108 protein-coding genes and 8 pseudogenes (2 of these 116 only partly in view) are annotated in these 112,698 nt (G+C 56.6%); 72 read left to right on the forward strand and 44 right to left on the reverse strand.

Annotation, left to right across the window (positions count from 1 at the left end):
• The 4 genes from ACSQ3H_RS31650 to ACSQ3H_RS31665 form a co-directional block, all read right to left on the reverse strand.
• Positions 1-166 carry the start of a GtrA family protein gene (locus ACSQ3H_RS31650; protein WP_436120990.1) on the reverse strand. The gene continues 290 nt to the left of window position 1, outside the view, so 166 of the gene's 456 nt are visible here — the first part of the coding sequence; the start codon lies at positions 164-166; its stop codon lies beyond the left edge, outside the window.
• On the reverse strand, positions 138-839 hold the full coding sequence (locus ACSQ3H_RS31655) for a class I SAM-dependent methyltransferase (RefSeq protein ID WP_436120991.1): 702 nt from the start codon (positions 837-839) through the stop codon (positions 138-140). The genes ACSQ3H_RS31650 and ACSQ3H_RS31655 overlap by 29 nt, the downstream gene beginning before the upstream one ends.
• The gene (locus ACSQ3H_RS31660) at positions 832-1,863 is read right to left on the reverse strand and encodes a glycosyltransferase family 2 protein (RefSeq protein ID WP_436120992.1); all 1,032 of its coding nucleotides are present in this window, start codon (positions 1,861-1,863) and stop codon (positions 832-834) included. Before ACSQ3H_RS31660 ends, ACSQ3H_RS31655 begins: the two co-directional genes overlap by 8 nt.
• Positions 1,864-2,030: 167 nt before the next feature.
• Positions 2,031-2,210, reverse strand: coding sequence for a Flp family type IVb pilin (locus ACSQ3H_RS31665; RefSeq protein WP_436120993.1), 180 nt, complete (start codon positions 2,208-2,210; stop codon positions 2,031-2,033).
• Between the two features lie 389 nt (positions 2,211-2,599).
• On the opposite strand from ACSQ3H_RS31665, the gene ACSQ3H_RS31670 reads away from it, so the two are divergent.
• Positions 2,600-2,767: a Flp family type IVb pilin gene (locus ACSQ3H_RS31670; protein ID WP_436120994.1), complete on the forward strand. Its 168-nt coding sequence runs from the start codon at positions 2,600-2,602 to the stop codon at positions 2,765-2,767.
• On the opposite strand, the gene ACSQ3H_RS31675 is transcribed toward ACSQ3H_RS31670, so the two are convergent.
• The 3 genes from ACSQ3H_RS31675 to nikR form a co-directional block, all read right to left on the reverse strand.
• Positions 2,764-3,465 (reverse strand): class II aldolase/adducin family protein, encoded by a 702-nt coding sequence (locus ACSQ3H_RS31675; protein ID WP_436120995.1) that lies wholly within the window; start codon positions 3,463-3,465, stop codon positions 2,764-2,766. The two genes, ACSQ3H_RS31670 and ACSQ3H_RS31675, sit on opposite strands and share 4 nt — an antisense overlap.
• Positions 3,466-3,536: 71 nt before the next feature.
• Positions 3,537-4,574, reverse strand: a complete 1,038-nt coding sequence (locus ACSQ3H_RS31680) for an ABC transporter substrate-binding protein (protein ID WP_436120996.1) — start codon at positions 4,572-4,574, stop codon at positions 3,537-3,539.
• 220 nt (positions 4,575-4,794) lie between these two features.
• On the reverse strand, positions 4,795-5,196 hold the full coding sequence (gene nikR, locus ACSQ3H_RS31685; protein WP_436120997.1) for a nickel-responsive transcriptional regulator NikR: 402 nt from the start codon (positions 5,194-5,196) through the stop codon (positions 4,795-4,797).
• A 146-nt stretch (positions 5,197-5,342) separates the two neighbouring features.
• Here nikR and ACSQ3H_RS31690 point away from each other — a divergent pair, with 146 nt between their 5' ends.
• Positions 5,343-6,395: a HoxN/HupN/NixA family nickel/cobalt transporter gene (locus ACSQ3H_RS31690; RefSeq protein WP_436120998.1), complete on the forward strand. Its 1,053-nt coding sequence runs from the start codon at positions 5,343-5,345 to the stop codon at positions 6,393-6,395.
• A 26-nt stretch (positions 6,396-6,421) separates the two neighbouring features.
• On the opposite strand, the gene ACSQ3H_RS31695 is transcribed toward ACSQ3H_RS31690, so the two are convergent.
• The 4 genes from ACSQ3H_RS31695 to ACSQ3H_RS31710 all read right to left on the reverse strand — a co-directional run bounded on the left by ACSQ3H_RS31695 (position 6,422) and on the right by ACSQ3H_RS31710 (position 10,520).
• Positions 6,422-7,924 (reverse strand): ethanolamine ammonia-lyase reactivating factor EutA, encoded by a 1,503-nt coding sequence (locus tag ACSQ3H_RS31695; RefSeq protein WP_436120999.1) that lies wholly within the window; start codon positions 7,922-7,924, stop codon positions 6,422-6,424.
• A gap of 12 nt (positions 7,925-7,936) precedes the next feature.
• Complete coding sequence (locus tag ACSQ3H_RS31700) at positions 7,937-9,175, reverse strand: cupin domain-containing protein (protein WP_436121000.1); 1,239 nt, start codon at positions 9,173-9,175, stop codon at positions 7,937-7,939.
• A 163-nt stretch (positions 9,176-9,338) separates the two neighbouring features.
• Complete coding sequence (locus tag ACSQ3H_RS31705) at positions 9,339-10,121, reverse strand: class II aldolase/adducin family protein (protein WP_436121001.1); 783 nt, start codon at positions 10,119-10,121, stop codon at positions 9,339-9,341.
• A 72-nt stretch (positions 10,122-10,193) separates the two neighbouring features.
• On the reverse strand, positions 10,194-10,520 hold the full coding sequence (locus ACSQ3H_RS31710; protein WP_436121002.1) for a non-heme iron oxygenase ferredoxin subunit: 327 nt from the start codon (positions 10,518-10,520) through the stop codon (positions 10,194-10,196).
• Between the two features lie 206 nt (positions 10,521-10,726).
• On the opposite strand from ACSQ3H_RS31710, the gene ACSQ3H_RS31715 reads away from it, so the two are divergent.
• From ACSQ3H_RS31715 to ACSQ3H_RS31745, 7 genes are all read left to right on the forward strand, one after another.
• The gene (locus ACSQ3H_RS31715) at positions 10,727-12,013 is read left to right on the forward strand and encodes an aromatic ring-hydroxylating dioxygenase subunit alpha (RefSeq protein WP_436121003.1); all 1,287 of its coding nucleotides are present in this window, start codon (positions 10,727-10,729) and stop codon (positions 12,011-12,013) included.
• A 36-nt stretch (positions 12,014-12,049) separates the two neighbouring features.
• The gene (locus ACSQ3H_RS31720; protein ID WP_436121004.1) at positions 12,050-12,571 is read left to right on the forward strand and encodes a hypothetical protein; all 522 of its coding nucleotides are present in this window, start codon (positions 12,050-12,052) and stop codon (positions 12,569-12,571) included.
• A gap of 1 nt (position 12,572) precedes the next feature.
• Complete coding sequence (locus ACSQ3H_RS31725; protein ID WP_436121005.1) at positions 12,573-13,559, forward strand: IclR family transcriptional regulator; 987 nt, start codon at positions 12,573-12,575, stop codon at positions 13,557-13,559.
• A gap of 20 nt (positions 13,560-13,579) precedes the next feature.
• Positions 13,580-14,590, forward strand: coding sequence for an FAD-binding oxidoreductase (locus ACSQ3H_RS31730; RefSeq protein WP_436121006.1), 1,011 nt, complete (start codon positions 13,580-13,582; stop codon positions 14,588-14,590).
• A 36-nt stretch (positions 14,591-14,626) separates the two neighbouring features.
• A complete protein-coding gene (locus ACSQ3H_RS31735) occupies positions 14,627-15,577 on the forward strand; it encodes a LysR family transcriptional regulator (RefSeq protein WP_436121007.1) in 951 nt (316 codons plus the stop codon).
• A 131-nt stretch (positions 15,578-15,708) separates the two neighbouring features.
• Positions 15,709-15,912: a hypothetical protein gene (locus tag ACSQ3H_RS31740; protein ID WP_436121008.1), complete on the forward strand. Its 204-nt coding sequence runs from the start codon at positions 15,709-15,711 to the stop codon at positions 15,910-15,912.
• 79 nt (positions 15,913-15,991) lie between these two features.
• Positions 15,992-16,927 (forward strand): LysR family transcriptional regulator, encoded by a 936-nt coding sequence (locus tag ACSQ3H_RS31745; protein WP_436121009.1) that lies wholly within the window; start codon positions 15,992-15,994, stop codon positions 16,925-16,927.
• A gap of 7 nt (positions 16,928-16,934) precedes the next feature.
• Here ACSQ3H_RS31745 and ACSQ3H_RS31750 read toward each other — a convergent pair whose 3' ends face one another.
• The 3 genes from ACSQ3H_RS31750 to ACSQ3H_RS31760 are packed head-to-tail and all read right to left on the reverse strand — an operon-like array spanning position 16,935 to position 19,623.
• Entirely contained in the window at positions 16,935-17,795 is an 861-nt protein-coding gene (locus ACSQ3H_RS31750) for an alpha/beta fold hydrolase (RefSeq protein WP_436121010.1), read from the reverse strand.
• Between the two features lie 2 nt (positions 17,796-17,797).
• Positions 17,798-18,475, reverse strand: coding sequence for an RraA family protein (locus tag ACSQ3H_RS31755; protein WP_436121011.1), 678 nt, complete (start codon positions 18,473-18,475; stop codon positions 17,798-17,800).
• Between the two features lie 38 nt (positions 18,476-18,513).
• Positions 18,514-19,623 (reverse strand): zinc-dependent alcohol dehydrogenase, encoded by a 1,110-nt coding sequence (locus ACSQ3H_RS31760; protein WP_436121012.1) that lies wholly within the window; start codon positions 19,621-19,623, stop codon positions 18,514-18,516.
• A 152-nt stretch (positions 19,624-19,775) separates the two neighbouring features.
• On the opposite strand from ACSQ3H_RS31760, the gene ACSQ3H_RS31765 reads away from it, so the two are divergent.
• Positions 19,776-20,072 carry a hypothetical protein gene (locus ACSQ3H_RS31765; protein ID WP_436121013.1) on the forward strand — a complete coding sequence of 99 codons (297 nt, stop codon included), beginning with the start codon at positions 19,776-19,778 and terminating at the stop codon, positions 20,070-20,072.
• A 54-nt stretch (positions 20,073-20,126) separates the two neighbouring features.
• Here ACSQ3H_RS31765 and ACSQ3H_RS31770 read toward each other — a convergent pair whose 3' ends face one another.
• The 4 genes from ACSQ3H_RS31770 to ACSQ3H_RS31785 form a co-directional block, all read right to left on the reverse strand.
• Entirely contained in the window at positions 20,127-21,170 is a 1,044-nt protein-coding gene (locus tag ACSQ3H_RS31770) for an amidohydrolase family protein (RefSeq protein ID WP_436121014.1), read from the reverse strand.
• A 66-nt stretch (positions 21,171-21,236) separates the two neighbouring features.
• Complete coding sequence (locus ACSQ3H_RS31775) at positions 21,237-22,100, reverse strand: hypothetical protein (RefSeq protein WP_436121015.1); 864 nt, start codon at positions 22,098-22,100, stop codon at positions 21,237-21,239.
• 139 nt (positions 22,101-22,239) lie between these two features.
• On the reverse strand, positions 22,240-22,779 hold the full coding sequence (locus tag ACSQ3H_RS31780) for a chromate transporter (RefSeq protein WP_436121016.1): 540 nt from the start codon (positions 22,777-22,779) through the stop codon (positions 22,240-22,242).
• 133 nt (positions 22,780-22,912) lie between these two features.
• Positions 22,913-23,350: a chromate transporter gene (locus ACSQ3H_RS31785; protein ID WP_436121017.1), complete on the reverse strand. Its 438-nt coding sequence runs from the start codon at positions 23,348-23,350 to the stop codon at positions 22,913-22,915.
• A gap of 479 nt (positions 23,351-23,829) precedes the next feature.
• On the opposite strand from ACSQ3H_RS31785, the gene ACSQ3H_RS31790 reads away from it, so the two are divergent.
• The 13 genes from ACSQ3H_RS31790 to ACSQ3H_RS31850 all read left to right on the forward strand — a co-directional run bounded on the left by ACSQ3H_RS31790 (position 23,830) and on the right by ACSQ3H_RS31850 (position 38,307).
• Complete coding sequence (locus tag ACSQ3H_RS31790; protein ID WP_436121018.1) at positions 23,830-25,341, forward strand: tripartite tricarboxylate transporter permease; 1,512 nt, start codon at positions 23,830-23,832, stop codon at positions 25,339-25,341.
• The gene (locus tag ACSQ3H_RS31795; protein WP_436121019.1) at positions 25,338-25,871 is read left to right on the forward strand and encodes a tripartite tricarboxylate transporter TctB family protein; all 534 of its coding nucleotides are present in this window, start codon (positions 25,338-25,340) and stop codon (positions 25,869-25,871) included. Before ACSQ3H_RS31790 ends, ACSQ3H_RS31795 begins: the two co-directional genes overlap by 4 nt.
• Positions 25,872-25,997: 126 nt before the next feature.
• Positions 25,998-27,002: a Bug family tripartite tricarboxylate transporter substrate binding protein gene (locus tag ACSQ3H_RS31800; RefSeq protein WP_436121020.1), complete on the forward strand. Its 1,005-nt coding sequence runs from the start codon at positions 25,998-26,000 to the stop codon at positions 27,000-27,002.
• 78 nt (positions 27,003-27,080) lie between these two features.
• Positions 27,081-28,859: a thiamine pyrophosphate-binding protein gene (locus ACSQ3H_RS31805; protein WP_436121021.1), complete on the forward strand. Its 1,779-nt coding sequence runs from the start codon at positions 27,081-27,083 to the stop codon at positions 28,857-28,859.
• A gap of 33 nt (positions 28,860-28,892) precedes the next feature.
• The gene (locus ACSQ3H_RS31810) at positions 28,893-29,753 is read left to right on the forward strand and encodes an NAD(P)-dependent oxidoreductase (protein ID WP_436121022.1); all 861 of its coding nucleotides are present in this window, start codon (positions 28,893-28,895) and stop codon (positions 29,751-29,753) included.
• 98 nt (positions 29,754-29,851) lie between these two features.
• Entirely contained in the window at positions 29,852-31,078 is a 1,227-nt protein-coding gene (locus ACSQ3H_RS31815; protein ID WP_436121023.1) for a hypothetical protein, read from the forward strand.
• Positions 31,079-31,152: 74 nt separating this feature from the next.
• Positions 31,153-32,658 (forward strand): ethanolamine ammonia-lyase reactivating factor EutA, encoded by a 1,506-nt coding sequence (locus tag ACSQ3H_RS31820; RefSeq protein WP_436121024.1) that lies wholly within the window; start codon positions 31,153-31,155, stop codon positions 32,656-32,658.
• Between the two features lie 20 nt (positions 32,659-32,678).
• Positions 32,679-33,674, forward strand: coding sequence for a LysR substrate-binding domain-containing protein (locus ACSQ3H_RS31825; protein WP_436121025.1), 996 nt, complete (start codon positions 32,679-32,681; stop codon positions 33,672-33,674).
• 72 nt (positions 33,675-33,746) lie between these two features.
• Entirely contained in the window at positions 33,747-34,391 is a 645-nt protein-coding gene (locus ACSQ3H_RS31830) for a YjbE family putative metal transport protein (protein WP_436121026.1), read from the forward strand.
• Positions 34,392-34,514: 123 nt separating this feature from the next.
• Entirely contained in the window at positions 34,515-35,474 is a 960-nt protein-coding gene (locus tag ACSQ3H_RS31835) for a Bug family tripartite tricarboxylate transporter substrate binding protein (protein WP_436121027.1), read from the forward strand.
• A 27-nt stretch (positions 35,475-35,501) separates the two neighbouring features.
• On the forward strand, positions 35,502-37,004 hold the full coding sequence (locus ACSQ3H_RS31840) for a tripartite tricarboxylate transporter permease (RefSeq protein WP_436121028.1): 1,503 nt from the start codon (positions 35,502-35,504) through the stop codon (positions 37,002-37,004).
• Entirely contained in the window at positions 37,001-37,519 is a 519-nt protein-coding gene (locus ACSQ3H_RS31845) for a tripartite tricarboxylate transporter TctB family protein (protein ID WP_436121029.1), read from the forward strand. Before ACSQ3H_RS31840 ends, ACSQ3H_RS31845 begins: the two co-directional genes overlap by 4 nt.
• Positions 37,520-37,551: 32 nt before the next feature.
• Positions 37,552-38,307, forward strand: a complete 756-nt coding sequence (locus ACSQ3H_RS31850) for a class II aldolase/adducin family protein (protein ID WP_436121030.1) — start codon at positions 37,552-37,554, stop codon at positions 38,305-38,307.
• A 23-nt stretch (positions 38,308-38,330) separates the two neighbouring features.
• Here ACSQ3H_RS31850 and ACSQ3H_RS31855 read toward each other — a convergent pair whose 3' ends face one another.
• Complete coding sequence (locus ACSQ3H_RS31855; protein ID WP_436121031.1) at positions 38,331-38,615, reverse strand: acylphosphatase; 285 nt, start codon at positions 38,613-38,615, stop codon at positions 38,331-38,333.
• 186 nt (positions 38,616-38,801) lie between these two features.
• Between ACSQ3H_RS31855 and ACSQ3H_RS31860 the strand changes: the two genes are divergently transcribed.
• Together ACSQ3H_RS31860 and larA are read left to right on the forward strand one after the other, a co-directional pair.
• Positions 38,802-39,239 carry an ATP-binding cassette domain-containing protein gene (locus ACSQ3H_RS31860; RefSeq protein ID WP_436121032.1) on the forward strand — a complete coding sequence of 146 codons (438 nt, stop codon included), beginning with the start codon at positions 38,802-38,804 and terminating at the stop codon, positions 39,237-39,239.
• A 99-nt stretch (positions 39,240-39,338) separates the two neighbouring features.
• The gene (gene larA / locus ACSQ3H_RS31865; RefSeq protein ID WP_436121033.1) at positions 39,339-40,631 is read left to right on the forward strand and encodes a nickel-dependent lactate racemase; all 1,293 of its coding nucleotides are present in this window, start codon (positions 39,339-39,341) and stop codon (positions 40,629-40,631) included.
• A gap of 4 nt (positions 40,632-40,635) precedes the next feature.
• Here larA and ACSQ3H_RS31870 read toward each other — a convergent pair whose 3' ends face one another.
• Positions 40,636-41,388, reverse strand: coding sequence for a FadR/GntR family transcriptional regulator (locus ACSQ3H_RS31870; protein ID WP_436121034.1), 753 nt, complete (start codon positions 41,386-41,388; stop codon positions 40,636-40,638).
• A 122-nt stretch (positions 41,389-41,510) separates the two neighbouring features.
• On the opposite strand from ACSQ3H_RS31870, the pseudogene ACSQ3H_RS31875 reads away from it, so the two are divergent.
• From ACSQ3H_RS31875 to larB, 4 genes and pseudogenes are all read left to right on the forward strand, one after another.
• Positions 41,511-42,421: pseudogene (locus tag ACSQ3H_RS31875) on the forward strand (NAD(P)-dependent oxidoreductase).
• 16 nt (positions 42,422-42,437) lie between these two features.
• Positions 42,438-43,643 carry a LarC family nickel insertion protein gene (locus ACSQ3H_RS31880; protein ID WP_436121035.1) on the forward strand — a complete coding sequence of 402 codons (1,206 nt, stop codon included), beginning with the start codon at positions 42,438-42,440 and terminating at the stop codon, positions 43,641-43,643.
• Positions 43,637-44,440: an adenine nucleotide alpha hydrolase gene (locus ACSQ3H_RS31885; protein WP_436121116.1), complete on the forward strand. Its 804-nt coding sequence runs from the start codon at positions 43,637-43,639 to the stop codon at positions 44,438-44,440. The genes ACSQ3H_RS31880 and ACSQ3H_RS31885 overlap by 7 nt, the downstream gene beginning before the upstream one ends.
• A complete protein-coding gene (larB, locus tag ACSQ3H_RS31890) occupies positions 44,437-45,114 on the forward strand; it encodes a nickel pincer cofactor biosynthesis protein LarB (protein ID WP_436121036.1) in 678 nt (225 codons plus the stop codon). The genes ACSQ3H_RS31885 and larB overlap by 4 nt, the downstream gene beginning before the upstream one ends.
• Here larB and ACSQ3H_RS31895 read toward each other — a convergent pair.
• Genes ACSQ3H_RS31895 through ACSQ3H_RS31905 form a run of 3 tightly spaced genes read right to left on the reverse strand, consistent with a single transcriptional unit; the run spans position 45,103 to position 48,071 of the window.
• On the reverse strand, positions 45,103-45,846 hold the full coding sequence (locus tag ACSQ3H_RS31895; protein WP_436121037.1) for an SDR family oxidoreductase: 744 nt from the start codon (positions 45,844-45,846) through the stop codon (positions 45,103-45,105). The genes larB and ACSQ3H_RS31895 overlap by 12 nt on opposite strands.
• A gap of 57 nt (positions 45,847-45,903) precedes the next feature.
• Complete coding sequence (locus tag ACSQ3H_RS31900; RefSeq protein WP_436121038.1) at positions 45,904-46,620, reverse strand: FadR/GntR family transcriptional regulator; 717 nt, start codon at positions 46,618-46,620, stop codon at positions 45,904-45,906.
• Positions 46,617-48,071, reverse strand: coding sequence for an FAD-binding oxidoreductase (locus tag ACSQ3H_RS31905; protein WP_436121039.1), 1,455 nt, complete (start codon positions 48,069-48,071; stop codon positions 46,617-46,619). The genes ACSQ3H_RS31900 and ACSQ3H_RS31905 overlap by 4 nt, the downstream gene beginning before the upstream one ends.
• 159 nt (positions 48,072-48,230) lie before the next feature.
• Here ACSQ3H_RS31905 and gloA point away from each other — a divergent pair, with 159 nt between their 5' ends.
• On the forward strand, positions 48,231-48,647 hold the full coding sequence (gene gloA, locus ACSQ3H_RS31910) for a lactoylglutathione lyase (protein WP_436121040.1): 417 nt from the start codon (positions 48,231-48,233) through the stop codon (positions 48,645-48,647).
• Between the two features lie 71 nt (positions 48,648-48,718).
• Here the strand turns inward: gloA and ACSQ3H_RS31915 are convergent, their stop codons facing one another.
• From ACSQ3H_RS31915 to ACSQ3H_RS31930, 4 genes are all read right to left on the reverse strand, one after another.
• Positions 48,719-49,687, reverse strand: a complete 969-nt coding sequence (locus ACSQ3H_RS31915) for an ABC transporter permease (protein ID WP_436121041.1) — start codon at positions 49,685-49,687, stop codon at positions 48,719-48,721.
• 9 nt (positions 49,688-49,696) lie between these two features.
• The gene (locus ACSQ3H_RS31920; protein ID WP_436121042.1) at positions 49,697-51,199 is read right to left on the reverse strand and encodes a sugar ABC transporter ATP-binding protein; all 1,503 of its coding nucleotides are present in this window, start codon (positions 51,197-51,199) and stop codon (positions 49,697-49,699) included.
• Between the two features lie 4 nt (positions 51,200-51,203).
• Entirely contained in the window at positions 51,204-52,241 is a 1,038-nt protein-coding gene (locus ACSQ3H_RS31925; protein ID WP_436121043.1) for an ABC transporter permease, read from the reverse strand.
• Between the two features lie 103 nt (positions 52,242-52,344).
• Entirely contained in the window at positions 52,345-53,427 is a 1,083-nt protein-coding gene (locus tag ACSQ3H_RS31930; protein ID WP_436121044.1) for a sugar ABC transporter substrate-binding protein, read from the reverse strand.
• Between the two features lie 229 nt (positions 53,428-53,656).
• Between ACSQ3H_RS31930 and ACSQ3H_RS31935 the strand changes: the two genes are divergently transcribed.
• From ACSQ3H_RS31935 to ACSQ3H_RS31955, 5 genes and pseudogenes are all read left to right on the forward strand, one after another.
• Positions 53,657-55,240 (forward strand): GMC family oxidoreductase, encoded by a 1,584-nt coding sequence (locus ACSQ3H_RS31935; protein WP_436121045.1) that lies wholly within the window; start codon positions 53,657-53,659, stop codon positions 55,238-55,240.
• 116 nt (positions 55,241-55,356) lie between these two features.
• The gene (locus tag ACSQ3H_RS31940) at positions 55,357-56,343 is read left to right on the forward strand and encodes an aldo/keto reductase (RefSeq protein ID WP_436121046.1); all 987 of its coding nucleotides are present in this window, start codon (positions 55,357-55,359) and stop codon (positions 56,341-56,343) included.
• Between the two features lie 170 nt (positions 56,344-56,513).
• Positions 56,514-56,993, forward strand: coding sequence for an amidohydrolase family protein (locus ACSQ3H_RS31945; protein ID WP_436121047.1), 480 nt, complete (start codon positions 56,514-56,516; stop codon positions 56,991-56,993).
• Complete coding sequence (locus tag ACSQ3H_RS31950) at positions 56,981-57,217, forward strand: amidohydrolase family protein (protein WP_436121048.1); 237 nt, start codon at positions 56,981-56,983, stop codon at positions 57,215-57,217. The genes ACSQ3H_RS31945 and ACSQ3H_RS31950 overlap by 13 nt, the downstream gene beginning before the upstream one ends.
• Positions 57,214-58,208, forward strand: a pseudogene (locus tag ACSQ3H_RS31955) (aldo/keto reductase). The gene ACSQ3H_RS31950 and the pseudogene ACSQ3H_RS31955 overlap by 4 nt, the downstream one beginning before the upstream one ends.
• 16 nt (positions 58,209-58,224) lie before the next feature.
• On the opposite strand, the gene otnK reads toward ACSQ3H_RS31955, so the two are convergent.
• The 3 genes from otnK to ltnD are packed head-to-tail and all read right to left on the reverse strand — an operon-like array spanning position 58,225 to position 61,243.
• Positions 58,225-59,505, reverse strand: coding sequence for a 3-oxo-tetronate kinase (gene otnK / locus ACSQ3H_RS31960; protein ID WP_436121049.1), 1,281 nt, complete (start codon positions 59,503-59,505; stop codon positions 58,225-58,227).
• Between the two features lie 3 nt (positions 59,506-59,508).
• Positions 59,509-60,285 carry a 2-oxo-tetronate isomerase gene (gene otnI / locus ACSQ3H_RS31965; protein ID WP_436121050.1) on the reverse strand — a complete coding sequence of 259 codons (777 nt, stop codon included), beginning with the start codon at positions 60,283-60,285 and terminating at the stop codon, positions 59,509-59,511.
• A gap of 16 nt (positions 60,286-60,301) precedes the next feature.
• On the reverse strand, positions 60,302-61,243 hold the full coding sequence (gene ltnD, locus ACSQ3H_RS31970) for an L-threonate dehydrogenase (protein ID WP_436121051.1): 942 nt from the start codon (positions 61,241-61,243) through the stop codon (positions 60,302-60,304).
• A 281-nt stretch (positions 61,244-61,524) separates the two neighbouring features.
• On the opposite strand from ltnD, the gene ACSQ3H_RS31975 reads away from it, so the two are divergent.
• Both ACSQ3H_RS31975 and otnC read left to right on the forward strand, forming a co-directional pair.
• A complete protein-coding gene (locus ACSQ3H_RS31975) occupies positions 61,525-62,523 on the forward strand; it encodes a LacI family DNA-binding transcriptional regulator (RefSeq protein WP_436121052.1) in 999 nt (332 codons plus the stop codon).
• Between the two features lie 16 nt (positions 62,524-62,539).
• Positions 62,540-63,220: a 3-oxo-tetronate 4-phosphate decarboxylase gene (otnC, locus tag ACSQ3H_RS31980; protein WP_436121053.1), complete on the forward strand. Its 681-nt coding sequence runs from the start codon at positions 62,540-62,542 to the stop codon at positions 63,218-63,220.
• Between the two features lie 44 nt (positions 63,221-63,264).
• Here the strand turns inward: otnC and ACSQ3H_RS31985 are convergent, their stop codons facing one another.
• Positions 63,265-63,414, reverse strand: coding sequence for a hypothetical protein (locus tag ACSQ3H_RS31985; RefSeq protein WP_436121054.1), 150 nt, complete (start codon positions 63,412-63,414; stop codon positions 63,265-63,267).
• Between the two features lie 145 nt (positions 63,415-63,559).
• On the opposite strand from ACSQ3H_RS31985, the pseudogene ACSQ3H_RS31990 reads away from it, so the two are divergent.
• From ACSQ3H_RS31990 to ACSQ3H_RS32000, 3 genes and pseudogenes are all read left to right on the forward strand, one after another.
• Positions 63,560-64,207: pseudogene (locus ACSQ3H_RS31990) on the forward strand (ROK family protein); the annotation flags it as partial.
• Between the two features lie 299 nt (positions 64,208-64,506).
• A complete protein-coding gene (locus ACSQ3H_RS31995) occupies positions 64,507-65,022 on the forward strand; it encodes a DUF992 domain-containing protein (RefSeq protein ID WP_436121117.1) in 516 nt (171 codons plus the stop codon).
• 114 nt (positions 65,023-65,136) lie between these two features.
• Positions 65,137-65,736 (forward strand): DUF922 domain-containing Zn-dependent protease, encoded by a 600-nt coding sequence (locus ACSQ3H_RS32000; RefSeq protein ID WP_436121055.1) that lies wholly within the window; start codon positions 65,137-65,139, stop codon positions 65,734-65,736.
• Between the two features lie 71 nt (positions 65,737-65,807).
• Here the strand turns inward: ACSQ3H_RS32000 and ACSQ3H_RS32005 are convergent, their stop codons facing one another.
• Positions 65,808-67,148 (reverse strand): PLP-dependent aminotransferase family protein, encoded by a 1,341-nt coding sequence (locus ACSQ3H_RS32005; protein ID WP_436121056.1) that lies wholly within the window; start codon positions 67,146-67,148, stop codon positions 65,808-65,810.
• A 103-nt stretch (positions 67,149-67,251) separates the two neighbouring features.
• Between ACSQ3H_RS32005 and ACSQ3H_RS32010 the strand changes: the two genes are divergently transcribed.
• From ACSQ3H_RS32010 to ACSQ3H_RS32030, 5 genes are read left to right on the forward strand one after another with little or no spacing between them, the layout of a single operon-like run.
• On the forward strand, positions 67,252-68,244 hold the full coding sequence (locus ACSQ3H_RS32010; protein ID WP_436121057.1) for a nitrate ABC transporter substrate-binding protein: 993 nt from the start codon (positions 67,252-67,254) through the stop codon (positions 68,242-68,244).
• Positions 68,241-69,029 carry a deaminated glutathione amidase gene (locus tag ACSQ3H_RS32015; protein WP_436121058.1) on the forward strand — a complete coding sequence of 263 codons (789 nt, stop codon included), beginning with the start codon at positions 68,241-68,243 and terminating at the stop codon, positions 69,027-69,029. Before ACSQ3H_RS32010 ends, ACSQ3H_RS32015 begins: the two co-directional genes overlap by 4 nt.
• A 33-nt stretch (positions 69,030-69,062) precedes the next feature.
• A complete protein-coding gene (locus ACSQ3H_RS32020) occupies positions 69,063-69,959 on the forward strand; it encodes an ABC transporter substrate-binding protein (protein WP_436121059.1) in 897 nt (298 codons plus the stop codon).
• Positions 69,956-70,918, forward strand: coding sequence for an amino acid ABC transporter permease (locus tag ACSQ3H_RS32025; RefSeq protein ID WP_436121060.1), 963 nt, complete (start codon positions 69,956-69,958; stop codon positions 70,916-70,918). Before ACSQ3H_RS32020 ends, ACSQ3H_RS32025 begins: the two co-directional genes overlap by 4 nt.
• Positions 70,915-71,712, forward strand: coding sequence for an amino acid ABC transporter ATP-binding protein (locus tag ACSQ3H_RS32030; protein ID WP_436121061.1), 798 nt, complete (start codon positions 70,915-70,917; stop codon positions 71,710-71,712). Before ACSQ3H_RS32025 ends, ACSQ3H_RS32030 begins: the two co-directional genes overlap by 4 nt.
• 65 nt (positions 71,713-71,777) lie before the next feature.
• On the opposite strand, the pseudogene ACSQ3H_RS32035 reads toward ACSQ3H_RS32030, so the two are convergent.
• A pseudogene (locus ACSQ3H_RS32035) lies at positions 71,778-72,107 on the reverse strand (IS30 family transposase); the annotation flags it as partial.
• A gap of 401 nt (positions 72,108-72,508) precedes the next feature.
• On the opposite strand from ACSQ3H_RS32035, the pseudogene ACSQ3H_RS32040 reads away from it, so the two are divergent.
• Positions 72,509-72,760, forward strand: a pseudogene (locus ACSQ3H_RS32040) (DUF4143 domain-containing protein); the annotation flags it as partial.
• A gap of 398 nt (positions 72,761-73,158) precedes the next feature.
• On the opposite strand, the gene ACSQ3H_RS32045 reads toward ACSQ3H_RS32040, so the two are convergent.
• Positions 73,159-73,860, reverse strand: a complete 702-nt coding sequence (locus ACSQ3H_RS32045; protein ID WP_436121062.1) for a GntR family transcriptional regulator — start codon at positions 73,858-73,860, stop codon at positions 73,159-73,161.
• Between the two features lie 163 nt (positions 73,861-74,023).
• Between ACSQ3H_RS32045 and ACSQ3H_RS32050 the strand changes: the two genes are divergently transcribed.
• The 8 genes from ACSQ3H_RS32050 (at position 74,024) to ACSQ3H_RS32085 (ending at position 80,477) form a co-directional block, all read left to right on the forward strand.
• Positions 74,024-74,521, forward strand: coding sequence for a flavin reductase family protein (locus tag ACSQ3H_RS32050; protein WP_436121063.1), 498 nt, complete (start codon positions 74,024-74,026; stop codon positions 74,519-74,521).
• Between the two features lie 26 nt (positions 74,522-74,547).
• Positions 74,548-75,684, forward strand: a complete 1,137-nt coding sequence (locus ACSQ3H_RS32055; protein ID WP_436121064.1) for an LLM class flavin-dependent oxidoreductase — start codon at positions 74,548-74,550, stop codon at positions 75,682-75,684.
• A gap of 209 nt (positions 75,685-75,893) precedes the next feature.
• Positions 75,894-76,625 (forward strand): ABC transporter substrate-binding protein, encoded by a 732-nt coding sequence (locus ACSQ3H_RS32060; RefSeq protein ID WP_436121065.1) that lies wholly within the window; start codon positions 75,894-75,896, stop codon positions 76,623-76,625.
• Positions 76,626-76,676: 51 nt separating this feature from the next.
• Positions 76,677-77,339: an amino acid ABC transporter permease gene (locus ACSQ3H_RS32065; protein ID WP_436121066.1), complete on the forward strand. Its 663-nt coding sequence runs from the start codon at positions 76,677-76,679 to the stop codon at positions 77,337-77,339.
• 1 nt (position 77,340) lies between these two features.
• Positions 77,341-77,997, forward strand: coding sequence for an amino acid ABC transporter permease (locus ACSQ3H_RS32070; protein WP_436121067.1), 657 nt, complete (start codon positions 77,341-77,343; stop codon positions 77,995-77,997).
• Positions 77,994-78,767 carry an amino acid ABC transporter ATP-binding protein gene (locus tag ACSQ3H_RS32075; protein WP_436121068.1) on the forward strand — a complete coding sequence of 258 codons (774 nt, stop codon included), beginning with the start codon at positions 77,994-77,996 and terminating at the stop codon, positions 78,765-78,767. Before ACSQ3H_RS32070 ends, ACSQ3H_RS32075 begins: the two co-directional genes overlap by 4 nt.
• A 78-nt stretch (positions 78,768-78,845) precedes the next feature.
• Entirely contained in the window at positions 78,846-79,607 is a 762-nt protein-coding gene (locus tag ACSQ3H_RS32080) for an SDR family NAD(P)-dependent oxidoreductase (protein WP_436121069.1), read from the forward strand.
• Positions 79,608-79,709: 102 nt separating this feature from the next.
• Entirely contained in the window at positions 79,710-80,477 is a 768-nt protein-coding gene (locus ACSQ3H_RS32085) for an SDR family NAD(P)-dependent oxidoreductase (RefSeq protein WP_436121070.1), read from the forward strand.
• A 366-nt stretch (positions 80,478-80,843) separates the two neighbouring features.
• Here the strand turns inward: ACSQ3H_RS32085 and ACSQ3H_RS32090 are convergent, their stop codons facing one another.
• The 3 genes and pseudogenes from ACSQ3H_RS32090 to ACSQ3H_RS32100 form a co-directional block, all read right to left on the reverse strand.
• The gene (locus ACSQ3H_RS32090) at positions 80,844-82,052 is read right to left on the reverse strand and encodes an MFS transporter (RefSeq protein WP_436121071.1); all 1,209 of its coding nucleotides are present in this window, start codon (positions 82,050-82,052) and stop codon (positions 80,844-80,846) included.
• A 58-nt stretch (positions 82,053-82,110) separates the two neighbouring features.
• Positions 82,111-83,100 (reverse strand): AraC family transcriptional regulator, encoded by a 990-nt coding sequence (locus ACSQ3H_RS32095; RefSeq protein WP_436121072.1) that lies wholly within the window; start codon positions 83,098-83,100, stop codon positions 82,111-82,113.
• Between the two features lie 1,538 nt (positions 83,101-84,638).
• Positions 84,639-85,208: pseudogene (locus ACSQ3H_RS32100) on the reverse strand (IS6 family transposase); the annotation flags it as partial.
• Between the two features lie 621 nt (positions 85,209-85,829).
• On the opposite strand from ACSQ3H_RS32100, the gene ACSQ3H_RS32105 reads away from it, so the two are divergent.
• Both ACSQ3H_RS32105 and ACSQ3H_RS32110 read left to right on the forward strand, forming a co-directional pair.
• Positions 85,830-86,189, forward strand: coding sequence for a hypothetical protein (locus ACSQ3H_RS32105; protein ID WP_436121073.1), 360 nt, complete (start codon positions 85,830-85,832; stop codon positions 86,187-86,189).
• Positions 86,190-86,373: 184 nt separating this feature from the next.
• Positions 86,374-86,673 (forward strand): annotated as a pseudogene (locus ACSQ3H_RS32110) (HlyD family type I secretion periplasmic adaptor subunit); the annotation flags it as partial.
• A gap of 136 nt (positions 86,674-86,809) precedes the next feature.
• Here the strand turns inward: ACSQ3H_RS32110 and ACSQ3H_RS32115 are convergent.
• From ACSQ3H_RS32115 to ACSQ3H_RS32125, 3 genes are all read right to left on the reverse strand, one after another.
• Positions 86,810-86,977, reverse strand: a complete 168-nt coding sequence (locus ACSQ3H_RS32115; RefSeq protein WP_436121074.1) for a hypothetical protein — start codon at positions 86,975-86,977, stop codon at positions 86,810-86,812.
• A 478-nt stretch (positions 86,978-87,455) separates the two neighbouring features.
• A complete protein-coding gene (locus ACSQ3H_RS32120) occupies positions 87,456-88,298 on the reverse strand; it encodes an alpha/beta hydrolase (RefSeq protein ID WP_436121075.1) in 843 nt (280 codons plus the stop codon).
• Positions 88,299-88,736: 438 nt separating this feature from the next.
• Positions 88,737-89,690: an MBL fold metallo-hydrolase gene (locus ACSQ3H_RS32125; protein ID WP_436121076.1), complete on the reverse strand. Its 954-nt coding sequence runs from the start codon at positions 89,688-89,690 to the stop codon at positions 88,737-88,739.
• 355 nt (positions 89,691-90,045) lie between these two features.
• Here ACSQ3H_RS32125 and ACSQ3H_RS32130 point away from each other — a divergent pair, with 355 nt between their 5' ends.
• Complete coding sequence (locus ACSQ3H_RS32130) at positions 90,046-91,068, forward strand: DUF1194 domain-containing protein (protein ID WP_436121077.1); 1,023 nt, start codon at positions 90,046-90,048, stop codon at positions 91,066-91,068.
• 406 nt (positions 91,069-91,474) lie between these two features.
• On the opposite strand, the gene ACSQ3H_RS32135 is transcribed toward ACSQ3H_RS32130, so the two are convergent.
• Entirely contained in the window at positions 91,475-92,401 is a 927-nt protein-coding gene (locus ACSQ3H_RS32135) for a LysR substrate-binding domain-containing protein (protein ID WP_436121078.1), read from the reverse strand.
• Positions 92,402-92,736: 335 nt separating this feature from the next.
• Between ACSQ3H_RS32135 and katG the strand changes: the two genes are divergently transcribed.
• Positions 92,737-94,932, forward strand: a complete 2,196-nt coding sequence (gene katG, locus ACSQ3H_RS32140; RefSeq protein ID WP_436121079.1) for a catalase/peroxidase HPI — start codon at positions 92,737-92,739, stop codon at positions 94,930-94,932.
• A 255-nt stretch (positions 94,933-95,187) separates the two neighbouring features.
• On the opposite strand, the gene ACSQ3H_RS32145 is transcribed toward katG, so the two are convergent.
• A complete protein-coding gene (locus ACSQ3H_RS32145) occupies positions 95,188-95,583 on the reverse strand; it encodes a winged helix-turn-helix transcriptional regulator (protein ID WP_436121080.1) in 396 nt (131 codons plus the stop codon).
• A 47-nt stretch (positions 95,584-95,630) separates the two neighbouring features.
• On the opposite strand from ACSQ3H_RS32145, the pseudogene ACSQ3H_RS32150 reads away from it, so the two are divergent.
• From ACSQ3H_RS32150 to ACSQ3H_RS32180, 7 genes and pseudogenes are all read left to right on the forward strand, one after another.
• Positions 95,631-96,198 (forward strand): annotated as a pseudogene (locus ACSQ3H_RS32150) (SDR family NAD(P)-dependent oxidoreductase); the annotation flags it as partial.
• A 62-nt stretch (positions 96,199-96,260) separates the two neighbouring features.
• On the forward strand, positions 96,261-96,929 hold the full coding sequence (locus tag ACSQ3H_RS32155; protein ID WP_436121081.1) for a GntR family transcriptional regulator: 669 nt from the start codon (positions 96,261-96,263) through the stop codon (positions 96,927-96,929).
• 215 nt (positions 96,930-97,144) lie between these two features.
• A complete protein-coding gene (gene bioB, locus ACSQ3H_RS32160; RefSeq protein ID WP_436121082.1) occupies positions 97,145-98,143 on the forward strand; it encodes a biotin synthase BioB in 999 nt (332 codons plus the stop codon).
• Positions 98,140-99,282: an 8-amino-7-oxononanoate synthase gene (locus ACSQ3H_RS32165; protein ID WP_436121083.1), complete on the forward strand. Its 1,143-nt coding sequence runs from the start codon at positions 98,140-98,142 to the stop codon at positions 99,280-99,282. Before bioB ends, ACSQ3H_RS32165 begins: the two co-directional genes overlap by 4 nt.
• Positions 99,279-99,917, forward strand: a complete 639-nt coding sequence (gene bioD, locus ACSQ3H_RS32170) for a dethiobiotin synthase (protein ID WP_436121084.1) — start codon at positions 99,279-99,281, stop codon at positions 99,915-99,917. The genes ACSQ3H_RS32165 and bioD overlap by 4 nt, the downstream gene beginning before the upstream one ends.
• Positions 99,914-101,179: an adenosylmethionine--8-amino-7-oxononanoate transaminase gene (locus tag ACSQ3H_RS32175; protein WP_436121085.1), complete on the forward strand. Its 1,266-nt coding sequence runs from the start codon at positions 99,914-99,916 to the stop codon at positions 101,177-101,179. The genes bioD and ACSQ3H_RS32175 overlap by 4 nt, the downstream gene beginning before the upstream one ends.
• Positions 101,176-102,165, forward strand: a complete 990-nt coding sequence (locus ACSQ3H_RS32180) for a beta-ketoacyl-ACP synthase III (RefSeq protein WP_436121086.1) — start codon at positions 101,176-101,178, stop codon at positions 102,163-102,165. The genes ACSQ3H_RS32175 and ACSQ3H_RS32180 overlap by 4 nt, the downstream gene beginning before the upstream one ends.
• A 283-nt stretch (positions 102,166-102,448) precedes the next feature.
• Here the strand turns inward: ACSQ3H_RS32180 and ACSQ3H_RS32185 are convergent, their stop codons facing one another.
• Positions 102,449-103,774 carry a four-carbon acid sugar kinase family protein gene (locus tag ACSQ3H_RS32185; RefSeq protein ID WP_436121087.1) on the reverse strand — a complete coding sequence of 442 codons (1,326 nt, stop codon included), beginning with the start codon at positions 103,772-103,774 and terminating at the stop codon, positions 102,449-102,451.
• Positions 103,771-105,027 (reverse strand): ribulose-bisphosphate carboxylase large subunit family protein, encoded by a 1,257-nt coding sequence (locus ACSQ3H_RS32190; protein WP_436121088.1) that lies wholly within the window; start codon positions 105,025-105,027, stop codon positions 103,771-103,773. The genes ACSQ3H_RS32185 and ACSQ3H_RS32190 overlap by 4 nt, the downstream gene beginning before the upstream one ends.
• Before the next feature lie 123 nt (positions 105,028-105,150).
• Between ACSQ3H_RS32190 and ACSQ3H_RS32195 the strand changes: the two genes are divergently transcribed.
• From ACSQ3H_RS32195 to apnL, 7 genes are all read left to right on the forward strand, one after another.
• Positions 105,151-105,978: a phosphogluconate dehydrogenase C-terminal domain-containing protein gene (locus ACSQ3H_RS32195; protein WP_436121089.1), complete on the forward strand. Its 828-nt coding sequence runs from the start codon at positions 105,151-105,153 to the stop codon at positions 105,976-105,978.
• A 108-nt stretch (positions 105,979-106,086) separates the two neighbouring features.
• The gene (locus tag ACSQ3H_RS32200; RefSeq protein WP_436121118.1) at positions 106,087-107,007 is read left to right on the forward strand and encodes a D-ribose ABC transporter substrate-binding protein; all 921 of its coding nucleotides are present in this window, start codon (positions 106,087-106,089) and stop codon (positions 107,005-107,007) included.
• A gap of 83 nt (positions 107,008-107,090) precedes the next feature.
• Positions 107,091-107,765 carry a DUF2291 family protein gene (locus ACSQ3H_RS32205; protein ID WP_436121090.1) on the forward strand — a complete coding sequence of 225 codons (675 nt, stop codon included), beginning with the start codon at positions 107,091-107,093 and terminating at the stop codon, positions 107,763-107,765.
• Complete coding sequence (locus ACSQ3H_RS32210) at positions 107,765-109,315, forward strand: sugar ABC transporter ATP-binding protein (RefSeq protein ID WP_436121091.1); 1,551 nt, start codon at positions 107,765-107,767, stop codon at positions 109,313-109,315. The genes ACSQ3H_RS32205 and ACSQ3H_RS32210 overlap by 1 nt, the downstream gene beginning before the upstream one ends.
• A gap of 50 nt (positions 109,316-109,365) precedes the next feature.
• Entirely contained in the window at positions 109,366-110,379 is a 1,014-nt protein-coding gene (locus tag ACSQ3H_RS32215) for an ABC transporter permease (RefSeq protein ID WP_436121119.1), read from the forward strand.
• Positions 110,376-111,410, forward strand: a complete 1,035-nt coding sequence (locus ACSQ3H_RS32220) for a Gfo/Idh/MocA family protein (protein WP_436121092.1) — start codon at positions 110,376-110,378, stop codon at positions 111,408-111,410. The genes ACSQ3H_RS32215 and ACSQ3H_RS32220 overlap by 4 nt, the downstream gene beginning before the upstream one ends.
• Positions 111,407-112,698, forward strand: partial view of a D-apionate lactonase gene (apnL, locus tag ACSQ3H_RS32225; protein WP_436121093.1) — the 5' portion only. It continues 634 nt past the right edge of the window; 1,292 of the gene's 1,926 nt are visible here — the first part of the coding sequence; its start codon is at positions 111,407-111,409; its stop codon lies off the right edge, out of view. The genes ACSQ3H_RS32220 and apnL overlap by 4 nt, the downstream gene beginning before the upstream one ends.

Consider the following 112,698-nt stretch of genomic DNA (forward strand, 5'->3'; position numbering starts at 1 on the left):
AGACAAGACCTGCAATGTAGCCGATCAAATTCGAAACGACGTCGCCATTTCCGAGCCAAAGTGCAATCAGAATTACGGTGTATCCGAACGCGGAATTGAGAACGCCGACGGATCCGAAACGCACGATTTGCAAATAGTCAAATGGACGATTTGACCGCGTGGACATAATACTGCGCTCCGATCGGAATTTTGGCGAGATGGCGCTCGAGCGACCGCAGCCTGGCCAACAGACGCGGAAAAAAGATGCGGTAAACGATGCGGGATCTAGACAGGCCGGCGTCAGCGATCTCAGCGCGCATATCTTTCGCCTTGATGAGAACTGCATTCTCATCGAACGGACAATTACGGACAGCGTGCAATGTGAGCGGGTTCCACGGATTGTGCTCGAATAGAAAAAAGTTTCCGCCCTTCGTCAGAACCCTGCTGATTTCCTGGAGAAGGCCCCCGCGGAGATCACCGGGAATATGGTGAAAGACGCAGGCAACAAATACCAGGTCGAAGTGCCCATCGTCATACGGAATTGTTCTGCCATCGAAATGTTGGAACAGAGCTTGGCCGGGAAACCGCTTCTGAGCAATATCGAGCGATTGCGAGGAGGGGTCGAGCAAGACTATCTCGCTCTCGGGGAAGGCGGCTCGAAGATAGCTTAGTGAATTGCCCACACCGCCGCCGAAGTCGAGTATACGTCGCGGCTTCGCGCCCACGGCCGCGAGTACGGCGGCAACGTCGTCAATTTTGTATTTGGCAAAGAAATCCGGTGTTTCACCACTGAGCCTAATGCTGGCCGCATGTTGCTGGTGATATTCGGACGCGAACTGATCAAATTCAGCCTCAAGCATTCACCACCTCTTTCACACGTTCTTGGAGCCGGTGAATGGGCAAGTCCTGGCGCGCGCTGGCTGCATCGTATGAGACGATCTCGTTGACGAGGTAAAGCGGGCGCCGTTTTGTTTCCATGTACATCCGCCCGAGGTACTCACCAAAAATACCAAGAACGAGCAACTGAACACTGCCAAGTATGAGGATGATAGCCGCCAGACTGGTCCAACCCGGCAAAACGTCTCCGGCAATCCAGGAACAGAAAGTGTAACCGAGCGCAAAAAGCCCGAGGATCCCGAAGATCATACCGAGGTGAGACGCGAAGCGGAGGGGAGCGATGGAGAAGCTCGTCATCGCATCCATCGCCAGCAAAAGCATTTTCTTGAAAGGATAGTGTGTGGTGCCCGCAAAGCGTCGCGACCTTTCATAGGGAAGCGCGACTTGCCTCAACCCTATCCAGCTGACCATCCCGCGAATGAAGCGGTAGCGCTCTGGCATCGCATTCAGATGATCCAGGGTCCGGCGGCTCATCAGGCGGAAATCGCCGGTGTCCGGAGCAATATCCACATCAACCATTCTGCGCAGCAATCGATAGAACATCGCAGCCGAAGTCAGCTTGAACCAGCTTTCGCCCTCGCGCTTCTGCCGTTGTCCGTAGACAACATCATAGCCTTCGTCCATCTTTGCCATCATTTGTCCGACAAGTTCTGGCGGATCCTGCAGGTCGGCATCGAGAATTAGAATTCGCTGGCCGCGGCACAGATCCAGACCGGCGCTGAGAGCAATTTGATGACCGTAATTGCGGGCGAGATCGACTGCGACGAGGTGAGGGTCCCTTGTCGCCAGATCGAAGATCGCATGACGGGTGCCGTCTGTGGCACCATCGATGACGAGGACAATCTCGTAGGACTGGCCGGCCTGCTCCTGACACGCCGCGGTTACGCGCCGGTAAAGCTCCTCGATACCATCCACCTCGTTGTAACAAGGAATAACGGCAGATAGCTTTATATCGCGAAATGGCGTGTTGCTTTGCTCGCTGGACAAGAGACTAGCCTCCGGACTCTCCGAGGAATTTTAGTATTACTTCGCGTCTGAAGCTTAGTAGGCGCTTCTAAAGAAAAGGCCGCACTATGGCGGCTCGATCAGGCCCGTGATACGACAAAACGGGAACTTATTGGGGCTGCTTGTCAGCAGCCCCAACTCGGTAATTTTTACTGCGGAGCGGCGTTGGTCATTGTGCTGCCAAGCTTGGTAAACGTGCTGTTGATGCTGCCGCCGAGAGATGTTGCACCGGCGATGATGCCGACGGAGATAAGGGCAGCAATCAGGCCATATTCGATGGCAGTTGCGCCGGATTCGTCTTTAAGGAAACGTGCGAAGAGATTTTTCATTTGATTGCCTATCCTGTTGTTGTGCATGGTTTCGTTGAACCGTCATCAACATAGATTTCGAGCAATTTCAGTTTCCCTAATTTAAATGGTTACCGAAAGGTGACTGAATTTGTTGCTTAAATTACCTTTACCGAACTTGATTAAATTCGGTTAAAATTACCAGATACCTGTAATTGCACTATCTTCCACTGTAGCCGGTTCCGAGATTTGCACGGCCTTTGCGATGCTCGCGATCGGGTCAAGACTTCGTCGTTTGACGCAAGTTTTAGTTAAATTGAACGGTATTGTTTAAGTAAAAATTAACTAATAGAGACAGTCTCTTTTGCCAATTCGGTCAAGGAGGAGGACGATTCAACGAGACCACGACATAAGACAGGAGAGGCGAACAGATGACAAAGCTCTTCGCGCGCTTCCTCAAGGACGAAACCGGCGCAAGTGCCGTTGAATACGCACTGATCGCTGCTCTGATAGCGGTCGCCATCATCGGCGCGACCAGCAGGCTTGGTACGAACATCAAAGACACGTTCGAAGCGATCTCTAACAAAGTGAACCCTTAGCGGCCCGACATATATGACGCGGAGTGCAATTTGCCTGCGTGGTAGTCCCAGACCTTCTGCAACAGGTTGGGCTTCCAGAGATTGCCTGCGATTGTAACGATCTGATCGGATGTCAGAACCGTTGGTGCGCCAAGGTTTTTGGCGAGATACTGCCTTTGCGCATTCTCCTCGAGATAGACGGCGAGCACAAAAGCCTCGAGAATGTTTCCTGCTGCGATCACCGATCCATGCGACTTCAGCATTGCGATGCGATGCGAGCCGAGCGAGGTGGCAAGCTCCTCACCCAGTTCCTTGGTGTTGATCGATGCAATCTTGTCAAACTCCGTGATCTTTCCGAGCACAGCCGCCTGCATGATGACGGGTTCAACCGGACTGCCGGTCATGCTGAAGAGCGTCGACCACAATGGATGGGCATGGATGATAGCGTTTACATCTGCACGCCGGCGATAGATTTCCGAATGGATGTGGAATTCCATCGGCGGTACGGCGCCGCCGTCAACCAAATTGCCCTCGAAATCGATCATGACGACATCGTCGGCAGTGAGCGCGGATCGGACAGATGCTCCGGAATTGATCAGCATTCGATCCTCGGCAGGCACGCGCAAGCTCGCGTGCCCGTTGAAATCGATGATTCCCGAGCGTTCAAGCATGAGGATCGCGTCGACCAGCATGCGTTTTTGATCTGTGTCCCGGTCCATGGCCCGTCAACCTTGTGAATAATCGTGCAACTGCAGCTTGCAACGCGTGCTTTTAGCCCATGTGTGGACTCTTAGTTTTTGGGCTTGTATGGACCGAGCTCTTTCACTGCCGCATCGGCGAACGAAGTATCGAGCACTTGCGCGACCGTTGCGCTTGCCGGTACGAGACCTTCGCTTTGGAAGAACTTTAGATCGTTCTCAAGGCTGGTGGTGTTGAGCTTGCCGTCTGGATCAGTGCCTTGTGGAACAATGGCGCGATAGACGGAGGGATCCTTGATCGGTGTATATTCGGTCAATATCGAGATCACTTCGTCTGCGGCTGGGCCGGCCAGTCTGCCGTTGGCAAGCGCATCATTGTAGTCGCGAAGGGCATGGATATAGGCGCGCATGAAAGCCTTGGCGGCATCGGGCTGTTCCCCGATGAACTCTGCCGAGTAAAGAACCACCGCGAGCTGGTGATTGGGATAAATCTCGTCATCGCCCATTACACGAACGGCGGCACCACGGCGCACGGCTTCTGTTGCGGAAGGCTCGGTTGTCAAGGCGGCGTCAACGGCCTTGTTCTCCAGCGCGATGATGTGCTGCGGAAATGAGAGGAATACACGCTCGACATCGCTGGTTTTAAGCCCGGCTTTCTTCAGCGCTTCATTCATCGTGGAGGTCGATGCACTGCCTGTCGCACTGCCGGCAACTTTCATGCCCTTGAGATCGGCGAGCGACTTGTACTTGCCGCTGTCCACAAGATCCTTGCGCACAAGAAGCGGCTGATAGCCATAGCCGGGGGGCGTCGAACCCTTATCGGCGACAACCTTGATTCCGATCCCTCGTGCCACCGCATTATACAATCCTGCTGACACCGAGCCGCCTGCGACATCGAGTTGTCCGGCACCGAGTGGGGCAACCATTTTGGCTCCGGAATCGAAGGGGACGAACTGAGCCTCGATGCCTTCCTCGCGGAAGTAGCCTTTTTTGTCGGCGATGAAGAAAGCGATATCGCTGCTGGCATTGACGATACCGATTTTCACCTTGGTAAGTTCTGCCGCCATTGCACTCATCGCATTCAACGATAAGCAGGCAACCAGCGCTGCTCCCAGCAAAAGTTTTTTCATGATGCAACTCCGATATCCGCACCGCCGCGGGAGCAGCTGCGTCGTTCTTCTATATAGAACAACGTTCCTCTTAATGATAGCTTAGCATTGCGGAAGATGATGTCAACTCAGGCAAGCATGCGCCCGGGGTGACGATCATCCTGTAGCCACGCTAACAGGGTCTACAACGAGAAATGGCTACTCGCTGGTAATGGTTCGGAGCCGAAGCAGGTCTTTTCGGCTATCCCGCCGGCACGACGTGAAGATGTCCGTACTTCACCGCGCGTTCCGAAATGACGTGTTCGGCGAAATGTTGAACCTGATCCGGCGGTCCTTTGAGGACACCGATTTCAAGGCAGTTGTCATGATCGAGATGGACATGCATGCTTGATATCGCAAGGGCATGGTGATCATGGAAGGTGTTGGTCAACCGGCGTGCAAGATCGCGCGCTCCATGGTCGAAGACATAGCTTAGAACACCGATCACCTGCGTTGCTGCACCCGTTTCGATGGAGGTGAGCTTCATCCCGGCTCTTGCAAGGTCGCGGATAGCCTCGGAGCGATTTTGATAACCCTTCACCGCGATCACCCTGTCGAGTTCCTCCATCAGATCGTCATCGAGGGTAATCGTTATTCTTTGCATCTTCAGCTCCAAGTTTTTTTAAACGCGCGAGTAAGATTTTTTCGCGTAGACATCATACTTTTCGATTTCTAAGGTTGCTCCGATATGACGGCCCGCCGTGCATGTTTACCAGCACGCGCTATACGTGGCCAGCAGAGGAGGCCCATGTGATTCCCAATCCTTTCGACGATCAGCCGACGCGCGTCAGGGCCAAGATTATCTTGACTTATGTCGTCCTGATCGCCGCCAATGTCGGGGCTTGGGCGTGGGCGTGGATTGCTTTTTCCGATCGCCCTTCGTTACTGGGGACTGCTCTCCTCGCCTACATGTTCGGTCTGCGCCATGCATTTGACGCTGATCATATCGCTGCGATCGACAATGTCGTCCGCAAGCTGATCCAGGAAGGTAAAGCGCCTTATTCGGTCGGCTTCTTCTTTTCCCTTGGACATTCAAGCATCGTGGTCATCGCCTCCCTGATCATCGCCGCAACGGCCGCCGCGATGCAGAGCAATCTCGAATCGTTCCATGATGTTGGCGGTGTAATAGGCACATCCGTGTCGGCCGTGTTTCTTCTCGTTATCGGCCTGGCCAATCTCTTTATCTTGCGGGGCATCTGGTCAGCTTTTACTCGGGCTCGGCGCGGCGAGAAAATCGTCGATGAGGATCTCGACGCGCTTCTCGCAGGCCGGGGTCTTATTGCGCGTATCTTTCGCCCGATCTTCCGTGTGGTTTCGCGATCATGGCATATGTATCCGATCGGGTTCCTGTTTGGGTTAGGGTTCGACACCGCAACGGAAATTGGTTTGCTCGGTATTTCGGCGGCGCAGGCGACACAGGGCATGTCATTCTGGACGATCCTGGTCTTTCCGGCACTCTTCACGGCGGGCATGTCGCTCATGGATACGACCGACAGCGTGCTGATGACCGGTGCTTATGGCTGGGCGTCCATCAATCCGATGCGTAAACTCTGGTACAATCTGACGATCACGGCTGCATCAGTGGTCGTCGCTATCTTCATCGGCGGAGTGGAAGCGCTTGGATTGATTAGCGACAAGCTCGGACTCCAAGGCGCGTTCTGGAACTTCGTCGGCGGGCTTAACGATAATCTGGCCAATTTCGGCTACGCAGTCGTAGGAATTTTCATCCTGAGCTGGATCATCTCCGCCATCGCTTATCGCGCAAAAGGTTACGACAATCTGCACGTCGAAGTTTCCTCGTAGGCTGCCTTTAGACTTATCCGGCTTGGTCAAAGGCCAGTCTGGCCAAGCCCCATGTTGGGAAACACCAGGGATTTGATAACGACGGGTACGGCACCGGACGTTTCAAGCATCGCGCCAATGTCGATGAAGTCGAATTCATCCAGTTTGATACCGTCGATCGAAATAATCGAGCTGATACCTTCCTCATTGACAAAGTGCATGCCGACCAGCCCGCCAACGTCGCTGTCACCAACAAGAATCAAGGGATGGCCTTTGGCCAGAACTGCCGACAGCCCGCTGACGACACCCTCGCAGAAATCGTCCAGACGCCGATAGCTGGCCGAGCCTTCCCATTCGTAGCAGATGGCCACGGCACTATCGCCCTGGGTCAGATCGAGCCTCGCCAGAGCGTCCCGTATTGCTGCGCTGACGTGTTCCACATCGATGACGTCGTCGAAGGCAAAGGCTGGCTTGATAACAGGGACGTTGCGAACGGGCAGGGCGTCGAGCGGTTTGACGAGGATGGTGCTGCCGCTGACCTGCACTGTATATTGCGAGGCGCCGACGACCGTGGCCCTGATACCCTGTTCGGGGCGTTCGAGACGTGGTGTCCAGCTTTGAAGCCGCTCGCGCAATTCCGCCGCCAGAAGCGGGCCGAGATCGCTGAATTCCGTTTCTGTTTCGGAATATAGAAACTCGGAAACCCCGCCCGAGATTGTGACAACATCCGGCGGCGATCCGGCGGGCAGGGGTGGAAGCCGATGCAGGCCCACGGTCTCGCGCCGCATCTCACCGCCCTGCATGGCTTCGAAGAGGTGATCTACCATAGATGTGGCAAGCTTTTGGGCGTCCTCGAGCGAAAGCGTTGCGCCAAGTTCCACGTTAACTCCGGCACGCTGTCCAAAATATCGCCCCGCTTCTTCCAGTCTTGTGATCCGTCGGGCGGAATTATAGGCGACGACGCGCGCGCCAATGTCGATAGCACTGATGTGGCGAATGGCACCGTTTTCACACAATGCAAGTTTGGATGTGCCTCCGCCAATATCGACGTTAAGGACGCGCTGACGTGCTCTTCCAGAGCGGGCCACTGCGCCCGACCCGAATGCCGCCAGTGTCGTTTCCAAGCCGTCGCCCGCGCTGACAACGACGAATTTTCCTGTCTGGGTGGAGAATATCTCGCCTATGGCTCTGGCGTTGCTGCGTCTCACCGCCACGCCGGTAAGAATGAGGGCTCCCGTGTCGATGTCCTCGGACTTCAAGCCAGCGGCCGCATACTGGGCCGAGAAAAACGATGCGAGGGCGTCAGCGTCGATAGCATCGTCGCTGCGATAGGGGGTTAGCAGAACGTCGGATTGATGCAGGAGTGTGCGTTCAACCACCATGTAGCGGGTATCGAGCCGTTCCAGAACGATGCGTGAGAAGGCGAGGTGAGACGTCGACGAACCAATGTCAATACCCACACTGGTTAGCTCGATCTCATCCTCGAGTTCCATGCTGCGGCCGATATTCGAGAAGAATATCCGGCCGCCTTCCTCAGGTTCCTCAGTCATGCAACAGACCGATCAGACTACGGTCGACATTTTTTTGGTCGTGTCGTCCGGCTTGATAAACCACTCTGGCTTCATGCGTATCTCGACGCCGTTCCGGTTGAGCTTTTCCTCATATTCCTTACGGATATAGGGATCTTCCATCCAGTAAGGGATTGCTGTACCGCCTTCGTTGACGTCGATAGCGGTATAGTCGGTGTGCTTCTCACCGGGAGCACCGGGATCACGGCCCGGGTTATGCGGTCCGAACCACGCCATCAGCCGGAAAGGCTCCTTGGAAACACTGAAATGCTGGTGATACCAGCGCGCGCCGCCGGGGGCCGCCGATACCATGCCATACGGACCGTAGTCGAGCCGCTTGATCTTGTCGGCATGACCATTCTTCCACGGATTGACGCCGTATTCCTCCGGCCAAGTATAGGTATAGCCTTCACCCTTCAGGCAGATCAGGATCGCAGCAGAAGTATGCGCGTGCGCTTTGGAATAGCGGCCATTCTCGTGCTGTCCGATCCAATAGTAGAAGGTGTTGTTCGTCATGAACGGCTCGACGCGGCGGTAGCCCGGCGAACGCCTGTTGTCGAGCGGGAGTTCGCAATTGACCGCGTCCGGCATGAAGTTCGTCCGGCGCATGGCAAGACCCCGGACCGGATCGGGTTCGATTTCCTCGCGGTATTTGTAGAAATCATCGGCGCCGGAGAAGCGGTCGCGGAAGACATAAGGATTGTTGAAAACGGCATCCGCATTCTGGATTTGATTAAGCACATTCGGCGCCGTGGTACCGCCGAGAAGCAGAGCAGGACTGTTGGTGGCGTTCACAATGCGATGCATGGCGTTCATGGGAATCGAGAACATCGACCCCTCCTGCCATTCGAACACATGCTTGCGGCCTTCACCCTCGAGCCACACCTCAGTAGAGCCGCGCCCCTCGACCACAATGTATATTTCCTCATACATGTGCTTTTCCGGATGAAGCGCCCCGGCAGCGGGAACTTCTACCAGATGGCAGCCCCACTTCGTTTCGGTGCCGAGAAGCTGGATATATGTGCCTCGACCGCCGGTGCGCTTCCACGGTTTCAACGGGAGGTTCTTGACGCTCGACACACCGAGGTCGCGAAAAACAGGAATTCCTTCTTCCACCATGAACTGGTCATAGGGTGTTGGCTGCTTCTTGAATTCACCGAAGCCGGCTTTCTTTGTACCAGCGGGTTCGTGCCAGTGAGTGCCGGTGCCGCCGCCTAGTGGATCCTGGTGCATTGATTTCCTCCTGTCGATGCATATCCGCAACGCTCAAAACCGCCCGCGAATGTGAGACTAATATTCATAGTTTGCAGCGTACCAACAGCTCGGACCGACGGTAGCTCGATTTCGGAAAGATCACCTTTCCGGTTTGTCCGGACCCTAGTTCTCGCCAGCGTTTTTACTTTTGTTCGCTCCAGTTTTCTGGAAACAGTCCCTCGCGTAGCGCGCCGCGTACATAGTAGCTCCAGAGCTTGCGAATGTGATGATCGCGGCGAAAACTGTGTGCAAAAGAGTCAAGCTCGGCGTCCGTCAACGGCTTGACTTTGCCGATGGCCGCGGCGCGATAGGCTGCTTCCGCATTCTCCACCAGATGAAGCGAATCGATGAATGCTGCGCGCACCGTTTCTGCCGTAACGATCTGGCCATGGGCACGTATCTGCATGGCATGGTGGGCGCCGAGTGTAGCGGCGACACTGCGGCCCTGTTCACTATTGCTGACGTGGGCCGGGTCTGCATGCACGGGGATGCCGCTCCGCCACCGGATAGCGTGGTTTTTGAAGGGCAGAAGGTCCATATCCTCGACGAGAGTGAAGACGTTGGTGGCGTCATTGTGGAAATGCGCAATCGAATTTACATCTGGTCTCGCGCGATAAATCTCACAATGGAGGAAAACTTCTGACGGAGGTTTAATTCCCGTTGGACCTGCTACAACCTTGCCTTCCATATCGCAAACCAGGAGATCGTCCGGCGAGACTTCGGCGCGGCTTTTCTCCTGGGGTTGCACGAGCAAGGTCTCGTTACCAGGAAGGCGGGCGCTGACGTGGCCGCTGTACTCCAGTATTTTCAGGCTGTTCAGGAGCCGTGTCGCAATGGCGATTTCGGCTCGCAATGAAGTTTCCGATGGAATTACCGTCCCGCCCTTTTCGGGAGCTCCGTCGGCAGTCTGCGCATGAGAATCCATAGTTCCTCCCGTCATTTTTTAATAAAATCCCATATTATACGAATTTTTTAGTGCTTCAAGATCACATCTCGTTCAAACCTCGATCAGCACATCGTCGTTCTCGACGACCACCTTGTAGGTTCGAACAGGCACCATGCAGGGCGGAGCTACGACCTCCCCGGTGCGAAGATCGAACGCACCATTGTGAAAACCGCATTCGATGGTATGGCCGTCGATGTATCCTTCCGACAGCGAACCCGGACCGTGGGTGCAGGCATCGTCTGTCACGTAGAACGTTCCATTGATATTGAAAACGGCAAGCACGAGATCGCCGGACTCGATCCTGATGGCGCTGTCAAAATCAACATCATCCGTAGAACAGAGCCTTATCCTCGAACGCGTCTGCGTCATCTGGTTCATATCCTTTCTCCCTGCTGCCAGGATGCTTGACTAGCTGACGGACAGTCTGTAGATTTCTAAAACGAAACAGCGTTCTGCATAAAGGAACGCGGTGCAAGGATAGCCGATCAGAGCGGGACGTCAACTCGAAACTGACGAATGACGTTCTGAGTTGGGCAAAACAGCACCCGGACTTTCGCCGCGACAGGACGATTGAGGAGGATTGAATGCTTAGAAAAGAACAAAACGACCTTCTGACCCAGACGGGCCTGGCCACGCCAATGGGCGACATGTTTCGCTGCTACTGGATACCGGCGTTGCTCGCGGAAGAACTGCCGGCGAATGATTGTCCGCCCGTTCGCATCAAGCTGCTCAGCGAACGTTTGCTGGCATTTCGGGACAGTGAAGGCCGCTATGGATTGATCGACGAGTTCTGCGCCCACCGGGGCGTCTCGTTGTGGTTTGGCCGTAACGAGAAGGGCGGATTGCGCTGCCCGTATCATGGCTGGAAGTATGATCATACGGGCCAATGTATCGAGGTACCGTCGGAGCCGAAGGAAAGCGGCTTCTGCAACAAGATCAAGCTGAAGTCTTATCCGCTCATCAAGATCGGCGATATTCTGTGGACCTATATGGGGCCAGCCGACAAAGAGCCGCCCCATCCGGAATGGGAATTTGCGCTTGTTCCACCTGAACAGACATTCACGTCCAAGCGCTGGCAGGAATCGAATTGGCTGCAGGCTATGGAAGGCGGCATCGACTCAAGCCACGTTTCGTTCCTTCATAGCGGAAGCTTGAACAGCGACCCGCTTTTCAAAGGTGCGCGCGGCAACAAATACAATATGGCGGACTCCAAGCCATTTTTTGAAGTCACGGACAACGAAGGCGGACTGTTCATCGGTGCACGCCGGAATGCCGAGGAGGGGCACTACTACTGGCGTGTAACGCCTTGGGTCATGCCATCATTCACCATGGTGCCGCCGCGCGGCAACCATCCTGTCCACGGACATTTCTGGATCCCGATCGACGATGAGAATTGCTGGGCATGGAGCTTCGATTATCATCCGGTCCGCGCTCTGACGGCCGAAGAGCGCCAGGCAATGCTCGACGGCAAGGGCATTCATGTCACATACGTTCCGGGGACCTTCCGTCCCGCCGCCAACAAGGACAATGATTATCTCATGGACCGCGAGGCCCAGCGTCTTGGCGCAACCTATTCCGGCGTCGAGGGTATCGCCATGCAGGATGCCTCATTGCAGGAGAGCATGGGACCGATCGTCGACCGGACAAAGGAAAATCTGGTATCGACAGATAACGGGATCATCATGGCGCGCCACCGTTTGCTGAAGGCTGTCCGGGCATTCAAGGACAAGGGTATTACACCTCCGGGCGTCGATCCCGCTCACCACCGCGTCCGGTCGGCGGCTGTCGTGTTGCCTGTTGATCAGTCCTATATCGATGCCGCTGCCGAGGCGTTGACAGTGATCGAGGGGAAAGCGCCAGCCTCTGTCTGACCTTGGGGTATTGGCCCATCTTCAAAGGAATCGAATATGCAGCTTGGTCTCAGTGAAAGTGCACGCGCTACCACGACAGAGGAAGCCCGGTTCAGAATTGGCTATCCCAATTCCAGGCCAAGGAAGTCTCGGATCATTGCGCTCGATGCCGCCAGCGTCCTGGAATTGAAATCATTGATGGATCAAACGTGGAATGGCGCGCACTTTCTGCGATATGTCGAACCAAAGGCTGCGACAAGATCGCTGAAAATGTTGTCGGTCGATGCGGTACTCGAAGACATTGAAGGCAACCGGACCAATCTCGTCGACGAAATAGCCGATGCGGATGTCATCGTCATAGTCACGTCTGCCGGAGCTTCGGCGGAAGCCGCCGAGGTAATCGGCAACGCCTGTTTCGTCCGCAACAAGATGACGACAGGGCTTGTCCTCAATTCGGCCGGTGTTCCGCCCGAGCAGTTGAAACGGACACTGACCACAATGCGTCCCTTTGCGGCCATGCTCGTTGTTTCGACGGGCGCCGAATATGTCAGCGAAATGCTGAGCGCGTTGAGAGTTTGAGATGCCACTGCTTCACGGCGGCGACATTGGCGGCCGCATGGCTGACATTGGTGTATTCCAAAGGAATTTCGGGCTGGAAAATGTCTATCGAATGGGTGGTCTGGGAAATCGCGAGGGCTGTGTTATGAACGACGCTATTGTCCACGCGATCAAACGGAACAGTGAACCCATGAATCCACCTTCGAAAGACACGTCCAGTTCGAAAAAGGCGCCATCGTCCAAGCGCAATCGCCTCTCGTCCGTCACGACGGCGATAAGGCTGCTGAAAGCGTTTTCAGAAGATGAGGTGGAGATCGGCGTCAGCGCACTGGCGTTGAAGTTGAAGGTGGCGAAGAGCACCGTTCATCGCCTCGCGGTGACCTTGGTGTCCGAAGGCCTGCTGGAGCAAAATCCGGAAACCGAGCGCTACAAACTTGGCGTCGGGCTTTTCGGCCTGGGCACACTTGTACGCCGACGCATGAACGTTTCCAACGAAGCGCGTCCCTATCTCTTCGATCTGCGTAGACACACGGGCGAAACGATCATACTCGGTATCCCGACAGATCTTGAAATAATGCATATCTACGATCTGGAGAGCCCGCAGGCATTGTCGATAAAATCGGATCTTGGTGTACGCCGGCCGGCTCATTGCACTGCAGTCGGGCGCGCGATCTTTGCCTTCGCCCCTGAAGAGACGATCGATCGCGTGTTGGCAGGACCGCTTGCCCGCCGCACGCCGCGGACTCCGGTCGATCCCAAAGTCATACGAAAGATATTCGCCGAGGTTCGCGAGCGTGGCTATGCCATTGAAGACGAGGAAAGCGAGCCCGGTATTCGCGTGATAGCCGCTCCCATCCGGGATTCCAATGGCGTTGTCGTCGCTGCTGTCGGGATTGGCGGGCCTTTGCAGAGATTGTCGATCGAAGCTCTCGAGGGCTTCGCACCGCCACTTTTGGAAACTGTGGCGGCGATATCAGCCCGTCTCGGATACTCGGCCAGGCATCGATAAGCAGAATGGGAAGACCACGCATGGCAGTCATTACGCTGAATGAAAGCGACGTCCGCTGGGAGTGCGACGAAGGTGACACGATCATGCGCTCGGCACTACGGGCAGGATTGGGTTTTCCATATGAGTGTAATGTCGGTTCATGCGGCAATTGCCGTTTCGATCTCCTTGAAGGTGAAATCGAGGAGCTGCGTGCGGATCCTCCCGGCTTGAGCGAACGTGACCGTGCGCGCGGACGCCGTCTGGGGTGCCAGGCTCGCCCTTTGTCCGATTGCGCCGTCAAGCTGCGGCTGATGCCGCAGTATGAGAGCCTTTTCAGGCCACAACGCCAGACAGCGACCTTGGTTGCCACGACCGACATCACGCATGATATCAGGGAGTTTCGCTTCCGGTCAGAATCGGCGAGCCATTTTCTCTCCGGTCAATATGCGCTGCTATATCTGCCCGGGATACCGGGTGGCCGCGCCTATTCGATGGCAAACACTAGCAATGATGATGGGGAATGGCACTTTCAGATACGCCGCGTGCCGGGCGGTGAGGCGACAGGATATCTGTTCGAGCAACTACGCGTCAGTGACCGCATCGAGATCGATGGTCCGTACGGTATGGCGTATCTTCGCGAGGACTCGCCACGGGATATCGTGTGTATCGCCGGCGGCTCAGGCCTGTCGCCGATGGTGTCGATCACCCGCGCGGCGGCCGTCGCGCCGAGCCTTGCCGGAAGACGCATCGATTTCGTCTTCGGCGGTCGCACGGCGCAGGATATTTGCGGCAGGGAGATGCTGCAAATGCTGCCGGGATTTGGTACTAATATTCACTATCACCCGGTTGTCTCCGGCATGCCTGAAGCGGATGACGGCTGGGATGGTTATCGGGGCTATGTCCACGAAGTGGCGCACAGTCTTTTCGCGACACGGCTTCCTTCGTGCGAAATTTATTTTGCAGGTCCCCCCGCAATGGGACAAGCAATAAAAAAAATGTTGGTCGATCTTGGCGTGGACTCAACCCAAGTGCATTTCGACCAGTTCTATTGATCATTTGGCTGCAATCGACAGTCGCTGAAAGTCGCAATGAAACCTCGTCAGCTGATATACTTCATAAAGGTCGTCGACGTAGGCAACATTACGAAAGCGGCGGAACAGTTGAATTTGGCGCAGACGGCTCTCGGGATACAGATACGCAATCTCGAAGAATCGCTTCACGTTCAATTGCTCGACCGTCATTCACGCGGCGTCAGCGCGACGCCTGCAGGACTGCTGCTTTACGAACGCGCGCATGAAATTCTGCAGCGGATCGAGGATACGCGCCGCGATCTGATTTCGCTTGCGGGCGAGCGAGCCCGTATCAGGCTTGGCGCAACGCCAAGCATCCTGAAGCTAATTGGAACCGAACTGGTTGTCGCCGCCAAACAGCAGCTCCCTGGAATTGCATTGCATGTGGTGGAGGAGTTGAGTTTCGTCCTGACCGATGCGCTCGAGCGCGGAGAACTCGACTACGTCCTCGCCTATGACATCGAGGAGAATCCCGGCCTCAGACGCCTTGCCCTGATGAAAGAAGACTTGCTGCATATTTCTGCTCCTGACGGGAATCCCACGGAGGGCGGAATTTCATTCAAGCAGGCGGTGGCAGGCGATCTTGCTCTCGTGTCCAACCGGGATATTATCTGGCGCCGCATTCATAAAACAGCCTCCCGCCTCTCGCTCGATGTCAACGTGACGTATCAGGTCCAGTCGATGGAGGCGATCAAGGCGTTGATTCTTCATGGTCTTGCAGAAAGCATCATGCCGTTTGGTATCGTATCGGAAGAAATCCAATCCGGCGCACTGATTGCCCGACGTATCGAGCGCCCGTCGGTGAGACTGACACTCTACCTAGCTCACGCAGCCCACAAGGGGCTGAGCGACGACACTGCATTCGTCGCATTTGTCGATGGAATGATCGACAGGCTTGCCGCTACAATTGGGCCCTATGCGCATCCGATTGACCGATCTCAACCGCCCCAATCAGAAGCGGACCATTGAAGTCGACCGCGTAGGAAGTCTCCGCCGTTCATCTGCTATGCAAAATCGATATACCAGCCTTGCCAAAGCGCTGTTTCCCGGACAGTACACCTCAACTATATTGCGGCGCACAATCCCAGGAAGGACGAGTCGTGACTATACTTGCCGAAGACCGCAATGCTGAAACCAGTTGGTTGCGCACCGCTTTTTCAAGCATCACTGAAATGGCGAACTGCCTCGGTGCAGCAAGAGAGTGTGCATTGGCTGTCGAAAACAGGCGCATGCCGCCGGCCTCGGCACTGCGGACATTGGGCATCGACCCAGCGTCGCTCAGGGATGCTTTTCGGCGTAGCTGAAAACAGATTTAACGCCTGCTTTGGGGGCTTGACCGTCAAATCCCTTTACTCCGCCATTAAGTTTTTTTATTGTGGCTGAATGAAGAACGTCACCTTTCGAAAGCTCCAGTCGCTGCTGGCGATCGAGACTCATCGAAAGATTGTAGATGCGGCGAAAGCCTTGGGGCTGACTGCACCAGCCATCACATTACAACTGAAGCAACTGGAAGAAGATGCGGGCGTGACGCTTTTCGAGCGCATGCCGCACGGCATGTTTCCGACAGAAGCCGGAAAGGTGTTCCTCGAAGCGGCGAAAGAGATTGATGAGCGTTTGCTGCGCCTCGATGAAGATATTAGTGCGTTTCGCCGCGTGAAACGCGGGCATATAACGGTAGGGGCTGTGTCCACGGCCAAATATTTTGCGGCGCCGCTCTTTGCAGCCTTCTCGAAAGAATATCCTGACATCGATCTTGAGCTGATTATCGATCGCCGGGATGAGACTATCGCCCGGTTGAAAGATCGCGCCGTCGATATTGCTCTGCTCGGACGCCCTCCACGCGACATGTCCGTGCGGGCCGCAGTGTTCGGCGAGCATTCACTGGTCGTCGTCAGTGCGCCCGGTCACGCCCTGGCGGGTAAGCGCAATATCACGAAAGCAGAGATTGCCAACGAACATTTCCTGCATCGGGGGAAGGGTTCCGGCACCAGAACGTTTTTCGAGCGCTTCCTCAAGGATATCCCGGGCCGGCTCGATGGGCCGAGCACGGAGATGGAAAGTGTCGAGGACATCAAACAGGCTGTCATGGCGGATCTCGGTATCGCCTTCCTGTCCGTGCAGAGCGTTGCCGCCGAGGTTCAAGCAGGCCAGCTCGCCGTTCTCGATGTTGTTGGATTGCCAATTCGCCGGCAATGGTTTGCCATCAGCCGCAGCGACCGCGCTGTCACACCTGTAATGGCTGCGTTTCAGGTGTTTCTCGCGACGCAAGGGGGAAAGTTCCTACCGAACTTCATCGATCCGGGGAAGGTGACCGCCTGAGGGGTGGTTAGGTGCGTCCGGCGTTGGCCTGCAGAAACGCAATCACCCTAGCATTGCAGTTGGCGGCATTCTGGTCGGACACGGGCACATCCCAATAGCTGGATCCTGGGATGCATTCCTGCAGATAGCGTGCCGCTGATGTCGCGTGGGAGGCATCTGCGCCCGGAATAATAAGCGCCGGAATATCTAGACAGAGCAGATCCTCCGGTTCAGCACCCGGCGAAGTATCGCGGTCCAGCAGCGTTCGCACCATCCCGGTTACTATCGCCTTGTAGTGATCGAGATTCAGCCGCGAATATTTCTCCGCGAAGTCTGGAAAATTGCGGATAACCGATACCCAGGGGCCGCCTCGCGGATCTGCACCGAAAGCCTTGTTGCCTTCCTTTGCCAGGCTGACGACAGCTTCGAGCCCGTTCTGGTTGACGAAAGCGAGATGTTCGGCAAAACGCTGATGACCTGTCATGCGATACCTTGCCCCGCCAACCGGCCAAAACAGGATCATGCTCAGCGTCTTTTCGGGATAGGTCGCACCGAAGGCCGAAACTGCGCTGCAGCCCATGCATCCGCCCATCAGATGGGCTTTCTCAATACCGAGATGATCGAGCAGTCCCTTGCCCTGTTCGACATAGTGCGACCAGGTTATCCGCTCGACGCGACCGCCGGATTGTCCGGTCTCGCGCCTATCGAAGACGATGCAGCTGTAGTTTTTGGAAAGCTCGTCCAGAAATTTGATCTGTGCATAAATACCTTGAGTAGACCACTTTTCGATCGTCGCGTCGAAGCCTCCCGGCGAATACATAAGCAAAGGCTCACCCGAGCCGATAACTTCGTAGCGCGTCGATATTCCGTCGATGGTGGCCGTCGCCATTTTCAAACTCCCTCGCAACCAAGTCGCTTCAGGCTTTCATCGACCCAAAGCTTAGGATCGAGCTTGCCGGCGAGCGTATTGGCCACCGTTTTGGTTTCCGCTTCGTTTTTGGCCTTGGCGAGCGGATAGATCTCGCCAGTCAGTTCGTACGGAACACAGAGCAGTCCGTCGTCGTCACCTATGATCAGGTCACCTGGGTTGATGACCATTCCATCGAGCGAGATCGGCACGTTGATTTCGCCCGGACCGTCCTTGTATGGGCCGCGATGCGTGATACCTGCTGCGAAAACCGGAAAGCTGTTGTTCTTGATCCAACCATAGTCGCGAACTGCGCCGTTTATCACAACGCCGGCAACGCCGATTTGTATGGCGTGCGAAAGCATCATCTCGCCGACAAGCGCATTTGACAACTCTCCGCCGGCATCGACGACGATCACGTCGCCGGGCTTCGCCATCAGCAGCGCCTTGTGAACCATCAGATTGTCGCCCGGCCGAGTCTTCACCGTGAAAGCCGGTCCCGCCAAAGGCCCGCCAGCGTGAAGCGGACGGAGATTTGGTCCGCCAGCGGTCAGCCGCGACATGACATCGCTGACATTGGCCACGGGCAGCTCGCGAAACTGCCTGACGGTCTGTTCGTCAACCCTGCGTGTCCGTCCGAGTATTCGAAATCCATGTGCCATGGCGGCTTTCCTTTCCAGGTTCTGCTGAAATATCGAGGCTATTCCCAAGGTAACAGTGAGGCATGGATCACATCGGGCACGCCGTGTCCGCCGACAGACAGGATGGCAAGGGCCGCATCCTTCAACCCGAAACGGTGGGTGGTGATTTTTTCGAGATCGAAGCGTTTGGAGGCGATCTGTTCGAGAGCGAGTTCACACGCCTGGTAGCTGTGGCCTCGGGCACTCTTGAGCGTGATCGCCTTGACGGTCATCTTCTCAAGGGGAAAGTTCGGAAATTCCTTCATTTCGCCCTGAACCAGAATAGTGCCGGCTTTCCGCACCAAAGCCTCGACGCCTAGCAGGATTGGAATGGTACCGGCACCGGCTGTACAATCCAGTGAGACATCAACGCCTTTTCCGCCGCTAATCTCCATGATGCGAGCAAGCGGGTCTTCTTTCTGCACATCGATGACGTAGTCGGCTCCGAGCGACTTTGCCACTTCGAGGCGAGCGGCATCCTTGGTGGTTCCAGTGACGATGATCAGCGAGGCGCCCGCCTGTTTGCAAATGACGGTCTGCGACAATCCTTGTTGTCCCGGCCCCTGAATCAACACCGTGGAATTATAACCGACATTGGAATCAAACAGCGACCACTCGACACCGTTGGCCATGGGGGTCACCAGACCGGCAAGTTCGGGTGTCACGCCGGCGGGGACGCGGTGTACCACGGCATTCCACGGCAGATAGACGTATTGCGCAAAGCCTCCCCAAAGATGCGGGGCTCGTTCCGCGCTGGTATATCCGTAGCGGATTCCGTCCGGATTATTGCGCCAATCGGTGTTTTCGCAATGCCGGTATTGACCCTGATGGCACCATTTGCATTTGCCGCACATGACATAATGCTCGACAAACACCAGGTCGCCTTCCTTGAAGCCCTTGCGCCGGGTGAATTCGCGTCCTGCCTTCGCGATATAGCCAATATTTTCATGCCCCATGATGGTCGGGGCATTGGACGGCGGCGTCTTGAACAGCTTGACGTCGGTTCCGCAAATACCCGCCACTTCCATCTTGAGGAGCGCCGCGTCATCGGGAATATCGGGCATTGGATATTCGCGGATTTCCATCTGGCTTGGCCCGGTGCGGACGGCAGCTAAGACTTGTTCTGTCATTTCAAACTCCCTGGAAATTCTCGTCGCTGACTGGCGAACGTGCATTTGGTTCAGCGATGTATTGCTGCGCTCCGTTTTGACAAATTGGCGGTTGTCAGCCTATGTAGGTGCCTGGAACCGGCAGCGTTTGCGCCGGTCCTCAGGTTGAAATCATGCTCAAATCCGCTATTCCCGACCGCGAAAAACTTACCGCCATCAGGCGCGTAAAGACCTGGACGGTTGAACGCTTCGGCCTCTCGCAGGATATGACTGTCTCCGCGGTGGAGGTCGCCTGTGGGTTGCCCGGATGCCCGCCGCTCGAAACCATTGTGACGTTCTGGACAACGAGCGAGAGCCGGCATGCATTCAAGGTGTTCAAACCCATCATTGAGGTCACGTCGGAAGACTTGCCGCCGTCGTGGATGAAGCAGGCGATGGTCTCGAACGGCGACGACCTCTCCTGTTGTTAGACGGATGGGCGATCTGAAGATGTCGCACCTCGTGATCGCAGCAATATTCATTGGTCAGTTCACTGGCTTGGCGGGGTGACCGCGTTTCGTCAGTTGCGCGTCAAGCCGCGGATAAACGCGCCGTGCATTGCCTTCAAAGATCTTGTAACGGCTTGGCTCGTCCAGCGTCTCGAGCTGATCGATATAGCACTTCGTGTCGTCATAGTAATGGCCAGTCTCGGGGTCGATACCCTTGACCGCGCCCAGCATTTCCGAGGCGAACAATATGTTGTCGACCGGGATGACCTTGGCCATCAGTTCGATGCCTGGATAGTGATACACACATGTATCGAAGAAGACGTTCTTGAGAAGGTGGTCAGCCAGCAGAGGTTTTTTCATCTCCTGCGCAAGGCCGCGATAACGGCCCCAATGGAACGGAACTGCGCCGCCTCCATGCGGAATGACGAACTTTAGCGTCGGGAAGTCTTTGAAAAGATCGCCCTGTATGAGCTGCATGAAAGCGGTGGTGTCGCCGTTGATATAATGCGCGCCCGTATGGTGGAAGTTCGGATTGCACGATGATGTCACATGTATCATCGCAGGCACGTCGAGTTCGCACAACTTTTCATAGAGCGGATACCATTGACGGTCGGTAAGCGGCGGGTCAGTCCAGTAGCCGCCGGACGGATCGGGATTGAGGTTGACACCGATGAATCCGAGCTCGTTGACGAGACGCTCCAGTTCCGGGATGCAGTTCTTCGGAGGAGATCCGGGATGCTGCGGCAATTGACCGACGGCGGCGAAATTATCGGGGAGCAGCTTGCAGATCCGATAGATCAAATCGTTGGAAAGCGTAGTCCATTGTACGCTGATAGCTTCGGTTCCCACGTGATGCGCCATGCCCGCAGCCCGGGGCGAAAAGATCGTCAGGTCGCTGCCGCGCTCCCGTTGAAGCTTGAGTTGCGGTTCAACGGACTGCCGCAGCATATCATCGGTGATACCGAGATCCGTACTGGTCGGACGGCGCATCGGATCTGCGAGACCGGCAAGCTGCTTGTCCCGGAACTGGTGCAGTGCCTGGGGTTCCGTGGTGTAGTGACCGTGGATGTCGATAATCATGAAAATTGCCCGGGTTAGGTCAAATGGAGTTGCAGGGTGTGCGGCATCCGCCTGCCAGCGTGGGATTCAAAGTCTCCAGAAAAGTTCATCGACTTCGTATGGGCGTGAACTCAGGCGCTGGTCGAAGGCGTAGTCGAGCAGTGTCTGCATCGCCTTGCGTGTCGCCTCCAGCCTATAGGGCAGGGCGGCCGTCCCCTTTGCTCCGGATTTCTGCCGCGCCTCTTCAAAGAGAGACATCAGTTCGCCCGCGAGCCAGGGATGCTGTTCGAGAAGTTCTTTCCTGACGGAAACAATGTGGTTGACCGGAAATATCCCTGTCTTTTCTGACCACTTCAGTGCTGCATCTTCTGCATCCGCTATAACCGGACGCACATCGGCGGGATCGACATTGCGTTCACCCATAATTGCTGCAAGTTCGCCCGCGAGCAGGAGCTCACGCAGACCCTTGCCGCTGGTGTTGCGAACTGCGTCTTCCGGATCCTTATATTCGGCAACATGGGCATCCTCCATGGTGACCCACGTGATGCGATTGAGGTCAACGCCATATTCGGATTTGAGAATTCCGCGGATCCAGACGCCTGTGGTTTGGGTATAGGCGCGCACACCAACCTTCTTGCCCTGAAGATCAGATGGACCTCTGAGATCCGATCCAGCGGCGCAAACCAGATTGTCATGATGCAGCCGGCGCCAGAGCGGAATAGGAAGTGCCGTAATGGGTTTTCCCAGATCGACGGCCACCAGATGCGTCGTTAATGCCATCTCACTGACATCGAGATCACCGCCCCGAATCATCGTCCGGAAAGCCTTCGGCAGCGGATCGAACTCCCGAAAGTCCAGTTTCAGGCGCGGCGATTGAATAGTCCCATCCTTCAGGGGTTTCACATGATCGTGCTTCCCGACTGCTATCCGCAAAACCAGTGGTTCGACCATTTCTGCTCCCTCCGCAGGTACAACGTAGAAGCATCTGTTCTTCTATAAGGAACTGCGTTCTATTTTACGCATAATACCTTGAATTGCGCGCCGGTCAATTGCGAAGAATGTTCAGAGCCAAATCTGTCTGCCGACACCTCTAAATCTTTCCGAACGCACTAAGACAGAAATAGAGCGCTCCAACGGTGCCAAGAACCGGATAGGGTCCAACCCTTGTCGCGATGAGAAAGGCTGTTGCCACCAGCGTTGTCGCGATCTCAAACAGACTCAGCCCCGCGGACTGAGAAACCGCCAGCCCGCCCGCAACGATTAATCCAACCGCAATAGGCGTCAGCCCTCGCTCCACGGCGCGGCCCCAAGGGGACAGGCGGTGCCGTTGCCACCAGCTGCCAAACACGCAGATCAGCGCCGACGACGGGATAAATATTGCCAGCGTGCCAATGACCGCTCCCCAGAAGCCGCTGATTCCCCACCCGATAAGTGCGACGATAAGGGTGCTGGGACCGGGAGCAGCGCGCGAAATGGCGTAGAGATCAGTGAATTGCTGGCTCGTCAGCAGATGCTGTACCTCAACCGTCTGATGCTGCAGGCTTGCCACGATTGTCTGGCCGCCGCCGAATGAGACGAGTGACAGGGGAACGCATAGCAGGACAAGGCCAAGAAGTTTGCTGTCATCCATGTTTCTTGTCCGTTCTCAAAAGATAAGACGGCAAAACGCTCGGAGGGATGGTGGCGAATACCACGGGAACGAGCGGCCAGCGCAACACGCCGACCATCGCGAATACTGAAAGGGCGATAATGATCGGGACCGTTTACCCGTGCAGTCGCCGCGCAGTTTTCATACCCATCGTCAACGTCGACGCAATTCCGACGCAGGCAAGTCCGCGCAGGACGGAATGTGTCTCCGGATAATTTTTCAATTGCTGATAAATGGTACTCAGCAGGATGATAACGGCAAATGCAGGGGCAATCATTGCGAACGTCGCTATGACTGCACCAGGCAAGCCACGCAGCTTCAAGCCGATATAGACGGCGAGATTGACGGGATTGGCGCCGGGCAATATCTGGGCGATGGTTTGTGTTTGCAAGAAATTCTCATCGGTCATCCAGCCGCGTCGTTCGACAATTTCCCGATAGGTCCAGGCGGCCATTCCACCTCCAAAGGACGAAGTACCGAGTTTCAGGAATGACACGAGCAAGGATGCGAGCGATGCGTGTAGTTGGTTAGTCTCATCGACGCGTTGTTCCAAGAAATCTCCTCCCGGCCGTGACTACAGCCACCACTTGACCCTGTCCGGTGTGCCGAAGCAAAACAGACATGCGCCTGATGAATCGTTGTGGATCGTGATGACGCCCGAAGCGGCGACGCACGGACTCATAAAAATCACATAAAAACTTTGCGCCGAACCTGTAGGAAGTCCACGCTATTTCGCCTTAACGGCCAACTAAGGAAAACTTAGTGCACTCCGATTTTCCCTTATTTGCCAGGAGATGGCGACAGACGCGTCAACGGCCTCGCAGTGTCAGCCCGCACAAAAACAACTGGACTAAGCGTAATATTTTGCTTTGGACAAAATGACTTGGTTTACCCCTAATTGCGGGGTCGCTGCCGTTTTAGCCAGCGCAACAATTGTGCATGCGCCGTGCTCGTGGAGGAGTTTAGCGGCGATTGCACGATGGATCGCAATCCAAGATTGCTGTTCCGTTGGATGGGAGGATTGATACTGTAATGATCGAGACCATGTTTGCCGCGCTCTACGGCCTTGTGAGCTCGCCCCACATCATGGGCCTCATGCTGATCGCCGTGATCTTCGGATTGCTGGTCGGTGTCACGCCCGGTATTGGCGGGAAGCTTTCCATCGCAATGGCCATTCCGTTTGTATACGGCATGGACAAGGTTTCGGGAGCGGTGTTCCTGCTGACGATGCACGCCGTTAACGGCACGAGCGGCCAGATATCCAGTATCATGTTCGGTATCCCCGGCGACGGCGATGATGCGGCCACTACACTTGATGGATACCCGCTTGCCAAGCAAGGACAGGCCGCGCGGGCGCTTGGCGCCAGCATTACCGCTTCCGGTGTTGGTGGCATCATTGGAGCGATCGTATTCGCCATCATGATACCGGTTCTCGAGCCTGTCATTCTTATGTTCAGTCCGGCCGAGTTCTTTCTGATTGCGTTGCTTGGCATAAGCTTCATCGCGTTTCTCTCGAGCGGCAAGAAGATCGTCAAGGGTCTGATCGTCGGCTTCTACGGCTTGATGTTGTCGACCATCGGCATGGATCCGATCACTGGTACCCCGCGCTATGCGGGCGATATGCTGTTCCTCTGGGATGGCGTCAGTCTCGTCACCGCCGTACTCGCCCTTTTCGCTGTGCCAGAAATGATCGCCCTCAGTACGAAAGGCGGTGCCATTTCCGCGGTGCCGATGGACAAGGGTTTCAACTATCAGCAATTGCTTTCGGGCGTGATGGAAGTGCCGCGCCATTGGTGGCTCGTCCTGCGTACCTCGGTCATCGGTGCCGTGATAGGCATGATCCCCGGACTTGGCGGTTCGACTGCTGCCTGGCTTTGCTATGGCCATGCGGTGCAAAGCTCGAAGACGCCGGAGCGTTTCGGCAAAGGAGCTATCGAAGGTGTTATTGCGCCGGAGACCGCGAGCAACGGCAAGGAGGGCGGTTCGCTGCTCCCAACCCTTTTCTTCGGCATCCCAGGTAGTTCTGGAATGGCTGTGCTGCTCGGAGCATTCCTCATTCTCGGCATTCAGCCGGGTGCGACGATGGTCACGCAACACCTTGACCTCGTCTGGACACTGATTTGGGCACTGGTCGTCGGCAATCTGATTGCGGTCAGCATCCTGCTCGTCGTCTGTCGCTGGGTCGCTGTTCTCACCTTTGTAAATGGCCGCTATCTGGTGCCGTTCATTCTCGTCTTCGTGTCACTCGGCTGCTTCGTCAGTGACTACCAGTGGCAAAACCTGATCGTCCTCGTACTGTTCAGCGCGATTGGTTACGGATTCCTTCGCGCTGGCTGGCCACGGTCTCCTTTCGTGATCGGTCTGGTTCTTGGAGGCAAAGCGGAAGCATCACTCAATCAGGCGCTGCAGCTCTGGGGTTACAGCTTCTTCCTGCGGCCTATTTCGCTTGTCCTGATCACCATGATCGTTGGACTGATGGTCTACGCGTTCTATCGCAATTTCCGGCCGCATCGCGCGAATTCAAGCGTTGGAGTGAACCTATGAAACTCAGCTTCAGCACTTGGCTCACCTTTGTCATGCTTGCGATTTTCGGCACGATGGTAGCTATGGCCACCCAGTTCCCGCCCAACGCACGGTTCATGCCATTCGTGGTTGGCATACCGGGAATTGGGCTGTGTCTGCTGCAACTCGGCATGGACCTGTTGCGCGCACCCGGCAGTCAATTGGCCGAAAGCTTCCAACCGGCATCAAAGGCGGGCGTTCCGGCCAATCTGGTACCCGAGGAAGAGCCTGAGTTCGGTCCGCACACCGTGTCGCGCGAACTGACGATGTGGGCTTACTTTGTCGGCTTTATCGCGGCGGTTCTCGTCTTCGGCTTCTATGTGAGCGTGCCTGTGATGCTGCTGATGTTCTTGCGCCGCGAGGCAGAAGCAAGCTGGAAATTCGCGTTGTTCCTGGCCGCTGCCGCGACGTTGGTCCTTTATCTGATGTTCGGCTTGGTGCTGCATGTCCAGCTTCACCATGGTTTCGTGACACCGGTCATCCTGCGCAGCTTCGGATTTGAAATCAGCTGAGAGAACGAGCCACGGGAGGTGGTCCGCCACGGACGGTTTGGCTCAACAACGGAACCGAGCCGTCGCTTTTGTAAGACAGTAGACGATTTCTGCCGAAACAAGGCAGTTCAATTGGGAGGGAAAAGAATGATTAAGCAGTCAATTCGCGCGGCAGCTTTTGGTGCCGCCATAGTCGCCGGGCTCGGGTCCGGGATAGCGTTGGCGGACGATGCCGCCGACTTCTACAAGGGAAAAACCGTCACCTACATTGTCGCGACAGCCCCTGGTGGCGGCTACGATACGAACGGCCGTCTCATCACGGAGTTCATGCAGAAACGCCTGCCGGGATCGACCTTTGTTGTGCAGAATATGCCCGGTGCAGGTCATCTCATCGGCACCAACTACATCTACGCTTCCGAACCGGACGGATTGACCTTCGGTACCTTCAACACTGGCCTTATCTACGGTCAGTTGACCGGCGATCCGGGTATAAAGTTCGACCTGACCAAGATGTCCTGGATCGGCAAGGTATCCTCTGATCCGCGCGTCATAGTGGTTTCCAAGGATTCCGGCATCACGAGCTTCGATCAACTGAAGAACCTCAAGAAGCCGATAAAGTTTGCCGCGGCCGGTGTTGGCAGCGCGTCGACGATCGAGACAACGATGCTGGTCAAGTCCCTCGATCTGCCAATTCAGGTGATCACCGGCTACAATGGCAACGAAGATCAGCTCGCAATGCGTCGCGGGGAAGTGCAAGGCATTGTGGGCTCACGTTCGACATTCCAGCAGTTTGTCGATGACGGCAATGGCAAGTTCATCGCCCAGATCGGTGGCTCCGAGACCGATGTTCCGCAGCTATCCTCGATGGTTACGAACGAGGAAGGCAAGAAGGCCATCGCACTCGTCGAATCGCAGAGCAACATTTCCCGATTGACGGCCGGACCTGCAGGCATTCCAGCCGATCGCCTGAAGGTATTGCGCGATGCCTACGCCGCGGCAACATCCGATCCCGAATTCATCGCCAAGGCCAAGACGCTCGGCTTGCCGCTTGATCCGCTGATCGGCGATGCCGTAGGCGACTCTGTCAAGACGGCCATGGATCAGACACCGGAAATCGTGCAGTTCCTTAAAGACTCGCTGAAGCCGGAATAGCAGACCTTTCTGCCGAAATGGGGCGACCGGACCACGCTGGTCGCCCAAATTTTTGATCGAACAGAACAGGGACTAAGGATGGATAGCTCAGCGCCGGCAACGTCAGTGACGCAGAACGACGGACTTGGATGGCAATCCGATATTATTGCTGACCTGATCAGGCAATATGGGTTTCCCTTTATCACGCTCAATCCTGGCGCCAGTTATCGCGGGCTGCATGATTCACTCGTCAACCACAATGGCGATGAGCCGCCAATGCTGCTTTGCCAGCATGAGAAGATTGCAGTTCAGATCGCGCACGGCTACGCCAAGGCATCGGGTCAGCCATTAGCTGTGATTGTACACAATGTCGTTGGTCTCCTGCACGCCACCATGGGCATCTACTACGCTTATACGGATCGCGCGCCCGTCTTCGTTATCGGCGCCACCGGACCGATGGATGAGGGCAAGCGGCGGCCCCGGGTCGATTGGGCTCACACGGCGAATGTGCAAGGGACGCAGATCCGCGACTACGTAAAGTGGGATTATCAGCCGGGTGGCATGGGCGGCGTTGTCGACAGTTTTGCACGGGCCTATTCCATCATGATGACTGAGCCACAAGGCCCGATCTACATGTGCTACGACGCCGCCCTGCAGGAAGCGCCGCTTTCCGAGCCGATTGCGCTGCCCTCGCTCAAATCCACAAAAACTCCGAGCCGGATCGCTCCGGATCCTGCTGCACTTGAAGAAGCTGCCGACCGCTTGGTAGCAGCGGATTGGCCGGTGCTCGTTCCGCAGTTCGTCGGTCGTGACAAGAACGGTTATTCGGACATGGTTGCCCTTGCGGAGACGCTAGGCGCACCGGTTGCGGATACGCAGTGGCGGCTGAATTTTCCGCCCGAACATCCACTCGATATGCGGATGAACCGGGACGTATTCAAACAGGCCGACCTGATTACTCTGCTCGACTGCCGGGATTGGGAGCGTCCGACACACGAGAACGACCGTATAAATCGCACGCTGAAGCCGCTTTTCCCGGAGCATTGCGAGTGGCTCGACATCGGGTTCGCCGATATCGAGATCTCGAAATGGGCAACCGACTATCAGCGCTTCCCCGAATGCGCCCAGCGCGTGCTGGCTGATACCGCTCTCGCCCTGCCTGCACTGACATCGATCATTGGCAAGCGGGCCAAGGACGACGCGAAACTTGCTCGGAAGATTACGGAGCGCGGGCAGGCTGTTGCTGAAATGCATGACGCACAGCGTGCGAAATGGCGCGAACAGGCAAAGGCCGATTGGGATGCAAGCCCGATTACTCTGCCACGGCTCGCCACGGAAGTCTGGAACAAGATCCAGCATGAGGATTGGGTTCTCACGACCAACGCATTCGAGGACTGGGCGTTGAAGCTCTGGGATTTCGACCGCTCCTATCGCTGGCCCGGAAAGGCGCTTGGAACCGGAACGCAGATCGGCATGGCCACAGGCGTGGCGCTGGCTCATCGTGGCACCGGACGTCTCGTTGTCGATTGCCAGACCGACGGCGATCTGTTGTTCGATGTCGGCGCCCTTTGGTTTGCAGCCAAACACAAAGTTCCGTTCCTCTGTGTGATGCACAACAACCGCGCCTATTACAATGATTGGGAGCACCAGATCACCGTGGCGCGCCAGCGCGGAACACCCGTTGACCGCGCTTATATCGGCATGGATATCATGGATCCCGCTCCGGATTTTTCAACGATCGCGCGCGGATTCGGCTGGTACGCGGAAGGTCCGATCGAAGATGCCAAGGACATTGCAAGCGCGCTCGATCGGGCTATAGCCCAGGTCAAGAGCGGGGTGCCAGCGCTCGTGGACATCATCACGCAACATGCAGGGTGAACCGATGCCCTATCGATTTATCTGGAGGCAGACATGAAGGTTGGAGTGGTGGGAGTTGGAGAGATGGGCCTTGCGATGGCGGGCCACATACTCGACGATGACATCGAAGTTGCAGTTTTCGATGTCAATCGCGAAAAGCTTGAAATGGCTCGCGAGCGCGGCCTCATAACGAAGGAAAGCCTCGCCGCACTTGCTCAAACGACGGATGTGTTCATTCTAGTTGTGGCAACGGACGAGCAAGTCATCGATGTTGCCGAAGAGCTGGCCGACAGGGCCTCCGATGGAGCGACCATCGTCGTTGCCGCCACCATCAGCCCCGAGACGATGCTACAGCTGGGACCGCAGATCGAAGCCAAGGGCAAGCGGCTCGTTGACGCGCCAGTCGTCTACGGAGCGTCCGGCGCGCGCGAGGGCACACTGCTTTCGCTGTGCGGGGGTTCGGAACAGGATATCGAGCGCATCCGGCCAGTGCTGATGTCCTACAGCCGCGATGTCATTCATGTTGGACCGCGTGGGGCGGGTCAGATCGCCAAATCCTGCAACAATCTCCTGCATTGGGTGCATTGCGTGGCCAACTTCGAGACGCTGCTAATCGCCAAGCGTTATGGGATCGACGCACAGCGAATGCGCGAAGTCCTGCTGCAATGTCCGGGAACCAACGGCACCCTCAGCAGGTGGGACAGCACGCGCTTCACCTGGCAGGAAAAGGATATGGATGTGACGCTGGATCTTGCCCAGAAGGGTGGCCTGATGTTGCCGCTTTCCGGACAAGTCGATCAGATCATCAAGACCTTGCACGCCGATGATGTGAAAGCTCTGCTGTATGGGCCTGAAGCAAGCTATCTCGGCAGGGTGGTGCGACCATTATCCGTGTCAGAAGGCGGGGTTGGTTGACGGGAAGATGCTTTTTCCGAAACGGCGGTACCGAGTCTTCCGCAAAAAACAGATACTTCCCCGATCAGGAATGGAAACGTAAATCGAGAGTGAGTTCTATGGCGACCAGTGCTGAAAAAGCGACCCTTGGTTCTGGACCCGTTGCGGTTCAGGATCCGAACAATTCGAAATTTCTTGTAGATCCCTACAAGGATTGGGCAACTGGAGAGGGAATCCCTATCCATTTCAATTTCGGCCATGACTTGCTCGAACTCGAGACAGGACCATGGGATCGTTACGATGCTCGCGGTTGTTTTGCACACACGGTGGGTATGGGCGACTTCATGGCAAATTATGTCATTGAGGTTTTGCCCGGCCGCAAGACAAGTCCAGTCAAACACCTCTATGAAGCATTCTTCTTCGTGCTTGCCGGCTACGGCTCGACGACGGTCTGGTTACCAAATGGCGAAGTCCGGACCTTCGAATGGGGTCCGAAGGCGCTCTTTGCGATACCGCTCAATTGCACTTATCAGATTCACAATGGATCTGGCCGTGAACCAGTACGTCTGTCATGTACCAACGATGCACCGCTGAGCATAAATCTTTATCATAATCTGGATTTCATCTTCAAAAACGATTTCGCCTTTCCCGAAAGAACCGGGCAGTCGAAGCATTTCGAAGGCGAGGGTGTGCTTTATTCTTACGGAACGGAATCAGCCCGCAAGATCCAGAACGTCTGGGAGACCAATTTCGTGCATGATCTCACCAGCTTCAAGCTTTATGAATTCGAAGGAAGAGGTAAGGGATCGTTGAACGTCAACTTCGTGCTTGCCGATGGTACAATGCATGCGCACGTATCCCAGATGCCTGTGGGGCGTTATAAGAAGGCGCATCGCCATGCCGCTGGCACGCACGTTCATGCGGTCGACGGCACGGGCTATTCGCTGCTCTGGTACGAGGGTGAATCAGAGTTCAAGGAATTCCCGTGGAAGCACGGGTTCATGTATACGCCGCCATTCTGGATGTACCATCAGCATTTCAATACCGGCCCTGAGCCAGCGCGCTATGTCGCTTGCAGCCTCGGAAGCCGCCGTTACCCCTTCATCTCGCTGCGTCGTAAAAGCGCCGAGGGCAAGGGCGCGACATCCGTCAAGGACGGCGGACGCCAGATCGAGTACGAGGATCAGGATCCGCGCGTTCATCGCAAATTCCTGGAGGCGCTCAAGGAGACGGGTGTGCCTTCCGCCATGGGCGACACATTTGATGAAGCCGCCGTGATGGCGTTGCCAAAAGACTCGCTGACCGGTGTCATCAAAACTCCTATTCTGGTTGGACCGGCCATCTAGCTTTCGTCGATGGAAGTCGTGCTTGACGAGCACGCCTTCCACCGCAATTTGCATCGCATAACAGGAGCAACCGCGTGCACGATTTTGATCTCGACCACGAGCATGAGGACCTGTCCGAATCGGATCAGCTGGCAATTGCCAGATCGATCTGGGAGCAGGAAAACCTCGAACTTCTCACCGTTGGTATCGATATCGGCAGTTCCACCTCGCACCTGCTTTTTGCTCGTATCGTTCTGCAGCGGGAGAAGGATGATCTGTCGAGCCGGTTTGTCGTTGTCGAACGCACTGTTCTGTGGCGATCGCCCATCCTCCTTACGCCGTTCCTGCCAGACGGTACGATTGATGCCCATGAGCTTCGCCACTTCTTCCATCACTGCTATCACGATGCCGGCTACAAGCGGGCCGATGTCGATTCAGGCGCGGTCATTCTTACGGGCGAGGCTATAAAGCGAACGAACGCCCGCGCGATCGATGAAATATTCGCCAGTGAATCAGGAAAATTCGTTTGTGCGACTGCGGGTCACAAACTTGAATCCATCTTGGCTGCTCATGGATCCGGGGCGACCGCCTTGTCCAGGAAGCGGAACGCCTGCGGCCTTCACGTCGATATCGGTGGAGGTACGACTAAACTTGCTCTGATCGACAAGGGCGAAATCCTCAGCGTGGCTGCCTTTGCTGTCGGGGGGCGGTTGCTGGCGAAAGATCAGCATGGAAAATGGTCCCGTATCGACGAGTCAGCGAGGATTGTTGCCCAGTCGCTTGGTATCGACATTATGGGAAATGAACTGTCCGGTGAAGCCGCGAGGCAAGCCATCACAAAGCGGCTGGCTGCGCTTGCAGTGGACCAGATTCTGGGAATGCCGCTTGACGACCTCGGTCAGAAACTACTGCTGACCGATGCTTTGAATAGTACCGTCGCTCCCACTTACATCACGTTTTCCGGTGGGGTCTCTGAGTATATTTTCGGCTATGAAACTGATGATCACGGAGACATCGCCAAAAATCTGGCACAGGAAATTGTGGCGCAGCTTAGCCCCCGCATCGACGTGCCTGTCATAGATGCAGGGCAACGCATTCGCGCGACGGTAATTGGTGCATCGCAGTTCACCGTTCAGGTCAGCGGTAAAACGCTCTACATCAGCGGTTTGGAGGCACTGCCGGTCCACAACATGCCGGTCATCCACCTCGGCATGGCCTTGCCGGGAACCATCAATTCTGGCGAGATAGCCAAGGCTTTCAAATCCAGTGCCGAACGCCAGGATCGTGATTTGTCTTCGCCGGTGGCACTCGCATTCTCTTGGAGTGGGTTGCCTGACTATCAGCGCCTCCTGGCGATGGCTACGGCCATCAAGACGGTTGCAGCGCCGGCAGGTCAACGCCAGGAACTGCTGGTGCTGGTGATCGACGGCGATGTCGGGCAGACGATCGGCCGCATTCTCGAGAAAGAACTGGATCTCGGAACTAATCTTGTTTCCATCGATGGCGTCCAACTCAAGGATCTGGATTTCGTCGATCTCGGCGAGTTTATTGATCCGCCTGGTGTCATACCTGTTGTTATAAAATCGCTGCTTTTTTCGTGATCTGCGGCGCTTGGTAGCTAATGGTAAAGGCCCCGGAAATAAACCAGTTAGCCGGCAACGCTCGATCGAGTTTCGATCGGCTTGATCTCAATGACATCGTCATATTCACACGTGTTGTACAACATGGCAGTTTCACTGCAGCTGCAAAGATGTTTGCGAAGTCGCCGTCCTATATGAGCAAACATGTTACCCAACTCGAAAATGCGCTTGCGCTCACATTGCTGCATCGCTCGACGCACAAGGTGTTTCTCACCGACGCCGGCAGTGTGCTGTTCGAACATTGCGTCCGGATACTCGCGGAACTTGATGCAGCCAAAGCAGACGCCAGCGGGCTTAGCAGCGAGTTGATTGGAAGTTTGCGGATACATACCACACCGGGGGTAGGGCAGGGCCTGGTCGTCCCGGCGATCATCGATTTCAATACCGAATACCCGGCCGTGAAGGTGGAACTGACCGTCAGTGTCAGTTCGGTGAGCCTGATGGAGAGAGGGGTGGACGTCGTTGTCGGGAGCCGTCAATTCGACGACGACGAATCTTTTCATAGCGGTCTTTTCGAACGCAAGCTCGGCCCGGCTCCCTATGCCATCTGCGCAGCACCAGGTTATTTTGCCCGTTATGGAATGCCCATCCAACCGCGAGACCTTCAAAACCACAATTGTCTCGTCCATATGACGCAGAAGCGAGACCCCAAGACATGGCATATCAAATTCGATGGTGAGGAAGTCGGCGTTCCCGTCGATGGAACGTTTCATTCCAACCTTGAGGGGGCGGTCCTGCTCGCGGCACTTGAGGGCGCCGGCATTGTGCGGTTGCCGCTCTATAGTGTTGCTGCAGAAATCCAGTCCGGGCACCTGGCCCCGATCTTTGACGGAGACGTGGTTTCCGATCGGGTAATCAAGGCATTTTATCCCAAGAGTCGGTTCGTACCAAAAAAGGTACGCGCGTTCCTGGCCATCCTCGAGACCAAGTTGAAAACGCTCATGCAGGATTATGAGAAGTCAAACGTCGCCAGTTAGCGCTTGTATCAGGCTGAGGGTTTCCCTGACTGTGATGAGATTTACCTACAACTATAGCGAGAATACGAAACGATGCCGTTCCATTTAGATCAAGGTACCATCGCTGCCTATTTCGAAGTGATCATGATCAATGTTCTCCTTTCGGGAGACAATGTCATCGTGATCGCCATGGCAGCGGCAGGTCTTGCCAACGATCTTCGCGGCAAGGCCATTGCAACTGGCATTGCCGCAGCCGCGGTGATCCGAATCGTTTTCGCGGTAGCGGCTGTCCAGCTTCTTGCGATCACCGGCATCACGCTCGCCGGTGGGTTGCTGCTCTTGTGGATCTGCTGGACAATGCTGCAGGAATTGCGTGCGTCCGGGGACGATGATTATGAAGGCCACCTTGCCACCGCTGATGGCAGCGGCGCGCTCGTAATCAAACCGAAAATGTTCCGGCAGGCCATTTTTCAGATCGTCCTTGCCGATGTTTCCATGTCTCTCGACAATGTCCTGGCGGTAGCCGGTGCGGCCAAGGAGAACATGCACGCGTTGATCTTCGGACTGATCCTGTCGGTACTCCTGATGGGCCTTGCATCGTCATTCGTCGCAAAACTCCTCAACAAATACAAATGGATCGGTTGGATCGGGCTGGCGATCATCGTTTACGTCGCGCTCGACATGGTCTGGCAAGGCAGTAACCAACTCGCGACGCTCTATGGTGTGCACATCGCCTGACGTTGATCTGCAAGCGGGAGCTTGTAAGCGAATTTCTATCGGGCAGACAGCTAAAATTTGTTCTTGTCAGGGGTCTGTCACGATGTGACGTTCCGAACCGGAGGATACGGGAGGAGAGACTTGATGACTAAGCTGCTTGCGGCACTTATCACCTGCATTGGCATGGTGACTGCCTCCGTGGCAATGGCTGCGGATTTTCCAGCCAAGAATATCGAATTCGTCATACCGGTCAGCCCGGGCGGTGGTTTCGACACCTATGTCCGGGCGGTTGCTCCGATCCTGGAGCGTCACCTGCCGCAGTCCGTCAACATCGTGCCAACCAACATCCCGGCTGCTGGTGGCGCACGCGGTGCCGCGCAGGTCTATCGGGCACGGCCCGATGGTTATACGATCGGCATCTTCAATATACCGGGCATGCTGGTTCCACAGATACGCGGCGATAGCGATTTGCAGTACGATCTCAAGAAGATGACGTGGCTAGGCAGTTTCGGCCAGGACGGTTATGGCGTCGGCGTGCCCACAGCTTCGCCTTACAAAACGGTTGCGGATTTGAAAGCGCTTGGGCGCCCGGTGAAGTTCACCGCTTCCGGTCCATCGTCCACAGCCTATTCCGCCACGATGATCGCGACCGACATGCTCCGCATCAAACGTGAAATAATCTCGGGGTACAAAGGCAGCAATGACTATGTGCTTGCTGTTATCCGCGGCGATGGAGACGCTGTGATTGGTCCGCTTCCAGTCATGGAAAAATTCGTCGAATCCGGGGAATTGCGGATCATTGGAACTTTTGAAGAAAAGTCATCGGTAGCCGGCGCCCAGAACGCGATCGAGATGGGGCAGCCAGATCTGTCAAAACTGTCAGTTGGGCGTCTCGTAGCGGGCCCGCCAGATCTGCCACCCGACATAGCGAAAACCCTTTCGGACAGCCTGATGGCGGCAATGCAGGATCCGGCCATGGCAGCATGGTCGCAGCAGAGCGGGATTGCCGTGGAGCCGGGCGATGCCGCAGCTGCCAAAGGAATTCTGGAAGGGCAGTTCAACTTCTACGAGCGTTATAGCCAGTTTCTAGGGCCCGCAAACTAGGCTGTAAATCTGGTTCGAGGAAGATCTATGCTTGATGTCGCGTTAACCGCTGCTGGCAACGTATTTACATTCCAGTCGCTCCTGTTCCTCACGATCGGAATGTTGATCGGGCTTGTCGTTGGTGTCGTCCCTGGCATGGGCGGCACCACGGCGCTGGCGGTGTTTGGCCCGATGACCGTGGGTCTCGATCCATACTCGGCATTGTCGCTGGCCGGGGGGCTGATGGGCGCCGTATCCTTCGGCGGATCTGTCACGTCGATCCTCATCAATCTGCCGGGCGGCGCCCCCAACGCGGCGACGTGTCTCGATGGCTATCCGCTCGCCCAGCAAGGCAAGGCGGGACTTGCCCTCGGGGCCTCCGCGAGCGCCTCTTCTGTTGGCGGTGTGATCGGCGTGTTCACGCTGTTGCTGGTTATTCCGATATCCAAGAAAATCGTGCTCGCTTTTGGTCCGTCCGAATTCTTCCTCCTTGCTACTTTGGGACTGGTGACGATCGCGGCCTGTGCGCCGGGACGGATGCTGCGTGCTATGATCGTCGGCGGCATCGGGTTGCTCTTTGCGTTTATCGGCTTCGACAACGTGAATGGCGGAACACGGTTCACTTTCGGCATCGAGCATTTGTGGGAAGGCATCCCGCTGGCACCCGCAATGATCGGTCTGTTCGCCTTTCCCGAGATGATCGAACTGTCGGCCAAGGGCGGCTCGATCGCGCGGGATAAGGGGCAGGTGGGCCTGACGGGGACGCTCGACGGCGTGTGGGCCTCGTTCAAATATTGGAAAACGCTCCTGCGCGGTTCGCTGATCGGGACGCTGGTTGGGGCCATTCCTGGCGTCGGTGGCACGGTCGCGGCCTTCCTTGCCTATTTCAGCACGGTTCAGGCATCCAAAAATCCGGAAAGCTTCGGCAAAGGCAATATCGAAGGCGTGATAGCACCAGAGGCTGCCAACAACGCCAAGGACGGCGGCAACCTCATCCCGACGTTGGCGTTCGGTATTCCCGGCACAGCGGAGATGGCGGTGCTACTCGGCGTGCTCGTGCTGCATGGAATGGAACCCGGACCGACGATGATCCTGCATCACGAGGCGGAGATCTATGGCCTTATCTTGACGCTTACGCTGTCATCCATTCTGGCATCGGTGATCGGGCTGATGTTGGTGCGGCCTCTGGCGATGATCACACGTCTCGATGCGCATATCCTCGTACCCTCCGTCATCGCGATCTCGTTCGTCGGCGCCTACGCCAATGATTCACTGCCTGGCGATATCGTGCTGGCCTTCGTCTTCGGCGTAATCGGTTATCTACTTATTCGTTTCGACTATCCGCGGTTGCCGCTGGTTATTGCATTGGTACTGGGAGAACTCGCCGAGCGCAGTTTCGCCCAGGCCATGATGATTTCGAGCGGCAGCTGGTCGATCTTCGTCACACGGCCGATTTCTGCGCTGCTGTTTGCCCTGATCGTCATGGCTTTGACCTATCCAATGATCCGCACACTCATGCAGCGGCGAAATTCAGTCGAGGAGGTATCATGAGTGTTCCGCGAAAGAGTTTTTCTGCATTTGCCCAGAATTTTGCGCCTCCGCTGGTCTTTCTCGCCGTCACGCTGGTGTTCATCATTGCGGCCTATGGGTATCCGCCGGCTTCGCGCGAAGTTCCGCTTCTCGTCGGCTATGCGCTGCTCGTGCTGATTGCGCTGGATATCCTTTCGCGAACATCGACTTCGACCGGAGATTTGGTCCGCCGCTATCTCAATCCTGCGAGCGGGCTGCCGGGTGTCCCCAAGGCGGAAGACGAGGAAGGCGAATCTCACCCTTCCGGGCACAAGGAACTGCTGGCAGTCGGCTGGGTTGCCGCATTCACGGCCGGCGTCATGATTGTCGGGATCCTGCCTTCCGTGCCTGCCTACGTCGCATCCTACATGATCGTCGAGGGCCGGAAGAGCGTGAAGTTCAGCATCCTGATCGCAGCTTCGATCGCGCTCTTTCTTTGGCTCAGCTTCGAGATGATTCTTTCCATACCTCTATACCGCGGCATGCTCTTCGAATGATGCGCATGACCTTTCAGTGCCAGGAGCTTTGAATGACCATCAATCAGCAACCCCAATTTGGAACCGTCGAGCAGAGGTTGCGCGAAGAAGTCGCTGCCTGCACACTTATCCTGAACAATCTCGACATTCTTGGCTATAGCGGCCATGTGAGCGCTCGCCTGCCTGATGGTCAGCACTTGTTGATCCAGTCATTCGATCAAAGCCGTGCTTCGCTGCGACCTGACGACCTGTTGATCTGCGATCTCGATGGCACTGTGGTCTCCGGTCCCGAAGGTATTCGCGCCCCGGCCGAAGTTTACCTCCACACGGAAATATTTCGGGCCCGGCAGGACGTTCAGGCTGTCGCCCATTTCCACGATGATCTCGCCACGACATTCACCATAGTCAAGCACAAGCCGCTGCTGCCCGTTAAGAACCATGCGATCCGCTGGGCGAGCGGTATACCTGTTCACCCCGATCCAAGTCATGTGAGCGATGCCACACTTGGACGGGCACTGGCGGAGGCGCTGGGGCAGCACCAGGCGCTGCAGATCAGGGCCCATGGACAGGTGATCGTTGCCGAGTCGGTCAAACATCTGCTGATCGATTCCGTGCATTTCGTCGAGAATGCAAAGGCCCCTTACACGGCGCATGGCCTTGGAGAGGTCGAGCCATTGACACAAGGCGAACTCGAGGACTTTGGCAGGACGTTCAACCGCGACAGGCACGTGGCGAAGCTCTGGAAATATTATGCAGGGCGAGCCATCGATTCAGGCATCATTCCCGCCAGCTGGTCTCACGCGGCCTAAGTGGCTGGCCGCTGCCACGACATCTAAGTTACAATATCGAACCTGTCGGGCGCTTCGCCGGTTCCGATATCTTCGCTCGTGACACTGGAGACGTGTGCTCCGGGCGGACCTTGCCAAAAATTCTGTAGCATCTCGGACACCGCGTCTTCGGTCCCGGCAATCAAGGCAGCGACGGACCCGTCATCCTCATTGCGTACCCATCCGGTAAGCGCGAGTTTCCTCGCCTCCATGCGCGTCCAGACGCGAAAGCTGACGCCTTGGACTTTCCCTCGAATTCTGACCATCGCCAATTTGGGTTTGTTCTGCACCACGGCCTCCCTTGGTGAGACCAGTCTAGTTCGATTCTGAAAAAGGCCAAGCCCGACTGATTCACAGTCCTCCTTGTCGTGACTCACTTCGGCGACTTGACAATTCACGATTGCAGGATTAACAGAGAACATGGTTGTACGACAACCCGGTAAGATTGCAAAGTATGGATCGGGAGGATCTGTATCATGAAATCGGTTCTATTGAGGGGCGCTGTTGTGGCGCTGTTCCTCGGCGCAGTGGCATACCCGGCGCTGGCCCAGGATGCGGCAGATACAATCAAGATCGGCGTGGTCACCGCAGAGTCGGGAGCATTCGTTTCCGCCGGTCACACGCTGCCTGCGGGCGTCGGTCTTGCGGTCAAGGAAATCAATGACGAGGGCGGCATCAAGGTCGGCGACAAGACCCTGAGTGGCGGCCAGCAGCAGATGCTGGCAATCGCACGCGGTCACATGGCACGGCCGCGCATCCTGCTGCTCGACGAACCGTCGCTTGGTCTTTCACCGCTGCTGGTCAAAGAAATCCGGGGATCATCCTCGGTATCGGCGAACGCTTCGGCGCTTCGGTTTTGCTGGTTGAACAGAATGCAGGACTCGCACTTTCGGTTGCAAGCCGGGGGTATCTGATGCAGAACGGACGCATTGCTACATCAGGGCCGATCGCGGAACTCCGAGATATGTCATTGATGCGCGAGCTTTATCTTGGCGGCGTTGCGGGGTAGGTAAATGACAAGCGAGACAATCTCCATATCTTTCGGTCGCGGCCACCTGTCCTTAAGGCTGCCGGAGATTGCGAGACCGACGATTATTCGTAAGCAAGCCTTGCCGAAAATCGCCGATCAGGCAGGCGCCATTACCTCGGCGCTGAATGAGTCGATCGGATCGCCGCCGCTGGCCGAACTTGCGCGCGGACGCAAAAGTGCCTGCATTCTCATCTGTGATATCACGCGCCCGGTACCAAATCGGCTGTTTCTGCGCCCGATGATCGAAACCATGATCGAAGCGGGGGTTCCCCGTGACAAGATCGTCGTTCTCATTGCCACCGGCTTGCACAGGCCCAACCTCGGTGACGAGCTTGCCGAGCTTGTCGGCGATCCCTGGGTGCTCGAAAACGTGCGGGTGGAAAATCACTATGCCCGCAACGAGGAAGATCATATCGACCTCGGGCCGACGGCGACGCGGGGAACTCCGGTCAAGCTGGACCGGCGGTTCGTGGAAGCCGACCTGCGCATTGCGACCGGTCTTGTCGAACCGCATTTCATGGCCGGCTGGTCGGGCGGGCGAAAGGTAATTGCGCCGGGTGTTGCCCATCATGAGACGATCCGCACGTTCCATTCGGCCCGTTTCATGGAAGATCCGCTCGCGGTCCAGTGCAATCTGATCGGCAATCCGCTGCACGAAGAGCAACTGGAAATCGTCCGGATGCTTGGCGATGTTTATGGACTCAACACAGTCCTTGATGAAGATCGCGATCTGGTGTGCGTCACCTTTGGTGAGATCATCGCGAGCCATGCGGCGGCCGTAGCCTTTGTCGGTGAAGTTACGCAGATTGCGTCGCCGCGAAAGTTTTCGACCATCGTTACGTCGTCGGCCGGCTATCCGCTCGACAAGACCTACTACCAGACGATCAAGGGCATGGTTACACCGCTCGATATACTTGAACCCGGCGGCACACTCATCATCGCGTCCGAATGTTCGGAAGGTTTTGGCTCAACCGAGTTTCGCGAGGCTCAGACACGTCTTGTCGATCTCGGACCCCAGCGCTTTCTTGCCACACTTACCGCGAAAAACCTTGCTGAAATCGACGAGTGGCAAACCGAGATGCAGTTGAAGCCAATGCGGCTCGGGCGTGTCGAACTCTATACCACCGGATTGTCCGGTGATGACCGGACGCTAACAGGCGTTCACATGATTGACGATATTGGCAAGGCGATCGAAAGAAGCATCGCCCAGAGCGGCGATACAGCTGTCGCGATCATACCGGAGGGCCCCTATGTCGTTCCGCGTTTCGCCGCCTGACAGTTCAGCTGCCGCCTCTTCGCGCGCGGTCACGCAGCTCGACGAAGCGGGCGGAGCTTTTGGTCAGATGCGTGCGAACGGCTTTTTGAGCAGCGCGTTCATCCTGGTCGCGGATCGCCGACAGGATCGCGCGATGTTCGCGCTGCATGCGGGCAATGTGTTTCTGCCGTTCCGCAGCGTCCATCGTGTCGAACCTGACCCATTGGCGCGGGACCATGGCGCTGCCGAAGGTGTCGAACAGCCGGGCATAGTAGGAGTTCTGGGTTGCAACAAGAATAGCCCGGTGGAAGGCGAAATCCTCTTCAGCACCCGGACTACCCGCCTGGATGGATTTCTCAAGAGCATCAAGTCTCGACGCCATCCGCTCCACATCGTCTTGCGTGCGACGCTGCGCAGCAAGTCCCGCAGCCTCGACCTCGATACCCATCCGCAGTTCGAGGATACGGAGCACGTCATCGATCGATTCAAGGTCCGTCGGTATGATGGAAAAGGATCTGGGCGTCGGATCGTCGGAAACAAACGCTCCAAGACCTTGCCTGGTAGTGATGAGACCTTTGGCGCGGAGCGAAGCCAGAGCCTCGCGCACAACTGTGCGGCTGACACCGGTCGCCGTCATGATCGCCTGTTCGGTCGGCAGACGCTGACCAGGAGCAAGATCGCCCGATTCGATCTGGGCAATCAGCGCATCCACCAATCCACTGCGCAGATTGGGCGTCTGCTGGATCGTGTTGAAAAGTGCGGTCTCCGTCTCCTTCATCGTCTGGCACGACCTTCTTTGGGAATCGCATTGCAAGATTTTATGACAATGTTGCTATCGCAACGAACGGAAAAAAGCAAAACGGGCGTGGTCCACACGATCACCAACCTTGGGAGGACAGCATGAAAGACAGGGTCGGCTTCATTGGACTGGGCAATATGGGGTCGGGCATGGCCACTAACCTGCTTGCCAAGGGTTGGCCGCTGACTGTTTTCGCACATCGCAGCCGTGAGGCACTGGAGCGGTTGGTCAAGAACGGCGCGACAGAGGCTGCGACGCCGAGGGAACTCGCGCTTGCCTCGGATGTCGTCATACTCTGCGTTACGGGTTCGCCCCAGGTCGAACAGGTTCTTAAGGGCGCGGACGGATTGCTTGCAGCGGGTAAAGAGCTGTTTATCATCGATTGCTCAACGTCCAATCCCGCAATAACCGCGCAATTGGCAACGGAATTGGAGGCGCAGGGCAGTATTCTGGTCGATGCACCGCTTGCCCGCACGCCGAAAGAAGCAGCGGAAGGGCGCTTGACATCATGATAGGCGGATCTTCAGAAATGGTGGCGCGGGCAAGGCCAATCCTCGAGGCGTTCGCCGCGCGCATCATCCACACGGGACCGACGGGCAGCGGCCACACGATGAAGCTTCTCAACAACTTCCTTTCGATGGGCTATGCCACAATCTATTCAGAGGCGCTTGCACTTGGTGCGAAGGCGGGGTTGACGCCTCAGGTTTTCGACAGCGTCATACGCGGTAGCCGGATGGATTGCGGGTTCTATCAGGCCTTCTTCGAATTCGTACTCAACCGCAATGAGAACGCGCAACGATTTGCCATGGTCAACGCGCTCAAGGACATGTCTTATCTCGCCTCCTTCGCGCAGGCGGCCTCGATCGCCAATCCCATCGGCGCCGCTGTGCGCAATTCCTTCGCGACCGCGGTAGCAACTGGACATGGCGAGGAGTTCGTGCCTGCATTGTCCGATGTCGTAGCAGGTCTCAATGGTGTATCGCTGACCGGCCCGGCATCATCTGCCGATTGACAGGAATTCGAATTTCATGGAACTGCATCTCGATCTTGTTGGCGGCATTGCAGGTGACATGTTTGTTGCCGCCATCCTTGATCTGCGGCCCGATCTGGAAGCAGGACTGACAAATGCTCTGTCATATGCACCATTGCTGGAGGGTGTTTCGTGCAAGATAGTCAGCCATGATGATGGCATTTTGGCCGGCCGCCGTTTTCTGGTCGAACGGTCCGGTTCGGATACAACTTACGATCACGAACACCATAACCATACGGCATGGCGCGATATTCGGGCGGCGTTGTCAGCTTCGTCGCTTGACGCAGAAACAATCCGCCACGCCATCGGCATATTCTCGCTCTTGGCAGATGCGGAAGCACGCGTACACGGCACGGCCGCCGATGCCGTCGAGTTTCACGAAGTCGGCGCATGGGATTCAATCGCCGATATCGTGGCGACCGCCTATTTAATCGCGCAGTTGAATGCGACCCGCTGGACTTCGAGCGCCGCTCCACTCGGTTCAGGCAGAGTGCGCACAGCACACGGCATTCTACCAGTTCCGGCACCGGCAACGGCCCTGTTGCTTGAAGGCATGCCAACCATAGACGATGGGATTCCCGGGGAACGGGTGACACCCACCGGGGCGGCGATCCTGCGCTATCTTTGCAAGCAGGAGACGATATCGCCGCAACCCCGGCAACTTGTCGCATCGGGTTTTGGCTTTGGCACGCGCAAATTGCCGGGACTAAGCAACTGCGTGCGCGTGCTTTGTTTCGAGTCCCTTGCAGCAAGTGTTGCCGGGAGTGATCGGGTCGCGGTTCTGGAGTTTGAAATCGATGACCAGACCGGCGAGGATCTCGCCCAGGGGATAGATAATCTGCGAGCGCATAACGATGTGCTCGATGTGATCCAGATGCCTGTCTTCGGCAAAAAGGGCCGGATGATGACCGGCGTGCGCATTCTGGCAAGGCCCGATGCGGTCACGCAGGTCGCGGCCCTGGCCTTTGACGAAACCACGACAATCGGTATTCGTCACGCTATTGTGGACCGTATGATCTTGCCGCGCGAAATCGTCGAGACAGATGCGGAGTCTGGGCCCATGCATGTCAAACTGGTCAAGCGTCCGGGGGGGCACACCGCGAAAGCGGAGGCTAGCGATATCGGTAATACGGCCAGTGCAGCGGAGAGGCAAAGACGCAGACAAGAGGCGGAAGCTGCAGCAAAGACAGGAAAGCAATCGTGAGGAAGAGGCTTGAAGACATACTTGTCGGAGCAGGTCCGCTGACGGTTGCTGTGAGTGGCGGGGTCGATTCAATGACGCTCGCAGCTGTTTCACATCGCCTGAGCGGACGTAACGGTGTGAATATGGTTCACGCTGCTTCGCCCGCAGTGCCGCCCGAAGCCACGCAAAGGGTGCGGGATTGGGCAGGCCGGGAAAACTGGGATCTTCAGGTAGTAGATGCGGGCGAATTCGCCGATGACAATTACCGGAGCAATCCCGTCAACCGCTGTTTTTTCTGCAAGGGCAATCTCTACGGCACGATCGCCCGGTACTCGAGCCGGCAGATCGTGTCCGGCGCCAATGTCGATGATCTGGGCGAATATCGTCCGGGACTCGATGCGGCGCGTGACCATGGGGTGCGGCACCCTTACGTCGAAGCTGGAATGTTCAAGGACGATGTCCGTCAACTCGCGCGCGAACTCGGACTTGGCGATGTCGCCGAGCTTCCCTCTTCACCTTGCCTGTCCAGCCGTGTGGAAACCTCTATCCGGATCGAACCGGAAACACTGGGTTTCATCCATGCGGTGGAAACATTCCTTGCCCAGAAGCTCCAGCCGCGAACAGTGCGTTGCCGGGTTCGCAGCAGTGGAGTCGTTGTCGAACTCGATGCAGCAAGCCTGCAGTCGCTGACTGTGGCTGACAGCACATTGCTGGAGTCATCGATCATGTCGTTGCTGCCTCTCAATCTGGCCGGCAGAACCCTTGCCTTCGCGCCGTACCGGAATGGCAGTGCCTTCCTGCGAACAGGCACATCATGACAATGGAAACTGTGCTTGATTTCGATCGAACCGATCGCATCGGCCTGGATGAGGCGATCTTCTGCGTCGGGAAATCCGTAGAGCAGATTGCGGCCATACTCGAACTGGCGAAAGCGCGCGCTGCCGGGTTGCTGCTGACACGGCTTGCGGCGGAAAAGCTGGAAGGCCTTCCCGCCGCGAACCGTGATGCGATTGACTATTGCGCGGTTTCAAGCACCGGGTTTTTCGGTCCCCTAAAGCCAATCATCTCACGAGGGGCCATAGCAATCGTCGCTGCCGGGACCTCAGACATCGGGGTTGCGCGGGAAGCAGAGCGAACGCTCCGTCACGCTGGCGTCGAGGCGACCGTGATTGCCGATGTAGGCGTCGCGGGTCTCTGGCGCCTGACCGAACGATTGGAGGAGATACGAACACATCCAATCGTCATTGCGGTGGCCGGAATGGATGCCGCCCTGGCAAGCGTGCTTGGCGGACTGGTCCCCAGCACCATTATCTGCGTTCCGACGTCGGTCGGCTATGGTGCTGCCGAAGCGGGACGCACCGCGCTCAACGCCATGCTTGCCAGTTGCGCTCCCGGTCTGGTCGTTTGTAACATTGACAATGGCTATGGCGCGGCCAGTGCCGCGCTTCGAATTCTCTCGAGCCATGAACAGTTGCGCCGTTCAGGCGTTTGACCAGCCGCCATCGACAACAATGGCATTGCCAGTCATGAAAGCGGACTCTGCGCTGGCAAGGAAGATGACGAGCTCGGCTACCTCTTCGGCGGTGCCAAGGCGACCCATGGGCTGCCGCGCGATGAAGGCGGCGCGTGCCGTTTCATAGTCACCCAATGCCCGCATGCGATCGTGCAGTGACGGGCTGTCGACTGTTCCAGGACAGATGGCATTCGCCCGGATGCCTTTGCCGACATAGTCAAGCGCAACCGATTTTGTCAGTCCGATGACGGCAGCCTTGGTCGTGCCGTAGATGAAGCGGTTGGGCGCAGCGATCACCGTCGAAGCAACCGATGCCATGTTGATGATGGAGCCGCCGCCGCGGTCGATCATGCCGGGAAGGAAGGCACGGATCATCCGGTACATGGCACGGATATTGAGACTGATGGAAAAATCAAAGGCATCCTCGTCGCAATAGAGGATGGCGCCGTGATGGACATACCCGGCGCAATTGAACAGAATATCGGGTGCCACTGTTTCAGCGGCAAAACCGGTTATGGCGGCGGGATCGAGTACGTCGAGCCGGCGGATGCTGACCCCGGCGACGTTATCGAGCGTATCCAGTTTGGCCTGATCGAGGTCGGTCGCTATCACTTTTGCACCTTCGCGTGAAAGCGCCTGGACAGCGGCACGCCCCATGCCTTGTCCGGCAGCCGTAACGACTGCCGTTTTTCCTTCAAGCCTGCCTGTCATTTTGTCTCGTCCTTGAAACTGTTGGGTGTGAAATAACGCGTCTGAAAGCTGATCGTCTCAGAGATCATCGATGTGAAGGCCGACACGACGTGCAGCGCCATTGAGGTGCAGCTGCATCGCTTCCTGGGCCGCGTCGGTATCGCCGGATGTAATCGCATCGAGGATACGATTGTGCTCACCAAGCGTCGTGCTTGCCATATCATCGGAACCCTGCTGGTTGCCTGCCGCGAGAATACTCTCCCGCACCCGCTCGGACACGAAGATCAAGAACTGCTCCATATAGCTGTTGCGGGTTGCCGCGACGACGGCGCGATGAAATTCAAGATCAGCCTTCAACCAGGCGACACTGCCATAAGGTGCTGTGTTCATTGCCGCCAGCGCGCTTTTCATGGCTTCGAGGTCGGCATCGGTTCGGCGTTGGGCAGCGAAAGCCGCGGCCTTTACCTCCAGCGCACCGCGCAGTTCAAACAGGCTCTTGAACGCGTCCGCCTGTTGCAAGGCATCGTGATCGATCGTCAGGACCGGAGAATTTGCGACGTCTGCCACAAAGGCCCCGCGCCCTTGCTGGGACCATATGCGGCCCTCAGAGCGCAACCGGGCAATAGCCTCACGCACCACATTCCGGCTGACGCCGAAGGTGGTAGCAAGCGCCTGCTCGGTCGGCAATTGATCACCCGGGTTCAGCCGCCCTTGCGCGATTTCGCGGGAGATCGAACTGGCCACCAATGTCGAAAGGTGCGGTCCGCGATTGACCTTGTCGAGCTTCAACGTCATCGATCAGCTATACCCCCAATACTTGAATGTGCCCCCAGAATCCGGCCATCGCTAAGAATGTGCTTTGGGTCAAAAGCGTCCTTGAGTCGCCCGGCAATGTCGAGAGTAACTTTATCCACCCGGTCGAGAAACGCCTTTTGTTTGACACGGCCGATACCATGTTCAGCGCTGATCGATCCACCGTAACGGTCCACCACATCGAAGATGATCGTTTCCGTCTCGTGAAACAGAGCTTCGATCGCCTCGGGAGTGCTGTTCTGTGGGGGCACGATGTTGAGATGAACGTTTCCATCCCCGACATGCCCATATGTCACGGCCAAGGCTTCGGGATGGTGCTTGGCCAGTTCGGCCAGCGTGTCTGTAACAAAATCCGCGAGCTTCGAGATCGGTACTGAAACATCCGTCCTCAGATAGCGGCCGCCGCCGCCTTGGGTCTCGACCATCGTCTCCCGCAACAACCAAAGCCGCTCGGCTTGCGCTTTGCTGGACGCCACCACGCCATCCACCACGATATCCCCGGCGTCGCCTAGGAAGTCCTCTAGGATCGCTCTGAGATCCACCCTGCCTCCGGCGGAAGCCTCGATCAGAACGTAGACAGGGTAGGGCTCGCTCAGCGGGTCCGTCAGTCCAGCGCCGGCATTCAGTGCAATGTCGATGCCTCCACGAAGGATCAGCTCGAAGGCTGTCAGCAAGTCGCTGCATTCGCGCCGGGCACGGGCGTAGAGCGCCATGGCATCTTCAACGGACCGCAAGCCAACGAATGCGGTTTCCACCTGCGTTGGCCGCGGGAAAAGTTTGAACGCAGCGGCGGTAATGATGCCCAGCGTTCCTTCGCTGCCGATAAACAATTGCTTCAGATCATAGCCGCGATTGTCCTTGCGCAGGACCTTCAACCCGTTCCACACCCGTCCATCGCCAAGGACAACCTCGAGGCCAAGCACAAGATCACGCGTCATGCCATAACGCAGGACATTGAAACCGCCAGCATTGGTCGCGACATTGCCGCCGATCCGGCAGCTTCCCTGCGCGCCAAAGGTTATGGGAAGCACGCAGTCATGCGCTTCGGCGAAGCTTTTGGCTTCCTCAAGGATGCAGCCTGCCTCGACCACCATGGCAAAATCGATGGCGCTGATGGAGCGCAATCTGTTCAGGCGTTCCAGCGAGATGACGACTTCACCGCCTTGAGGCGCCGCCACGGCAGCGCCCACGAGACCCGTCAGACCACCCTGCGGTACGACCGGGATGCCTTCCCTGAAGCAGATTTTCATGAGCGTCGAAACGTCTTCGACTGTGCGCGGACGCGCAACGGCCAATGGCCGTCCAAAGTGGTCGCCCGACCAGTCACGGCTATAGGGAGCCATGTCCGTTTCGGCCGTGAGTAAAATACCCTCCGGAACTGCGGCGGTCAGCGCAGCGAGTGACTTTCTATTAGAGGGTGGCAGCACATTCATTTCAGATTCTCCGCGATAGCGAAAACAACTGGACAACTATCCCTGTCGCCATGTTATCATACAACTATGGTTTGGAACTTCAAGCGGCAGTGGCCTTGCCTTTTGCCAATTGTTGTTGAAAATCAAACTAAAGCGATCATCTACAGGAGGAAGAACCCCATGAGCGATCCCGACACCCGCTTTCGAATGATGCACACCATGATCCGGGTTTTCGATCTGGACAAGTCGATCAAATTCTACACCGAATTGCTTGGCATGAAGTTGTTGCGTCGCGACGAGTATCCCGAAGGCAAGTTCACGCTGGCGTTTGTCGGCTATGGTCCGGAGGAAAACAACACGGTGGTCGAGCTTACCTACAATTGGGACCAAGCCGTTCCCTACGACATTGGTACCGGCTTTGGCCATCTGGCTCTCGGCGTCAACGACATTTACGCGGTGTGCTCGGAGCTTGAACGCAACGGGGCCAGCATTCCGCGCAAGCCGGGACCGATGAAGCACGGCACCACGCACATTGCCTTCATCGAAGATCCGGATGGTTACAAGATCGAGTTGATTGGCCTCGATACAATGAAATAAGTTCCACCTGCCGGGCCGCCCGCGCGTCCGTGCGGTGCGGCTCCGGCGAGTGCTCTCACGCCTACCCCTGTTCATTTGATGATCGCGATTTTGCTGCGGTCGATGGTGATGGCCACGGCCGCGATCAGCACTGCGCCAAAAACCACGTTCTCCGCGAAAATATTTACACCGACGAACGTCATGCCGATGCGAACGATCGAGATGATCAGTGCGCCGACGGCGGTGCGGCCAACGCCTCCGAGACCACCAGTGATCGCCGTGCCGCCGACGATAACTGCAGCAATGGCTGGAAGCAGCAGCTGGTTGGCAAGGCTCGGCGAACCGCTTGAAAGCCGGGCAGCGAGAACGACGCCGGCGATGGCGGCGAGGGTGCCGGAAAGGGCGAATGCAATGATCTTGGTGCGATCCACATTGATGCCTGCCGCATAGGCCGCCGGTTCCCCCGCACCTACAGCGAGGCTCTGCCTCCCGAAGCGCGTGTAGCGCAAGGCGAGATAGCTTGCGAGTCCGACGACGATAGCGATCAGGACCACGACGGGTGTTCCAAAAATCGTGGCGTTGATCCAGGAAGTGCTTGCGCGCCCGCCTTCTTCGATGGTTATTGCCCGGCCGTTTGCCAGCCACAGCGCCATGCCCGCAACCACGCCGCCCGTTGCAAGCGTTGCCACGAAGGACGGCACGCGCAGCCAGACATGAACGACGCCGCTGAGAATGCCAAACACCAGACCCGCCGCAATCGCCACCGGAAAGGCAAGCAGTCCGATCGATGGCAGCAACTGAGCAAGAATGACGCTGGCAAGCGACGCGACGGCCTGGATCGACAGATCGATGCCGCCGATAAGGATAACGAAGGTGACGCCGGTAGCCAGGATGAACAGCACCGCTGTGTTGGACAACAGCAGCGCCAGGGTTTCACCTGTCAAAAAACCGGGTGAACCGATTTCGACGATGATGACGAGCACGACGAGGAGCGCTGGAGGGATTGCACCCTGGACCCAGGCATTGGCAAGCATGGATCTGAAATCGAATGAATTTTTCATCGCCGCTCCTCAAACCATCTCGCGCAACAGTTCGACCTGATCCGGCTTCTTGCCGGGACTGGCGTCGAACTCGGCGGTGACTTCACCGTCACGCATGACGAGTACCCCGTGCGAAAGACCGATCGTCTCATCGAGCGTGTCGGAGATGAGCAGGATCGCGATGCCCTGCGCCGAAAGATCCCTGACAAGATCGTAGACTTCTTCCTTCGCACCGACATCAAGACCGCGTGTCGGATGATCCAGGATCAGCACCCGCGAACCCGCAGTCATCCAGCGCGCCAGAACCACCTTCTGCTGGTTGCCGCCGCTGAGCTTGCGGCAGGCAGCATCCGGTCCGGGCGTCTTGATGCGCAGTTTCTTGATCCAGTCGACGGCAAGTTTCTTCTCTTGCTTGTAGTTGATTGCTCCGCCGCGCATGACACAGGTCAGGTCCGCAAGCGTAATGTTCTCTGCAACCGAGAGAAACATCACCAGCCCCTCGACGCGCCGTTCCCGCGGAATATAGCCAATGCTCTTGCGCACGGCCTGTTCCGGGGAGGTAAAGCGGACGGCTTCGCCCTTTATCGTCAACATGCCTTCGGTCTGGGGCAAAAAACCGCCGATCGTACGCGTGATTTCTTCACGTCCCGAACCGACGACCCCCGCAATGCCGATGATTTCTCCAGCATGTATCTTGAAGCTGACATCATGGAAAGCACCGGCGACACCGAGCTTGGATGCCTCCACGATAACTTCACTGCGCGGGGCGTTCTGCTTACCTTCCTTGTAGTATTCGGTCTGCAAACCTCGGCCGACCATGATCTCGTGCAGGGCAGGGGCTGTCACATCCTGAGAGCGATGCTCGGCCACGACTGCTCCGTCTTTCATCGTATAGACACGGTCGGATATCCGCAGCACTTCCTCGAGACGGTGTGAGACGAATACAAAACTCGCGCGGGATTTGAGGGACTTTATCCGCGCAAACAGCACGTCAATATCGGAAGCGCTCAGGACGGAGGTGGGCTCATCCAGCAGGATGACCAGGGGCCGGTCGACGCTTTCCTCAAGGGTCAGGGCTTTGGCAAGTTCCACCATCTGGCGTGCGGCAAAAGTCAGTCCAGAGGCACGGGCAGTCACGTCGATGTCGACGCCGATCTTTGCGAGCTGGCGGCGCGAGGCATCGTTCATTGCCCGCCAGTTGACGATACCAAAGCGGGTGAATTGGTGCTCCTGTCCGAGATAGATGTTCTCGGCGACCGTCATGTTCAGGAGCAGCGACTGCTCCTGAAACACCATGCCGATACCATGGCCGGCGGCGTCGCGCGCATTACGCATGCGGAGTGGCTGGCCGTCGAGCGTAAGCGTTCCCGAATCCGGACGATGCGTGCCGGCAAGAATGCGCATCAGTGTTGATTTTCCAGCACCGTTTTCGCCGATAAGCCCGACCACTTCATTGGGCCGGATTTCGATATCGACATTCTTCAGTGCGTATGTGCCGACAAAAGATTTGCTGATCCCGTTTGCTGCAAACATGGCGTCACTTCACGATCTTGAGGTTGAAGCGATCCAGCGACAGCGCGACCGCGGCGATGATCATCAGGCCTTGCACCGTCTGCTGAATATAAGGTGAGATGCCAAGCAGGATCATGCCGTTGGCCAGCACTGTAACGATCAGAACGCCGACCAGCGTATTGAGGACACCGCCTTCGCCTCCCGTCAGTGCGGTGCCGCCAACGACGACAGCAGTCACCGCTGCAAAAAGACGCCCATCGGCAATCACAGCATTGGATTGTCCAAGCTGTGCGGCGGCGAGCACACCCGCCACGCCGAAGAAGAAACCAGCGAGACCGAAAGCGATGATGCGCACGCGGCGCAAATTGATGCCGGAGAGTTCGGCCACGTCTTCACCGCCACCGATCGCCATGATGTGACGGCCAATGCGTGTGTGGTATTGAATGACGATTGCGACAGCGAACGCAACAAGCGCGATCCAGACTGCCAGCGGAAATCCGAGGAAGCGTGACAACGCCAAGGCCCGGATATTCTCGTCCATCAAACGCACGGCCGAACCGCCAAGCATATAGACCGAAAAGCCGAGGCCAATAAACCACACACCGAGCGTGGCCATGAACGACGGTATCCGCAGCATGGTCTGCAGAAAACCGCTCGCCAAACCCATTACGGTGCTCGCCACGATAGCTGCTATCACGGCAAACCAGCCGTAATTGTTGGCATTGCTATCGTTTGTCGCGAGCAGCACGAGCACCATTGCCGCGACGGACATGGCACCTTCGACGGAAAGGTCGATGCTTCCAAGAAGGATAATGAAGGTCATGCCCATGGCGAGCGTCAAAGGCACCGCCGCCGAGTTCGCAACACGCACCAGATTGCGTGGTTCGATGAAATTCGAGTTGGCAATCGTGATCAGGATACAAAGGACAATCAGGACGGCCAAAGGCGCAAAAGCACGCCAACGTCTCGCCTTACCTGCGCCTATACGGCTCCAGAACGATTGCATCGCCGTTTTAGGCTCCATACTCGAAATGGACTTCATGGTTTCAGAATTGACTGTCAACAGACTACATCCAGCGTGAAAATTGGGAAAGGATCGGCAGCGAAACCAACGCTGCCACGCGCAATGATGGACGCAGCCAGGCCGCGTCCTTCATTGCTGGTTTTCAGGCGCGTATTGCGCCAGTCACCCGGCCCCAAAGATCGTTCCAGTCCATTGTCGGCTTGGAGTCGATATTGTTCTTATAATACTCTTCGACATTGTCCTTGGTGATCGAAACCACCTTGCCGTAGAACTCGCGGTGTTCCGGTGGCTGGGTTGCGGGATCGAATTTCTTCATGTGGGCATTGTAGCCGATGGAAAGACCCATGCCGCCCTGCCAGAATGGATCCGATGTGATCGTGCAGGCAAATTCTCCCGTACGCACCGCGTCCACGGCGGTCTTGATACCGTCGATACCGACGATTGGAACCTTGCCGGCGAGACCTTCGGCGCGAAGCGCTTCAAGCGCGCCTGTGCCCATGTCGTCATTGGCTGCCCATACACCTTTGATCTCATCACCAAACCGCGTGAGGAGATTGCCGGTCAGGTCGAATGCTTCGGTGGATTTCCAGTTGGCAACCTGGAAATCCAGGAGCTTGATATTCGGGTTCGCTGCAAGAGCTTCATCGAGACCCTTTTTGCGTTCGATGGCTGCTGTCGTCGAAATCAGGCCGCCAAGCGCAACAATACCGCCCGAGCCGCCGATGGTCTTGAAGAGGATTTCGGCAATCTGCTTGCCGCTGGCGATGCCATCGAATTCGATATGCGATACGTAATTCGGGTTGAAATCGCGCGGATGAAGATCGGCCGGCTTGTTCCACTGGGTCACCACCGAGGCGCCTGCACTCTTGCAGGCTTCAACGATAGGGCGCGCATCCGGCGTATCGTTCGGATCGGAATTGAGCACCATATTACCGCCGGTCTTGGCAAGCATCGCCTTGATATCGGCGATGCCTTTCTCGCTGTTACCCTCGGACACAAGCGTAACGTGCTCCAGACCGACCGAAGCGGCATAGGCCTCTGCGCCTGTCTTCCACACAGCGTGGTAGGGATTAGAAAGCGAGCGTATCGATGTTACGAGTGTTGGCGCTCCCTGCGCCCATAGCCGTTTCGGCATTGCCGCCACTGCCAGGCCGGCGCCTGCGCCCATCATCAGCGTCCGGCGATTTATCTGGCCGAAACGTGCAATACTATCCGTGTCATTCATTCCTCTATCCTCCCAGTGGAAATCATGTGCGCTGAAAAATGCCTCTCCTCGAAGCATGAAATGTCAGATGAAGCCGATGCCGCTAGCCTCCTAATTGTACGACAACCCTCCAACACGATAACCATACCCTTTCTCTTGACGCTTCACAAGAGACTTGAGATTGTACGTTCTGAAGGATGCCGGTGCTCTGCCGGTTGCCAAGCTTACATCCCGGCATGGGAGGATATGAATGTCTGATTATATTATCGTTGGCGGTGGCTCCGCTGGCTGCGTTCTGGCTGCGAGATTGTCAGAGGATCCGCACGTGTCAGTCACGCTGCTCGAGGCCGGTCCGCGCGATACGAATTTCTACATCCATCTGCCTGTTGGCTTTTTCAAGATGACGGCGGGACCATTGATCTGGGGCTATGAGACCGCTGCAGGCAGCGAGATCGACGGCCGGACCATGGTCTATCCGCAAGCCCGCGTGCTTGGCGGCGGCAGTTCCATTAATGCCCAGGTATTCACCCGCGGATGCCCGGAAGATTATGACACCTGGGTCGCAGAAGAGGGTTGCGCCGGCTGGTCATTCAAGGATGTCCTTCCCTATTTCAAGAAGTCCGAGGGCAATGACACATTCGTTGGAGCTTATCATGGCAATGAGGGGCCGCTGGGCGTCAGCTCCGGCAATCCGCATCCGTTGACGCGGATATTTGTGCAGGCCGCACAACAGGCGGGCCTGCCCTTCACCGCTGATTTCAACGCCGAGAAGCAACAGGGAACGGGGTTCTATCAAACCACGACGAAAAACGGCAAGCGCAGCAGCACCGCCGTCGGCTATCTCAAGCCCGTCCTCGGACGCAAGAACCTCACCGTTCGGACCGGCATTTTCGTTAATCGCGTTGTCATCGACGACGGTCGCGCAACCGGCGTCGAAATCATCGAGAACGGCAAAACCTCATTACTGCGCGCGGAACGGGAAGTGATTGTGGCGGCAGGCGCCATCGGTTCGCCCAAGCTGCTCATGCTTTCGGGTATTGGCGATGCGACGCATCTGAAAGCCACCGGCGTCGAAGTCATTCATGACCTGCCGGGCGTCGGGCAAAATCTTCAGGACCACATGGATGTCGATGTGCTCGCGGAGCTTTCCGGTCCCTACGGAATAGACCGCTACAAGAAGCGCCGCTGGCAATTCATGGCCGGCCTCGAATACACGTTGTTCGGCAAGGGACCGATCGCATCCAATATTGTCGAAGGCGGCGCGTTCTGGTGGGGCGACAAGAGCGAGAAGACGCCGGATATCCAGTTCCATTTTCTGCCGGGTGCCGGTGTCGAGGAAGGCATCGGTTCTGTACCCGGAGGCAATGGCTGTACGTTGAATTCGTATCATGTCCGGCCGCGTTCGCGTGGTTCCGTGACGCTGCGCTCTTTCGATCCGCATGATGCGCCGGTTATCGACCCGAATGCCTTTTCCGATCCCTATGATCTGGAGCGTGCCATCGATGGTATCATGCTGAGCCGCGAGATTCTTGCGCAGCCCGCTTTCCGGCCATTCATTCGCCGCGAGCATCTGCCGGGCGATGCGGTCACCTCACGGGAGAGCGCAGCCCGTTTCGCCCGGCAATACGCGCGCTCGGCCTATCACCCTGTCGGTACATGCCGCATGGGCATAGGGGAGAATGCAGTGGTCGACCCGCAATTGAGAGTGCGTGGTATCGAAGGGTTGCGTGTCTGCGACAGTTCGATCATGCCGCGGCTGATCTCGTCGAACACTAATGCCGCCACTGTCATGATCGGAGAGAAAGGGGCGGATATAATCCGGAGTGGCGCATAAAACTCATTAGCGTCGTCTTACAGGGTTGTCGTAAATGTTGGGTAAAGATTGGAAGACTGCGTTTTGATGGCGCCAGAGTTTGCAGATACGGCGCGACGCCGACAGGGAGATGAAAAATGCGAATGAGAGAATTTGGACGCACCGGCCGCAAGGTCAGTGAAATCGGCTTTGGTGCCTGGGCTATCGGCGCTGCCTGGGGAGAAGTGAATGACGAGGAAGCGCTGGCGGCGCTTCATGCCGCGCTCGATAACGGTGTCAATTTCATCGACACGGCGGACGTCTATGGTGATGGCCATTCGGAACAGTTGATCGCGAAGGTCGTCAAGGAGCGCGGCGGCGAAAGGCCATTCATCGCCACCAAGGCAGGACGGCGCCTGCCGGAACAGACCGTTGCCGGTTACAGCGCCGAGAACCTTTCGAACTATATCGAGCGCAGCTTGAAGAACCTTCAAACCGACACGCTCGATCTGGTGCAGCTTCATTGCCCGCCAACAGACCTCTACTATCATCCGGAAGTTTTCGAGAGACTCGACAAGCTTGTTGAGCAGGGCAAGATTCGCAACTACGGCGTCAGTGTCGAGCGCGTCGAAGAAGCTCTCAAGGCTCTTGAATATCCGGGCATCGTCAGCGTGCAGATCATTTTCAATGCGTTCCGCCAGCGCCCGGCCGAGCGGTTCTTCGACCTTACCAAGGAGACGAAGACGGCGATCATCGCACGCGTGCCGCTTGCCAGCGGGCTGCTTTCCGGCAAGTTCAAGCGCGATACGAAATTTGCCGAGAACGACCATCGCCAATTCAACCGCAATGGCGAAGCTTTCGACGTCGGCGAAACCTTTTCGGGCGTGCCTTACGAAAAAGGCCTCGACGCGGTGGAAAAAGTTCGTCCGCTGGTTGCCGGCGATACGACAATGGCCAAGTTCGCACTGCGCTGGATCCTCATGTTCGATGCGGTCACGGTCGCGATCCCGGGTGCCCGCAATCCGGCGCAGGCCCGCTCCAATGCCGAAGCCGTCGAGCTTGCTCCACTATCCGCCGATACGATGGACAAGATCAGGGAGATCTACCAGCAGGACATCAAGCCCTACGTGCATCAGCGCTGGTGATTTCCGATTATGGCATCTCCGATTATCGATTCACATCACCACTTCGGGAATCCGGCAAGCGGTGGCGACTACGGCTGGTTGAGCGGTCCATTTGAACCGCTCAACCGCAGTTCGAACCGGGCGATCTGCGCCCGGCTCTGGAAGCCAATCACGTTTCGGGAACCATCCTTGTGCAGACGTGGAATGATCTCGGCGAAACCTGGGATTTCATCGAGACGGCCGCAAACACTGATTTTGTAGCGGGCGTGGTTGGATGGGTCGATCTGACCGATCCGTATGTTGCAGATACATTGGCAGAACTCCAGCAAAGCCCAAACGGTAAATGGCTGGTCGGTGTCCGACATCTGATCCAGACCGAATCCGATCCGAACTGGCTTCTGCGCGATGACGTATGCCGTGGTCTGCAGGCCGTACAGGATGCGGGCCTGGTCTACGACCTTGTTCCCAATCTTCCACAGCTTCCGGCGGCGATCGGGACCACCAAGGCCTTTCCCGAGCTGCGTTTCGTACTCGATCATATTTCCAAGCCGAACATCAAGAACCGCGAGTTCGATGTGTGGGCCGAACTCATGCAAGGCTTCCGCGGGGAGCGGGGGCACGTCTGGTGCAAACTGTCTGGCATGATCACCGAAGCTGATTGGCAGAATTGACGCCCGGGGATCTCAAGCCCTATGTCGAGCATGTGCTTGATGTTTTTGGACACGACCGCTGCATGTTCGGCACCGACTGGCCGGTCTGTCTGGTTGCGGGCAGCTATGATGACGTTATCGGCGCCTTGCGTGAATGTCTGTCGGATCTGACACCGCAACAACGCGAACGGATTTTCGGCGGCTCGGCCATCGAGGCATACAAGCTGCCGGGCTTTCAATTATGAGCCTTGAACCAATCGGAGAGAGCCGCATTGGATTTGCGTCACGGCTTGGCTTTGGTGCGAGCGGGATCGGCACACTCTATCGTGACGTGCCGGAAGCGCAAGCGCAGGAGGTACTCCGCAGCGCCTACGATGCTGGCCTTCGATATTTCGATACGGCCCCGCTTTATGGCCACGGTCTCAGCGAATTGCGGCTTGGCCAGTTTCTTCGCACCTTGCCGCGGGAAACCGTTACCGTATCCACCAAAGCTGGACGTTATCTCGTGCCACCGAGGGGCGATGGCGTCGATTACGGACCATGGGCCGCGCCACTTCGACTGAAACCTGTATTCGATTACAGTTATGACGGAACGATGCGCTCACTCGATCAATCGGCCATTCGTTTGGGTTTTTCAGAGTTCGACCTGGTCTACATTCACGATGTCGATCGGTTCACCCATGGCGACAGGTTCGAGCAGTGCTTCAATGAGGCGATTGAAGGGTGCTATCGCGCACTCGACGATTTGCGTAAGGCGGGTCACATAAGGGCGGTTGGGGTTGGCGTCAATGAAAGCGATGTCGCGACGCGCTTGCTGCAAAATGCAGACCTCGATGCCGTTATGATTGCTGGGCGCTATACATTGCTCGATCAGAGCGCGGCGGATGACCTTCTTCCCCTGGCGGCAAGCAAGGCGTCGAAATCGTTGTCGCTGGCGTGTTCAACTCTGGAATACTGGCTTCGGGACCAACTGGTGCAAACCTCACCTATGACTACAAGAAACCGCCCATTGCCATTCTGGAAAAAGCCAAGCGCCTCGCTGCACTTTGTGAGAAACACAACATACCACTGCAGGCTGCCGCGCTTCAGTTTCCGTTCCGTCATCCGTCTGTTTCAACTGCCGCCATTGGCATGAGCCACAAGGAACGCGTCGGTCAGAATGTGCGCTGGTTCGAGTGGGAAATTTCGAATTCTTTCTGGGCCGATGCCGTGCAATCGGGGTTAATTGCAGAATAGTCTGGCGATAATAACCTTAGTGCATCATGGCGAGGGCGGCGGCGAAGAAATCCTTGCCCCCGAAGTTTCCCGATTTCAGCGCCAGAAGCATATCTCCCTGCACGTTGCCGACCGTCCGCAACACCGGCACTCCGGGTGCGATCTCAGGCCCGATCAGGAATGCGGGAATGGCAAGCCTGTCCACCACCGCGCCGGAGGTCTCGCCTCCTGCGATCACCAGGCGGCGTACGCCTCTTTCCACCAGTTCGGCCGCGATGGTGGAGGTGGCGGTTTCGATTGCATGGCCCGAGGCCTCGCGTCCATATCGCGATTGCAACCGGGAAACTGTTTCGGGTGACGCACTTGCCGCGACAATCAACGGACCGGCCGAAATGTGTTCGCCGGCCCAGGAAAGCGCAGCGGATATTTCGTCTGAACCCGCCAGCAGCTTTTCGGGATCGAGCCTCAGTACGGGCATCGATCGTTCGGCAACTTCAAGCTGCTCGAGCGTCGCCCTGGAGCAGCTGCCGGCAACGATGGCGGCCAGTCCGCCGACGGGACAAACGGTATCGGTGGTGGTTCCAGCCTGTAATGGCACTTGGCCAGAGTTTACAAGCGCCCGGGCAAGTCCAAGGCCCAAGCCGGATGCGCCGGTCGAAATCCGTGTTTGGAGTACGACGGCGCCAAGGGTTTCGAGATCGCGTTCGAAGATCGCATCGGCAATCGCCGCCGTGAAACCCTGCGCGCGCAGGGCGTCGAGCCGCGCCGTCACTGCCGCTGATCCGGCCGCAACCGTTGCCAGATCGATAAGGCCGACAGTGCCGCGCGACTGCCTTGCCATAACACGCACGAGATTGGCATCGTGCATCGGATTGAGGGGGTGGTCCTTAAGCGGACTTTCGTTTAGCGGTTGCCCGTTGACGAAAAGGTGGCCGAAATAGACGGTCCGGCCCGTCTCCGGGAAGGCCGGTGTCACAAGTGCGATACCGCCGCCTGCCATGTCGCAAAGCGCGTCCGTGACCGGCCCGATATTGCCGTCATCGGTGGAGTCGAATGTCGAACAGATCTTGTAAAGCACGTGTTTTGCGCCCCGCCTGTGCAGCCATTGATAGGCCGCTGACGCAGAAGATACAGCATCCGCTGCAGCCACCGAACGGATCTTGAGCGCGACCACCACCGCATCGACATCCGGCAAGGCCAACGCGGCGTCCGGTATGCCCACTGTCTGGATCGTACGCAGGCCACTTTTCGTTAATGTGTTGGCGAGATCGGATGCGCCGGTATAATCGTCGGCGATTGATCCAAGCAAAATAGCCATGCTCTAGCTCCGTGCAAAAGGTTTGAACCAGTTCAAACCGTCCAGCGTGTGGTTTCTGGGGATATATTCGCAACCGACGAAACCGTCATAAGCAAGCCGGTCGATCTCCTCGATCAGATAAGGATAATTCAGCTCTTCCCCGTCGGGTTCGTGGCGGGATGGAACACTCGCGATCTGGATATGGCCGATTATTGGCATTAGACGACGCAGGGCCATGACCACATCGCCATGCATGATCTGGCGATGATAGATATCGAACTGCAGTTTCAGGTTCGCCAGACCAAGTTTGGTGATGAGCTGTTCGGCTGCATTGAAATCATTGAGGTAATATCCCGGCATGTTTCGTGCGTTGATGGGTTCGATCATCAGGTCGATACCCGCTTCGACAAGCCGCTCGGCAGTGTAAATCACCGAGCGCCGGTAACAGGATGCTGCATCTTCGTCATGAGGATCGGCAATACCAGCCATCAGGTGCAACCGCTTTACGCCGGTCGCAGACGCATAATCGAGCGCCCGTTCCACATCCGATTTCATGGCATCGAACCGTCCGGGGAGCGCCGCAATACCGCGCTCACCCGCGGCCCAGTCACCCGGGGGCAGATTGAACAACGCCTGCTGAAGATTATTGCGGACAAGCTTCTCGGCGATTGCTTCCGGCGTGGCTTCATAAGGAAAGAGATACTCGACCGCGGTAAATCCGGCATCTGCCGCGGCGCTGAAGCGATCAAGAAACGGCCACTCGTTAAACATCATCGTCAGGTTGGCGGCAAATACCGGCATGTTCAGTCTCCTCTCATCAAGCCTGCAATTTGCCGCTCTCTCCTGGCAGCTCTGCACCCGATAGTTGAGCGTAGATCCGTGCAAGAGAGGAGTCGTCATCGCGACCCATGCCGGCACCGGAGGCGGCCAGGTACATCTGCAAAGCCGCAGCTACGAGAGGCACCGGATAACGCTCTGCCCGCGCCATATCCTGAACGATACCAAGATCCTTGACGAAAATCTCGACGGTGCTGAGGGGCGTGTAGTCTCCCGCCAGCACGTGCGGTATCCGGTTTTCGAACATCCAGGAGTTACCGGCGGACGCCGTGATCACTTCGTACACCTTGTTGAGATCGAGCCCCTGTTTGGCAGCGAAGGTTATAGCCTCGCAGGCGGCGGCGATGTGCACGCCGGCAAGGAGCTGGTTGACCATCTTGAAGGCCGCACCTGCTCCGGCTGCATCGCCGAGTTCGTAGACTTTGCCCGCCATTGCATCGAGAGCCGGGCGGGCAAGCTCGAAGGCCTGCTCGGAGCCCGATGCCATGATCGTCAATTCGCCGGTCGCGGCCTTTGCCGCTCCGCCCGAAATCGGGGCATCGAGATAATGAAAGCCAAGAGCCTCGACACGCTGCGATAGATCACGTGCCACAGCGGGGTCCATCGTCGCTGACGAGATAAAAACGGCACCGGGTTTCATCCTGTTGGCGATGCCATTTGGCCCGAACAACATGGCCTCGGTTTGCGCGCCGTTGACGACCACGGAGACAACGATGTCGGCATCTTTTGCAGAGTCGCCGGGTGTCGTTGCACTGCGACCGCCGTCCGCAATGAAACGATCGATCGCCATGGGCGTAATGTCATATCCAACAACATCAAGGCCGGCGCGTTTCATCGACAGGGCCATCCCGAGCCCCATTGAACCCAGTCCGATCACGGCTGCCACAACGGCATTCCCCGGAACTACAGTAAGCGGTGACATAACTATCCTCCAGTCTGGTCCGGCACCCGGCACTGCGGGCGTAGACGATCAGTTTTCGGTGCAGCTTTTAACCGGCTCGAACGGCCGACTGCGCGCCGACAAATCTCTCCAATGCGTGATAAATCATGTAATGGCAGCGCTGCCAATCACAAATTGGTAGCGCTGCCAAAAAAACTTGATTAATTGAAGTTGTGGAAGAATACGGCTGTACAATCCGCACAGCCACTATTCGTATGCCCCGCGACTGGCACGTGTGACCGAGTGAAGGTTCAAGAGGGAATATGAACTTCAAGTATCAGGCGACAGTGACGCTTGCGCAGGTAGCCGAAGCGGCCGGCGTCGGGGAAAGTACTGTTTCCCGCGTTCTGCGAAACCATGGTTCGTTTTCCGGCAAGACAAGAGATCGTGTTATGACCGCCGTCGAGCGGCTTGGCTATGTGCCAAACCGGATTGCGGGAACGCTGGCTTCCGCCGGATCTCGTCTTGTGGCTTTTGTCATACCCTCGCTTTCCAATATTGTTTTTGCCGATGTATTGAGAGGTGCGAGCGCCACGCTGGAAGAAAACCAACATCAGGCCGTTTTCGCGGTCACCGACTATGACCTGGAAAGGGAGGAGGCACTCGTCGCCTCGATGCTCGCCTGGCGGCCAGCGGCAGTAATGCTGGCAGGTTACGAACATACCGAGCGCACGATCAAGATGCTGCGAGCGGCCAATTGCCGGGTGGTAGAATTGCTCGACGTGGATGGCATCGCGCTGGATCTTGCAGTTGGCTTCTCGAACCGGGCGGCTGGTCGTGAAAGCGCTGATTTTCTGTTGAAGCGTGGTTATCGCCGGATCGGCTATGTCGGCCACGATCTGGACCGTGATACACGCGCTGGCAAGCGGTATTCCAGTTTTTGCGAGACATTGAGCGCGAATGGCGTGCCGCTTGCCGATCGGGAAATTCATATTGGAGCTTCGTCTGTGGAGAACGGGCGTTTGGCGCTGGACCAGCTGCTGGCCCGAAGCCCCGATATCGAGGCTGTCTATTTTTCAAACGACGACATGGCACTGGGCGGCTATTTCCATTGTATGGCGCGCGGGATTGCAATCCCCTCCCAGCTGGCGATTTTTGGCTACAATGGCCTCGATATCGGCAGGGTAATGCCGCAAGCCCTCTCGACGGTACGCACGCCGCGCGTCGCGACCGGACAGGTGGCGGCGCAACTCATCGTGGACAACGCACCGCCCCGAGTTGTCGATCTTGGTTTTGAGCTGATCGAAGGGGCAACTGCCTGACACCGGAGGGATTCTAATGTCTGATACGCGTCTGCGTGAGGAAATCTGCCGATACGGACGGTCCCTGTTCGAACGGGGCCTGACGCCCGGGTCGTCGGGCAACATATCGTTGCGGCTGGACGATGGCGGCTGGCTGGTGACACCGACGAACGCGTCCCTTGGCTTCCTGGACCCGGCCCGGCTCTCTCGCCTCGATGCCGCAGGGGACCTGTTGTCGGGCGATAGGCCCACCAAGGAAATTCCGCTTCACAACGCCCTTTATGAAACGCGCGGAAGTGCGCGCGCGATTGTCCATCTTCATTCGACGCATGCTGTTGCCTTGACCATGCTGCCGGAGATCGATCCGCGCGCCGCACTTCCGCCGATGACGCCCTATTATCTGATGCGCGCCGGTCAGACTGCTCTCGTGCCCTACTACCGTCCCGGCGACCCTGCCGTAGCCGATGCGATCCGCGGACTTGCGGGCAGATATTCGTCCGTGCTGCTAGCCAATCATGGGCCCGTCGTGGCCGGCGATAGTCTTGAAGCCGCAGTTTTTGCAACCGAGGAGCTGGAGGAGACGGCGAAACTCTATCTCATTCTGCGAAACCTCAATCCACGCTACCTCAGTCCGGCGCAGGTGGCGGACCTCGTCACGACCTTCGGCCTCGACCTGCCATTCCACGACGACCATGACGGCCACGATCACGGCAATTGAGCATCCGGGCTTGTCAGCCCGGGCGGCGTTCGTTCGGCGGAGAATCAGACGACCGACTTCACGCGTTCCCAGCCATTGGCGAGGTGAATGTCCAGTTCGTAGGCTAATGTCTCGGCGCCGCGGGCTTCGAGAGCTGCGATGATACGCTCATGCTCGGCGACGGCACCTGCCCATCGCTCGCATGTTGACGCCAACAGACAAACCACAACGACCACTAAGCTCGCAGGATTGTAGGTGCGTGATGCCCGCGAGAAGACGGGCAAAACTGTGCCGCCGGAACTTCGGCACTGCCGCCGCGTTCCTGTCAAGCGATAGTCGTAATTTGTACAAGGGGCAGACATGGCGAAACGCCAAGATAACTTAAAACAGGGTAACCCTGTGCCCGTTGTGCATGGTGCCTCTTCATTACCGGCAGTAACGGTAGACGGTTACAATCTGAAGCTGCGCGACAAGGACAGATTTATTGGCGATAAGGCCAGCAAATCCGCTTTCCAGCAGAAACTTGACGATTGGCGCAAACGTGTCCGAAATGGCGGCGACGATCCGCTTGGCGACACTCCAACAGAGGACCTGTCGAAGAAAGGGATCGACGCATTGCTGCAGGGCAAGGACAAGGAAGCTGCTGCGCTTGTTCTCGGCGCTGTCGATGATTTTGCCGGCGAATTTGCAGAGGTGCTTGCCCGTTTCCATCATACGGATAAAGCGGGTCTCATCCGTGCGGTACATCTCATACCTGCCTGGATGCTGGAAGGCCATCATTCCCTCATTGCGGTTGACATTGGTGGAACGAATATTCGTGCAGGCATTGTGGAAACTCGTCTCAAAGACAAGGCCGATCTCTCGAAAGCCAGAGTCTGGAAGTCGGAACCTTGGCGGCACTCCGATGACGCTCCCAAACGGGGTGCGACCGTTGAGCATCTCGTTGGGATGTTAGAACGCCTCATCACCAAAGCGCAAAAGGCCGATCTTATGCCAGTGCCGGTTATTGCAGGACGTTGATCGTTGGGGCGTGGTGACCATAGGCACAGGACTTGGCAATGCTCGTTTTACCAACAAGGCTTGACCAGATGTCCGCAGCGGAACGCGGCGTGGGATTGCGCAAAAGGGAATTGTGGAACGGCAAATCCAGTTGGCCGGATGCCTTCAAAATGTCCTAATGGGGCTGAACTGTGAGGCCGTCTGCCACTTGCGCCCTCACACATTCGTTGACCTATGCAGCTTGCTGAATTTGTCGGCCCGAACGACCGATTGCAGTGTACCGGTCAAACTATAAAAAGGAGAAAATGATGAAAAAAACTCTTGCGATGGCACTCACAGCAGCATCGTTAACGCTCGCAGGCTCTATGGCCGCCAAGGCGGCGGACATTCAGAGATACGAAGAACCGGATCTGCGCAGCGGTGTGAAGATCGGTTATCTCGATTGCACCATTGGTGGCGGTATTGGCTATGTGCTTGGCTCGGCCAAGGAAATTGAGTGCGATTTCCGCTCCAGCCTTAGCGGCGAACGTGCGGACCATTACAGCGGCGCGATCAAGAAGCTCGGTGTCGATCTTGGCTTCACGACACGCAGCCGGCTCATCTGGGCTGTGTTCGCACCGACAGCCGGCTACCATCATGGCTCGCTCGGTGGTATCTACCGCGGCGCTACGGCCGAGGCTACTGTCGGTGCCGGTATCGGCACGAATGTGCTGTTTGGCGGCACAGCAGGCTCGATCCATCTTCAGGCCATTAGCGTGACGGGCCAGATCGGTCTCAATCTTGCTGCCACGGGCACGTCGATGACCCTCGCCTCGGCGAACTGACGGTATCGTTATAGCTCCCTTCTGCCTCGGTGGAAGGGATAACATCTCTGGGACGCCGAACCTCGATGAGTGAAGGCGCCATTCTCACAATTATTGATATCAGCGGGGATTCTGGTGAAAACAGTCGTCCAACTTTCGTTGCTGGCTGCCTGTTACGCCTTGTTTCCTGAAATTGCACACGCCGAGTGGCAAGCTGTCGAAAAGGTACAGACCTACACTGTTGCAGGGAAATCCGGCGCTGAACTTTACGCATCAATCGGGGAGAGGGGACCCAGAGTTGGTGACAAGGGGAGCGCTATCGCCCATACGAATTTCCGCCTGACATGGTCGAGGAAGTACGAAAATCTAGACAATGCCTGCACACTCGTCTCGGCGCAGCCCAAACTGGTGATCACCTATACTATACCGAAGCCAGCAGGAAAGCTGCCGGACGCTGTCGCCAGGAACTGGGAGACGTTCATTGTCGGGATACGCCGTCATGAAGCGGTGCACGGCGAAATGATCCGGGAGATGGTGACGTCAATCGAGACTTCAACCGTGGGCTTGTCTGTGCCTGATGATCCCAAATGTACCAAAATCAGGACGGAGATGACGAAGCGTCTTTCCGAACTGTCTCAGACCCAACGGCAGCGCAGTCGAGATTTTGACCGAACTGAACTCAGCGAAGGCGGGAATATCCATCAGCTCATCCTCAACTTGGTGAATGGCCGGTAGGACGCGGATGCGACCGAAGCGTCAGGATCGACTAATGGTCACCTTCATACTTCGCACCGTCTGCCGCCAACTCAGAATCTTTGATCCGAAAGTCGAACTGCGAGCGCAAGCGCGTCCGCGACTTCTCCCTCTCTGTCCCGCAAAATGCTCGTGGCGACACGAATATAATTGATCGGTCGGACCGAGCATTTCTCACCCGCAAGAACGGCGATGCCGCGCGCTGCTAACGTCACCAAGGCAAATTGTTCGGACTCGACCGGAATCCACAGGACAAGCCCATCCCCGCCCGAGAGGTGAACATTGCGCTCGCCGAGGGCCCGCATCAATCCATCCCGCCGTTCTTTATAGGCGGTTCGGGCATGCTCCATGCTTTTCGCTGTCGCCTCGTCGTTGAGCAACCAGGCAACGGCAGATTGCAGGGCGCGGCTTGTCCAGCCTGCGCTGAAACTGCGGTAGGACTGGATCTGTTCTACAATGCGTGTCGAACTGGACAACACAGCGAGTCGTAAATCCGGACCAAGGCTCTTGGAATAGGAAACGATATGTATAACCCGATCGGGAAAATAATTGCCAAGGGTTGCCGGTGGCAGTGTTGAAACATCGCCGACACCGTCATCCTCAATGATAAGGGCGTCACTGTCCTTCAGAACGGCTGCAAGTTCGTCGAAGCGGGCTTCGCTTACCGCACATCCCGTGACGCAGTGGGTACGCGGTTGGAACAGGAACGCGGCAGGTTTCTTTTGCAACGCTGCCGCAAGCGAATCCGGCAGGGGGCCATCGGCATCGCATTGGACTGGAAGAATATGCGCGCCGAGATCCTCGAGAATGTCGAGGAGGCGCATGGCGGTTGGATCCTCGATTGCAATGAAAGATCCCGGCATAACCAGCGCATGTAGCAGCGCATAGACGGCGTTGTATCCGCCATTGGTAGCAAGAAAGGCCTCAGGTTTGTACGGCCAGCGTGGCTCCACTGCCGTCTGCAAATCCGGGAGAATCCGGACGCGCCGGTAGCTGTTGAGGTTTTCCGCCGAAGCACCGTGGCGGAGAGCTTCGGCGAGCGGAGGCAGCAACTCGACATCCGGTACCGCCATGGAAAGGTCGAGCACTTCGGCGCCATAATCGCCGGCACTCGCAAGCCGGGCGGGGCGGGGCGCAATCCGGTCACCGCTTACCCATGTCCCGTTACGTCCTCGGCCGGTAATGATCTTTTGCCGCCGCAGCTCGCTCCATGCTTCGGAAACGGTGGCCGGACTGATGCCAAGCGTGAAAGCCAGATCGCGGATCGCCGGCAGCTTCGTGCCGACTGGAATGGCACCTGCGCGGATGAGGGCACTGGTCTCGATGGCGATACCGCGCATCGTCCGGTCGCTCAATTTTTCGGCAAACCACTGAACCGAGGCCGTCTCGTTCATTTTTCATCCTCTTTTTAATGTTCAGTAACGTAATAGTATTTGATCAGTCAAGAATGAACATTTAGCTTCCCGCTGGAAAAATGCAAACCGGCGAGGAAATATCTTGCGTATCACTGTTCGATTGGCCGTCCGCGATTGGGATTATCTGACACCGCTGGCACTTGGCGACGTCAGCTCGGACAAACTGGATTTGAAGGTCGACCGGGTTGGCACGCTCGTTTCGAACATTGGCACCGATCCCCAGTACGATGCGGCGGAGATTTCTTTCAGCCGCTATGCCGGCGGCAGGGCAAAGGGCGAGATGGATGTGCTTGGCATTCCAAATTTCGTCATGCGCGGCTTTCGCCATCGCTGCATTATCACCGTCAAAGACAGCCCCATCACCCGTCTCGAACATTTGGCTGGCAAGAAAATTGGCGTCACTGGCTGGCGCGATTCCGGCAACACCTGGACGCGGACTGCGCTTGCCCATGCAGGTGTAGGTATCGAGGACGCATTTTGGTACGCAGGCCGTCTGACCGAGGCGCATCCGATCGTCGACCGGCTCGACGGTTTCGGACGGCCCGGTCGCATAGAGGCTGCGCCGGGCGAGCGGCCGATGATGGAACTGCTGGAAACAGGCGAGCTGGACGCAGTTTTCACGCCCTTCATGCCCGATAGCTTCTTCGGTCCCAATTCGAAATTCCGTCATGTGCTTTCCGACTTCCGCGCCGAAGAACTCGCCTATTTCCGTGAGGTTGGATACGTGCCGGGAATGCATCTGCTCGGTGTGAAAGCCTCATTCGCCGCCGATCACCGCTGGCTGGCTCAGGAGTTGAGCGATCTTCTCGATGAGTCGCAGCGGGTCTGGCAGGCGAAGCGCCGTAAATATGCTGATACGACGCCATGGATCATCGAGGAACTTGGTCACGTCGCGCGCGATCTTCCCCCAAGCTGGAACGATAGCGGCTTTGCTGCCAACGAACGCATGATCGCCGATTTTGCCGAACAACTGCATATCCAAGGACTGACACCGATGCTGCTTACGCCGACAGACCTCTTCCCGGACGAAACGGTCCAATCTTCCAAAACTGGCCGCGTGGGAGTTCCAGCATGAAGGTTGCGTTGGGACAATTCGCTGTCAGCAAGAACTGGCAGGAAAACGCCGACATATGCGTGGAGCTGATCAGGCAGGCGCAGGTGGGCAGCGCCGATCTGCTGGTTTTGCCTGAGGGCATCCTTGCCCGCGATATCACCGATCCGGACATCGTGCTGAAGACAGCGCAACCGCTTGACGGGCCATTCATGACGCAGCTTCTTGCCGAGAGCCGCCAGAGCGATCTGACCGTCATGATGTGTGTTCATGTGCCGACAGGTGGTCAGCGTGTTTTCAATAATCTCGTCACTATTCGCCGCGGTGAGATTATTTCGCAATATCTGAAGCTTCATCTCTATGACGCATTTGCTGCGAAAGAGTCGACCAATGTTCAGCCCGGGACGGTCATCCCTGAATTGATTGAAGTAGCCGGCCTGAAGCTAGGCTTGATGACCTGTTACGATTTGCGCTTTCCGGAACTTGCCCGCCGTCACGCTGTTGATGGTGCTGATGTGCTGATCCTGCCCGCGGCATGGGTGAAGGGTCCCGGCAAGGAGGCCCATTGGGACGTGCTGGTCACGGCGAGAGCCCTGGAAAACACATGTTACATCGTTGCCGTCGGTGAATGCGGTGAGCGCAATATCGGTGCCAGCATGGTCGTCGACCCGCTCGGCGTGGCCGTTGTCCGGGCCGGTGAGGCGCCGGCACTGATCTTTGCGGAGATCGATCCCAAGCGCATCAGCCACGCCCGATCGGTTCTGCCAGTCCTGGCAAACCGTCGTTTCGCACGGCCCGAACTCGCCTGACCAATTGAATTTTATCAAAAAAGGGGAATAAACATGAAACTTCTGAAACTGGTACCAGCCGCACTGCTCGTAACCTCCACGCTGGCGGGATCAGCCGTGGCACAGGAGATAGCCATTCCAAAACAGACGATCAATGAAGCCCTCAAGGCAAAATTGCCGGAGGAAATCCGCAAAGCCGGCAGCATGATCTCGGTGAATAACGGCTCTTTCCCGCCTTATGAAATCGTCACCGGCACGACCGAGATGACCGGCGCCAGTGACGATCTGACGAATGCGCTTGGCGAACTTCTCGGCGTCGAGATCAAGCACGCCACCGTCAGCGGCCTATCAGCTCTGCTCAGCGGTATCAATTCCGGACGTTACCAGTTCGCCTTTGGTCCGGTCGGCGATTTCGCTACTCGCGAGGAAGCCAATGATTTTGTCGATTATGTGCAGGAATACGTTGTATTCGCCGTTCAGAAGGGGAACCCAAAGGGCATCACCTCGCTTGATGCAGCCTGTGGTAACCGCATTGCTGTGATGGCAGCGGGTTCGGCTGAAAAGGTCATCAAGGCGCAGGCGGAGAAATGCACAAAGGATGGGAAACCGGCAATCGAGGTGCAATCGTTCACCGACCAGCCGAGCTCCATACTGGCTGTTCGCTCGAAGCGCTCCGACGCGTTCTTCTCCTCGCAGGCGCCTTTGACCTATTTCGTTCAGCAGACCAATGGCCAACTCGAACTCGCTGCGACCGGCGAGAAGAATGGTTTTGATAATCTCTTTCAAGGCGCTGTAGTCCCGAAAGGTTCGCCCCTCAGCGAAGTCTTGCGTGATGGCCTGAAAATCCTCATGGATAATGGCACCTATGCCATCATCATGAAGAAATGGGGACTTGAGAAGAACATGATCAAGGAGCCCGGTATCAATCTGGCGGGCCAGGGTGGTAAATGACCCAGAACAACCGGACAATGGCATCGCCTCCAAAGGGCGATGCAGAGGCGGCGCTGCGCGATGTCATGAACGCACACAAGCCTTTTCGAACGGATCGCTGGCTCCTGTGGGGTATCACACTTCTCATAGCGGCGAACTTCCTCTGGATTGTCGCCCATAACGAGAATTTCGGCTGGCCGACTGTCGCGCAATGGTTCACCGAAGAGACGATCCTGCGCGGGCTCTATGTCACGCTTGGACTGACCGTCGTTGCCATGGCCATCGGCGTGGTTATCGGGTTGCTCCTCGCCATTGCCCGCATGTCGAATGACCGGCTCGCCAGCACGCTGGCGGGCCTTTACATATGGTTCTTCCGCGGTACACCGCTGCTGGTGCAGCTTATATTCTGGTACAATCTTTCGACGCTTTTTCCAGAAATCTCGATCGCGATTCCGTTCGGACCAACGCTTGTCAGCTGGAACACCAATGATTTGATCACACCGATGACAGCGGCCATTGCCGGGCTTGCGCTCAATGAGGCGGCCTATATGGCCGAGATCATTCGCGGCGGGCTGCTTTCCGTCGACAAAGGCCAGATCGAAACCACAGAAGCCTTTGGTATGACCCGTGCCAGGGCGCTGTGGCGCATTATCATCCCCCAAGCTATGCGCTCTATCGTCCCGCCAACCGGCAATCAGCTGATCAGCATGATCAAGGCAACATCGCTCGTCAGTGTTATCGCAATGGCCGATCTGCTCTATTCAGTGCAGGCCGTCTACAACCGTACCTTCGAGGTCATCCCCATGCTGATGGTTGCGGTGATTTGGTATCTTTTCATCACGTCGATCCTCAATGTCGGCCAAGGCTTCATCGAGCGTTATTACGGCCGGGGCGAGCGTGGTTCCGCGGTTACAGTGAAGAAACAGGAGAAGGTTGTCGTGGCTGAGATTTCAGCCATGGCGCAGGAGGGCAGCAAATGACCGCCGCTTTATCGATGAATGTTGTTGAAGCCACTGAACCACTGGTCCAGGCACGCAATGTGCACAAGGCCTTTGGTGAAGTCGAAGTGCTCAAGGGCATCGATCTCGATGTGGCGCCGGGCGAGGTTGTCGTGGTGCTTGGACCTTCGGGCTCGGGCAAGTCAACATTCCTGCGTTGCATCAACCACCTGGAAGCCATTGACCGCGGCTCGATCGTGGTCGCTGGGGAACAGATTGGCTATTCCCTGCGCAATGGCAGGCTCAACAAATTGCCCGCGCGTGCTATCGCCGTGCAGCGGCGACAGATCGGAATGGTGTTTCAGCAGTTTAATCTCTATCCGCACATGACAGCGCTGCAGAACATCATCGAGGCGCCGATTGGCGTACACAAGCAAAGCCGCAGGCAAGCGACTGAACTGGCGATGGAACTCTTGGCCCGTGTCGGGCTAACGCACAAGGCAGATGCCTATCCGCGGCAATTGTCAGGCGGTCAGCAGCAGCGCGTGGCCATCGCCCGTGCCTTGGCCATCAAACCGAAGCTCATGCTGTTCGACGAGCCTACATCGGCGCTTGATCCCGAACTGGTGGGTGAAGTGCTCGCGACGATGCGCGACCTTGCCGATCAGGGGCTAACGATGATCGTCGTCACACACGAGATTGGCTTTGCGCGTGAGGCAGCTGACAGGGTCGTGTTCATGGACGGCGGGATTATCGTCGAGCAGGGCAGGCCAGACGATGTGCTTGGCAACCCGCAGCATTCCCGAACACGGGCTTTCCTTAGCCGCTTCATCTAGACGGTTTGCAGCATCGCGAGGCTTTTGTGAGTTCTCGCTGAAGCGCGACTTGCAATATTTTGAAGCTAACGCGCTCGCCGCCTCTGTGCGAGCAGTTTTTGACGGAAGACTTCTGCCTGCGTTTTATAGCCAAGGCATTTGCGCGGCGTTGCATTCGGCCTGTTGCAGATTTCCATTATATCACGATCGGTGATCGACAGAGGATCAACCTCTCTCGATAGCCATTTCCGCGCCCTGCCATTGGTATTTTCAACCGCGCCTTTTTGCCAGGGCGACTGCGGGTCGCAGAACCATGTCTGCGCTCCGAGCCCCGCCTGCAGGTAGGGCCAATCGGTGAACTCGGTGCCGCGATCGAAGGTGATCGAACGACGGGCGAGATGGGGCAGGGATTGCAGCACCTGGAAAGTGATCAGAAAAGAGCTTGCAGACAGTGTCTGTATTGACCTGGGCCGTTGGGCTCAGGATGTCTCCAATAAGGCTCAATTGACTCTCCAAAAGCTAACGGAGAAAGCCGATGAGGCGCTGACGTCGCTGGAGAGCCTAAGGCGTACCGAATTCAAGAATGTAGACCGCACAATAAAGTTGTCGGCAGAGGTGACAAAAATTCAGGAGCAGGTGGCACGGGCATCACGCAATGCCGACACACCGACACTCGCTGCCTTGCAGCACCTCGGTTCTAAACTGGTGGATATAAAAACGGAGTCGGTGTCGAAGTTAAATCCTTCGTCTTCGATCAGCGATCCAGAAGAGTTGGAACAGGCGGCACGCGACACTCTGCTTGAAGCGTACCGTCTCAACATTGCATCACTATCGCGACAAGGATCAGGTCGAGGTCGATATCATTCTTGAGAATGATGCGGGCGCCATTGTTGGAATCGAGGTGAAGGCCGCCGCAACCGTGTCCGCGGCAGACTTTAAGGGATTGCGAAAGATTGCCGAGATTGCGGGAGATAGCTTTCGGGTCGGCATGGTTCTCTATGATGGTGACAAGGTGCTGCCGTTTGGAGATCGTCTGTTCGCCGCTCCCCTGTCTTGCTTGTGGAACTAATCGCGTCGATCGAACGAACACCACGGCCTCGTCCCGCCCGACTTGTTCCGACCTAGTCGGAAGGAGTTCCGAGATGGACGAACTCAAATTCCGAAATAGCCGACGATTTGCGCCGGTCGCCGGCCGTAACGACCTTTAAGCCAACGGGGCATGTACGAACTTGGCTACCAGATGCTTGTACCGATACGGCGAGGTGATTGTAGAAAATTGGGCGCCAATCAAAATCGGCCCGTATCGGCATTTTCAAATGAACATTTTCTAATCACTGCCGAATTCGTACGTCATCAGCTCATGACCCGATTGCAGACATTCAACAAAGCCCGCTTCATGCGAAAGCGAACCATCCAACACGCATATACGGGAGCTGCAATTTGCTTCGCCTCAGCCAATCCATGTGGTCACGTTTTTGGTTTCGCCGCAAATGCTAGAAAGCGCTCTACTGCAACCTTGAACTTCTCATTCCAGATCGCTTCCGCTCGAGGAAGGTCGAAGTTCTCAATAGCTTCCAAGAGACCTGCGACATACTTCTTCGCGTCTTCCTCCCGGGCCGTGTACACGATGTGAGAAAGGTTGTTGAAACGCTGAATTTCGGCGTTCAGCTCCGTGAAATACTGGACCGTTTTTGGTAGGCCGCTCGCTTCCACAATTGCAGTCTGAAATTCAAGGTCGTTTGCAATCGTCTTTTCCTGGTCCGTAAGTTTGGCGAACTGAATAGCGTTCTTAGCAAGCCGTTCGAGCCGTTTTAGATCGGTCTGTTGCAGGCTTTTCCTACTTTGCAAAAGATGTCTGAGCGCTATGCCCCCAAGAGCAGAACGTATTGCATAGACTTCAAGAATATTGCTGGCTTCGAGATCGGCGACTATAGCGCCCCGGTTGGGCCTGACTTCCACCAATCCCTCGCGCGCGAGCAACCTCAGCGCTTCGCGCACAGGATGACGGGATATGCCGAGTCCGTCAGTGAGCTGCTGCTCAATCAACCTGTCTCCTGGCTTATACTGTCCGTCAATAATCGCCCGACGGATCTGCTCGGCAGCAAATTCCGCACTTTGAAGCGTCGTCATAGAAATGAGTGGTTTCTTGGATGCGGATCGTTGGTTCACTTCGCATGAGCTCCCGTCGTTTCTCTCTAAAGTTGTATGGAAAAAAACTATATGGAAAGCAAGCGAATTGCGTTGACAGATTGTAGATAATCTGCAAATTTGCAGCGACAGATTGTAGATAATCTGCAATTTTATAATGAAAAAGATGCTTTAGGATACTGTCATGAGTGTGGAAATTCAGGAATCGTTTCGACAGTCCATGAGGCGGCTTGCTTCGACTGTAAGTGTCATTTCATGCCAGAATGAGGGTGTCCGGTATGGAATTACCGTCACCGCCGTAACATCGCTCTGTTTCGAACCTCTTTCGGTGCTGACCTGCATCAATTCCACTTCGTCCATTATTATGCCGCTGCTTAAAGAGGGCAGGTTCTGCATCAATTTGCTCCAGAACTCCCAATCGGAGATTTCGCAGCGCTTCAGCGGAAAAGCAAAGGGCGAGGAGCGGTTCGAGTTCGGCGATTGGCATTCTGCGGAAGACAGTATCCCCTATTTGGCTGGTGCGCAGGCAAATCTGTTCTGCGACGTGGATCAGGTTGTTCACTACTCGACACACCGGATCGTCATCGGTCGTGTCAAAGACGCGAAATTCGAGCAGGACGTCGCTCCCCTGATCTACCAGAACGGCCGATACGCGACTTCAGTCCCGATGCAGGCCGCATAGACCGTTAGGTCTGCGATTGAAAAACCATGCAGCGCCAGATCGAAAGAGTGGTGCGACGCGAAGGAGATAAAGATATGGAACTTGGCTTATTCAGCCTAATGACGATGCGCGATCATCCAGACGGATTTCGTGGAGTGATGTCGGACACCCGGACAATGGTGGAAAGTGCGGAGGAGTTAGGCTTCGATATAGCTTGGTTTGCTGAACACCATTTCGCAAATTATTCCATTTGTCCTTCACCGCTTACGATGGCTGCTTACGCCGCCGGATGGACAAAGAAAATAAAGCTTGGGACCGGCGTCATCGTATTGCCGCTCTACAATCCGCTCCGCGTCGCGCAGGAAATTGCGTTTTTGGACCTGCAGTCAAACGGACGATCGATCGTCGGCTTAGGAACTGGATATCAGCAGTTTGAGTTTGACCGGTATGGAGTGAAGATCGATGATAAGGTCGGGATTTTCTTGGAGTACTGGGACATTATTGAGAAAGCCCTTGTAGAAGGAGCGGTGGAATATAAAGGGAAATTCATCTCGGTTCCTCAGACATCGTTTGCGATCAAGCCGCTGCAGCAACCTTTGCCCCCGCTTTACATAGCGTCCTCTCATCCAGCCATTCTGGCGCGCTTCAAGAGGTGGAACGCCGTCCCTTTCATTGCTGCAAGCACGCTTGGGTCGCCTGTTCTGTACAAGATGGCCGACGGGTTAGAGAAGAACTGGCAGTCCATTGGCGAGGATCCTGCGCAAAAGCCGCTGGGCATTATGCAGTACGTTCACATCACAGACAGCAAAGCCGAAGCACTCGAGGCCGGAGAGCGTGCACGCTACGTCGGGCGGATGGCGCATCATCTGCGGTCCGCGGAACTGCCGTTGTCAGGCGGCTTCATCAGCGATCTGCCGTATGAAGGCGAGCAGACAATCGAGCAGTATGCAGAGAATATGGTGGTGGGCGACGCTCACCTAGTGGCGCACAAAGTCATCGCTGACATTAAGAGGGTCAATCCGACCAGCTACACGTGCAATTTCCAGTTCGGATGCATGCCGCTTGAGCGGGCACAGCGGTCTCTCCTAGCGTTCAAGAAAGATGTAATTCCCCTGATAGAAAGGGAACTTGGGCCGATTTTGAAGATCGGCAGAACGAATACCGCAGCGAATGAAGCTGCTTAGCGTGAAGGAGACAAAGGCTAGAAGAACAAGATGATGGCGGCTGCGCCAAGGAGGGTTCGGCCGTTGTTCAAAACTATCAGAATACAAAAGTTAACAATAAACGAGGGATAACGAACATGTTTAGAACTTATCTGTTGGGTGCGGTCGCCGCCGCATTTACACTGGGAGCCATATCAACGGCGCAAGCGGAATCGGGTCTGGATAAGGTCATGCAGGCGAAAAAGCTTCGCTGCGGTGTGATGCTGGATTCGCCCCCTTCGGGGTTTCGCACTCCAGACAACAAACCATCTGGATTCGATGTCGTTTATTGCGAAGATATGGCAAAAGCTCTTGGCGTCGAACTCGAGATCGTTGAAACCCCTTCACCGGATCGCATTCCGGCATTGGTCTCAGACCGCATTGACGTGCTGGTTGCTTCGACGTCCAACACACCGAAGCGGGCTCTGACCGTGGCGTTCAGCCAGCCGTACATGAATTATACGACATCGGTGATCACACGCAAAAATACTGGCATCACGAAGTTTGACGATCTCAAGGGTAAAAAGCTTGGTGGTGTCACGGGTACGACTACAGAACAGCAGCTCAATAAGAGTATTGCTGAATGGAAGGATCCTGGGACCACCTACACTGGATACGCAAGTGACACCGAGGCCTTCCTCGCCCTTCAGCAGGGCAAAATAGATGCCTTGCTTCAAGCAACAGCCGTTTACGCTACGCTGGCAGCAAGCGGCCAGTTCCCGGATTTCATTTCCGCAGGAGAGGCGCCGGTTCCGCCAGATGTCGTGGCTATGGCAGTCAAACGCAACGATCAGGAGTTCCTGAACTGGGTGAAGCTCTTCGTCTGGAACCAGGTAATTTCGGGTCGCTATCAAGAGGTCTATAATCAGTTCTTCGGCGAAGGTAAGGCACCTTCGCTGACGGTACAGGGTGTAGACTATTGATCAAGTCCTGCCGGCAGATTTTTTCTGCCGGCACCAACTTGGGACGCAAAAATGTTCGGCTATCAATTTTACTGGTCCATTGTTTGGGACGCGCTGCCGCAACTACTTGCCGGTGCAATGGTCACAATCCAGATCACGGTTCTTTCCGTGGCGATCGGCGTTTTGCTCGCTATGCCCATGGCGGTCGCGAGGCAGAAGGGTTCAGGGTTGGGTTACAAGTTCGCCTCCATCTGGGTGGAGGCCTCGCGAAACACACCCATGCTTTTTCAGGTCTACATGATGTATTTCGGTTTGGGGGCTCTCGGGTTGAACATCAGCAGTTACCTTGCCGTTCTGATCGCGATTTCGTTTAACAATGCGGGGTACCTGACGGAGATTTTCCGCGGCGGACTTGCAGCCATACCGCGCCAGCAACAATCAGCGGCGAGGTCACTTGGGATGACCGGATTTCAAGGTTTCATGTATGTGATCTTCCCGCAGATGTTCCGGATCATTTTCTTCGCGTTCATCACGCAAGCTGTATGGGCGATGCTGAACACGTCACTTGGAATGCTCGTCGGACTGCGGGAACTGGCGGGAGCTGCGCAGTATGCCCAGTCCGTGTCCTTTCGCACTTTCGAATTCTTTATCGTGACGGCCGTCTTTTACTACGTCATCGCGAAAGCCATCGAACTGTCGGCTCAGTTCGTGTTCTGGCGCTTGTATAGGAACTGACATGCAATTTGTTTTGGGAAATCAGGGACTGCAATGGAGTGATGCCTACTATCTGCTTCAAGGGGCGATAAACACGTTAGTGATTACAGCAGCGGCAGGCTTATTGGGCACCTTGATCGGGATTCCATTGGGCTGGGCACGGGCTTCCTCAAAGATAGCGCGGATTCTGACAGCCCCTTTGATCGACGTCCTCCGGAGCGTGCCACTGATCATTCAACTTATCCTACTCAATAGCATCATGTCGCTCGCGGGATTAGGCATGAATGCATTCTGGCTGGGAACGATAGTCCTTGCTGCCTGGATGGCGACAGTGACATCAGAGGTTTCCCGTGCAGGATTTAGTTCGGTGCCGCCGACTTACCGCCGCAGCGCCCGCTCTCTTGGGATGAACTACATTCAGGAACTCACTTACGTGTCGGCTCCGCTCGCGTTCCGGACGGGACTAACCTCCTGGATCGGTCTGCTCTTGAGCCTGGCCAAGGATAGCGCCCTCGTAAGTGTCATCGGGTATATCGAATTCATGCGTGCCTCACAGGTTCTGATAACGCGGACCCACGAAACCTGGCTCCTCCTGGCGGGGGTGGGGCTGTTCTATTTTCTGATTTGTTATCCGGTTTCCCGCTACAGCCGCCGCTTGGAAAGGAAGGTCAGCGTATGATCGAGATCAAAGAGGTAACGAAGTCCTTCGGAGCGCTGCCTGTCTTGAAGGGTATCAGTCTCACCATCGAAAAAGGTGAACTGCTGTGTCTGATCGGGGCGAGCGGCTCCGGCAAATCCACGCTGCTGCAATGTATAAATGGACTGGAAAGCATCCAAGGCGGCGAGATTTGGGTCGACGGTACGAGCGTCCATAACCGCAAGACCAACATAAATGTACTGCGGCGCAAGCTCGGAATCGTATTTCAGCAGTACAATGCATTCCCGCATCTCACCGCGCTGCAGAACGTGGCACTCGCCCCACGCATCGTCGCCAAGCGGAGCAGGAAAGAAGCGGAGATTATCGCGCGCAAGCACCTGGCGCACGTCGGGCTCGGCGACAAAGAGAACGTGCTCCCGTCCAGCCTGTCCGGCGGTCAGCAGCAGCGTCTGGCGATCGCAAGGGCGCTGGCCATGGAACCGAAGTACATGCTTTTCGACGAGGTCACATCGGCGCTCGATCCCGAACTCGTCGGCGAAGTCCTTGAAACCATGCGTCTGCTCAAGTCGGAGGGCATGACAATGGTGGTCGTCACTCACGACATAAACTTCGTCCGCGAGTCCGCAGACCGTGTCGCCTTCCTTAGCGGAGGAGAAGTCTGCGAGATCGGCACACCACAGCAGGTTCTCGAAAATCCCCGCCATGAACTGACACAGAAGTTTCTGCGGCGGGAGAGACGTCCGGAGTCTCCTACGCCACTAACACCGTTCCCTGTCGTGCGAGTTGTATAGGCCGCCGGCTATGAACACCCGATAACGACACTGCGGAAGCGAAGACGAATTCCGCCAGTGAACTGGAGCGACACAAGTATGATTTCATTTGATCTTAAAGGACGCACCGCACTCGTGACCGGTGGTGCCACAGGCATCGGTTTTGAAACGGCCAAGCTGTTGAGCCAGTCGGGCGCACGGGTCGCAATCAACTATTTACCTGACGATCCACGGGGCAAAGAGGCTTTGGCCGAACTGAAGGCGTTGGGCTTCGACACGATAGGAGCCCCAGCGGATCTCGGAGACGCCGCACAGGCCGAGGCGATGGTTCAATATGCTGCCGAGAAGCTTGGGCGGCTTGACCTCCTTGTCAATAACGCGGGTACACCGGGTGTCCGTACACCGGTGCCAATTTCCGACCTTGATTCGATTACCGAGGAACTGTGGGCGAATCTACTGAACGTCAACCTGATGAGCGTGTTCCGCTGTTCCAAGGCTGCGGCGCCGGCACTCAAGGCCAGCAAGGGTTCGATCGTCAACACGGCGTCCATCGCCGGGTTCGGCTCCGTCGCCAGCACCATCGCCTACAGCGGGTCAAAGGCGGCCGTGATCAATCTCACCAAAAATCTCGCTCGCGCGCTGGCACCGGAAGTGCGGGTCAACGCGGTCGCCCCAGGTTCCGTTAAGAGTTCCTGGATGATCGAATGGTCAGAGGAACGCACGAAGCGCACAGTAGAACAAACACCTCTCAAGCGGTGGTGCACAACAGGCGATGTCGCGGAGCTGATCGTCTATCTCGGGTTCGGTGGAGGAATGATCACCGGGCAGACGGTGGTAATTGACGGAGGCATTTCGATCTAGTGGTCTGAAGCCAGCTTAAGACTGAAACCTACCAATAAATGCAAAACCGCTCGTAAGCGGACGGCGAAGCTTTGCGGAAATTTCCGCTGGAGGATGAGAACAATGTCGGAATTTGCCATTTATCAGAGGCTGAGAAACAAGAGTGTGCTGATTTCGGGAGGCGGGTCCGGCATTGGTGCCGCTCATGTCATGCACTTCTGCGCGCAAGGGTCGAGAGTTGCATTCATCGACTATAATCGTGAGGTATCAGAGCGGCTTGTAGAAGAGGTGGACGCCGCCGGGCACTGCACACCGACATATCTGCAGACCGATCTACGTGATGTAACCGATGTGCAGCAAAAAATTGCTGACTATGTACGGAAGAACGGTGACATCCACATTCTCCTTAACAATGCTGCCCACGATGAGCGCCATGCCATCGACGATGTGACCGTCGATTATTGGGACGAGCGCATTGCATTGAATCTGCGCCACCTGTTTTTTATCTCTCAGGCTGTCGTGCCTGGCATGCGCAGACTGAAAGGCGGTTCGATCATCAATTTCGGCTCATTCAGCTGGCGGGCCGGCTTCGGCGGAATGCCAATCTATGTGACGGCTAAAGCAGGCATCGAGGGCCTTACCCGTGGCCTGGCGCGCGATCTAGGTGTCGAAAATATACGCGTCAACTGCGTCATTCCCGGTTGGATCATGACGCAGAGACAACTCGATCTTTGGGTCGATGAAAAAGCGCAAGTGCGAATTGCAGAAATGCAGTGTCTTAAAGAACCGTTGTATCCGGCTGACATTGCCCGAATGGCGCTTTGGCTGGCCGCAGATGACAGCAGAATGTGCACCAGTCAGACATTCGTCGTCGACGGCGGATGGAGTTGACAGCTGGCCCCGAGATCGCCAAGGCCGTGCGCCGCGACCTGCGCGGCTGGATTGAACTCCTCACCGGAATGGCCTAGGAGCCGGTGAAAGCTTCGGCATTCTCGGGCGGTTTTCTTCCGCCGAAGTCGCCTGCCTGGCCAGTACGGCGGCGAGATGATGATCCTCCTCGATATCGAGAGTGAACATGTTCCGGTCAGGCGGGCCTTGCGTCGCTTCGACGATGTTATCTGTCAGATGGAGGAAGCACCGCCCACGCCCTCGACATGACGTCATCTACCGCCTTGCCGATGCGCCGAGGTCTTGCCCGCATCTGCAACTTGGCGATGACGTCTGGTTGCTCCACCTACCGCGCAGCAGGAGCAAGGATTAGCTGCGGGGCTGTAGCAGCGCCAGTACGGCTGTCGATGCGGCAAGGACGGCGGTAAGGGTCAAGGGCGCCATGGCGCCATAGGTGTCCACGACATAGCCGCCGACAACCGCGCCGATAGTGATGGCAACCTGGAAAGAGGTGACCATCAGGCTGCCCGCTGCCTCAAGCGCGTCAGGCGCCGCGCGGGACAGATTGGTCGGCAGCACCACCGGCGCCATGCCGAAGGCGAAGCCCCAAAGCGTAGCGAAGCCGAAGGCAACGCCGATATGCGCGCCCCAAAGCACCAAAGCGAGCGCCGCAAACGCCATTAACGCGGCGGTGACCGCGAGGGCCATGCGGATATTGGCGTCGGCCATGCGGCCACCGGCAATATTACCGACCACAGCGGCGATGCCAAACCCGAGCAGCGCCAGGGCAATCGGCCCGGTTGCAAGGAGCGTCACCTGTTCGAGGAAGGGGCGCACATAGACCGAGCCAGCAAAATGCCCCGTCATCAGCAAAAGGATAGCAAGCATGCCCAGTTGAATGCCACGCCGCCGTGTCAGCCGAAAGACATCCGCAAGACTGTTGCTTGTGGTTGCAGGCAAAGTCGGCAGGCTGAGCAACTGCAGCAGCATGGCAAGCGCGGCCAGCCCGGCTGTCATGGCCATGGCGCTGCGCCAGCCCAACCAGTCGCTGATCAACGCACCCATCGACGGTGCGGCAATGGTGGCGAGCGAGACGCCGAGGGTGACGATAGCCATGCCCCGACCTGTCGCATTGGCGCCAACCAGCCTCGCTACGACGGCAACTGAAAGCGCCCAGAAAGCGCTGAGGGCGATGCCCAGCCCGGCCCGACCTAACAATAATAGCCAGAAATCGGTCGCTACCGACGCAAGAATATTGGAGCCGATCGCCAAGGCGCTGAGACCAACCAGCACCGTCTTGCGGTTCAATCGGCCGATGAGAACATTGCTCAACATGGCCGTCACGGCGCCGACGGAAGCGGTGGCGGTGACGACCTGTCCGGCCGTTCCCTCGCTGATGCCGAGATCGCGCGCCATTGGCGTCAACAGACCTGCCGGCAGGAACTCGGCTGACACCAGCGCAAAGCTGGCGGCCGCCATTGAAAGCACCGCGAACCAGGTGGCCGGGCTCCACGCGGCTGGCGCAGCGGCATCAAGGTCTATCACCGCGCCATCAAGTTGTAATGTTGTGTCCGTCATTGAATATCTCCAAGGTTTGAAGATATTCATAGACGAGTCTTTTCGGATGATATGTGTCCTAAAATCCGAAATCCATGTCCGTTCGTCCGGAAATTGTGCGACGCACAACGCCAGGCGAGACATTGGTGATGCGCTTGAACGCGCGAGCGAAGGATGCCTCGGATTCATAGCCCAAGCGGGTAGCGACCTCGGCAACCGACATGCCGCTTTGCCCCAACAACTCGCGGGCAAGCTGCATACGCAGACGGGCGAGATAGCGCGCAGCGCCTTCCCCTAAAACAGCGCTGAAGCGCTCGGCGAAAATCGAGCGCGATTGGCCTGCCAGGCCGGCGAGGCTTTCGAGTGTCCAGTTATGGCCGGGGTCTCGGTGCATGGCTGCCAGGGCGCGGCCGATATGGGGATCGCGGATGGCAGCGAGCCAACCGGTGGTCGGGACTCCGGTGCAATTGACCCAGCAGCGGATGAGCCGCGCTGTGAGCAGGTCCGCCATTCGTGATAAGATGGTGGCGCTGCCCATCTGCGGTTGTGCGGCCTCAGCCGTCATAGCCGCGAGCAAGGGACTAACGATCGGGTCATTGCCGGCCACGTCGCAGCCCTTGATGATTGGCGGCATCAAAGTGATCAAGGGGTTAAGCGCACAGGCGCCCAAGGCCATGGAGCCGCAGAAAAGGGTACTGGCCGCGCCTGTTCCTTCCCGCACCACTTCGCAGACGTTGCTCCCCAACTTGGTCACCTGGCAACCCTTGAGCGAGTCGCCCACAACATCCGGCGCGCTAGCCAGCCGATGGGCGACGCCTTGCGGCAGCAGCACCAGGTCGCCATCGTGCAACTCCTGCCAGCCTTGCGCTTCGGTATGAATCCAGCATGGACCCTGGCTGACAAAGTGAAAACGAAGCAGCGGTTGTTGCGGAAAGGCAATGCTCCATGGATGTCGGAGCTCGCAGCGGCCATAGTTGACGCCACTCAAGCGAAAGTCTTGTAGGACTTCGCTTAGCGCATCCATCGGGATATGTGGCGGTGAAGACGGTCGGGACGAATGGTCAAGCATTTAGCCAATATAGATGCCGAACGTCCGGCAGGCAAGTAGAGACTGTTATTCTACCCAACCGCCTTTCCAGCCACTTTCAGCGCGAAGGCATCGTATGCCAGTTCGGCGGACTCTCAAGAGGCCGCTGCTGTTGATTTCTACAAGAAATTGACCCACTTTGCCATTCAGCGCTGACCACCAACTCTATTAGAAGCTTAATATTTATCTTCGTTTTATCTCGATCAACTATGGTCAATCGCAGATGGAAAAATGGGTCAATTGGTGGCGCAACTCAACAATCGGCTGGCAAATGGTGTGCCAACGGCCATTTGATCAGCATGACCTCAATAGATAAATCGCTACCGGCGAACTGACCGACAAATTCAGGTTCCTGAAACGCCAATAAAAGTACCTTTTGCAGAAATCATCCGTCCGGGCATAGGTCATCTATGATGTTACTTCCCGAAAAATCCGTGTTCACAGCAATTTAAGAGAGCTGCATGACCGCGCGCAAAAAGGGTATAGCGGGCCGCCTGTTCGAATCCTTTCGAGTTGATCATCGTAGATTGTTGATTCTAAAAGAACCGATTAGCGATTTCGGAATTTTTGTCTCCAATCGGAAATACCCAAAATCGGCTCTTATCGGGCTTCCGATTGCGTGCACTCCGCTTTTCTATGGCTTAATCCAACGACTGTCTTCTGTGACGTTTTTCGGTGAACGGCATCATTTTAGGCTATCGCGGCACCCTAAACCGAAGCATAGGCTTCGCGGTGAACTGATCCATGTTCGATTGACGGTAAACTGACAGAGGGAATAGATGCGCAATCACGCAATAACGGTCACAACTTGCCTCGCAATCGGTCTTGTCGGATGCGCCTCCGGACCCGAGTTGCAGAAATCTCTCGATATTGAGATGGCAGCAAGACGAGAAGACTTGAAAAGGCCTGGGGTCAAAGCCTATCAGATCGGCGAGTGCTCAAGTTGGTTAGGGGGAATGACATCCGAAGTTCGCACTGCCTGGAGCAAGCTGACGGGAATACCACCCGCTTCGATGCCAAGGATTTTTTGCGAGCGGTATGTCAACGGGATTGTGTCGGGTAGGTTGGGTTATAACGATGTTCGAGCTCTTACTAGCGGGGAGTACACGCCGCAGTCGATAAAAGTTCTTAAGGGCGGTTGAAGTACATCTGACTCTCGCCGCACAAATATGCCCGCAGCGCCATGGGACATCGTCGAGGGCAACGACACATACGGGGCGTGTGCTACACGAGGATATCACCCTGCTGGACGGGTGTGGTCAACCCCGGGTTACGAGCACAAGGTTTGCCGCAGGAAACGCTACGTGCCACGAAATACTGACTTGATGCCGGCCGCAGGCTGGCCAAATGATCGGCCATCTTGCATGGCGCGACCGTTCCGCCTGCGGCCCTTCAACTGTTAAATGCGATCGATCAATTAAGCGTGGCGCGGGATTCTGAAACTGTTGAAGGTGATAGGATGATTTAAGGAACCCTAGTCCCGCATATCCCCACCCGCGGTTGCGGTCCCGCCGGTCCGCTTGCAAGCTGCCTACGGATCGAAATCCCTGTCGCATTCGTTCCCGCTTTCGAAACGGTACATGGGAGTTCTCAGCGCGATTGTTCAAACCTTTGTGAGAGCGATGCTCGACGTCTGGAATGACCTGACGCCTTGCTGCGCCATAGGAGCGCAACTTGTCGGTGATTATCCGCTTCGGCGCCATGCCCTGCTTCTTCATCAGACGTGTCAGTAATCGTTTGGCAGCCTTGGTATTCCTGCGGTTCTGGACAATCTCGTCGAGCACAAAGCCGTCCTGGTCAACCGCCCGCCACAGCCAGCATCGCTTGCCATTAATGCGCACCGCGACTTCATCAAGGTGCCAGACATCATTGGTGGAAGGTGGCTTTCGGCGAATGCGCCGGGCATGGCCGGGGCCATGTTTTCTGCCCCATCGGCGAATGGTCTCATAGGAGACAGCGATCCCGCGTTCCAGCAGCATTTCTTCAACGTGGCGCAGGCTGAGCGGAAACCGGTAATAGAGCCAGACCGCACGGGCGATAATCTCTGGCGGCAAACGGTGGTTCTTGTAATTGGCAATGGGCTGGCGCATGCCCATGATCAATATCGATTATTCGTTAAGCCAAAAACAAGGTGACAGCGCCGTTCAACATCCTGGCGGCATGAAATGGGCTGAATAACGCCGCCTCGCGAATTGCGTCAAAGTTTATGACGGAACCTGGTCATGTACCTCTACAAATGATACGTTACTTTGCTCTTTATGAAAAATATTTGGTTATATGAAATTGCGCCACACTATTATGTTCTTTAGTCGCAACATTTACCAGTTATACAATTTCTACACTAGAACAATGCGCGCTGGACATACGGTGAGAAATGAAATGCGGGAGTCTCTCCGACTTTTGTTTGAAACCATAACTATTTAGACGTACTTTTTCCTAGAGTTACCTATTGGATGTTACAATAATAATTTACCAAGCGGATTGACATTATTATCTGCAGCCAGTTATTTTCGGCATGGTTCGACAATTTGGGTTGACGAAGTCATTGCGAGGAAATGTCGGGGAACATTCGGGTGCGGTCTAACTTCAGGCCGGGCAACGGATCAATTTACCGGTGCGACTTCTAACGGCTGGCGCGACCGACCGTTGCGGCTTGGCATGGCCGTGCACGGTGCAACGCAATGAACTACAGTATAGAGGACTGAACGCGGGTGACTCCTAAGGAAAAACTTAAACTAGCGCAGATTCTCGGTATCGACCCGACTGAGTTTGACAAAACACCGGACAAAATCCCGATCGAAATAAAACTATTTATCGCGATTTGGATCGCGGTCATGGGGATATGTGGCGGAAGAATTATATATGTTTTTGATGTCTACCCTGTAAATCCAAGCATAGAAGGATTAATAATGTATCCGTTATTCGGGATGTTTGTTGCGTCTATATTACTTATTTTAGAGTTAGTTTCGTATCGCGAGTGTAAAACGGGTTTCTTTTCGTTATGGCACAGAATATGGTTGGATTTATTCTATAGAAAAACACTAATTGGTAGTTTATGGGCGATAGAATAGGCTTTGGCGTTTATGGGCAATTCAATACTATTGGCGGTTAGCTTGGGTACAATACTTCAGGGCAATTGGTTACTGGGTTAACTCAAGCCCAAACTGATCTGCGTCAGTTAGGTATACTTGGTCATTACGCTTATTCCGAGTACAACATTACCAAGGCGCTTACTCTCCAGAAGTTCGCAGATCCAGCGTCACACGCGTGGCAACGGACGCCATCCCCGAACCCGATGCACAGCAGCTGGAGGGCGCGCCAGCGAAAGAACTACAGAGCATCATTCCCACCGGCAACGTTCAGCGTATGCAGAACCTCGTGTTCCCGGTGACAATCAAACCCGATACCACCACCATCGAGGTCGATGGCAGGAAAATGCTGCTGTCGCCGGGAATGTCTGTGACGGTAGAAGTCAAAACCGGTAAGCGGCGGATCTTAGAATATCTATTTTCGCCGCTTGCGGAGATTTCGTCGCAAGCCATGCAGGAGCGGTGACGGTGGTCGCACGTTTCGCCGCGAGGCGCCACTTCCATCGTCGCAGTTGGCCGCGCAGATGACGACATTCAAGATTCAAATTCTATCGCGAAGCCACAGCAACAGAGCCGAACAATGAGAATTCTGCGAGCGATGATCACGGACGCCGTGAAAGATTACACAGTCGTCGTCTATAGAGTCCGCGATTGTGCGTTTGCATGATCAGGCGAAAGGCCTCGCCATCATGTGTCAGCGCACGACGAACGAGTTCCAGATCGCCGGCGTATGCGGGTGAAACAACTATGGTCTTTGGAACTGCTGACATGGCCGATCTCCTATTGGACATATTAGATGATATTTCCAACAAAAGGTTCCCGGTTTTATCGGCTTTCCTGTCCAGTTCTGCGACACCAACCATCGCATGAAGAACCGCATTGCCCAGCCGCAATTGATAGAGGAGGCATCGGTGGAGCGTGTATCAGACAGCCTTTTTCCACACGATGCAGATGAACTGAAGGCCGGACGTAGTAACGAGGAGCATTCATTATGGTGGAATGGAAGGATCTGACCGCAGAGGAGGAGACAGCGCTCAAACGTCTGAACCGTGGTCCGGTGGCCCAAGCGTCTCGGCTTTCTTCGCATCGACGAGTTTGGAGCCCAAAAACGTGTTCCTAGCCCGGAGCTTCGCGTCCTTTCCGCCAGTCACGTAAAAATTTGCGACAGAACCAACGTGCTCGCAGAGCATAAAGATCGCTGAGATCGTCTATGCCGGCGCTGCGAAGCAAACACCGATTCGGGCGTGGTCATCCTGACGATCGCCGCTGCTTGACGGGCCCTAGGTGGCGTCTCTTCTCAGCCTCCACAAAGCAGATGACGTCGTCAACCATGCCGTCGTCCCAAATATCATTGTGACCCGAGCCGTCGTAGATCAGCATCCGCTTGGGCTCGGGAGCGATGCGATACAACGCCTCGCCCGACGACAGGGGGATGATGCCATCACGCCGGCCGTGGATGAACAGCTTCGGTTGCCTCACCTTCGCGATTTTGAGATCTGAGCGAAAGGGATCCTTGACAAGAAGAGCAACCGGAAAGAACGGGTAATGCATCTGGGCGAGCGACAGGACCGACAGGTAGGCGGACACAAGGATGACGGCGACGGCCGGCCTTTGCCCGGCCGTGTTGACGGCGACGCCGCTGCCCAGCGACTGGCCCAGCACAACAATCTCGCTTTTGGAGTGTACTGAAAGCCAGTCGAACGCGGCGATGCCGTCGGTCAGCAGCCCATCCTCGCCCGGCGAGCCGGTCGATCCCGGATAGCCGCGATAGGAAATCACCAGCAATCCAATGCCCCGCGCGGCCAGCGCCTGGGCGAGGAAACCGTAGTTGCTGACCCGGTCAGCGTTTCCAAGAAAGAACAGCACCGACGGCTTGCCGAATTCGCCTTGGCGGTAGAGTGCATGAAGCGTCTCTCCGTCGGGCGTCCTAACGTATACATTCTCGCCCCAGCTCGCGTGCTCTGGAGGAAGTGTCGCGCTGGTGCCGGGATAGAGGAGGGCGCGCTGTGAAAGATATACCAGGCCAACAAGTGACACATAGGCGAAGGCCGCCATCAGCGGCACGATCAGCAGGAGTTTTGTGGTGCTCACGACAGTATGTCCACCCGCCGGTTCGACAAAGTCCAGAATTCTACCGCAGCAAACTCGACCCGTTCCTTAATATAGCGGAATTGCGGCCCTTTATGCTTCGGCTTCGGCAGCTAACCCGAGATCGACGGGATCGGGGACCGCTGCTGAGAAGATGTCAAGATAGTTCCGCCGTTTCGTAGGGGATGACTGCTGCCCAGCTTTTCGACCTTTGTCGCACTGTATTTAATTGATGGGGTTGTCGAGAGGCTCGAGGCCGGCGCCCTCGTAGCCGATACTGGGTGCGGTAACGGTCATTCGAGATGCTTATGGCCCGGGCCTTTGCGGCCTCGCAATTCCGTGGGTCGCGGTTCCTAATACGCTCAACTAGCAATCCGAGATGAGAATTTCTGGATCGATCAAAGCGGTAATTTAAACTTGGGCACCATCAGATTTTGACCACTAGCCCGCCTTCGCAAAGACATAGGCGGTGCCCTTCCTCTCGGCAAAGCCTACCCCCGGATAGGTCCAGTGGTAGCCAAGCATCTTGATCTTGTCGGTGGCGGCGCGATCGACAAGCTTCTTGCGGTTTTCGATCGCCAGGTCCGGATTGGCGTCGAAGCCGAATTTCCACTCCGGATGCTCAAATGAGACGATTTCGTTCGTCATGGAATCGGCCGTGATAATCAGTCCTTCGCCACCCGCCACCTCGAGCGAGATATGGCCTGGTGTGTGGCCAGGCGTGTCGAGAACCGACAGTCCCGGCACGATCTCATCGCCGCCCTTCACCATCGTCATGCGATCCTTGACGGAGGCAAGATCGCGCTGGGCGCCCTTGACGAAGTCTCCCATCTCGGTCGGCATCTTTGACAAGAGCTCCGGGTCGGTCCAGAAATTCCATTCGGCGCCGCCGACATAGTAGGCGGCATTCGGCAGGAACAGCTTGTCGCCGTCGCCGAGCGTTCCCCAAATGTGGTCAGGATGTGCGTGCGTGAACACCACCTTGGTCACCGCCCCCGGATCGATGCCTGCGGCCTTGAGGTTTTCGGCAAGCTTGCCTGCCGTCGGCTGGAACTTGTTGCCCGACCCATTGTCGATGAGAATGAGGTCGCTGCCTTTCTTCATCAACGGTATGTTGGTAGCCGGCTCGGCATTACCAGAGGCCCAGCCGAGTCGCTTGGCGATTTCAGCAAGCTGTTCCGGCGACGCATCGACAGCAATGATGTTGAGCGGCAGCCTAAGTGAGCCGTCGCTCAACACTGTGACCTCGAAATCGCCTTGTACGAAACTATGAGGCGCGGCGGAAAGTGCCAGCGCCTTCCACGGCATGAGCGATGCCGAAGCTAGAGCCGCGCTGCCGACAAGGAAGCGACGGCGGTTGAGCAGATGCAGCAATTCTTCATGATCGATGGCCATGGGCGTGTCCTCCCTGGAACGGGCTCCGCAGAGCCTCACAGGAGCACACTACGCCTTGATATCTAACTTCCGAAATCACTTTACTGCCCACACATGGGCCGCCATGCCTTTCTGCGATAAAGTCGGCTGCCGCTGTTATGCCACCATAACAATGCACATCCGGTCGCGATAGTCGGCGGCCGGATGCCCGGCGCGACCGCCAACATCGCAGAACGCGCTGCCAGCGTCGGATTGTACTTGAACGGGGTCTTCCTCGAAGTGTGTGGTGCTTGGACCTGTGGGGCGGCAACGTCTGCATAACGAGCCAAATTCCTGACCAACAGAGGAGATTACCCATCCGCCAACGACCTCCTCCGTGTCTAACAATCCGCCTTCGGCCTGCGATACCATTCTGATTTTGCCTCGTTACGAGCGCATATTAACGGCCTGTCAGTCGATCAAGCCAACCACCACACTTAGAGGAGACCCTAATTATGCCTCGCGACAAGATGACGGAATTGGTACCCTCGTTTGGCGAGTACACTGGTCAGCCAACGCCGTGCGGCTCAAGGAAGAGGTCAGGGGCGGGATTACCGCAATGAGATTGGGATGGGCACTTCTCGCATCGTTCTGTGTTCTGGGCGGAAGTGCTTCCGCCGCGCAATACCCTGTTGCCGTAGATCTCGAACTGGTTATTGCCGTTGACGTTTCTTATTCGATGGATATCGAAGAACAGCGTCTTCAACGTGACGGGTATGTGGCAGCCTTCCAGAGGCCTGAGATCATCAGAGCCCTGCGTGACGGACCGCTGGGGCAGATTGCAGTAACCTATATCGAGTGGGGTGGTTCGGCTGTTCAGGTCGTGCCTTGGACCCTGATTGACGGTTCGAGGACTGCGGCCAAATTTGCGGAGAAATTGCGCCGACAGCCGATGAGACGAATATCCTTTACCTCGATCTCAAATGCGCTGGCGTTTGCACGAGAGCTTATTCGATCCAATGGATTTCGAGCCACTCGACGCATAATCGATGTATCGGGAGATGGGCCCAACAATGCCGGGGCGCCCGTACCGATAGCCCGTAATGCGGCTATCGGTACGGAGATCGTCATCGACGGTCTCCCGATTATGTTGGAAAGGGCACGGGATTCCGCATCGATTCCAGACATCGATGTCTATTATGAAAAATGCGTCATCGGCGGGGACGGTGCATTTGTATTGAAAGTATCGGACATCACCCAATTTGCTAACGCAATTCGCGACAAGCTCCTTATCGAGATTTCCGGGCTCAAGCTAAGTGGATTTCAGCAGCGCCAAACGGAACTTGCACATGTCCAATATAGAGAACCTTATAATTGCCTTGTCGGTGAAGAGCTTCAGGAGCAGTCTATTGGTAAATAGTTCAACCGCGCGTGGTTCGATGAGAATGGTGGCTTCCGGCGCACAGCGGAAGTTGGCCTGATGCAATCGTTAAGGCCATTGTGGACTTTCAAGCATAATCGAAATCGGCCCTTATCGGCGTTTTGTACAAACGCCGAAATCAGAGTGTAAATTGAAGTGCTTCGTGCCATTGAAATTGCTGATCCGAGTTCAACCCCGGTCGTCTCGGCCACTGCGGCCCGACGACCGGAATCGACCCGATGCGGCGGCCCCTCGCGACAGAAGCACCAAACGACTGGATTGAGCGGATAACGGGCGTCCATGATACCTGCGAAAATCGGTCAGCTAGTCTAGAGAGGGACGCGGGGGTGATTTGGGTGGGAATCGGTCGTTGGCTGTGCAACCGTCGAACGACAACCTTTGGCCGTCAGGGCGACGACGATATTGGATTGTGCTGCTCGCGCAACGCGTCTGCTGACTGACGAACTACTTCAGAAATCTGCAAGAGCTGTTTTGCAATTGGGCTCGTCTTGCGCCATATCATGCCAATTGTTCGCGAGGGCTGGGGACTCTTGAAGCGAGCGACAGATACTGACGCCGAGCGTGTCTCCACCGCCACTGCCATTTCTGGGATCAAAGTGACACCGATGCCAGCACTCACCATTTGGACCAGTGTGGACAGGGAGCTGCCGTCCAGCAATTCCCGTGGTCGCGCCGAATGCATATTGCAGAACGACAGAGCCTGATCGCGGAAACAATGCCCCTCTTCCAGCAGAAGCAGCCTCATTTCGCGTAGCGCTTCGCGATTGGGCACAGGCTTTCCCTCATCCTCCCCTGGCCGGACCAGCACAAAATTCTCCGCAAACAGCACAACCTCCGTCAACGAAGGTTCGGACACCGGCAGAGCAACAATAGCCGCGTCAAGCCGACCTTCCGCCAGCTCTTGGATCAGCTTCTGCGTCAGCGTCTCGCGCACGTGAATATCAAGGCCGTCATGCATGCGGGTTAGGTTGCCGATTATTGTAGGCAGCAGGTAGGGTGCGATCGTCGGGATCACGCCTATCCGCAGCCGCCCCACCAGCCGCTCCCGCGAGGCGCGCGCCAAGTCGCCCAGTTCATCTACCGAACGCAGAATGTCGCGGACGCGCAGGGCAAACTCTTCTCCGAAGTTGGTCAACCGGACCTGCCGCGCGCCTCTTTCGAAGAGCTCTGTGCCCAGCGCTTCTTCTAATTCCTTGATTTGCACCGAGATAGCAGGCTGAGAGATCGCACAGGCATCCGCCGCGCGTCCGAAGTGGTTATGTCGTGCCAACGCCTCGAAATAACGAAGCTGCTTCAGCGTCAGATTGGTCATAACGGCATCTTATCGCTGCGATTAGTAAATCCAACTTAAATTAATCAAGCCGCTCTGGTATAAGATTTGAACCGGAGATCAGGAGCAGTCGAGGTCACAACCGTGTTATGTCGTGGGCGCTCGCGGTGCGCCGATGTCCAGATTATCCAGATTGGCTGGCGCGCTGGTCCTCTTTTGCTTCAGGAGTCTTGTTCAAGGCAAGCTCACAGCAGTAGGACATTCCACGTATTTGGCACTTGGTCATCGCGCTGGCCAGAAACGGACTGTCTTCAAGGGCATTCATAGTCGTTGTTCACGGAGCAGTTCAAATAATGTAGCAACGATCGGAGAGAAAGATGGACGCAAAGACTGATGACAAGAGCGCGGGCAAATGCCCGGTTGTGCACACAACCGTTGCCAGGGCCAACCGCGACTGGTGGCCGAACCAGCTGAACGTCCAGGTTCTCCACCAGCAATCCGGACAGTCCGATCCGATGGGCGAGGCGTTCGACTACGCCAAGGAGTTCAAGAGCCTCGACCTGAACGCCGTGATCAAGGACCTGCATGCCCTGATGACGGACTCGCAGGAGTGGTGGCCGGCCGACTTTGGCCATTACGGGCCGCTGTTCATCCGCATGGCGTGGCATAGCGCCGGCACCTATCGCATCGGCGACGGCCGCGGCGGTGCCGGAGCCGGCCAGCAGCGCTTCGCGCCGCTGAACAGTTGGCCGGACAACGTGAATCTCGACAAGGCCCGCCGGCTGCTGTGGCCGATCAAGCAGAAATACGGCCGGAAGATCTCCTGGGCCGACCTTATGATTCTCACGGGCAACGTTGCCCTCGAGTCGATGGGCTTCAAGACGTTCGGTTTCGGCGGTGGGCGTGAGGATGTCTGGGAGCCCGAACAGGACATCTATTGGGGTCCCGAAGGCAAGTGGCTGGCGGACGAGCGCTACAGCGGCGACCGTGATCTTGAAAATCCTCTGGGTGCCGTGCAGATGGGTCTGATTTACGTGAATCCGGAAGGGCCGAACGGTAATCCGGATCCTCTTGCCGCGGCGCGGGACATTCGCGACACCTTCGCGCGCATGGCGATGAACGACGAGGAGACCGTCGCGCTCATCGCCGGCGGACACACCTTCGGCAAGACCCACGGCGCCGGCGATGCGACGCTGGTGGGCCCGGAGCCTGAAGCCGCCGACATCGAGCAGCAGGGCCTCGGCTGGGTGAACAAATTCGGCACCGGCAAGGGTGGTGATGCGATCGGTAGCGGCCTGGAAGTGATCTGGACCACGACGCCAACGAAGTGGAGCAACAACTTCTTCGACAATCTGTTCGGCTACGAATGGGAACTGACCAAGAGCCCGGCCGGCGCGCACCAGTGGACGCCGAAGGGCGGCGCGGGTGCCGGCACCGTGCCGGATGCGCACAATGCGGCCAAGCACCACGCGCCCTCCATGCTGACCACCGACCTCGCCTTGCGGTTCGATCCTTCCTACGAAACGATCTCAAGGCGCTTCCACGAGAATCCCGATCAGTTCGCGGACGCGTTTGCCCGGGCGTGGTACAAGCTGACGCACCGCGACATGGGCCCTATCGTGCGCTATCTCGGCCCGCTCGTTCCGAAGGAGGAACTGTCCTGGCAAGACACCATTCTCTCCGTGGATCATGTCCTGATCGACGAGCAGGACGTTGCCGCCCTGAAGGCCAAGATCCTCGCCTCCGGCCTTACAGTGCCGCAGCTGGTTTCGACGGCCTGGGCGTCGGCATCGACGTTCCGTGGCTCCGACAAGCGCGGCGGCGCCAATGGCGCGCGCATTCGCCTCGCGCCGCAGAAGGACTGGGACGTCAACCAGCCGGCTCAGCTGGCGAAGGTGCTCGAGAAGTTCGAAGCGATCCAGAAGGAGTTCAATGCTTCGCAGTCCGGCGACAAGAGAGTTTCGCTTGCCGACCTGATCGTTCTTGGCGGCGGCGCGGCAATCGAGAAGGCCGCGAAGGACGCCGGACAGGACCTGAAGGTTCCCTTCACGCCCGGGCGCATGGACGCGTCGCAAGACCAGACAGACATCCACTCCTTTGCTCCGCTGGAACCGATCGTTGACGGTTTCCGCAACTATGTGCGCGGCAAGCAGCGTCTGACCGTCGAGGAGGCGTTGGTGGACCGGGCGCAATTGCTGACACTGACGGCGCCAGAGCTGACGGTTCTCATCGGCGGTCTGCGCGTTCTCGGCGCGAACGCAGGGCAGTCGAAGCACGGCGTCTTCACCAAGCGGCCGGAAACGCTGTCCAACGACTTCTTCGTGAACCTGCTCGACATGGGCACGGAATGGAAGGCAACATCGGACGCCAAGGACGTGTTCGAAGGACGTGACCGAGCGACAGGCGAACTCAAGTGGAGCGGCACCCGCGTAGACCTCATCTTCGGTTCGCACTCCCAGCTGCGCGCCCTTGCGGAAGTCTATGCCTGCGCGGACTCGAAGGACAAGTTTGTGAAAGACTTCGTGGCGGCGTGGAACAAGGTGATGAACCTGGACCGCTTCGACCTTGCCTGATCGCGGCGAAGGCGTTCGGGCGCTCCTGGAGCACGGCTGCGTCAGAGCGTCGGGTTCGGGGTCTCGCCGCCGGTTCTTCAGTTCGGAAAGCGGCCGAGGCGGCCGTCGCTGCGGCGAGTCTTGCATGCCTGAGAGCAGGTGCTCAACCCTCGATACCCAGTCGGCTTGAGCTCTCATCTTTTATCGAACATCGGTTGTACGGTTTTGAAACTGTCCCGAGAGATTGAACAGCGAATGCGGCATAGGGTCATCGGCTCAGCTCGGTATTTCGTCGACATTCTCGGGATGAAGGCGGGAGAACTCCCTCACCGACATCAGGACCGGCATGAAGCGGCGACCAGAATCCGTAAGACCATACTCGACACGTGGCGGCTGCTCACCAAAGTCGCGCCTCACCACAAGTCCGTCGTTCTCAAGCTCTCTGAGATGCTGCGTCAGCATCTGTTGCGAGACGTTTGGAATGTCTCGCAACAACTGCAACGTCCGCATCGACGGCTCTGCGAACAGGCGAAACAAGATCGGCAGCTTCCATCGTCCGCTGATCATGCGAAGCACTCTGGTCACATGGGCGACCGATCCATCCGGGCCAATGCAAACATCTCTTTCCTCTCGTTCTATAGGCACTTTTAAGTGCGTAATTGCTTCGTTCATCGTCCGATCCTCTTATCAAGTCTTGACATGAACATGGGAATGACGCGATGGATTTGAAACTTGATGGCAAGGTTGCGCTGGTTACAGGCAGCAGCAAAGGTATCGGGGAAGGGGTGGCCCGAGGGCTTGCCCGCGAGGGTGCCATCGTCATTGTTCACGGCCGCAACAAGACCGAGGCCGAGGAAGTCGCTCACGACATTGCCGCTCAGGGCGGCCGCGCCCATGTCGTCATCGGCGACCTGACGAAGGAAGACGAGGTGCAACGCCTCGTCGATGAGGCGCAGGCTTTCGTCAAGCCCGTCGGGATCCTGATCAACAACGCGGGTGGCTCAGGTGCGACTGAGGACTGGACTACGACGCGGCCCGAGACCTGGGCGGCGGGATATGATCGCAACGTCCTTGCGGCCGTTCGAGTCACTTCGCGTCTGCTACCAAGCATGCGGGAGGCGAAATGGGGAAGGATCGTCAACATTTCTAGCCTCGCGGCATTGATGCCTCCTTTCAAAAGACCTGACTATGGCAGCCATGATCGCAATGACCGCATCCTTGGCAAAGGCTGTTGCTATGGATGGTATTACGGTCAATACCGTTTCGCCTGGAACGATCCGTAAGGCGTTATATAGGAAAAAGATTCGCCCGGGCTCGACAGGCATTCGGAAGCAAAATATCTATAAAACATGGCCGCAACCACTGAAGACACAATCGCCAACCGCATCAGCCGTATCCTTGCTGACAGGATCGTGACCGGACAATTGGAGCCGGGTACGAAACTGCGGCAGGATCACATCGCCGAGGAATTTGGCGCGAGCCATGTGCCGGTCCGGGAGGCGTTCCGCAAGCTGGAGGCGCAGGGGCTGGCGGTCAGCGAGCCGCGCCGCGGTGTGCGCGTCGCTTCCTTTGATCTGAAGGAAGTGCGGGAAGTGGCACTGATGCGTGCCGAGCTCGAGGGTCTTGCGCTGCGGCAGGCTGCCCAACATTTGACATCGTCAATTCTAGAGCAGGCTGAAGAGGCAACTGTTGCCGGGGACAATTCTCGCGATGTGCGCTCCTGGGAGGAGGCAAACCGGCGGTTTCACCGGCTGATCCTCGTGCCATGCGGCATGCCGCGGCTGCTTGCCGCCATCGATGACCTTCATTCGGTAAGCGCGCGTTTCCTGTTTTCCGCCTGGCGGTCCGATTGGGAAGTGCGGACCGATCATGATCATCGCGCTATCCTCGGATATCTGCGCCAGGGCAACATCGACAACGCCGTTGCTGTGCTTGAGCGCCACGTCCAGTGGATCGGGCAAAAGCCTGTCAGAAGCGCTACAGGTTCGACGCGCGACGCTTTCGCGATCGTTGGCTAGCTTAAGCCACCCTTAAAGCCTCTCCTATTGCTGTGCAGACTTCCTACCGCAAGGCGTTTCGGTTCTCCCCAGTTGTTCTGACAAAAGCCGCTCTGATTTCGGAGGCCGTCTCTAACGCGGTTGCGTTTTTTAACGTGCTGGCTAGAGTTATAGATAAGTATTGATTCTATCTATAATTTTTCTTACCCAACCGGAAGAACGGAGGAACTCCCCGCATGTCTGAAGTATCAGCGTTGAAATCTGCCGATACAGCCCCTTCCGTTGGTGATTTGTGGAGTTTTTCAGAGGCCAGTAAAATCTATAATTTGCCATTCAACGATCTGCTGTTTCAGGCGCACATCGTCCACAGGGAGAATTTCGACCCCAACGCCGTGCAGTTGAGCAGGCTCCTGTCGATCAAAACAGGGGGATGCCCAGAGGATTGCGGCTATTGCAGCCAATCCGCCCATTATCCCACCGGCCTCAAGGCTTCCAAATTGATGGAGGTCGAACGCGTGCTTGCCGAGGCCCGCAAGGCGAAGGAGGGCGGCGCGACGCGCTATTGCATGGGGGCTGCCTGGCGCAGCCCCAAAGACCGCGACATGGACATGGTCGTCACCATGGTCGAGGGTGTCCGGGAGCTTGGCATGGAGACCTGCATGACGCTTGGTATGCTGTCGCCGGCGCAGGCAGCGAGGCTTGGCGGTGCGGGTCTTGATTATTACAATCACAACATCGATACGTCGGAACGCTTCTACAGCGAGATCATCACAACGCGCAGCTTCGCGGATCGTCTGGAGACACTCGCGAACGTGCGGGAGGCGGGGATCAGGGTCTGTGCAGGCGGCATCCTTGGCATGGGCGAGACGACTGACGACCATATCGCCATGCTGGTAACGCTCGCCAATCTGCCGGTTCAACCGGAGAGCGTACCGATCAATATGCTCATCCCAATTCCGGGGTCAAAGCTCGGCGACGCGGCTCCGGTTGATCCCATTGAATTTGTCCGCGCAGTAGCGCTCGCCCGCATTCTCATGCCAAAGACCCATGTCCGTCTCTCGGCAGGGCGCACGGAGATGAGCGACGAGATGCAGGCGCTGTGTTTCTTTGCCGGGGCAAATTCCATCTTTGTCGGCGATACGCTACTGACAGCGGATAACCCCGGCGAAGATCATGACACCGGGCTGTTTCGCCGTCTCGGTCTGAAGGCGATGGCGCTGGGTGCCGCTGAATGAGTGAGCGTCTTGCCCGCTATGCAAAGACGCTGAGCGGGCTGGGGCGGAAGGGACGGCGGCGTGCGCTCGTACCGCAGGGTGGCATTGATTTCACATCGAATGACTATCTTGGCCTTGCCAACTCACCACGCATCCAGTCTGCCATTGCCACAGCTTTGGAGCGCGGTGTTGCCGTCGGTTCAGGCGGGTCGCGTCTGCTGCGCGGCAATCATCCCGAGCACGAGGCGCTCGAAGCTGAAGCCGCCGTCTTTTTCGGAACGGAGCGGGCGCTCTATTTTTCCAGCGGCTATGCGGCCAATACCGCGCTCTTTTCAACGCTGCCGCAACGTGGCGATCTCATTGTCCATGATGCCCTCATCCATGCAAGTGCGCGTGAAGGCATTGCAGCCAGCCGGGCCCAGGCGGCGCTTGCACGGCACAACGATGTGGCTGATTTCGAGGAAGCGATCGTTAGGTGGCGCAAAGACGGTGGGATGGGGCATCCCTGGATCGCGGTCGAGAGCCTCTATTCGATGGATGGTGACCGCGCCCCGCTGGCGGAGCTTCTCAGTGTGGCAGAAAGGCATGACGGCTTTCTGGTGATCGACGAGGCGCACGCGACCGGCGTCTTTGGGCCGGATGGCCGCGGTCTTGCCGCCGGGATGGAGGGCCGGGATAATGTCATCCTGCTGCACACATGTGGGAAAGCACTTGGCGTTGCGGGTGCGCTTGTCGGTGCGAACAGTTTGATTTGCGATTATCTCGTGAATCGGGCGCGCGCGTTCATCTATTCTACCGCGCCTTCGCCATTGATGGCCGCAGGTGTTCGTGAAGCCCTGAAAATTCTGGTGGATGAGCCGCAGCGCCGCGCGGATTTCGAGCGGCTGCGAATCTTCGCCAATACGCAGCTGACTGCCACGCTTGGTGTGGAAGGCAGCGGATCGCAAATATTACCGGTGATGATCGGCGACAATGGTCGCGCGATGCACATTGCGGAACGCATGCGAACGGAAGGTTTCGATACCCGCGCGATCCGCCCGCCAACGGTTCCGGAAGGAACGGCGCGCTTGAGGATTGCCATCACCCTCAATGTCGACCGGCCCGCAATTGTCCGCCTGTTCGACGCCTTGGCGAATATATCCGCCGAGGAAGCCGCATGACATCCCGCTTTGTCATTACAGGAACCGACACGAACATCGGCAAGACGGTGTTCTCGGCAGCATTGGCCGATGCGCTTGGTGCCTGCTATTGGAAACCCGTCCAATCGGGGCTCGAAGGCGAAACGGACAGTGAAACCGTGCGGCGTCTCGGCCGGATACCATCGTCGCGCATCTACCCCGAGGCTTGGCGGCTCAAAACGCCGGCTTCGCCGCATCTTGCCGCCAGAATCGACCATGTCCGGATCGTTCCTGAGGCGTTATCCCCTCCGTCAACGCAGTCTTCGCTTGTCATCGAAGGGGCGGGCGGCGTGCTGGTCCCCTTGACGGAAAGCTCGGTGTTTGCCGATGTCTTCACCCGTTGGCAGATACCTGTCATCCTTTGCGCCCGCACCGGGCTTGGAACGATAAACCACACACTGCTGTCACTCGAAGCGTTGCGCCGCCGTTCTATTCCGGTTTTCGGTGTGGTTTTCATCGGCGATGAAGAGGCGGACACACAAGCGATCATCGCGAAACTCGGCGACGTGACCTGTCTTGGCCGGTTACCGCTGCTTGACCCGCTGACATCTGACACCCTCCCCCAAGCCTTCAACGATCATTTCGATATTTCCTGCTTTCAGAAAGGTATTCAGTGACCTTATCGCCCGTCTGGCACCCGTTTACCCAGCATGCTCTGGAACCGGCAATGAAGCGCATTGCCAGAACGGAAGGAGCCTATCTCTATGATGAGCAGGGACACGCTATCCTGGATGCGATCTCTTCCTGGTGGGTGATCACGCATGGCCATCGCCATCCTCTCATCATGGCGGCGATCCGCAATGCCTGCGAGACCTATGACCAGATCATCTTTGCCGAGTATACCCACGAACCGGCCGAAGAACTGGCGAGAGGTTTGGTCGCCATCGCCCCTACCGGGCTCGACCATGTATTCTATTCCGACAGCGGATCGACCTGCGTTGAGGTTGCGCTGAAGATGGCGCTCGGTTTCTTCCATAATTCCGGTGCGCCGCGCTCCCGCATCGCCGTCATGGAGCATGGCTATCACGGCGATACGGTCGGTACCATGTCAGCGGGCGAGAGGGGTGTCTTCAACGCCGCCTATGAGCCGATGCTATTTGGTGTCGATCGACTGCCGTTTCCCGAACCCGGACACGAGCAGGACACGCTCGACGCCTTCGAGACATTCTGCCGGAGCGGGCAGGTTGCAGCACTGCTGATTGAGCCGCTTGTGCTCGGGGCGGGGGGCATGCGGATGTATCCGGCGTCGCTTCTTACCGAGCTGAAGGCGGTCGCGACAAGGCATGGCAGTCTGATGATCGCCGACGAAGTGATGACGGGCTGGGGGCGCACAGGCAGCCTTTTTGCCTGTGAACAGGCAAATATTAGGCCGGATATTCTGTGCACATCCAAGGGGCTGACGGGCGGGTCGTTGCCGCTGGCGGCAACCTTGTGTTCGGCAGAAATATTCGATGCGCATCTGTCCACCGATCGAAGCCGGACACTCTTCCATTCGAGCTCTTACACGGCCAATCCGATTGCATGCGCGGCTGCGTTGGCCAATCTCGCTGCATGGAAGACGGAGCCGGTCATGACACGCATCCGCGCCTTGGAAGCCAAGCACCGGATAAGGCTGGAACGCTTCAGGCGGGACCCGCGCTTTGGCAATGTGCGCCAGACCGGGACGATCGTTGCGCTTGACGTCAATGTTCCGGCTTCCGGTTACCTTTCAGACGCAGGACCAAAGCTCAGGGCATTCTTCAGAGAACGGAATCTCCTCATCAGACCCCTCGGCAATGTGATCTATCTGATGACACCCTATTGCGTGACCACGGACGATCTCGACCGGTCCTACGATGCGATCGACGAGGCAGCGGACATATTCGTAGGTGATCGATGAGCCGGGTCGAGGCAAGCCGCATCGCGGGGTTTGGTCACTACACGCCAGCGCGCCGTGTTGATAATGCGGAGATAGAAAACCAGCTTGGTCTCGAAGCTGGCTGGATCGAGCGCCGGACCGGTATTCGTTCGCGGCGTTGGGTCCTCGACGGAGAACTGCTTACCGATCTCGCAGCAAAAGCAGGTGCTGCAGCGCTTGAGAACGGTAATATAGATCGCGGCGATATCGCATTGACGATCCTCGCCACATCGACGCCGGATCATCTGTTGCCACCCTCGGCGCCGTTGCTCGCCCATAGTCTTGGCTTGCAGAATTCTGGCGCGATTGATCTCGCCGGCGCCTGCTCAGGATTTATCTATGCCATGACGCTTGCCGATGGTTTTGTCCGCACGCAGGGCCGGCCAGTTCTTGTGGCGGCAGCCAATATTTTGAGCCGGCGTATCAACCCCGCAGAACGTGCCAGTGCCGTTCTTTTCGCTGACGCGGCGGGCGCTGTCGTTCTGGTCCCGACAGACAATACGGAGCAGGGACTCCTCGGTGTGGATCTGGCATCTGACGGAAGTCACTATGACCTGATTTCCATTCCGGCAGGAGGTTCCAAACAACCTTTTGCTGCGGGCGTGGCCGCTGAAGAATGCCTGATGACCATGCGCGACGGCAGGGAAATGTTTGCGCAGGCCGTGCAAATGATGACCCTTTGCGCCAAGCGGGCGCTGGCAAGCGCCAAGCTTCAGCCGTCAGACATATCGAGGTTTGTCCCGCATCAGGCCAATGCCCGTATCTTCGACGTTGTCAGCGAGAATGTTGGCATTGAGCCTGACAGGATCATTCGCACGATCGCTGAATACGGCAACTCGTCGGCTGCAACCATTCCGCTCTCACTGTCGCTCGCCCACAATGCACGGCCGTTCGTTCCCGGAGAGAGAGTGTTGTTGACCGCAGCTGGCGCTGGCCTCACGGGCGGGGCGGTGGTGTGGGGCATCTAGCGGCGCCATGCATTGCGGACATTCAGGCATAAGTCGAAAACCGCTCTTATCGGCTTTTTCAAAGGAAGGTTTATTGATGAGATTCGAATATGTACAAAACATTTAATTCGAGGGTTTCAACGGCATTGAATGACGGTCATTTTGAAGATGGGAGTATCGCGCTATCGATGTGTTGCTTGGTATTGCGACAGGGAGGGTTCACATGGCCAAAGGCACGGTTAAGCCGACAAGAACTGTTCCAAATCATCATCATATCAACTGGTACGACGACGATGATAAATTTTTAAAGTGTGCCGTCGCGGATGCGCACAAGGAAGTCCTCCTGGCCGATCTGGCCGCCCTTGAGAACGAGTTCCAACGATGCCGATCCGTCAAATCTGTGTCCCAAACAGACAGGGGAACCTGGCGATTGAGGAATCGGGTGGCGAAGCGTCAGCGCACCGATCCTGAGTTCCTTCAAGGCGTGACTTGAAGTGTCGCCACCCGCGACGATCACCCTTTTGAGATTGTTTTCTTTCGCAAGACGGTTCAACATGGCACCAAGGCGTCGACCGACCCGGTCATTTTCGTTTGAACTGCCTCCTGGCCGAGATGGCGGCGCTCCGAGTGAGGTGAAGAGCAGGGGACTCCTGCCTGATTTGAGGACCGTCGTAGCTCGCTTGGTAGCTTCCGTTTCGGCTTGACCCGATCCGACCCCGGTCGCCAGCGCCTCATAATTGACCTGGACCGGTTCAAAACCGTTTTGGCTGGCGTATCTGATCTGTGTTTCCGTGGTTGGTGAGCAGCTTCCGGACACCACGGCAATGCGGTCTTCGGCAGACAATGGTGGTTGTGGGGCAGCTTGCGGAAGTTTGCCCCTGGCGCGCAAGGTTTCAATATAGGAGTACTCGACACCGGACGACCCGAATATGAGTGGTCCCGTGCCCGCAAGCTGCATATTGACGATTTCGCCTGCGAGTCGCTGGCTCAGCGCATCGGCGACATCGATCATGATTACTCTCTTTGATTCATGTATCGCCTTGCGTAACGCCATGGCACCTTTGCCAGCGAGTAGCGATGGAAGGTCGACGAGCCCTATCGGAGCTTGTGTTTGCTTTGCCAGATGTTTGCGCAGATCCGCCTCATGCATCGGCGTTACGGGGTGACGACTCATTACCGGATGCCTGTCGATCCTGAAAATATCATCGCGAAACCGCGCATACAGTTCTCCGAACATCGTATAGCGGCCAAGTTGCGGCACCCCGACAATCAATGGGGTGGCGTCCTGTTCGAAGATTCGAAGACCGATGTCGATGGCGCGGCCGATCGAACCCTGTTCGGGGGAGCTGTCGAACGTCGAGCACACCTTGTAGTGAGAGATTGGTGCTTCGAGTGAACTGAGCCACGCGAAGACGCCTGGCAGCTCGCGATCCATCCATTCGGGTGTTTGGCTGCGGCTTGTTCCCGCCAGACCGATTGCGGCTACATTGTTGAAGACCTTCAGGAGCGCTTCATCCGGAATTTCAGTGAAAAGAACCGTCTCAACGCCGTGTGAGCTCAACGCTTCCATCGCATCAGTGGAACCCGTGAAGTCGTCGCCGTAAAAGGTGATCTGTGGCTTTACAGTCATGAGAACCGCGGCCGAAAGGTTTCAACTGCGGCGCGCAGGGCAGGGTGAGTGGCCGCATAGGTTTCAAGACTTACGCTCTCCAGGGCCGCCTGCCACGCTTCCCGCAAACTGCTGATGCCCCCGGCAAGCCCTTGCGGGTGGCCCATGATTCCGCCGCCGGCACAATAGATTAGATCCGTTGAATCGAGTGCTTTGTAGGTGTCCTCTACCTGCTCGGCCGACTGCCCTGATGAAAATACCGGCATCACCCGGAAATCCTTGCTGCCGCTGAACAGCGGAGTGAGGCATTGGCGCGCCGATGCGATGGACGATGCACCTTCTTCGCTGAATTTGTTGCGCAGGCCGTTGACATGAAGGTGATCGACACCAGCGATCCTCCAGAATTTCTGCCAAGCGATGAAACTGATGCCGATATCGGGCGAGCGCGAGAACAGGCCCCAACCATTGCGATGCCCGTGGATCGGCAAGTCTGTATGCCGTCGTAACTCTGTCATGGCAGGCAGGCCGACGCTGTGAATGCCAACCATCGCACAAGTTCCGCCTGCGTCCCGCACGAGGTCGGCGTTGCGCTTCATCTCATCCATCTCGCCCGTGATGTTGAAGGCGTACATCGGCTTCTTGCCCGTCCTGTCCGCGAAACGATTGAGAACCTTCATGACGGCCTGGACCCGGTCGGCGAATGGGCAGTGTGGACCATTGGCCTGCAGCTCATCATCCTTCAGAAAGTCGATTCCGCCCTCGGCAAGTTTCGAGACAAGGCTGGCCGTCTCCGCAGGACTCAAGCCGACGCTCGGCTTGATGATTGTGCCGATCAACGGTCCCGAGGACACGCCAGCGAGCAAACGCGTCCCGGCGATCCCCGCCTGCGGGCCGGCGTATTTTTGCGCGAACTCCTGAGGGAACTCGACATCAAGGAGGCGAAGTGCGGATACCTCGCGCAATTCGAAGAGATTGCCGGCGACGGTCGCTAGTACATTGGGCAGTGATGGTCCCATGTTCGCAAGCGACCAGGAAAGGCGAATTCTGCCGCGGATGTATTTCTTTGCATCGACTTTGCATGGGAGGGATGGCTCATCGAATTGACCAGTCACAATGACAGACTCGATGCGAGCACCATACGCCTCCTTGAGGGCCTCAGTCTCGCCTGCAAGCTTCATGAACGTGCCTGAAGATTGTTCTCCAGCGATGATGGCCGCCGTGTCGGTCAGATCGCCCGGTGTCTCGAGATCATACTCAGCGTAAATCCTGTCCACATTTTCCTCCCGTCGCTTGCCAGAACACATAGCAGGAAGAATATTACCTGATCAACTCATTATACCAGTTGACAACATGATTTCTTCTCGACAAATTCCACAACACAATCCAAGGGAGGCTTCTTGATGAAAATTGCACTTCTCGGTGCCGGCGGGAAAATGGGCACGCGGCTCGCGAAAAACCTCAAAGGCTCGCGATTTGAAGTGGTTCATGTCGAAGTCAACGAGGCTGCCAAAGCCCGTCTTAAGGACACAATCGGCGTTGATTGCGTTACGCCGGACGAAGGTCTGAAGGGAGCCCAGATCGTTATTCTGGCGGTACCCGACACGGCAATCCGGGCGGTGTCCCATCAGATCGTCGACAAGGTCGAACCGGGGGCGATGATTGTCATTCTCGATGCCGCAGCGCCGTTCGCCGGGCATCTGCCGGAGCGGGATGACATTACCTATTTCGTCACACATCCCTGCCATCCGCCAATCTTCAATGATGAGACGGATCTATCTGCCAAGCGTGATTTTTTCGGTGGTGTTGCCGCCGCGCAGTCGATTGTCAGCGCGCTAATGCAAGGGCCCGAGGAGCACTTCAACCGGGGTGAGGAAGTGGCCAAGCTGATCTACAAGCCCATCCTTCGATCCCACCGGGTTACAGTCGAACAGATGGCGCTGCTGGAACCTGGTCTTTCAGAGACAGTCTGCGCTTCTTTGCTCGTCGCCATGAAAGATGCGCTCGACGAAGTTGTGCGCAGAGGTGTCGATCCGGTCGCGGCCCGTGATTTTCTGCTCGGCCATATGAATATCCTTGGTGCGGTCATCATGGGCGAGGTGGAGGGTGTCTTCTCGGACGCTTGCAACAAAGCCATCGAAAACGGCAAACCCCGCATCATGCAGCCTGACTGGCTGAACGTATTTAATCACGACGAGATCACGGAAAGCATTCGGCGCATCACCTGATCTGCCGACCGCCTAACTCTGTGGGAGGACAGAGGAAGACCACCTGGAAATAACAATCGATAATTGTGTCACTCGGGAGGAGAAACCATGACATTCTTGAAGAAACTAATGCTCGCGACTGCGACAACCGCGCTTTTGGCGGCATCGCCTGTCAGTGCCAGTGCGGCTGATCTGATGGCCATCATCACGCCGTCACACGACAACCCGTTCTTCAAATCGGAAGCGGAAGGGGCAAAGGCGCGTGCTGAGGCATTGGGTTACGAGACGATCGTGCTTGTTCATGACGATGATGCCAACAAGCAGAACGAACTGGTGGATACGGCGATCGCACGTGGCGCGAAGGCCATCGTTCTCGACAATGCGGGTTCCGACGCTTCGGTTGCTGCAGTCCAGAAAGCCAAGGACGCCAAGATCCCTTCCTTCCTCATTGACCGCGAGATAAACGCGACAGGAATTGCTGTCTCGCAGATTGTTTCCAACAATTATCAGGGTGCGACGCTCGGCGCTGAATTCTTCGTCGAGCAGATGGGAGAAAAGGGCACCTTTGTCGAACTGGTCGGGCGCGAAGCTGATATCAATGCCGGCATTCGCTCCAAGGGTTATCACGACGTCATCGATCAGTATCCAGACATGAAAATGGTTTCCCGCCAGTCGGCGAACTGGAGCCAGACGGAAGCCTTCGCCAAGATGCAATCGATCCTTCAGGCCAACCCCGATATCAAGGGCGTCATTTCCGGCAACGACACCATGGCGATGGGCGCTTGGGCAGCCCTGAAGGCGGCCAACCGAACCGACGTGATCCTGGTAGGTTTCGATGGCAGCAACGACGTGCGCGACTCGATCAGTGAAGGGGGCATCAAGGGTACGGTTCTCCAGCCTGCCTATCGCCAGGCCGAAATGGCTGTTGAGCAGGCTGACATATACATCAAGACCGGCTCGACGGGTCAGGAAGAAAAGCAGTTGATGGATTGCGTTCTGATCACCGCCGACAACGCCAAGAAGCTTGAAACCTTTGCGATGAAGGATTGAGCAAGCAGGGCATGACGGGCTTCGCAACTTCCCGTCATGCCCTTTCATGTTTCCCCTGATCCGGATGCTCGCGGGTAAAATTGATGACAATCAGAACCAACGTGCTTGTCGCCATCTCGGTCGCCAGTGTGGCACTAGGGATTTCGGGCTGCAAGCTTAAGAAGAATGAAGCGGGCAGCGCGAAGGCTTCCGGCCAACTCGAAATATTCTTCGACTCTTCGGACTTCAACGCCGACAAGGTCGTGACCGATGTATGGTCGCCAAAGGTCGAGCCATTTATGCGCGACAAGGCTCATTCGTTTGGCGAGGTTCAATCGGCATTGGCGAAGGATGCGAAGAGCGCTGGCTCCGAATATGGCTACAGCGAAAACCCTGCCCAAAATCCCTATAGCTTTATCGTCAAGCTTGATGGCAAGGTGGTTGACGCCAATACCAAATCCAGAGCCGCATACATCGAAGTCGATACGAATGGGGACGGCAAAAGCGATGCAAAAGTGCAACTGGGTCCGGTCGTCCGCGGCACGGCTCTGCGTGATGTCCTGCCGTTCATCCCGTTCAGCGCCTTCAAGAATCAGATTGAATACGCCAATGTCGGGCGTGCACTGAACAACCACGTCTACGACACCAAGCTATCGAAGCTCGACCGCGAAAATCTCATCGGAAAGCAGGTGAGTGTGACTGGCGCTTTCGGTACCCCGAGTGCAGGCGCCGAAATCCTGATTACGCCGTCTGACCTCACAGTCACGGATGGCCAGTAATGAACCCTAGTGATCACGATGTCGTATTGAGCGTCCGGGGTGCAACCAAGGTTTACCCAGGAACTGTTGCACTTAAGTCTGTGGATTTCGACGTTCGCAAGGGCGCTGTAAACGTACTCGTTGGCGAAAATGGTGCTGGCAAATCTACGCTGATGAAGATTATTGCCGGGGTCGAACAACCCACCGAGGGCAGCATACTGCTGGATGGCGAACCGGTTCACCTGACCAGCACCCAGGATGCAATTCAAAACGGAATTGGAATTGTGTTCCAGGAACTCAACCTTTTCCCGAACATGACGGTAGCGGAGAATATTTTCATCACACGCGAGCAATGCCGCTTTCGTGTGGATATTGACCGGAAGGCGCAGGAAGAAAAATCCCGCGCACTAATGCGCCGCCTGGAACACGACATTCCGGTTAATCGCCCGGTCGGAGAACTGCGGATCGGCCAGCAGCAGATCGTCGAGATCGCCAAGGCTTTGTCCCAGGACGCCAGGATACTGATCATGGACGAGCCGACATCCGCATTGAGCGCCACGGAGGTCGAAATCCTGTTCCGCGTCATTGCAGAACTGAAGGCACAGGGGGTCGCCATCGTTTACATTTCGCATCGCCTTGAAGAACTGGTTCGCATCGGCGATTTCATCACCGTCCTCAGGGACGGGAGCATCACCGGCTCAAGATCGATGAAGGATGTCGATGTGCCGTGGATCGTACGCAGCATGATCGGAGCTTCTTCCAAAGACTATGCCAAGACGGCTGAGCACAAATACGGCAATGAGATATTACGGATAGAGGATGTCACTCTCCCGAGGCAAGGCGGCGGTTATACCGTCGACCACGTCTCGCTTTCGCTACGGGCGGGTGAAATCATCGGTATCTATGGCCTGATGGGAGCGGGGCGAACAGAATTATTCGACTGCATTATCGGCCGTCACAGGCATGCGAGCGGCACGGTCACCGTCGATAATAAAGCATTGCCAAAGGCAGATATTCTTGAGCGGATGAATGGCGGTCTCGCGCTCATACCCGAGGACCGCAAGGCCGAGGGTTTGATCCAGATCATGTCAGTCAGCGATAATATGACCTTGGCAAGTCTCTGGAATTACGTGCGAGGCGTACAGATCGATCGCAAGAAAGAACGTTCCGCAGTCGCAAGCTATATTCGCAGTCTTGCCGTCAAGATCGCGAATCCGGAAAACGAGGTGGCGTCGCTATCGGGCGGAAACCAGCAGAAGGTGGTCATTGGCAAGGCACTGATGACCGATCCCAAAGTGCTGCTCATGGACGAACCGAGCAGGGGTATCGACATTGGCGCCAAGGCGGAGGTGTTCCGCACCATGCGCAAGCTTGCAGCGGATGGGCTCGGCATTCTGTTCGTCACTTCCGATCTCGAAGAGGTCATGGCGTTGTCGGACCGCATCGTCGTCATGTCGAAAGGCCGGATCACCGGTGATTTCGAGCGCGAGGAAGCCACGGAAGAGGCTGTGGTCGCGGCATCGAGTATCGGGCACGACGTAAACAATCAAACAGTGGAGGCTCGATCATGAGTGCTACCATCGCCAAGCAGGTACCCGGATTGAATTCAAGTTCGGCTGTGATGGCGCTCCTGCATATGCGCACCTTCATCGCCCTGTTTCTTGTCCTGATCTTCTTCTCCTTTGCTGCGCCGAATTTCCTGAGCACTGCCAACATGGTGATCATGTCGAAACACGTGGCGCTCAACGCCTTCCTTGCGATCGGCATGACATTCGTCATCATCACCGGAGGTATTGATCTTTCTGTTGGATCGATCGTTGGTCTGTCTGGGATGGTTGCAGGTGGACTGATCATGAATGGGCTCAATCTTGGTCCGATCGGTTATACTGTCTATTTCAATGTTATCGAGGTCGTTCTGATCACATTGGCCGTTGGCGTGTTGATCGGCGCACTCAACGGATTTCTCATAACCCAGTTGAATGTCGCACCATTCATCGCAACACTCGGCACCCTTTATGTGGCACGTGGTTTTGCCCTCCTTTCATCGGACGGGCGCACTTTTCCGAACCTCGTGGGAAATGCCGAGCGCGGAACGACTGGATTTCCCTTTCTCGGATCGGGATTGATCCTCCGCATCCCTGTATCGATCTGGCTGCTTGTCGTTGTCGGATGTGCTGCGGCTTACATCGCAACGCGCACACCGCTCGGGCGCTTCATTTATGCCGTCGGCGGTAACGAACGGGCGGCTGCCTTGTCCGGCGTTCGCGTCAATCGCGTGAAGATGTTCGTATACATGTTCTCAGGCTTCTGTGCCGCAATCGTCGGTCTGATCATCTCCTCCGAACTGGTGGCCGCCCACCCAGCAACAGGCGAAAGCTTTGAACTTAACGCGATCGCCGCGGCAGTCCTTGGCGGAACCTCAATGTCCGGTGGTCACGGCAGGATCGGCGGCACAATCGTCGGCGCATTCGTGATCGGAATTCTTTCCGATGGCCTTGTGATGATGGGTGTCAGCTCGTTCTGGCAGATTGTCATCAAAGGCTTGGTGATCATTGCCGCTGTTGTTGTTGACCAGTTCCAGAGAAGATTGCAACAAACGCTTGCCCTGCAGCAACAAGCGGCGATCGGAGGTTGAAAATGTTGAAAGGGGGTATGATTGGTTGTGGTTTCTTTGCCCACAATCATCTGCATGCCTGGCAGGAAATCGACGGAGTTGCCATCACGGCTCTCTGTGATCGCGACGAAGCCAGGCTGAAGGAAGCCGGGGAGAAGTTTGGGATTTCGCGACTCTATACCGATGCGGCACAAATGATCGCTGGCGAATCCCTCGACTTCGTCGATATAGCAACGACTGTCAAAACACACAGGCCCCTGGTCGAACTGGCCGCAAGTGCCGCCCTTCCGGTCATATGCCAGAAACCCTTCGCCGAAAACCTGATCGATGGCCGGGCAATGGTGGAGGCATGTGAGCGCGCCGGTGTGCTCCTGATGGTGCACGAGAATTTCCGCTGGCAAGCACCGATCCGTGCTGTCCGCGCCGTCCTTGACGATGACCGCATCGGCGAAGTGTTCTGGGGCAGGGTCTCCTTCCGCTCGGCTTATGACGTGTTCTCGGGCCAGCCATATCTTGCAACATCGGACCGATTCATCATCGAGGATCTCGGCATCCATATTCTCGATATTGCCCGGTTCCTCTTTGGAGACGTCGGTCACTTGTCAGCGGCGACAAGAGGGGTCAATCCCAGGATCAGGGGCGAGGACGTCGCCACCATGCTGATGGTTCACGAGAACGGTGTGAATAGCATTTGTGACTGTAGTTATGCCACTGCATTGGGAGATGAGCTTTTCCCGCAGACATTGCTGGAGATCGACGGCAGCCGCGGCACGATCCGGTTGTCTGCAGACTACCATCTGACGATACACAGCGACGGTGTTACCGAGAAGCAAACAGTCGCTCCCATTCTTCATCATTGGGCCAGCAGGCCGTGGCACAATATTCAGGAAAGTGTCTACAGCATCCAAAAGCACTGGGTGGGATGCCTTGCTTCTCGACGAGTACCGGAGACGTCCGGACAGGATAACTTGAAAACCATGGCTCTGGTGGCGGCCGCTTATCAATCGGCCGCCGGAGATCTCACGCCGGTCGATGTGAAAGCTTTGGTATGACGATAGCCGGGTTATCCCGTTCAGTCAGACTTTTTGGAACGGATGCGCCGGTAACCGAAGTGCAGCACTTGAGGGCCGGGGAACTGGAGGTGGAGTTCGCCCAAGGGAACTTGAGAGCCATCCACTTCAAAGGACACGAGATCGTGCGAGCTATCTCCTACGTCGTTCGCGACCGCGACTGGGGTACATTTGATCCGGTAATCAGCGGTCTCACCGTCGATACGCAACCTGAATATTTCGAGTTGCGGTACGCAGCTCGCTGCGGCGAAGGTTTGAGTTACACAGCGGCAATTCGAGGTCACACTGACGGGATCCTGAAATTCTCGGTAACCGCAATACCAGATTGTGACTTCGAGACCAATCGCTGCGGGTTTTGTGTGTTACACCCGATTGTTGGTGTCGCCGGAAAACCGGTCACTGTCGGGCATTGTGACGGCACCAAAGAAGATGCAGTTTTTCCGGATCTGATTGATCCCTGGCAACCGTTCAAATCGATCCGTTCGTTGACCCACAGCCCGGCGAAGGGGATAGTAGCAACCTGCCGTCTGGTTGGCGATGAGTTTGAGATGGAGGATCAGCGCAACTGGTCGGACGCTTCCTATAAAACCTACGTCCGTCCGCTCGCTTTACCTTGGCCGTACATCATGCCGGCGGGCATTGCCAATACCCAGGCGGTTGAGCTCGACCTCAAAGTTTCGCCGTCGGCGACGCGTAGTACCAGCAGCCTTAATGCGGTCCGGGTGCGCGTTTCCAACAGGCCGACGGGCCGCAGATTTGCGGAAACGGGACTGCTCATCACGCCCGAAACATTGCAGGGTACACTTGACCATTACGCAGCACTGGAAGAAATCGCCCCAGGCTTCCTCCTTTGTCATCTCGACCCAACAGTGGGCCACAGCCAGGATGAACTGAACGGCTATGCCAAATTGCAAAGCCGGACCAAATGCCCGGTCAGGCTTGAATATATCGCCGTTGCTCGTGGTGATTTGAATGATGAGTTTCGCGAGCTGGCGACGAAAATCCAGCGTTCCGGACTTCGGTTGGACGCGATGGTTGTGTGCCCATCCGTTGATCGTCAGTCGACGCCACCAGGAAGTACCTGGCCGGAGTGTCCACCGCTGTCCGACATCTACGGATCTGCCCGCGAGGCCTTTCCCGGTCTCGCAATTGGTGGGGGCATGGTGAGCTATTTCACCGAACTCAATCGCAAGCGGCCACCGGTGGCGATGCTGGACTTTGTCACCCACGGCACAAATCCTATCGTCCATGCCGCCGACGACACCAGCGT

The sequence above is a fragment of the Phyllobacterium sp. LjRoot231 genome (assembly GCF_964253365.1).
In the GTDB taxonomy this organism is placed as follows: Bacteria; Pseudomonadota; Alphaproteobacteria; order Rhizobiales; family Rhizobiaceae; genus Phyllobacterium.

What these genes read in the sequence shown, in the direction of transcription:
- ACSQ3H_RS31655 (WP_436120991.1), bottom strand. Translation starts at nt 839, where the DNA reads ATGCTTGAGGCTGAATTTGATCAGTTCGCGTCCGAATATCACCAGCAA.
- ACSQ3H_RS31665 (WP_436120993.1), bottom strand. Translation starts at nt 2,210, where the DNA reads ATGAAAAATCTCTTCGCACGTTTCCTTAAAGACGAATCCGGCGCAACT.
- ACSQ3H_RS31670 (WP_436120994.1), top strand. Translation starts at nt 2,600, where the DNA reads ATGACAAAGCTCTTCGCGCGCTTCCTCAAGGACGAAACCGGCGCAAGT.
- ACSQ3H_RS31675 (WP_436120995.1), bottom strand. Translation starts at nt 3,465, where the DNA reads ATGGACCGGGACACAGATCAAAAACGCATGCTGGTCGACGCGATCCTC.
- ACSQ3H_RS31680 (WP_436120996.1), bottom strand. Translation starts at nt 4,574, where the DNA reads ATGAAAAAACTTTTGCTGGGAGCAGCGCTGGTTGCCTGCTTATCGTTG.
- nikR (WP_436120997.1), bottom strand. Translation starts at nt 5,196, where the DNA reads ATGCAAAGAATAACGATTACCCTCGATGACGATCTGATGGAGGAACTC.
- ACSQ3H_RS31695 (WP_436120999.1), bottom strand. Translation starts at nt 7,924, where the DNA reads ATGACTGAGGAACCTGAGGAAGGCGGCCGGATATTCTTCTCGAATATC.
- ACSQ3H_RS31700 (WP_436121000.1), bottom strand. Translation starts at nt 9,175, where the DNA reads ATGCACCAGGATCCACTAGGCGGCGGCACCGGCACTCACTGGCACGAA.
- ACSQ3H_RS31705 (WP_436121001.1), bottom strand. Translation starts at nt 10,121, where the DNA reads ATGGATTCTCATGCGCAGACTGCCGACGGAGCTCCCGAAAAGGGCGGG.
- ACSQ3H_RS31710 (WP_436121002.1), bottom strand. Translation starts at nt 10,520, where the DNA reads ATGAACCAGATGACGCAGACGCGTTCGAGGATAAGGCTCTGTTCTACG.
- ACSQ3H_RS31715 (WP_436121003.1), top strand. Translation starts at nt 10,727, where the DNA reads ATGCTTAGAAAAGAACAAAACGACCTTCTGACCCAGACGGGCCTGGCC.
- ACSQ3H_RS31720 (WP_436121004.1), top strand. Translation starts at nt 12,050, where the DNA reads ATGCAGCTTGGTCTCAGTGAAAGTGCACGCGCTACCACGACAGAGGAA.
- ACSQ3H_RS31725 (WP_436121005.1), top strand. Translation starts at nt 12,573, where the DNA reads ATGCCACTGCTTCACGGCGGCGACATTGGCGGCCGCATGGCTGACATT.
- ACSQ3H_RS31730 (WP_436121006.1), top strand. Translation starts at nt 13,580, where the DNA reads ATGGCAGTCATTACGCTGAATGAAAGCGACGTCCGCTGGGAGTGCGAC.
- ACSQ3H_RS31735 (WP_436121007.1), top strand. Translation starts at nt 14,627, where the DNA reads ATGAAACCTCGTCAGCTGATATACTTCATAAAGGTCGTCGACGTAGGC.
- ACSQ3H_RS31745 (WP_436121009.1), top strand. Translation starts at nt 15,992, where the DNA reads ATGAAGAACGTCACCTTTCGAAAGCTCCAGTCGCTGCTGGCGATCGAG.
- ACSQ3H_RS31750 (WP_436121010.1), bottom strand. Translation starts at nt 17,795, where the DNA reads ATGGCGACGGCCACCATCGACGGAATATCGACGCGCTACGAAGTTATC.
- ACSQ3H_RS31755 (WP_436121011.1), bottom strand. Translation starts at nt 18,475, where the DNA reads ATGGCACATGGATTTCGAATACTCGGACGGACACGCAGGGTTGACGAA.
- ACSQ3H_RS31760 (WP_436121012.1), bottom strand. Translation starts at nt 19,623, where the DNA reads ATGACAGAACAAGTCTTAGCTGCCGTCCGCACCGGGCCAAGCCAGATG.
- ACSQ3H_RS31765 (WP_436121013.1), top strand. Translation starts at nt 19,776, where the DNA reads ATGCTCAAATCCGCTATTCCCGACCGCGAAAAACTTACCGCCATCAGG.
- ACSQ3H_RS31770 (WP_436121014.1), bottom strand. Translation starts at nt 21,170, where the DNA reads ATGATTATCGACATCCACGGTCACTACACCACGGAACCCCAGGCACTG.
- ACSQ3H_RS31775 (WP_436121015.1), bottom strand. Translation starts at nt 22,100, where the DNA reads ATGGTCGAACCACTGGTTTTGCGGATAGCAGTCGGGAAGCACGATCAT.
- ACSQ3H_RS31780 (WP_436121016.1), bottom strand. Translation starts at nt 22,779, where the DNA reads ATGGATGACAGCAAACTTCTTGGCCTTGTCCTGCTATGCGTTCCCCTG.
- ACSQ3H_RS31790 (WP_436121018.1), top strand. Translation starts at nt 23,830, where the DNA reads ATGATCGAGACCATGTTTGCCGCGCTCTACGGCCTTGTGAGCTCGCCC.
- ACSQ3H_RS31795 (WP_436121019.1), top strand. Translation starts at nt 25,338, where the DNA reads ATGAAACTCAGCTTCAGCACTTGGCTCACCTTTGTCATGCTTGCGATT.
- ACSQ3H_RS31800 (WP_436121020.1), top strand. Translation starts at nt 25,998, where the DNA reads ATGATTAAGCAGTCAATTCGCGCGGCAGCTTTTGGTGCCGCCATAGTC.
- ACSQ3H_RS31805 (WP_436121021.1), top strand. Translation starts at nt 27,081, where the DNA reads ATGGATAGCTCAGCGCCGGCAACGTCAGTGACGCAGAACGACGGACTT.
- ACSQ3H_RS31810 (WP_436121022.1), top strand. Translation starts at nt 28,893, where the DNA reads ATGAAGGTTGGAGTGGTGGGAGTTGGAGAGATGGGCCTTGCGATGGCG.
- ACSQ3H_RS31815 (WP_436121023.1), top strand. Translation starts at nt 29,852, where the DNA reads ATGGCGACCAGTGCTGAAAAAGCGACCCTTGGTTCTGGACCCGTTGCG.
- ACSQ3H_RS31825 (WP_436121025.1), top strand. Translation starts at nt 32,679, where the DNA reads ATGGTAAAGGCCCCGGAAATAAACCAGTTAGCCGGCAACGCTCGATCG.
- ACSQ3H_RS31830 (WP_436121026.1), top strand. Translation starts at nt 33,747, where the DNA reads ATGCCGTTCCATTTAGATCAAGGTACCATCGCTGCCTATTTCGAAGTG.
- ACSQ3H_RS31835 (WP_436121027.1), top strand. Translation starts at nt 34,515, where the DNA reads ATGACTAAGCTGCTTGCGGCACTTATCACCTGCATTGGCATGGTGACT.
- ACSQ3H_RS31840 (WP_436121028.1), top strand. Translation starts at nt 35,502, where the DNA reads ATGCTTGATGTCGCGTTAACCGCTGCTGGCAACGTATTTACATTCCAG.
- ACSQ3H_RS31845 (WP_436121029.1), top strand. Translation starts at nt 37,001, where the DNA reads ATGAGTGTTCCGCGAAAGAGTTTTTCTGCATTTGCCCAGAATTTTGCG.
- ACSQ3H_RS31850 (WP_436121030.1), top strand. Translation starts at nt 37,552, where the DNA reads ATGACCATCAATCAGCAACCCCAATTTGGAACCGTCGAGCAGAGGTTG.
- ACSQ3H_RS31860 (WP_436121032.1), top strand. Translation starts at nt 38,802, where the DNA reads ATGAAATCGGTTCTATTGAGGGGCGCTGTTGTGGCGCTGTTCCTCGGC.
- larA (WP_436121033.1), top strand. Translation starts at nt 39,339, where the DNA reads ATGACAAGCGAGACAATCTCCATATCTTTCGGTCGCGGCCACCTGTCC.
- ACSQ3H_RS31870 (WP_436121034.1), bottom strand. Translation starts at nt 41,388, where the DNA reads ATGAAGGAGACGGAGACCGCACTTTTCAACACGATCCAGCAGACGCCC.
- ACSQ3H_RS31880 (WP_436121035.1), top strand. Translation starts at nt 42,438, where the DNA reads ATGGAACTGCATCTCGATCTTGTTGGCGGCATTGCAGGTGACATGTTT.
- larB (WP_436121036.1), top strand. Translation starts at nt 44,437, where the DNA reads ATGACAATGGAAACTGTGCTTGATTTCGATCGAACCGATCGCATCGGC.
- ACSQ3H_RS31895 (WP_436121037.1), bottom strand. Translation starts at nt 45,846, where the DNA reads ATGACAGGCAGGCTTGAAGGAAAAACGGCAGTCGTTACGGCTGCCGGA.
- ACSQ3H_RS31900 (WP_436121038.1), bottom strand. Translation starts at nt 46,620, where the DNA reads ATGACGTTGAAGCTCGACAAGGTCAATCGCGGACCGCACCTTTCGACA.
- ACSQ3H_RS31905 (WP_436121039.1), bottom strand. Translation starts at nt 48,071, where the DNA reads ATGAATGTGCTGCCACCCTCTAATAGAAAGTCACTCGCTGCGCTGACC.
- gloA (WP_436121040.1), top strand. Translation starts at nt 48,231, where the DNA reads ATGAGCGATCCCGACACCCGCTTTCGAATGATGCACACCATGATCCGG.
- ACSQ3H_RS31915 (WP_436121041.1), bottom strand. Translation starts at nt 49,687, where the DNA reads ATGAAAAATTCATTCGATTTCAGATCCATGCTTGCCAATGCCTGGGTC.
- ACSQ3H_RS31920 (WP_436121042.1), bottom strand. Translation starts at nt 51,199, where the DNA reads ATGTTTGCAGCAAACGGGATCAGCAAATCTTTTGTCGGCACATACGCA.
- ACSQ3H_RS31930 (WP_436121044.1), bottom strand. Translation starts at nt 53,427, where the DNA reads ATGAATGACACGGATAGTATTGCACGTTTCGGCCAGATAAATCGCCGG.
- ACSQ3H_RS31935 (WP_436121045.1), top strand. Translation starts at nt 53,657, where the DNA reads ATGTCTGATTATATTATCGTTGGCGGTGGCTCCGCTGGCTGCGTTCTG.
- ACSQ3H_RS31940 (WP_436121046.1), top strand. Translation starts at nt 55,357, where the DNA reads ATGCGAATGAGAGAATTTGGACGCACCGGCCGCAAGGTCAGTGAAATC.
- otnK (WP_436121049.1), bottom strand. Translation starts at nt 59,505, where the DNA reads ATGGCTATTTTGCTTGGATCAATCGCCGACGATTATACCGGCGCATCC.
- otnI (WP_436121050.1), bottom strand. Translation starts at nt 60,285, where the DNA reads ATGCCGGTATTTGCCGCCAACCTGACGATGATGTTTAACGAGTGGCCG.
- ltnD (WP_436121051.1), bottom strand. Translation starts at nt 61,243, where the DNA reads ATGTCACCGCTTACTGTAGTTCCGGGGAATGCCGTTGTGGCAGCCGTG.
- ACSQ3H_RS31975 (WP_436121052.1), top strand. Translation starts at nt 61,525, where the DNA reads ATGAACTTCAAGTATCAGGCGACAGTGACGCTTGCGCAGGTAGCCGAA.
- otnC (WP_436121053.1), top strand. Translation starts at nt 62,540, where the DNA reads ATGTCTGATACGCGTCTGCGTGAGGAAATCTGCCGATACGGACGGTCC.
- ACSQ3H_RS31995 (WP_436121117.1), top strand. Translation starts at nt 64,507, where the DNA reads ATGAAAAAAACTCTTGCGATGGCACTCACAGCAGCATCGTTAACGCTC.
- ACSQ3H_RS32005 (WP_436121056.1), bottom strand. Translation starts at nt 67,148, where the DNA reads ATGAACGAGACGGCCTCGGTTCAGTGGTTTGCCGAAAAATTGAGCGAC.
- ACSQ3H_RS32015 (WP_436121058.1), top strand. Translation starts at nt 68,241, where the DNA reads ATGAAGGTTGCGTTGGGACAATTCGCTGTCAGCAAGAACTGGCAGGAA.
- ACSQ3H_RS32020 (WP_436121059.1), top strand. Translation starts at nt 69,063, where the DNA reads ATGAAACTTCTGAAACTGGTACCAGCCGCACTGCTCGTAACCTCCACG.
- ACSQ3H_RS32025 (WP_436121060.1), top strand. Translation starts at nt 69,956, where the DNA reads ATGACCCAGAACAACCGGACAATGGCATCGCCTCCAAAGGGCGATGCA.
- ACSQ3H_RS32030 (WP_436121061.1), top strand. Translation starts at nt 70,915, where the DNA reads ATGACCGCCGCTTTATCGATGAATGTTGTTGAAGCCACTGAACCACTG.
- ACSQ3H_RS32050 (WP_436121063.1), top strand. Translation starts at nt 74,024, where the DNA reads ATGAGTGTGGAAATTCAGGAATCGTTTCGACAGTCCATGAGGCGGCTT.
- ACSQ3H_RS32055 (WP_436121064.1), top strand. Translation starts at nt 74,548, where the DNA reads ATGCAGCGCCAGATCGAAAGAGTGGTGCGACGCGAAGGAGATAAAGAT.
- ACSQ3H_RS32060 (WP_436121065.1), top strand. Translation starts at nt 75,894, where the DNA reads ATGCAGGCGAAAAAGCTTCGCTGCGGTGTGATGCTGGATTCGCCCCCT.
- ACSQ3H_RS32065 (WP_436121066.1), top strand. Translation starts at nt 76,677, where the DNA reads ATGTTCGGCTATCAATTTTACTGGTCCATTGTTTGGGACGCGCTGCCG.
- ACSQ3H_RS32070 (WP_436121067.1), top strand. Translation starts at nt 77,341, where the DNA reads ATGCAATTTGTTTTGGGAAATCAGGGACTGCAATGGAGTGATGCCTAC.
- ACSQ3H_RS32075 (WP_436121068.1), top strand. Translation starts at nt 77,994, where the DNA reads ATGATCGAGATCAAAGAGGTAACGAAGTCCTTCGGAGCGCTGCCTGTC.
- ACSQ3H_RS32080 (WP_436121069.1), top strand. Translation starts at nt 78,846, where the DNA reads ATGATTTCATTTGATCTTAAAGGACGCACCGCACTCGTGACCGGTGGT.
- ACSQ3H_RS32085 (WP_436121070.1), top strand. Translation starts at nt 79,710, where the DNA reads ATGTCGGAATTTGCCATTTATCAGAGGCTGAGAAACAAGAGTGTGCTG.
- ACSQ3H_RS32090 (WP_436121071.1), bottom strand. Translation starts at nt 82,052, where the DNA reads ATGACGGACACAACATTACAACTTGATGGCGCGGTGATAGACCTTGAT.
- ACSQ3H_RS32095 (WP_436121072.1), bottom strand. Translation starts at nt 83,100, where the DNA reads ATGCTTGACCATTCGTCCCGACCGTCTTCACCGCCACATATCCCGATG.
- ACSQ3H_RS32115 (WP_436121074.1), bottom strand. Translation starts at nt 86,977, where the DNA reads ATGTCAGCAGTTCCAAAGACCATAGTTGTTTCACCCGCATACGCCGGC.
- ACSQ3H_RS32125 (WP_436121076.1), bottom strand. Translation starts at nt 89,690, where the DNA reads ATGGCCATCGATCATGAAGAATTGCTGCATCTGCTCAACCGCCGTCGC.
- ACSQ3H_RS32135 (WP_436121078.1), bottom strand. Translation starts at nt 92,401, where the DNA reads ATGACCAATCTGACGCTGAAGCAGCTTCGTTATTTCGAGGCGTTGGCA.
- katG (WP_436121079.1), top strand. Translation starts at nt 92,737, where the DNA reads ATGGACGCAAAGACTGATGACAAGAGCGCGGGCAAATGCCCGGTTGTG.
- ACSQ3H_RS32145 (WP_436121080.1), bottom strand. Translation starts at nt 95,583, where the DNA reads ATGAACGAAGCAATTACGCACTTAAAAGTGCCTATAGAACGAGAGGAA.
- ACSQ3H_RS32155 (WP_436121081.1), top strand. Translation starts at nt 96,261, where the DNA reads ATGGCCGCAACCACTGAAGACACAATCGCCAACCGCATCAGCCGTATC.
- bioB (WP_436121082.1), top strand. Translation starts at nt 97,145, where the DNA reads ATGTCTGAAGTATCAGCGTTGAAATCTGCCGATACAGCCCCTTCCGTT.
- ACSQ3H_RS32165 (WP_436121083.1), top strand. Translation starts at nt 98,140, where the DNA reads ATGAGTGAGCGTCTTGCCCGCTATGCAAAGACGCTGAGCGGGCTGGGG.
- bioD (WP_436121084.1), top strand. Translation starts at nt 99,279, where the DNA reads ATGACATCCCGCTTTGTCATTACAGGAACCGACACGAACATCGGCAAG.
- ACSQ3H_RS32180 (WP_436121086.1), top strand. Translation starts at nt 101,176, where the DNA reads ATGAGCCGGGTCGAGGCAAGCCGCATCGCGGGGTTTGGTCACTACACG.
- ACSQ3H_RS32185 (WP_436121087.1), bottom strand. Translation starts at nt 103,774, where the DNA reads ATGACTGTAAAGCCACAGATCACCTTTTACGGCGACGACTTCACGGGT.
- ACSQ3H_RS32200 (WP_436121118.1), top strand. Translation starts at nt 106,087, where the DNA reads ATGCTCGCGACTGCGACAACCGCGCTTTTGGCGGCATCGCCTGTCAGT.
- ACSQ3H_RS32205 (WP_436121090.1), top strand. Translation starts at nt 107,091, where the DNA reads ATGACAATCAGAACCAACGTGCTTGTCGCCATCTCGGTCGCCAGTGTG.
- ACSQ3H_RS32210 (WP_436121091.1), top strand. Translation starts at nt 107,765, where the DNA reads ATGAACCCTAGTGATCACGATGTCGTATTGAGCGTCCGGGGTGCAACC.
- ACSQ3H_RS32215 (WP_436121119.1), top strand. Translation starts at nt 109,366, where the DNA reads ATGGCGCTCCTGCATATGCGCACCTTCATCGCCCTGTTTCTTGTCCTG.